Origin of the sequence: Marinibacterium profundimaris, assembly GCF_002210095.1 — a bacterium.
In the GTDB taxonomy this organism is placed as follows: Bacteria; Pseudomonadota; Alphaproteobacteria; order Rhodobacterales; family Rhodobacteraceae; genus Marinibacterium; species Marinibacterium profundimaris.
On sequence record NZ_AQQR01000017.1, the window covers coordinates 1 to 81,927 of the forward strand.

85 protein-coding genes and 3 pseudogenes are annotated in these 81,927 nt (G+C 59.7%); 42 read left to right on the plus strand and 46 right to left on the minus strand.

The annotated features are described in order from the left end of the window. The first annotated feature begins 579 nt into the window (after window positions 1–579). Genes ATO3_RS28605 through ATO3_RS22720 form a run of 3 tightly spaced genes read left to right on the plus strand, consistent with a single transcriptional unit; the run spans window position 580 to window position 4,216 of the window. A complete protein-coding gene (locus ATO3_RS28605) occupies window positions 580–1,788 on the plus strand; it encodes an ABC-three component system protein (RefSeq protein ID WP_143747335.1) in 1,209 nt (402 codons plus the stop codon). Next, complete coding sequence (locus ATO3_RS28610; protein ID WP_143747337.1) at window positions 1,785–2,273, plus strand: three component ABC system middle component; 489 nt, start codon at window positions 1,785–1,787, stop codon at window positions 2,271–2,273. Before ATO3_RS28605 ends, ATO3_RS28610 begins: the two co-directional genes overlap by 4 nt. Continuing rightward, the gene (locus tag ATO3_RS22720; protein WP_158218044.1) at window positions 2,270–4,216 is read left to right on the plus strand and encodes a DUF3732 domain-containing protein; all 1,947 of its coding nucleotides are present in this window, start codon (window positions 2,270–2,272) and stop codon (window positions 4,214–4,216) included. Before ATO3_RS28610 ends, ATO3_RS22720 begins: the two co-directional genes overlap by 4 nt. Window positions 4,217–4,317: 101 nt before the next feature. Here the strand turns inward: ATO3_RS22720 and ATO3_RS22725 are convergent, their stop codons facing one another. From ATO3_RS22725 to ATO3_RS22745, 6 genes and pseudogenes are all read right to left on the minus strand, one after another. Continuing rightward, a complete protein-coding gene (locus ATO3_RS22725; RefSeq protein WP_088652196.1) occupies window positions 4,318–5,046 on the minus strand; it encodes a DUF736 family protein in 729 nt (242 codons plus the stop codon). Between the two features lie 124 nt (window positions 5,047–5,170). Then, window positions 5,171–5,473, minus strand: a complete 303-nt coding sequence (locus ATO3_RS22730) for a hypothetical protein (RefSeq protein ID WP_088652197.1) — start codon at window positions 5,471–5,473, stop codon at window positions 5,171–5,173. 18 nt (window positions 5,474–5,491) lie between these two features. Beyond that, window positions 5,492–6,547 (minus strand): annotated as a pseudogene (locus ATO3_RS22735) (strawberry notch C-terminal domain-containing protein); the annotation flags it as partial. Beyond that, window positions 6,524–6,826: pseudogene (locus tag ATO3_RS29055) on the minus strand (regulator); the annotation flags it as partial. The pseudogenes ATO3_RS22735 and ATO3_RS29055, both read right to left, overlap by 24 nt. 76 nt (window positions 6,827–6,902) lie before the next feature. Further along, window positions 6,903–8,885: a ParB/RepB/Spo0J family partition protein gene (locus tag ATO3_RS22740; protein WP_088652198.1), complete on the minus strand. Its 1,983-nt coding sequence runs from the start codon at window positions 8,883–8,885 to the stop codon at window positions 6,903–6,905. Between the two features lie 152 nt (window positions 8,886–9,037). Continuing rightward, a complete protein-coding gene (locus tag ATO3_RS22745; RefSeq protein WP_088652199.1) occupies window positions 9,038–9,427 on the minus strand; it encodes a DUF3768 domain-containing protein in 390 nt (129 codons plus the stop codon). 185 nt (window positions 9,428–9,612) lie between these two features. Between ATO3_RS22745 and ATO3_RS22750 the strand changes: the two genes are divergently transcribed. Beyond that, window positions 9,613–10,125: a class I SAM-dependent methyltransferase gene (locus ATO3_RS22750; protein WP_088652200.1), complete on the plus strand. Its 513-nt coding sequence runs from the start codon at window positions 9,613–9,615 to the stop codon at window positions 10,123–10,125. Between the two features lie 55 nt (window positions 10,126–10,180). On the opposite strand, the gene ATO3_RS22755 is transcribed toward ATO3_RS22750, so the two are convergent. Then, on the minus strand, window positions 10,181–11,119 hold the full coding sequence (locus ATO3_RS22755) for an ArdC family protein (RefSeq protein WP_088652201.1): 939 nt from the start codon (window positions 11,117–11,119) through the stop codon (window positions 10,181–10,183). A 40-nt stretch (window positions 11,120–11,159) separates the two neighbouring features. After that, on the minus strand, window positions 11,160–11,630 hold the full coding sequence (locus ATO3_RS22760) for a hypothetical protein (protein WP_233152281.1): 471 nt from the start codon (window positions 11,628–11,630) through the stop codon (window positions 11,160–11,162). A 293-nt stretch (window positions 11,631–11,923) separates the two neighbouring features. Between ATO3_RS22760 and ATO3_RS22765 the strand changes: the two genes are divergently transcribed. Continuing rightward, entirely contained in the window at window positions 11,924–13,126 is a 1,203-nt protein-coding gene (locus ATO3_RS22765) for a Fic family protein (RefSeq protein ID WP_045685466.1), read from the plus strand. Between the two features lie 212 nt (window positions 13,127–13,338). Here the strand turns inward: ATO3_RS22765 and repC are convergent, their stop codons facing one another. From repC to ATO3_RS22785, 4 genes are all read right to left on the minus strand, one after another. Then, window positions 13,339–14,394: a plasmid replication protein RepC gene (gene repC / locus ATO3_RS22770; protein ID WP_088652203.1), complete on the minus strand. Its 1,056-nt coding sequence runs from the start codon at window positions 14,392–14,394 to the stop codon at window positions 13,339–13,341. A gap of 238 nt (window positions 14,395–14,632) precedes the next feature. After that, a complete protein-coding gene (repB, locus tag ATO3_RS22775) occupies window positions 14,633–15,601 on the minus strand; it encodes a plasmid partitioning protein RepB (protein WP_233152282.1) in 969 nt (322 codons plus the stop codon). Then, the gene (gene repA, locus ATO3_RS22780; protein WP_009807965.1) at window positions 15,601–16,800 is read right to left on the minus strand and encodes a plasmid partitioning protein RepA; all 1,200 of its coding nucleotides are present in this window, start codon (window positions 16,798–16,800) and stop codon (window positions 15,601–15,603) included. Before repA ends, repB begins: the two co-directional genes overlap by 1 nt. A gap of 341 nt (window positions 16,801–17,141) precedes the next feature. Further along, complete coding sequence (locus tag ATO3_RS22785; protein ID WP_024099421.1) at window positions 17,142–18,050, minus strand: recombinase family protein; 909 nt, start codon at window positions 18,048–18,050, stop codon at window positions 17,142–17,144. A 226-nt stretch (window positions 18,051–18,276) separates the two neighbouring features. Between ATO3_RS22785 and ATO3_RS22790 the strand changes: the two genes are divergently transcribed. The 5 genes from ATO3_RS22790 (at window position 18,277) to ATO3_RS22805 (ending at window position 21,769) form a co-directional block, all read left to right on the plus strand. Then, the gene (locus tag ATO3_RS22790; protein WP_088652205.1) at window positions 18,277–19,344 is read left to right on the plus strand and encodes a helix-turn-helix domain-containing protein; all 1,068 of its coding nucleotides are present in this window, start codon (window positions 18,277–18,279) and stop codon (window positions 19,342–19,344) included. Window positions 19,345–19,592: 248 nt separating this feature from the next. Continuing rightward, window positions 19,593–19,802, plus strand: a complete 210-nt coding sequence (locus tag ATO3_RS22795; protein WP_370693061.1) for a metal-sensing transcriptional repressor — start codon at window positions 19,593–19,595, stop codon at window positions 19,800–19,802. Next, window positions 19,799–19,996: a hypothetical protein gene (locus tag ATO3_RS29640; RefSeq protein ID WP_456298934.1), complete on the plus strand. Its 198-nt coding sequence runs from the start codon at window positions 19,799–19,801 to the stop codon at window positions 19,994–19,996. The genes ATO3_RS22795 and ATO3_RS29640 overlap by 4 nt, the downstream gene beginning before the upstream one ends. After that, on the plus strand, window positions 19,996–20,775 hold the full coding sequence (gene dmeF, locus ATO3_RS22800; protein WP_456298936.1) for a CDF family Co(II)/Ni(II) efflux transporter DmeF: 780 nt from the start codon (window positions 19,996–19,998) through the stop codon (window positions 20,773–20,775). Before ATO3_RS29640 ends, dmeF begins: the two co-directional genes overlap by 1 nt. Before the next feature lie 106 nt (window positions 20,776–20,881). After that, entirely contained in the window at window positions 20,882–21,769 is an 888-nt protein-coding gene (locus ATO3_RS22805; protein ID WP_088652259.1) for a cation diffusion facilitator family transporter, read from the plus strand. Window positions 21,770–22,035: 266 nt separating this feature from the next. On the opposite strand, the gene ATO3_RS22810 is transcribed toward ATO3_RS22805, so the two are convergent. The 3 genes from ATO3_RS22810 to ATO3_RS22820 form a co-directional block, all read right to left on the minus strand. After that, the gene (locus ATO3_RS22810; RefSeq protein ID WP_088652207.1) at window positions 22,036–23,355 is read right to left on the minus strand and encodes an MFS transporter; all 1,320 of its coding nucleotides are present in this window, start codon (window positions 23,353–23,355) and stop codon (window positions 22,036–22,038) included. Window positions 23,356–23,363: 8 nt separating this feature from the next. After that, complete coding sequence (locus ATO3_RS22815; protein WP_088652208.1) at window positions 23,364–23,624, minus strand: metal-sensing transcriptional repressor; 261 nt, start codon at window positions 23,622–23,624, stop codon at window positions 23,364–23,366. Window positions 23,625–23,807: 183 nt separating this feature from the next. Then, complete coding sequence (locus ATO3_RS22820; protein WP_088652209.1) at window positions 23,808–23,987, minus strand: hypothetical protein; 180 nt, start codon at window positions 23,985–23,987, stop codon at window positions 23,808–23,810. 138 nt (window positions 23,988–24,125) lie between these two features. On the opposite strand from ATO3_RS22820, the gene ATO3_RS22825 reads away from it, so the two are divergent. The 3 genes from ATO3_RS22825 (at window position 24,126) to ATO3_RS22835 (ending at window position 26,420) form a co-directional block, all read left to right on the plus strand. Further along, complete coding sequence (locus ATO3_RS22825) at window positions 24,126–24,854, plus strand: HupE/UreJ family protein (protein ID WP_088652210.1); 729 nt, start codon at window positions 24,126–24,128, stop codon at window positions 24,852–24,854. A gap of 16 nt (window positions 24,855–24,870) precedes the next feature. Further along, complete coding sequence (locus tag ATO3_RS22830; RefSeq protein WP_088652211.1) at window positions 24,871–25,494, plus strand: transmembrane anchor protein; 624 nt, start codon at window positions 24,871–24,873, stop codon at window positions 25,492–25,494. Window positions 25,495–25,754: 260 nt separating this feature from the next. After that, a complete protein-coding gene (locus tag ATO3_RS22835; RefSeq protein ID WP_088652212.1) occupies window positions 25,755–26,420 on the plus strand; it encodes a L,D-transpeptidase in 666 nt (221 codons plus the stop codon). A gap of 39 nt (window positions 26,421–26,459) precedes the next feature. Here ATO3_RS22835 and ATO3_RS22840 read toward each other — a convergent pair whose 3' ends face one another. Continuing rightward, the gene (locus tag ATO3_RS22840; protein ID WP_088652213.1) at window positions 26,460–26,729 is read right to left on the minus strand and encodes a hypothetical protein; all 270 of its coding nucleotides are present in this window, start codon (window positions 26,727–26,729) and stop codon (window positions 26,460–26,462) included. A 169-nt stretch (window positions 26,730–26,898) separates the two neighbouring features. Here ATO3_RS22840 and ATO3_RS22850 point away from each other — a divergent pair, with 169 nt between their 5' ends. Continuing rightward, window positions 26,899–29,295: a heavy metal translocating P-type ATPase gene (locus ATO3_RS22850; protein ID WP_456298935.1), complete on the plus strand. Its 2,397-nt coding sequence runs from the start codon at window positions 26,899–26,901 to the stop codon at window positions 29,293–29,295. Window positions 29,296–29,395: 100 nt separating this feature from the next. Next, window positions 29,396–29,872 (plus strand): L,D-transpeptidase family protein, encoded by a 477-nt coding sequence (locus ATO3_RS22855; RefSeq protein ID WP_088652216.1) that lies wholly within the window; start codon window positions 29,396–29,398, stop codon window positions 29,870–29,872. Between the two features lie 3 nt (window positions 29,873–29,875). On the opposite strand, the gene phnE is transcribed toward ATO3_RS22855, so the two are convergent. From phnE to ATO3_RS22875, 4 genes are read right to left on the minus strand one after another with little or no spacing between them, the layout of a single operon-like run. Continuing rightward, a complete protein-coding gene (gene phnE / locus ATO3_RS22860; RefSeq protein WP_088652217.1) occupies window positions 29,876–30,634 on the minus strand; it encodes a phosphonate ABC transporter, permease protein PhnE in 759 nt (252 codons plus the stop codon). Beyond that, a complete protein-coding gene (locus ATO3_RS22865) occupies window positions 30,634–31,416 on the minus strand; it encodes a phosphonate ABC transporter ATP-binding protein (RefSeq protein ID WP_088652218.1) in 783 nt (260 codons plus the stop codon). The genes phnE and ATO3_RS22865 overlap by 1 nt, the downstream gene beginning before the upstream one ends. After that, entirely contained in the window at window positions 31,413–32,288 is an 876-nt protein-coding gene (locus ATO3_RS22870) for a phosphate/phosphite/phosphonate ABC transporter substrate-binding protein (protein WP_088652219.1), read from the minus strand. Before ATO3_RS22870 ends, ATO3_RS22865 begins: the two co-directional genes overlap by 4 nt. Then, window positions 32,288–34,147 (minus strand): cytochrome c peroxidase, encoded by a 1,860-nt coding sequence (locus ATO3_RS22875; protein ID WP_233152283.1) that lies wholly within the window; start codon window positions 34,145–34,147, stop codon window positions 32,288–32,290. The genes ATO3_RS22870 and ATO3_RS22875 overlap by 1 nt, the downstream gene beginning before the upstream one ends. 115 nt (window positions 34,148–34,262) lie before the next feature. Between ATO3_RS22875 and mntR the strand changes: the two genes are divergently transcribed. Next, window positions 34,263–34,733, plus strand: a complete 471-nt coding sequence (gene mntR / locus ATO3_RS22880) for a manganese-binding transcriptional regulator MntR (RefSeq protein WP_088652220.1) — start codon at window positions 34,263–34,265, stop codon at window positions 34,731–34,733. A gap of 247 nt (window positions 34,734–34,980) precedes the next feature. Here mntR and ATO3_RS22885 read toward each other — a convergent pair whose 3' ends face one another. From ATO3_RS22885 to ATO3_RS22945, 13 genes are read right to left on the minus strand one after another with little or no spacing between them, the layout of a single operon-like run. Continuing rightward, window positions 34,981–35,976, minus strand: coding sequence for a cytochrome c oxidase assembly protein (locus tag ATO3_RS22885; RefSeq protein ID WP_088652221.1), 996 nt, complete (start codon window positions 35,974–35,976; stop codon window positions 34,981–34,983). After that, the gene (locus tag ATO3_RS22890) at window positions 35,973–37,907 is read right to left on the minus strand and encodes a penicillin acylase family protein (RefSeq protein WP_088652222.1); all 1,935 of its coding nucleotides are present in this window, start codon (window positions 37,905–37,907) and stop codon (window positions 35,973–35,975) included. The genes ATO3_RS22885 and ATO3_RS22890 overlap by 4 nt, the downstream gene beginning before the upstream one ends. Before the next feature lie 24 nt (window positions 37,908–37,931). Then, window positions 37,932–38,105 carry a hypothetical protein gene (locus ATO3_RS22895; protein WP_177193852.1) on the minus strand — a complete coding sequence of 58 codons (174 nt, stop codon included), beginning with the start codon at window positions 38,103–38,105 and terminating at the stop codon, window positions 37,932–37,934. After that, window positions 38,099–39,649: an apolipoprotein N-acyltransferase gene (lnt, locus tag ATO3_RS22900; protein WP_408630828.1), complete on the minus strand. Its 1,551-nt coding sequence runs from the start codon at window positions 39,647–39,649 to the stop codon at window positions 38,099–38,101. Before lnt ends, ATO3_RS22895 begins: the two co-directional genes overlap by 7 nt. Before the next feature lie 17 nt (window positions 39,650–39,666). Further along, window positions 39,667–40,161 (minus strand): signal peptidase II, encoded by a 495-nt coding sequence (gene lspA / locus ATO3_RS22905; RefSeq protein ID WP_408630827.1) that lies wholly within the window; start codon window positions 40,159–40,161, stop codon window positions 39,667–39,669. Further along, on the minus strand, window positions 40,142–40,927 hold the full coding sequence (locus ATO3_RS22910) for a ZIP family metal transporter (protein WP_088652225.1): 786 nt from the start codon (window positions 40,925–40,927) through the stop codon (window positions 40,142–40,144). The genes lspA and ATO3_RS22910 overlap by 20 nt, the downstream gene beginning before the upstream one ends. Before the next feature lie 26 nt (window positions 40,928–40,953). After that, entirely contained in the window at window positions 40,954–41,409 is a 456-nt protein-coding gene (locus ATO3_RS22915; protein WP_088652226.1) for a DUF411 domain-containing protein, read from the minus strand. A 3-nt stretch (window positions 41,410–41,412) separates the two neighbouring features. Beyond that, window positions 41,413–42,786 (minus strand): M23 family metallopeptidase, encoded by a 1,374-nt coding sequence (locus tag ATO3_RS22920; protein ID WP_088652227.1) that lies wholly within the window; start codon window positions 42,784–42,786, stop codon window positions 41,413–41,415. Next, window positions 42,783–43,409, minus strand: coding sequence for an SCO family protein (locus ATO3_RS22925; RefSeq protein WP_009820117.1), 627 nt, complete (start codon window positions 43,407–43,409; stop codon window positions 42,783–42,785). The genes ATO3_RS22920 and ATO3_RS22925 overlap by 4 nt, the downstream gene beginning before the upstream one ends. Further along, entirely contained in the window at window positions 43,409–43,876 is a 468-nt protein-coding gene (locus ATO3_RS22930) for a copper chaperone PCu(A)C (RefSeq protein WP_040652268.1), read from the minus strand. Before ATO3_RS22930 ends, ATO3_RS22925 begins: the two co-directional genes overlap by 1 nt. 28 nt (window positions 43,877–43,904) lie before the next feature. Beyond that, complete coding sequence (locus ATO3_RS22935) at window positions 43,905–44,564, minus strand: DsbA family protein (protein ID WP_088652228.1); 660 nt, start codon at window positions 44,562–44,564, stop codon at window positions 43,905–43,907. Further along, on the minus strand, window positions 44,561–44,983 hold the full coding sequence (locus ATO3_RS22940; RefSeq protein ID WP_088652229.1) for a disulfide bond formation protein B: 423 nt from the start codon (window positions 44,981–44,983) through the stop codon (window positions 44,561–44,563). Before ATO3_RS22940 ends, ATO3_RS22935 begins: the two co-directional genes overlap by 4 nt. A 5-nt stretch (window positions 44,984–44,988) precedes the next feature. Further along, window positions 44,989–45,555, minus strand: a complete 567-nt coding sequence (locus ATO3_RS22945; RefSeq protein WP_043872275.1) for an SCO family protein — start codon at window positions 45,553–45,555, stop codon at window positions 44,989–44,991. Between the two features lie 213 nt (window positions 45,556–45,768). On the opposite strand from ATO3_RS22945, the gene ATO3_RS22950 reads away from it, so the two are divergent. The 6 genes from ATO3_RS22950 (at window position 45,769) to ATO3_RS29290 (ending at window position 50,326) form a co-directional block, all read left to right on the plus strand. After that, entirely contained in the window at window positions 45,769–46,197 is a 429-nt protein-coding gene (locus ATO3_RS22950; RefSeq protein WP_037239845.1) for a MerR family transcriptional regulator, read from the plus strand. A 1-nt stretch (window position 46,198) separates the two neighbouring features. Beyond that, window positions 46,199–46,525 carry a YnfA family protein gene (locus ATO3_RS22955; RefSeq protein ID WP_043872274.1) on the plus strand — a complete coding sequence of 109 codons (327 nt, stop codon included), beginning with the start codon at window positions 46,199–46,201 and terminating at the stop codon, window positions 46,523–46,525. 78 nt (window positions 46,526–46,603) lie between these two features. Next, window positions 46,604–47,338 (plus strand): cytochrome c biogenesis CcdA family protein, encoded by a 735-nt coding sequence (locus ATO3_RS22960; protein WP_008282973.1) that lies wholly within the window; start codon window positions 46,604–46,606, stop codon window positions 47,336–47,338. A gap of 93 nt (window positions 47,339–47,431) precedes the next feature. Continuing rightward, window positions 47,432–48,202, plus strand: a complete 771-nt coding sequence (locus ATO3_RS22965) for a transglutaminase-like domain-containing protein (RefSeq protein ID WP_008282972.1) — start codon at window positions 47,432–47,434, stop codon at window positions 48,200–48,202. After that, complete coding sequence (locus ATO3_RS22970) at window positions 48,192–49,136, plus strand: cation diffusion facilitator family transporter (RefSeq protein WP_088652230.1); 945 nt, start codon at window positions 48,192–48,194, stop codon at window positions 49,134–49,136. Before ATO3_RS22965 ends, ATO3_RS22970 begins: the two co-directional genes overlap by 11 nt. Before the next feature lie 434 nt (window positions 49,137–49,570). Next, window positions 49,571–50,326: a hypothetical protein gene (locus tag ATO3_RS29290; protein ID WP_233152284.1), complete on the plus strand. Its 756-nt coding sequence runs from the start codon at window positions 49,571–49,573 to the stop codon at window positions 50,324–50,326. Window positions 50,327–50,429: 103 nt separating this feature from the next. On the opposite strand, the gene ATO3_RS22980 is transcribed toward ATO3_RS29290, so the two are convergent. The 3 genes from ATO3_RS22980 to ATO3_RS22990 form a co-directional block, all read right to left on the minus strand. Next, a complete protein-coding gene (locus ATO3_RS22980) occupies window positions 50,430–50,654 on the minus strand; it encodes a hypothetical protein (protein WP_088652232.1) in 225 nt (74 codons plus the stop codon). 169 nt (window positions 50,655–50,823) lie between these two features. After that, window positions 50,824–51,081 (minus strand): helix-turn-helix domain-containing protein, encoded by a 258-nt coding sequence (locus ATO3_RS22985; protein ID WP_073038001.1) that lies wholly within the window; start codon window positions 51,079–51,081, stop codon window positions 50,824–50,826. A 124-nt stretch (window positions 51,082–51,205) separates the two neighbouring features. Beyond that, window positions 51,206–51,457 (minus strand): hypothetical protein, encoded by a 252-nt coding sequence (locus ATO3_RS22990; RefSeq protein WP_088652233.1) that lies wholly within the window; start codon window positions 51,455–51,457, stop codon window positions 51,206–51,208. 210 nt (window positions 51,458–51,667) lie between these two features. Here ATO3_RS22990 and ATO3_RS22995 point away from each other — a divergent pair, with 210 nt between their 5' ends. From ATO3_RS22995 to ATO3_RS23060, 15 genes are all read left to right on the plus strand, one after another. Then, window positions 51,668–52,036 carry a hypothetical protein gene (locus tag ATO3_RS22995; protein WP_088652234.1) on the plus strand — a complete coding sequence of 123 codons (369 nt, stop codon included), beginning with the start codon at window positions 51,668–51,670 and terminating at the stop codon, window positions 52,034–52,036. Window positions 52,037–52,079: 43 nt separating this feature from the next. Continuing rightward, window positions 52,080–52,694, plus strand: a complete 615-nt coding sequence (locus tag ATO3_RS23000) for a lytic transglycosylase domain-containing protein (protein ID WP_088652235.1) — start codon at window positions 52,080–52,082, stop codon at window positions 52,692–52,694. Window positions 52,695–52,765: 71 nt separating this feature from the next. Next, window positions 52,766–53,089, plus strand: coding sequence for a TrbC/VirB2 family protein (locus ATO3_RS23005; RefSeq protein ID WP_088652262.1), 324 nt, complete (start codon window positions 52,766–52,768; stop codon window positions 53,087–53,089). Window positions 53,090–53,091: 2 nt separating this feature from the next. Further along, on the plus strand, window positions 53,092–53,370 hold the full coding sequence (locus ATO3_RS23010) for a type IV secretion system protein VirB3 (protein WP_088652236.1): 279 nt from the start codon (window positions 53,092–53,094) through the stop codon (window positions 53,368–53,370). After that, window positions 53,360–55,735, plus strand: a complete 2,376-nt coding sequence (locus ATO3_RS23015; protein WP_088652237.1) for a VirB4 family type IV secretion/conjugal transfer ATPase — start codon at window positions 53,360–53,362, stop codon at window positions 55,733–55,735. Before ATO3_RS23010 ends, ATO3_RS23015 begins: the two co-directional genes overlap by 11 nt. Further along, window positions 55,732–55,899 carry a hypothetical protein gene (locus ATO3_RS29060; protein WP_198963343.1) on the plus strand — a complete coding sequence of 56 codons (168 nt, stop codon included), beginning with the start codon at window positions 55,732–55,734 and terminating at the stop codon, window positions 55,897–55,899. The genes ATO3_RS23015 and ATO3_RS29060 overlap by 4 nt, the downstream gene beginning before the upstream one ends. Next, window positions 55,889–57,043, plus strand: coding sequence for a lytic transglycosylase domain-containing protein (locus tag ATO3_RS23020; RefSeq protein WP_233152285.1), 1,155 nt, complete (start codon window positions 55,889–55,891; stop codon window positions 57,041–57,043). The genes ATO3_RS29060 and ATO3_RS23020 overlap by 11 nt, the downstream gene beginning before the upstream one ends. Then, window positions 57,043–57,852 (plus strand): type IV secretion system protein, encoded by an 810-nt coding sequence (locus ATO3_RS23025; RefSeq protein ID WP_088652264.1) that lies wholly within the window; start codon window positions 57,043–57,045, stop codon window positions 57,850–57,852. Before ATO3_RS23020 ends, ATO3_RS23025 begins: the two co-directional genes overlap by 1 nt. 14 nt (window positions 57,853–57,866) lie before the next feature. Continuing rightward, a complete protein-coding gene (locus ATO3_RS23030) occupies window positions 57,867–58,523 on the plus strand; it encodes a virB8 family protein (RefSeq protein WP_088652238.1) in 657 nt (218 codons plus the stop codon). A gap of 1 nt (window position 58,524) precedes the next feature. After that, entirely contained in the window at window positions 58,525–59,220 is a 696-nt protein-coding gene (locus ATO3_RS23035) for a TrbG/VirB9 family P-type conjugative transfer protein (protein ID WP_088652239.1), read from the plus strand. Then, window positions 59,217–60,596 carry a TrbI/VirB10 family protein gene (locus tag ATO3_RS23040; protein ID WP_088652240.1) on the plus strand — a complete coding sequence of 460 codons (1,380 nt, stop codon included), beginning with the start codon at window positions 59,217–59,219 and terminating at the stop codon, window positions 60,594–60,596. Before ATO3_RS23035 ends, ATO3_RS23040 begins: the two co-directional genes overlap by 4 nt. Window positions 60,597–60,600: 4 nt before the next feature. After that, the gene (locus tag ATO3_RS23045) at window positions 60,601–61,587 is read left to right on the plus strand and encodes an ATPase, T2SS/T4P/T4SS family (RefSeq protein WP_088652241.1); all 987 of its coding nucleotides are present in this window, start codon (window positions 60,601–60,603) and stop codon (window positions 61,585–61,587) included. Further along, window positions 61,584–61,778, plus strand: a complete 195-nt coding sequence (locus ATO3_RS23050) for a DUF4177 domain-containing protein (protein WP_012187154.1) — start codon at window positions 61,584–61,586, stop codon at window positions 61,776–61,778. The genes ATO3_RS23045 and ATO3_RS23050 overlap by 4 nt, the downstream gene beginning before the upstream one ends. Further along, window positions 61,775–62,188 (plus strand): hypothetical protein, encoded by a 414-nt coding sequence (locus tag ATO3_RS23055; RefSeq protein WP_088652242.1) that lies wholly within the window; start codon window positions 61,775–61,777, stop codon window positions 62,186–62,188. The genes ATO3_RS23050 and ATO3_RS23055 overlap by 4 nt, the downstream gene beginning before the upstream one ends. 12 nt (window positions 62,189–62,200) lie before the next feature. Then, window positions 62,201–63,277 (plus strand): type IV secretion system protein, encoded by a 1,077-nt coding sequence (locus tag ATO3_RS23060; protein ID WP_088652243.1) that lies wholly within the window; start codon window positions 62,201–62,203, stop codon window positions 63,275–63,277. 275 nt (window positions 63,278–63,552) lie between these two features. On the opposite strand, the gene ATO3_RS23065 is transcribed toward ATO3_RS23060, so the two are convergent. From ATO3_RS23065 to ATO3_RS23075, 3 genes are read right to left on the minus strand one after another with little or no spacing between them, the layout of a single operon-like run. Beyond that, window positions 63,553–64,443, minus strand: a complete 891-nt coding sequence (locus ATO3_RS23065) for a hypothetical protein (RefSeq protein WP_088652244.1) — start codon at window positions 64,441–64,443, stop codon at window positions 63,553–63,555. Between the two features lie 21 nt (window positions 64,444–64,464). After that, window positions 64,465–65,379, minus strand: coding sequence for a nucleotidyl transferase AbiEii/AbiGii toxin family protein (locus ATO3_RS23070; protein WP_088652245.1), 915 nt, complete (start codon window positions 65,377–65,379; stop codon window positions 64,465–64,467). Continuing rightward, the gene (locus tag ATO3_RS23075; RefSeq protein ID WP_088652246.1) at window positions 65,369–66,217 is read right to left on the minus strand and encodes a type IV toxin-antitoxin system AbiEi family antitoxin; all 849 of its coding nucleotides are present in this window, start codon (window positions 66,215–66,217) and stop codon (window positions 65,369–65,371) included. Before ATO3_RS23075 ends, ATO3_RS23070 begins: the two co-directional genes overlap by 11 nt. A 111-nt stretch (window positions 66,218–66,328) precedes the next feature. Between ATO3_RS23075 and ATO3_RS29540 the strand changes: the two are divergent. The 5 genes and pseudogenes from ATO3_RS29540 to qatD all read left to right on the plus strand — a co-directional run. Next, window positions 66,329–66,628 (plus strand): annotated as a pseudogene (locus ATO3_RS29540) (KAP family P-loop NTPase fold protein); the annotation flags it as partial. 49 nt (window positions 66,629–66,677) lie between these two features. Then, a complete protein-coding gene (gene qatA, locus ATO3_RS23085; RefSeq protein ID WP_332888719.1) occupies window positions 66,678–68,276 on the plus strand; it encodes a Qat anti-phage system ATPase QatA in 1,599 nt (532 codons plus the stop codon). A 233-nt stretch (window positions 68,277–68,509) separates the two neighbouring features. Next, window positions 68,510–69,151 carry a Qat anti-phage system associated protein QatB gene (gene qatB / locus ATO3_RS28615; RefSeq protein ID WP_143747340.1) on the plus strand — a complete coding sequence of 214 codons (642 nt, stop codon included), beginning with the start codon at window positions 68,510–68,512 and terminating at the stop codon, window positions 69,149–69,151. Next, on the plus strand, window positions 69,148–70,512 hold the full coding sequence (gene qatC / locus ATO3_RS23095; protein WP_088652250.1) for a Qat anti-phage system QueC-like protein QatC: 1,365 nt from the start codon (window positions 69,148–69,150) through the stop codon (window positions 70,510–70,512). The genes qatB and qatC overlap by 4 nt, the downstream gene beginning before the upstream one ends. Before the next feature lie 5 nt (window positions 70,513–70,517). Beyond that, complete coding sequence (qatD, locus tag ATO3_RS23100; protein ID WP_088652251.1) at window positions 70,518–71,261, plus strand: Qat anti-phage system TatD family nuclease QatD; 744 nt, start codon at window positions 70,518–70,520, stop codon at window positions 71,259–71,261. Window positions 71,262–71,321: 60 nt separating this feature from the next. On the opposite strand, the gene ATO3_RS28620 is transcribed toward qatD, so the two are convergent. The 7 genes from ATO3_RS28620 to ATO3_RS23145 all read right to left on the minus strand — a co-directional run bounded on the left by ATO3_RS28620 (window position 71,322) and on the right by ATO3_RS23145 (window position 81,805). Continuing rightward, window positions 71,322–72,935: a hypothetical protein gene (locus ATO3_RS28620; protein WP_143747342.1), complete on the minus strand. Its 1,614-nt coding sequence runs from the start codon at window positions 72,933–72,935 to the stop codon at window positions 71,322–71,324. Between the two features lie 104 nt (window positions 72,936–73,039). Beyond that, the gene (locus ATO3_RS23115; RefSeq protein WP_088652254.1) at window positions 73,040–74,467 is read right to left on the minus strand and encodes a phospholipase effector Tle1 domain-containing protein; all 1,428 of its coding nucleotides are present in this window, start codon (window positions 74,465–74,467) and stop codon (window positions 73,040–73,042) included. A 190-nt stretch (window positions 74,468–74,657) separates the two neighbouring features. Beyond that, window positions 74,658–76,658, minus strand: a complete 2,001-nt coding sequence (locus ATO3_RS23120; protein WP_088652265.1) for a type IV secretory system conjugative DNA transfer family protein — start codon at window positions 76,656–76,658, stop codon at window positions 74,658–74,660. A gap of 8 nt (window positions 76,659–76,666) precedes the next feature. Further along, window positions 76,667–79,000, minus strand: coding sequence for a relaxase/mobilization nuclease domain-containing protein (locus ATO3_RS23125; protein ID WP_088652255.1), 2,334 nt, complete (start codon window positions 78,998–79,000; stop codon window positions 76,667–76,669). Further along, window positions 78,987–79,568 (minus strand): helix-turn-helix domain-containing protein, encoded by a 582-nt coding sequence (locus ATO3_RS23130; protein WP_088652256.1) that lies wholly within the window; start codon window positions 79,566–79,568, stop codon window positions 78,987–78,989. Before ATO3_RS23130 ends, ATO3_RS23125 begins: the two co-directional genes overlap by 14 nt. Window positions 79,569–80,129: 561 nt before the next feature. Then, entirely contained in the window at window positions 80,130–80,336 is a 207-nt protein-coding gene (locus ATO3_RS23135) for a hypothetical protein (protein ID WP_007120662.1), read from the minus strand. A 539-nt stretch (window positions 80,337–80,875) separates the two neighbouring features. Beyond that, window positions 80,876–81,805, minus strand: a complete 930-nt coding sequence (locus ATO3_RS23145) for a DUF2493 domain-containing protein (protein ID WP_088652258.1) — start codon at window positions 81,803–81,805, stop codon at window positions 80,876–80,878. Window positions 81,806–81,927 lie beyond the last annotated feature (122 nt).

The window sequence follows — 81,927 nt, forward strand, 5'->3', positions numbered from 1 at the left end:
GGGACGGCGCAGCCGCCGGCTTGCCGGGCGCAAAAGTTTTCCGTGCGCAACACCCGACACATGCGCGCCCTCACGCACGGGACCGCTCCGCGCCACGGGCGCCGCCCTCGCCGAAAAGTTTTGCGATCCTTGACGCGGGCTGATTTGGGGGCCATCCGGAGGATATGCTTCCGCACTCATGTGTGTGTGTTTTGACGGTAGGTTTGCCCGACCCGAGCAGGCAAACGGCCCGACGGGACGCGGAAGACGGATGGAGCGGCGGGATCGTTTTGGCCTCGGGCCAAAACAGACCAGAGCGCAATCCGGCGGAGCGGCCGGGGAGGGACGTGCTCGCGAGGCGGGCAAACCGGGATGCCAGGCGCGACGCCGCGGTGAGGCCGCATGGCCGAATGCGCGACGGACCGAAGGGCCGTTCTCCCCTGCGACACGCGAAGCCGAGCAGGGGGGCAGAAGCCAGTAAACTACCGACGCGCAAGATACCATCACTGAGGAGGAATAGGTTTGCCTCGATAAGCCTTTGTGTTTCATTGATTTACGGCTACTCTCGCAAAAGGTGTGCACCGGTATTTAAGCAGAAGAATGACTTCACAATCGCAACACGACGCAACAGCTTCGGCACTAGGGTTCCGCTACCAGGAACGCTTTGCCCTTCTCCAGCTACTCGAGACAAACGATGATGAAGCCGCAGTAGCAGTTGAGGCTCTTGATGACGTTCAGCTTAAGGCCAACGGCGTAGATATTCTTGAGCAACTAAAGCATTCGCTTGTTCCAAACCCCAAGCCACTGACAATTAAATCGGTGAACCTTTGGACAACCTTCAGAATCTGGTGTGAGCTACTTCCAAACCTAGATCTAGAATGTACGAAGTTTGCGTTGATTGCAGTTGCTCCGATTGCCTCTAATTCCACTCTTCGTTGCTTAGAAACGGAAGGCTCAGACCGCGCTTCTTTGTCGTCTGAGTTACAAGCAGAGGCGAAGCGCGTCATTGAAGACGTAGAAACAGCAGAACCTGAAGGCAGAACAAAGCCTCATAAGAAGAAGGCTTCTGGGGCTGCGGCATTTCTTGCATTGTCTGAAAGTCAGAGGGCAAGCTTGCTTCAAAGGGTTTCGATACAGTCAGAAGTAGGGACGATCAGTAGCTTGGAAGGCAAACTTGCTCAGCGTCTTGACACCTACCCGAAAACTCAACGGGCGACGCTCGCGGCGAAACTCGGTGAGTGGTGGGATCGGCAGATGTTGTTGTCTTTTGACGGTAAGCGAGATCGCTTCATTAAAAGGTATGAACTGCTCGAGCAACTCTCCGAGATTAGCGCAATGCTTACATCAGAAGCTCTATTGGATAGCTTTAGCAGCAAACAACCGCCTCCTGTTTTTGATACTCATGAGATGTTGGCGAAACAATGTGAGCTAGTGGAAGCCAAGCCAGCAATGGTGAAGCTGGCTCGTATTTCAGAATGGCAAGCTAGAAATCAAAGAGCGGCTTGGTCAATTGAAGCCCCATCCAAAAATAGCAAAATCGTGGAATACGACGAAAGACTTGTCTCCGAGTGGACCTACAGGCACGAAAGTGCATGCGAAAACACCGAGGCCGGAAATGAAACTGAATTGGTCACTAACGGGCAATCAGTACTGCGATGGGTCTTGGAAGAAGCTGCTCAAGAGGTAGGAACTATTGAAAGCACAGTGACATCGCCCTTCTACGTGCGAGGAAGTTATCAGGTTTTGTCAATTGAGGGTCGGGTCGGATGGCACCCTGACTATCGCAAACGTCTAGGGTTTTCAGAATGAGAACGACTTATGACCTTTTTGCTGAAACAAACCCGGCCTTCGTGTCATTTCTCCTCTATCGATTTGTAAAAAGCTATTCAGGCGATAGTGATGAGGCCCCACACATAAGTCTAGCGTATCTTGTTGTGCCCTTGGCCGTGTCACAACGCTTAGAAGCTAGTTTTTCTTCAACAAATTCTGCAACAGGCTTTCTTTCTTGGCTCAACCGTTTTCCCGAAGTCCGTATCGGACTTCAACAAGACATTGAGGTAGCAAGAAATACTACTGATCAGGGAATTCGTGCCGCCCTCTTCAGCCAATTGTTAGAGTTAGGGAACAATGGAACCATGCAGTTGGGCGGCGCGAAGAAGCCCCCAGAAAACACCAAAAGCAAGCTGTCTGATATGCCAAAGCAGGCTGTCTCGAGGGCTGAGCGACTTGGGACATGGATGTCTGGTATCGGCGGCCCGGCTACTATCTTTTCCGCCTTAGAGGTGCGACCATGACACGTTGGAATATCTCTGAGATCGCGTTCTTTGGTCTGGAAGGCCGGAGAAGAACAATCCAGTTGCGCCCAAATGAAGTAGCAATACTTACTGGCCGCTCCGGAACAGGCAAATCGGCCATCATCTCAGGAATTGATTATTGCCTTGGCTCCAGAAGCTGTGAGCTCCCTGATTATGTGCGGCGACGTACTATCGGTGTCGCAGTTCACTGGAAAAACGATCAAACCGACTTGATAGTTGGACGCGTCGTTCCCGACAGTGGCGTGGGAACAGAAAAAATGTTCGTTAAGACGGGGCGCAATTTAAGGTTGCCTACTTCGTTCGAACAAATTGAAGGGCCCGCCCCTCGCGCGACTGCCAGAAAACTAATCGAACGAGCATTCCGAATCTCCGACATAGACGATGCGGACGCAGACGAGAAGTCGACGGTTGGAAAGGCCACAATCAGGCACACCACACCCTATCTGTTTCTCACCGCAGACGTGATTATCAGCAACAAGACTGTTCTTCATGACCTGAATGATCCCGACAAGGCAAAGGACATCAGGGCAACATTGCCTTACTTCCTTCAAGCGGTTGATCAGGAAACTGTCTTGGCACAAAGACGATTGCGCCAATTAGAGGCGGCGTTGGCGCGGCTTGAACGTCAGGACAAGGCAAGAAAGAAAAGCCGATCTCTGCTTACCGAGCGAGCGATAGCATTGCTTACCCAATCCGCTGGCCTAGGAATGTCTGACGCACCAGACCCCACGCTCCCAGAACATGAACTTCTTGATCTTCTGAGAGAGGTAACATCTTTCGAGATCACTCGGACCGATACGGAGACTGGCGATCAGCTTGGCGCCTTAGAACAGGATCGGCGGGAAACAGTTCGATTGGCTTCAGAAAATCGCCAAAAGCGAGATGCCTTGAAAGCGCTAGTCAAAGACGCTTCTGGTTTTGAAACGACAACCTCTGGGCAGTTTCAGAAGTTGAACCTAGTAAATCACCTGCACCTCGACAACGAAACTTGCCCAGTGTGCCAGGAAAAGAGTCAGATAGGTGCAAAAATTGCTAAGGACATTGCTGCCTCTCTTTCGCTCATTGAGAAGGAAGTTGCCTCAGTTCAGCAAGTGACCCCAGAGTTGCTTGATCAATTAGAGCAGGCAGAAGAAAATTTGCAGTCCACTAATAATCGGATCAGGGAAATTGAGCGCCAGATTCGAAGTGCCATTCAGCAAAGCGATGCCCTTAGACGAGCTGATGATCTGGCTCAGGCGCGCGCAATCACTCTTGGCCGCGTAGAGCAGTTTTTAGAAACGACCGTTGAGGATTTCGAGCAGGCTCCGGTTGATTTTGGCAGTCTTCGAAGTGAAATCGAAGGATTAAGAGAATTTGTCGATCCGCAAGCTCTTCGCGACAAGATCGCACATGCCGAAAACATGGTGTCTAACTACGCATCTGAGATGCTTCCTTCCCTTCCCTCAACCGCTCCACTCACAGATGCCCGCCTACAATTCTTTGCCGATGGCAGAATTCGCATTATTGAAGCAGAGCGTCAACGCCAGCTCAACCTCGTCGATGTTGGTTCAGATCAGAACTATCTCGCAATTCATTTGGCACTACTATTTGGCTTGCACAAGCACTTTGAGCAGGTTGCATCGCCGGTGCCCGGCCTGCTCGTTATCGATCAGATTAGCCGTCCGTATTATCCCAAGGATGAAAAGGCTCGCGACGAACGCAGCTTGGAAGAAATGGCGCAGGATGATGATCGTCGTTCCATGGCAAGAATAATGGACTTCATCTTCAAAGAGACAGCCAAAGCTAATGGCCTCCAAGTTCTACTAATCGAACATGCATATATGGAGAATGATGATCGCTATGTTGACGCCACAGTTGAACGTTGGACTAAAGCCAACGGTATCAAGCTGATCCCAGACGATTGGCCTGTACGTGAGGCCTAGGTATTGCGGGTTGATCTTTGAGCTGAAACAACACGACCAAAAGGGGAACCGTGGTCCCACGGCTCCCCTTTCGGTTCAGATCGTCTCCTCTCGCGCGCTAATCACGCGACCAGCGAGAGCCCCGCGCCTGCGTCCTGCGGCTGCTCACCGCTGTCGATGAACGGGATGATCGAGAAGGTCTGCCCGCCGCGCTGTTCTTCGTTCTGCACGGCGTTCACGCGCAGGTCGCCATCGGGCGTGTTGATCAGCAGCGACAGGTAGTCATTGCCCGTGCGGCTGCTTTTGGCCATCCAGGCCGAGCCGACGCGGATCGGTGTGCCCCGGGGCGAGCTGACCTCGATCCGGTAATCGGGGTGGGTCTCCTCGGATTTGTAGCTGTTCTCGATCAGCATGAACTCCAGATCGAACATCATGTTGGCGATGTAGCCGGTGAAGGCGTTGTCAGCGTCCATGGCGGTGAGCTCGCCCGAGATCGAGCCGGATTTCATCAGGCCGTTCGAGACCAGCGGGATGATCTCGAACGCGCCGCTTTGGGCCGCGCGCGCCTCATTCGTCTGCACCGCGTTGACCCGGAACGGGCCGAGGCCGACATCGATCTGCATCGAGATGTAGGGGTTGCCGCTGGTATTGCCGGTCTCGTTCCAGGCCGTGCCGATACGCACCTTGCGGCCTGATTTGTTGACTGCCGTCACGTCAAAATCCGGGCTGCGTTCGGACATCTTGGCCCGCGCCTCCAACTGGATGGCGATGTCAAAGCGCGTCGAGTGGATCATGCCGGTGTACTGAGCGGCTGCGGTCTCGACATTGCGGGTGAGGGTTCCTGCGAACATGGGATGGTTCCTTTTGGATTGGCCGGTGTCTGACGTCCTTGCCAGCGCATCCGGGATTGCTTTCTCGACCCCTTGAGGGATCACAAATCAGAAAGCTTGCTTTCCTTTCAGCCCCGCCCTCGGGTCAGAGCTGCCGTACGAGTGGGAAGGCCCCCGCGCCTCCTAGTGCTACGCCCCTCCCCTGCCCGTTTGGTCTTGATTGGCTGCCCGGATTTTCCGCGCCGTCCTCCGATCGCGCGATGAAGAACTCCGCCTCTTTTCCGTTCAACCCGTGCCCGCCCCGGTCGGTCAGACCGATGCAGCTGCTGTTCGGCTGATAGGTGATCAGGTACTGACCGAGCCGGTCCTTCTGGACAACGTAGCCGGTATTGGCCCAGTGCACGATCTGGCCGGCATCAACGGCGGCCTTAATTTCATCGAGTGTCATGATCTTCTCCCCCCTTGCCTATTCTGCTGCCACTGAAGCGGCATCTGGTGCCTGCCCCACGATCCGGGCCAAAATGTTGCCCGTGTCGATCCCGTCCCCATGCGGCAGGAACACCCGCAACTGGAAGGCGATGATCTCGGTGAAGCAGCCGAGGGCCTTGAGGCCGTCGATCATGCCCTTGTCCGCGCCGCCAAGCTCGAGGCGCATCTCGCCTGCGACACGGCGACGGGTCAGAGTCAGACCCCGGCCCAGATCGACAGGCGCGGTGGTGCCGAGGGCGGCGGTCAACATCTCCTGCGGTGTTTGCGGGTTGGACACGAGGAAGCTGGCGCGCAGCGCGGCCGCCCCTTCCTCGCTCAGCGTGCGCCCGATCATGGCGGTCGCCCCATCGGGCGTGACCCGGTAGATGCGCTCATTGGTGGTCGGAATGTCCTTCCAGATCGGCAACAAGAGCCCGGTCAGCAGGTAAAGCTTGGTCGTGGTGGTTTTCGGCAGGGACGCAGCCTCTTCATCCCAAAGCCGTACGAACTCAGGCTTGCCGATCTCTTCCCAGGCCGAGGACTCGAACCGTGCCTCTTCGAGATAGCTCGACCCGTTTGGCCGCACCGCCTTGCGCATCAGCGTGACAATGTCCTCGTCATACATCTGCATCGGGCGTGCCGAGATGAGCGCCGCGCGACCGGAGGCGCGATTGACCATCGGCAGCTTGTCCGGATTGCGCGATATGGCCTCTTCAGCGCCCAGGACATGGACCGGGTCCGTCACCTCGAGCCCGATGATCCGCGTCACGGCGCCGGATTTCGGGCAGGTCCAGAGATCCTCTGTGGAGACCTGCTCGATCTTTTCGCCACGCAGGGTTTCCACGCCGAGATCGAGCGTGCCCGCCGCGCGCGCCCGTTCCGTCTGATCGGCAATCCGCCTCATGAACTCGGCAAAGAGCGCGTTCTGCATGTGGATGGGAAGGGCCAGAACTCGGTTGAGAAACCGCTGGATCGGCGGCAGCTCCTCAAGGAGCACCCCGTCCTTGTCGATCAGCCGCAGGGCTGTCCAGTCGGTGAAGCTCTCGTAGCTCAGGTCGCGAAACGCCATGCGGCGCTGTGCCATCCAGTCGGTGTCCCGAAACGGGTTCATGCCGTCGGCGAAGGCGAAAGAGGGATCGGCCTGTTCGGTGGTGACGATACGGGTGGTCGTGCCATCGATGCCGTTTGAGCGCAGATGCACACCATTGCCGACGATGAGGATCAGGGCGGGCTTGTCCACGGGCCCGTTCCAGTTGGGCAGGAAGGTTGTGCAGGCGCGCGCATGTGCGATTTGCGCCGCAACAGCGGACGCAGAGAACTTGAGAATAGCCATGGGGATGTCTTTCGGTTGAGTGTGGGAGGGTCGACCCGCGCGGGCGGCATGGTCCACGCGCGGGTCGCGTGATGGCTCAGGCCGCTTGCGCGACCTCGCCGTCAGGCTCCGGGGTTTCCGCGATGGGCTCCGCCTCATCAAAGGCGATACCGGCGGTCTGCATCATCGGCGGGCACCAAGCGGCCACGGCAGTGCGCTGCGCGTCCGTGAGCGTGGCGAAGGGCTCGGCGAAGAGCTTGTCACAAAAGGCGACGATCTCCTTCTTGCTCGACGAGGCGAGCGTCACCGCCTCCTGGGTCAGACCCAGATCTTCACCGAGGATCTTGAGGAGCCAGGCCTTCTTGAAGCGGTTGAAGAGCGCCGCATTCGGCGTCCAGTGGGCGCGAATGTCGGGCATGATCTCGATCTCGAACGCATGCATCAGGCTGTCGCGCCGAGGATCCCGTGCGAAGCAGGACTGCGTGGTGCTGGCCGTGGCATAGGCCACGAGCTTGGCCTTCTCCCCTGCATCGAGCGCGCGAAACGCCGCGAACTGATCGGCGGGCGCGCGGGTGTCATCGAGCCAGGAGAGGTCAAGCACATCATGCGCCGCCGCCACCTGCTCGAGCGAGGTCTCGTCGATCTCGTCCATCTTGGCATGGCTGCGGTACTCCTTGCGGGCATCGATCTTGATCGCCGGCGTGACACTCATGCCGCTGGCCAGAACGTCACTGACCAGCTTGAAGAGCGTCAGATCGAGAGTGGCCTCCGGATGCAGCGCCATCGCGGCGCCAAGGGCCATGGCCCGCTCGGTCTTGAGGTCCTCAGCCAGCGAGGCTGGATAGGTGATTTCGCCGGCGTCCGGGGCCTCCTCCCCTGTCGGATTACTCGCGGAGCCGCGCGCGCCCTCCTCTTTCACGGTGTCCTCCGGGCGCACGAGGCCCATATGGAGCGTCACCTTCCCGTTCGACCAGGACGCGATCACGCCTGCACGGGCCAGGTCCTCGGCGCTGTAGGCCTCCTGCAGATCGCGGGCTTCCTCTTCCAAGGCGTCCACGCGCTCGTAAAGGGCGTTGTAGGCATCGTCTTCGAGCCCCTCATCCTCCATCTCGAGTTGCAGTTTCTCAAGTTCGGCAGTGATTTCATCCACGCGCGTCTGGGCGGTCTCATCCGGCTCGACGGGTCCTGGGTAGACGCGGCCATAGTTGGCCATGGTCGCGTAATCATAGCGCACCATTGCATCGGCCCAGGCAAAGCCCAGCTTTATGCGAGCCTCTTCGGCGGCACCCCCAAGCTTCTCGAGCAGGATGGTCTCGACCAGTGCCGCATCTTCCAGCACGGAATGCTCATCCAGCAGATCGGCTGCGACGGCACCACCGCGTGCCTCGTAGTCTTCACGCACGAAAGCCCCGATATCGTCGCTGACCTGCACGCCGCGGGATTTGAGCGCCTGTCGAACGGTATAGGCCTGAAGATAGCCGCCGTCTTTCGTGAGCGCCTCGAAGACCTCGCGCTGCACCTCCTGGCTCGGGTGCTCGGCGAAGGCCTTCATTGTGTCGAGCGTGATCACCTTGCCCCGAGCCGCGGCGCGGATGTCCGGGTGGATCAGGCCATAGCGCAACCGGCCTTTCACGGCCGCCACCGTGGTGCCGAAGGTCTTTGCGATCGTCTCAGGCGTCTGCCCGTCGACTTCCATCATCCGGGCGAAGGCCTCGAACTCGTCAATCGCGTTCATCGGCGCCTGGGTGACGTTCTCGGCGAGCGACAGGGCCGTGGTGACATCGCAATCCTCGGGCACGAGGCGGCAATCGATCTTCGTCTTCGCGGTGAACCCCTTTGCGGCCTTGTCCGCGACCAGCTCCTTCAGGGCTGCATGGCGCCGGCCACCGGCGAGGACAGCATATTTGCCGTCAAGCTTCTGAACCAGAAGCGGCTGGAGCAGGCCCAGCACAGCGATACTGGCCTTCAGATGGGCGATGTTCTCGGGATCATAGGTTTCCGGCGCGTTGCTGCGCACATTGGCGGGGTGTGCTGTCAGATCGCCAATCGCGACGGTGAGCGGGGTAAAGCTTGTGGTCATGGGATATCCTTCCAGGTGGGTGAGGTGTGGCCCGCGCGCGCGCGCGTGACCAATCCCCGGCTTCAGGGATCACCACAACAAAAGGCCCACTCTCCCTTTGAGGGGGAGTGGGCCTTCATCGCCTGGAGTATCAGGAGGGGGTGTCCCCTGCCCTACCAGTCGCGCGCCAGCATGATGGTCAGCACGCGGACGGTGGTGGCGGGATTGTCCGGGGCCTCAGCCCCGTAGCGAAAATCCGAATCTGCCTCATAGAGATCGATTTTCCAGAACACGGTCTCGCCCCGAATCTCGACCGCGCCAAAATCGTGCCAGCCTTCCGGGTCATTCTCAGGCTCGAACGTAGCAAACTCACCGGTTGCCTTCACCGCCTCGGCCGTGAAGCCGTCACCGGCCTCCATAAGCGCGCGGGTGACATGCATCCGGCCCTGGATGGGCCGCGCGGGCGGCACTCCAAGGCACGCGAGCTTGCGAAACGCGTCGTTCTGCGCCGCGATCACGGTCGGATCTGCACGGTCTGGCTGGGGTTGAACGGTCATGGACATGGGTATCTCCTTTGAGAAGTTAAAACACCCTTCCCAAAGCCCGCTTTCACTTTTCCGCCTGGCGGAACAGCCAGACATAACCTGCCTGACCCGAGCAGTTTCAAAAGTCGGCTCAGCGGACGGAAGCTGCCGTCACGGAATATTTCACTTGGCCATTTGATGACCAATCTACTAACGCTGATTCCATGAACTATGATTATAACAAACTGTATGGCGAGACCCGCGACGCATTGGGGGAACCGACCACAATTTTCGTCAATTTCTTTGATCACCTTGAGCAGCAAGACGTTCGAGTTTTGGATGTCGGATGTGGGCAAGGTCGCGACGCAATTTTCATCGCTAGAAAGGGTCATCGCGTGGTCGGAGTGGACATCTCAGAAAATGGTATCCGTGACCTCAAAGAAGTGGCGGCACGGGAAAATCTGTCTATTGAAGGCGTTGTGGCTGACATCGCCTCATACGAGCCAGATGGATCATTCGATATCATTTTGATTGACCGGACATTGCACATGCTCGCTCGGCAAACACGTCTCACGGCGCTAAAGAAAATGCTTAACCATGTAGGCAAACAAGGATGGATATTGATCGCTGACGAAGTCTCCAACATCGAAGACTTCAAGGGAGTTGTATCCGAACATCCAGCCGACTGGAAAACGGAACTGTCTCAGCGCGGCAACCTTTTCTTGCGCCATGTCTGACAGGTAGGTTTGGGCCCCAGTGCTGCCGTTTTGCCGCTTCGCGGCAATGGGATGGTCAGGCAGCCTCGGCGCTGCCCTCTGCCCTTCCCACCTCGGATCGGGCGATCAGATAGTCACAGGCGCGCTGCGCATCCGCGGCGTGCTTGAAGATCGCACCCTTGTCCGACCGAAGAACGCGCAACCAGTTGTGGAGATAGGCGGCATTCATCTCGAGCGTATGCGCCGTGAAGCCGAGCGTCTGACCCAGGAACACCGAGGTCAATTCCGCGACGATCTCCTCGCGCGCATAGGACGTGTTGCCAAACTTCGAGAACCCGAAATCACGGTTCAGTCGATGCGGGGCTTTCGTGGCATGGGCCAGCTCATGCGCCCAGACCCCGTAGAAATTGCGCGGGTCCTGGAACCGCGTGATGGACGGCATGTAGACCTTGTCCACGGGCGGCAAATAGTACGCTTCCGTTCCTGTGAAGACGGTCGTGATGTCGATGGCGTCAAAAAACGCCTGCATGTGCGGGATGGGCTCGGACGGCGGATGCTCGGGCACGGGCTCCGGGCCGGGGAAGAAACTGTCGGGCAAGCCCTCGATCTGGCAGGCATTGAACACACGGTAGGATTTCTGGAAGCGGAAGATGCGGGCTTCCTCGGAGCGATCATCGCCATCGCTGCGGTCGTCCTCGCCGCCCGCGTCTTTCCGGCTTTGGCCGTAATAGACGACGACAGAGGATTTCTCGCCCTTGCGGACCTTTGCGTCCAATGCATTGGCCTGCGGCAACGTCATCCAGAAAGGAGAGCTGTGGCCCGCCATCACGGTCCGCATCGTCAGCAGAAAGTTGTTGACCCCCTGGTAGGGTTCACCGCCCACGCGTAGGGGACGAAAGCTGCTACCTGCGGTCCAGGGCTTGCGCCACGGCAGGACGCCGCGCTCGATGATGCGGATGATTTCGTTTGTGATGACCTCGGAGGCATCGAATTTGGGCGTGCGGGATCGGGCCATGGCTGGCCTCCTTTCGAGTTTTGGTGAGAGGAAATGGTGATCAGGCTGACTGATGGGACCGCGGATCGTTGAGGATCCTCGCGCCGAGCCCTTCGACCATGTCGATGTAGGTGGTCAGCGAGACGGACTTGCCGGAACCCGAAGGTTCAGGGTCGCCCGATCCGTCCCGCGCCACCCGCGGCAAGTTAGCGAAGGCGATGACATCGGTGACAGGTCGGATATCGATGAACGGGGTCCCTCGTGCGACTGCAAGAGTGGCCAAGGGAAAGCGCTCGATCGGCGCGAAGGTCGAAACGGTGGTCCAGCCGAGATGGATGAATGTCCCGCCCTCTCCGCAGATCACATGCGCGTTTGGCAATGACGCCGCCTGCTTCAGATAGCCGAGATCACCCAGGACAGTCTCCCGCTCGCGCCGCTGTGCCTGCCTCGTCTGGCCGGTTCGGCGTGGTTTCTTGTGTCGCCACCACGAGGCAGCGGTCGCGCGCAACACGCGCAAGACACCTGTTTGCATGGGAATGTCCTTCATCAGGAACGGCAGACCGGAACCCGGCCCGGACCCATCTGAGGGACCCCAAAGGCCCTCATCCGTCAGTCACAAAACCCGAAGGACACTTTCTCTTTTTCCGGCCCCTTTGGGCACACAACAAAACCGAAAAGCCCGGCCCTTCTGCCGAAGCCATTGATTTCATGCAGCAATTCCAGATCGGCAGGCAAGATCGGCAACGCATATCGGCAAAACCTTGCTTGAAAGTACGAAATGTGTTTATTTTTCAATTACTTTGCAAACATGGAAGATCGGCAAAAATGCTGGAAACACCCGCCAGGATCGAACCCTGCTTCTTCGAGGAGCATATTCCCACAGAACTGGCAGACCTTTCGGTCGACATCCAGAGGGAAGCCACCGGGCTGGGACAAGGGTTGCATCCTGACAGCGCAGCCGAACTTGCCGATCTCGTCCGTGTGATGAACTGCTACTACTCCAACCTGATCGAAGGACACAACACGCGCCCCCGCGACATCGAAAGGGCGCTGGCTGGTGCCGAGCTTGAGGAAGAAACCCGTCCCCTCGCCCTTGAGGCCCGAGCGCACGTCATCGTTCAACGGGCCATCGACGAGATGCATCGCAAGGGCACCCTGCCCCGCCCCACATCCGTCGAATTCCTGACTTGGGTCCATAAGAGCTTCTACGACGAGATGCCGGATGAGTTTCGGGTCATCGAACATCCCGACGGCACACAAGAGCCCATCGTTCCGGGACGCATGCGCCAGGATGATGATCGGGAAGTTGCGGTCGGGCGCCACCTACCTCCTTCATCGTCGCGCGTCGCGGCATTCATGGACCATTTCGACAAACGATTTCAGATTGCGGCGCGGTCTTCGAGCGGAAGGATCATCGCGATCGCCTCTGCACATCACCGGCTCAACTACATCCACCCTTTCCCGGATGGTAACGGTCGTGTCAGCAGACTGATGTCTCATGCCATGGCCCTCACAGCGGGGATTGGTGGCCAAGGGCTCTGGTCCGTATCACGTGGGCTGGCCCGCGGGCTAACCGATCGGGGCGAGTACAAACGGATGATGGATCTGGCCGACAGTCCACGCCGCGGAGACCGCGACGGACGGGGGAACCTGTCAGAAGCGGCACTGAAGACGTTTAGTGAATGGTTCCTAAAGGTGACGCTCGACCAGATCACCTTCTCAGCAAGATTGTTCGATCTCGGCGGACTAGACCAACGGTATCGTCGTCTTGTTGCAGATACCATCGATGACAAGCGAGCGCCGGAACTAATCTCGGCGGTTCTTCGGCATGGGGCACTGGAACGAGGCGATGCGCAGATTGTGCTCAAGACGTCCGAGCGTACTGCTCGCAACACGCTGAGTAAACTGACCGCCGCCGGATACATGACGTCCGCCTCGCCGAAGACGCCAGTTCGGTTGGCGTTTCCGTTGGATTATCGAGAGCGGCTCTTTCCAAACCTCTTTGGAGATGGTGACCTCCCACAATAACTTTAGGCATTTAGGGTGTAATGCCTGGCCGCCGATTTCTTCCATGGGCGGCCAGATTTTCATCAAGGCTTGCTCGTGTGTCACTTGTCCACCGCGGTGGACATCTGCTGGTCTGAGATAAACCGAAGAACCACCACGCGCCGCTAGGTGCGTTTGGACAGTTTTGGTTGCCACAAGCGCCGCTTCTCGTTCGAAGTCCACCGCGGTGGACATTAGACAGTTCGCTCATTGTTTTCGGACAGTCGCTTGATCAAAGCTAATGGATCAAATTGGTTTTGCCTTTGACCCAGGGTGATACTGTGAAAATACGCTCCAAAATCCCTGATGCGTTTTCCAAGCTGTAGCATGATGAAGATCGCGCATGACGCTTTCTGAGCTCCTACAGCATTCTTGGCTTTCTCGAAAGTCTCTGGGTGAATGCCCATCATGGGTGCAAGTGTTCGAGCATGGTTTTCAATGTCCAACCAGTTTCTAAGTCTCTCTGTGGAGAACGATGTCGCCTGATCGCAGACTGAGGTCAGCAAGTCTGGTTTCAGGGCCTCAAGGCCTAGGTTGCTATCTAAATCTTTTTTTTCTTCTTCAGACTTAGATTGATGCCGGACAGTTTGTCCGTCATTGGCGGGCAATTCCATAGTTTCAGGCGGATCATCCGGGGTAGACAAACTCTGGCATTCTGCATCTGTATTGGCGAGCAGAGCGTGGTATTCGGGGAGGCTCAGCTTCCTGCGTAGAGCTTTCCGTGCGTGGTTGATGAATGCGTTGCTAGGATCGTGCTCTTCCAAATGGGCGAGCTTTGTAAGGATCTGTTTGCGGACAAATATCCGATCTCGCCGGTTATTCTCCATCTCTTGCGCGATGGCTATAAGCTCGCTCGCACGTTGGAGCAGGGGGGTGAGAGACAATCCATAACTGATGCACTCCCCGCCGGATGAGCGAACGCGGTAGCGCTTTCGGTTCGAGCTGTCATTGCGCTTGATGAATCCGAGTTCAACGAAGCGGTTGATGTGCCTCCGGAGTGTCCGTTCGTCGATTCCGCCAACGCGCTGGCAAAGTGAATTGTTAGACGCAAAAACCGTTTCGCCATGGCCAGGTTTCAGAAAACTGAGCATTGCTTGAAGTGTCTGTATGTGGCCAGGACGTAGACCAAACACGCTGCGTGCATCTCTCAGGGCTCTGAAGATGGTCCAGACGTCGGTTTCAGATGGGGGAAATGAGCCGCGGGTTGCATCAGCACCTGCGGCTTCGATCGAGAGTTTTGTAAATGCCATGGCTTGTTCACGACGACCGTTCGGCCCACAACTTCCCCGTCTCTTTCCTCGAATTTTCGCGGAAAAAGGCAAAAAATATCAGTCCACCGAATCGGTGACTCTTGACCGGTATGCTGGAGGTTGCTACATCAAAGATGCTAATCAGATGATGAGGGCTCTCCAGGGGAAACTTTGGGGGGCTCTTTTCTTTCGGGTCTTCGCTTTTCTCCTCTGCTCGTGTTGCTCTGTGTGGCCTGGGTTAGGACCCAGAGCCTCTCTCATTCCGCCACTGTACGAAGAGTTGCAAAAGCGTAGCTTCCGCGTGCTCTTCGAGCCATTGGCCGAATTCTGGACTGTCCTTCTTGGTGACCTTGAGCGCGATCGCCTTCTCATCGATTGTCAGCGTGCCCAATGAACTGCCGTTCTCATCATTGATGACCGAAGTCAGCCCACGATTGGGCGGCTTCTTGTCGCTACGTGCTTTGCTCGAGCAAGCCGAATAGACCGCTTGGAACTTTTCGGAACTAGGAGTGTCGTCGGGCAGGGCGGCGAGCGCCTCTTTGGCGATGTCCACCAAATCTACCTTCACCGACAAGGCAGCTAGATCACCCCACTGCCGTCGTCCGATCCCATGTGCTGGCCCGATGAGTTGAACAAGACCGTCTGGCAGTTGTTCTATGACGACCCTGTGGTTGGATACGCCTTGCCGGGTCAGACCTAGAGCATCTTGAATGACACCGGGTTTGTACCCGGATTCTTGCATCTCTTTGATAAAAATAGACTTTTCTATAAAAGACGGATCAAGCCTGAGGTTGTTCTCCTGGCCTTGAGCGATCAGAGATGCGTCATCGTCCAAGGTTCGAACAATCGCCTTGACCGTTCCACCGACCTTACGGATCGCCGCAAGCCTGCGGCGGCCGTAGATGATGCGGTATCTGTCCGGTTGGGCTGATGGACGGACCATGATGGGCACTTGTTGGCCATGCTTGCGAATGCTCTCGGCCAACTCATCGATACTGGAATCTTCCAGCACCAACCGATCGCGCAGCCCATCCATGTCAATCTGATCGGGTTCGATATCGCGAATCGAGTTTGCTGTGATCTCGCGCAAAGAGTCGCGCAATCCTCCAACAGATCCCGGCAGCTTTGCCGCTTTTGGCGGGGTAGGGGAGGGGGCTCCGCTCTCCGTCTCATTCCTTGGAGGCTGGTTGAAGATGTTTCGGGCCATCAGCGACGCCCCCATGCCATTTGGATCGTCTGCTCTAGCTCATCGCCAACGCCATTCACGCTGGTCAGGGCGCGATCAATTGTCTTTCTGATGAATTGGCTTGGATCGACTTCGTAGACGGTCTGCTGCGTCATCCCCGCGTCGGAGATCGCCGTAGACTTCAGCATCGGCTCTGTCATGACCTGACCTGCCAGAATTGATCTCAGGTAGCCTGCCATTTGGGTCTGCGGACCGTCCGACGGTTCATATCTGGTAATCAGGAACTTGACAAAATCCCATGTGACACGCCGACCGATGGCTTCCTCCACGGCCTTGACCGTTTCTGAAGCAAGCTTCAGGAATTGGCTCATGGATGCGATGTCAAGCATGCCAGGTACCACGGTAACCAAAAGCCCCGTCGAGGCTGCCAGCGCAGTCAGGGTTAGAAACCCAAGCTGAGGCGGGCAGTCGATCAGGACGATGTCGTAGTTTGCCTCAACCTCTTCAAGCGCCAAGGCGAGGCGCTCTGCAAAGATGGGCTGTACGCGACGGGCGAGAGCGTTTGCGGTCTCGGTTTCGTACTCCGAGAGCATCAAACCGGCGGGCACCATGTCGAGCTTATGGAAGTAGGTCTTTTGGATGACGTTCGAGAGAGGAACTTGGTCCTCATATCTCAAAGCATCATAGATTGTGCCGCCATCGGCGAACTCAAGCTCGGGCCGAAAGCCGAAAAACGTGGTCAAACTTGCTTGCGGATCGAGGTCTAGGACCAGCACGCGGTAACCGCGCAAGGCATACCTTTGCGCAAGATGAATCGTTGCAGTAGTCTTTGATGAACCGCCTTTGAAGTTGACGACGGATATCACCTGGAGACGATCGCCATCACGTCGACCTGGGCGGTAGCTTTCTGCGTTCTTTCCAGTGCGTCCAAGAACATCGCGCAACTCATCAATCTCTTGGGCTGTGTAGAACCGGTGTCCGCGGTTGTCTGTATGCACTTCCGGGAAGCTGCCGTCCTTGTGCCGGTTGCGCAGGTTAGATGTGCTTACGCGCAGGAGGCCGGCGACTTCGGTGGAACTGAAGCGGCGTAGGGACTTTCGTTCTTCGGGTTCGAAAGCGATCTTCATCTGGCGATCCAAAGACTCAGCCAGATTGTCGGCAAATGCTCCGATATCGGAAGAGCCTATGCCTTGCGTGTATCCAATGTTACGATCATCCATGTCCTGCCGCCCACTCTCGGCCTCTGTTGAGGCTCTTAGTCATTCTGACGGTGTACAGCGTGTCTGACGCGTTTTGCCGTCAGAATGGGAATGCCACGATCCAGTGAGTCCGGCAAGAAGAATCTAAATGTAGTGTGAAAGTTATCCACAACACCTATAGGTGTTGTCGTGTAAAAAACTCAGCAAGTCATTGATATAGATATATTAAATGCAGATCTAACCAAATCGAGCCGCTACTCTGTTGAGTTGGCACATTAGCAGCTAACCCCAAGCAACTAATGGCACTTTCTGCCTCCTGCGGAGTTTTCTCCCGGTGAAATTTTTTGGATTCGGGTCAGAAGCTACATCTGATTTTGGCTCGATTCGTACGGCATGAGGCCAAGTCGTTCCGCCCGCTCCAACAGCATTTTCACCGAAGACGGCTGCCATCTTGTTCGGCCACGAGGCGTGCGTTCGCGCATCGCTTCCAGCCGGGTGCAGATCGCCTGAAGCGTGATGTCGGGGTCCGCGCCCTTGATGCCGGCGACGATGGCGGGCAGACGGTCGTCGGTTTCGCGGCGCCCGGCGCGGGCTAGCACCTCGGCCGGCAGGAAGCCGTCGCCGACATAGGCCTTCACAGCGCGCAAGAGACGGCTTTGGGTCCAGCGACGCGCCTCGGGCAAGGGGCCGTTGATGATGCGCACCACGTCTTCCCAGGCCAAGTCGGGTCGCAACCGGCGCACATGGGGCACCCAATCTTGTGCCGTCTCGTTCAGACGCTCCATGTAGCCGTCTTGTCGCGCCAGCCGTACTTTGCGAAGAGCAGCAGGGTCTTTGGCCCGCAGTCCAGGGTTCCCGCCGACCCGGCCCTTGGTACGGGCGCTCGCCAGCCCCGCCTTGGTACGTTCCCGGATCAGCGCCCGCTCGAACTCGGCCGCGGCGCCCAGAACCTGCAGCGTGAACTTGCCTTGCGGGGATCCGGTGTCGATCGGGTCCTGAATGGAACGAAAGAACGCCCCCTTGGCCTCCAACCGTTCGATCACCTCGAGAAGGTGCGACAGAGACCGTGCGAGCCGGTCGATCCGTACGACAACCAGCGTGTCGCCCTTGCTAATGCGCTCCAGCAAGCGGGCAAGCACCGGCCGGGCACGATTGCCGCCTGAGGCGTGCTCTTCGAAGATCTCGACGCATCCCGCAGTTTGCAGGGCCTCAGACTGGGGCAGGGGGGTCTGATCCTCTGTGGATACGCGCGCATAGCCTATCAGGGGCATGAAAATCGGCCGTTTGCAATTTCATATACCGTTACTAAACGACCGTTTGTAAACGGATGCAAGGGCGCTCTCTGTGGCGCTGTTTACCGGAATGCCCTTGGTTTCCATACAATGAGCGCGATCAGAGAGCCCTCGCCGACCATCGCCCGCGCGTGCTATATAACGAGCGTGGGCGCACTCTGATAAAACCCTTGGGTAAAGTGCAGAATTCCAGTATTTTGCACATATGAAGCCTCCAGCGCCTGCCTTCCATGATGAACCGGACGCTCTCTTCCTCGACGCTGAGGAGGTGGAACAGTCGTCTGAGGAGGATCTTTGGTTCCTGCCCGGTCCCATGGAAGAGGAGCCGGATTATTTGCCGCCCGGACCACGGGCCGAACCGCGTGAAGCCGAGGTCCTCGACGATTGGCGGAAAGCAGAGGCGGGTCATGCCGCACGTCTTGCCCGTGTGGCCGGTCGCGTCGGCGCGCTGGACGACCGGCTAAAGCGCGGCCCTGACGGATGGCGGCACAGGCTTGCCCTGTTCGAGGCTGCCGACCTCAGCTGGTTCGCGGGCGACCGTATCGGCCCGGATCGGCTCGCGCTCTGGATGTCCATGCGCATTTCCGGCCTGCAAGACGACATCGACGCACTCGCGCGCGTCGGTTGGGCGGTACGTCGTCTGACAGGGGGGCCAGGCCCAGAGGTGGACCTGTCCGCCTTCCTCGACCGCCGCGATCCAGAGAACATGGCAAATGAAGCCGAGCCCTTTGCGGACCGCGCGGGCGGTTGGCTCGACCTGATGGCACAAGTCGCCGATCTTCACCCGATAGCCCGTGCTTGCGCGGGTTATCACTTCTGGAGCCTCGCGGGCCTCGGGCAGCAGGGCGATCGAATGGAAGCGGCCGTCACGGCCGCGCGGATCGCCGCCAGCGAGGAGAGAGGCGCAGTCTTTGCGCCTCTGGCCATGGGCGGGGCAGGGGGGCTGCGCGACGGCGGCCCACCCGCTGACCGTCTGGCGCGCTGGCTTGACGGGATGGAGACCGCCTGCCTGACCGCAATGCGGCACCTCGACGATATCCAGGCATGGTCAGCGAGGGCGGAAACCGAGATGACCCCACTCTCGGGAAAGACCCCACGCGCCTTGCGCGCCGTTCTGACCGAATGGCCTATTGTCTCTGCCCCGATGGCCGAGGCCCTGACCGATGTCAGCCGCGCCGCTGTCCAGCGCAATCTCGCTTGGATGCAGGCACAGGGTCTGGTCCGCGAGATGACCGGCCAGGGGCGGTATCGGATGTGGCGCACCACGAACTGAAAGCACAGAGCGCACCTTGGGCTGTCAGGGAACAGGACCGCCTCAACTTCCATTGCGTCATTCACCACGTGAATGATTGTGATCTGGTCAGCACTGATACGGTAAAAGATGAGGCATCGGTGGCGACAAGGTGAGGCAAACATCGGGGTTGAAGCTCCAGCGCTTATAGGGTAACCCCCTACCCTATGGGTCACACTGTCCAGAACAAATCCAAGCTTATCGCCAGAGTCCGCCGCCTGAGAGGGCAGATGGAGGCGATCGAACGGGCGCTGGAGGCGGAAGTCTCCTGCGCCGAAATCCTGAACCTCGCCGCCTCGGTCCGCGGGGCTACGAACGGCCTCGTCGTCGAACTTCTCGAGGATCACCTGCGCAACCACGTTGTCGACGTCGAAGGCGATGCGCAGCGCAAGGCCGGGGCGGACGAACTGATCGAAGTCATGAGAAGGCACCTGAAATGAGCCCGAACGCCGCCGCACCGCACGACCACGTCTTCCTCGGCGAGAACCACGCCCGCAACGAACGCCGCACTTGGGCAGTGATCGCGCTGACCGCGACCATGATGGTCGCTGAGATCACCGCCGGCACGATCTACGGGTCCATGGCGCTGCTGGCCGACGGCTGGCACATGTCCCCCATGCCTCGGCGCTTCTGATCACGGCGCTCGCCTATCGCTTCGCCCGCAAACACGCGCGCAACCCCCGCTTCACCTTCGGCACCGGAAAGCTCGGCGATCTCGCCGCCTTCGGTAGTGCTACCGTCCTCGCTATCGTCGCACTGCTGATCGGTTGGGAAAGCCTTGTCCGCCTGCGCAGTCCGGTCCCGATCAGCTTCGACGAGGCGATCCTCGTCGCCGTGATCGGCCTCTTGGTGAACCTCGTCAGCGCTTGGCTGCTCAAGGACGACCACAGCCACCACCACGGCCATGCTCATCACCAAGTGCAGGATCATGACCACGGGCACGACCATGATCAAGATCATGACCACGGGGCGGCAGCGACCCGCGGAGGAGACCGCGACAACAACCTGCGTGCGGCCTACCTGCACGTTCTAGCAGATGCACTGACATCCGTTCTTGCCATCGCAGCCCTGCTCGCGGGCCGCAGCTATGGCTGGGTCTGGCTCGACCCGGTGATCGGCATCGTGGGCGCCCTCGTCATCCTGAGCTGGTCGTGGGGACTGCTGCGCGACAGCGGATCGGTTCTCATGGACTATCTGCCCGACCACGAGGATCTTCCGGCCGAAGTGCGCGCAGCCATCGAGAGCGAGCATGACGAGATCGTCGATCTTCATGTCTGGCAGCTCGGGCCGGGGCATCACGGCGCCATCATTGCGCTCAAATCCACGCGCCCCGAACCGGTCGCGGCCTATCGTGCGCGGCTGCGGCACATCGACGAGCTGTCCCATGTGACCGTGGAAATCCATCCCGCCTGAGGTGCGAGGCTTCTCCTGAGCCTCGTGATCCTAGCCAATTCCCCTGTGCCGATGACCTCGTCTCGCGGCCGCCGAACATCTCCGAAAGGTAGCTGCGATGCCGACCATGTCCCCGCTGATGAAGATCGCCACTGGAAGCATCGTGGTCGGCATCGTCGTGCTGGCGCTGAAGACCCTCGCATGGTGGATGACCGGTTCGATCGCGCTGCTGTCCGATGCGCTCGAAAGTACGGTGAACGTCGCGACCGCCATTGCAGCGCTCATTGCGATCCGCCTCGCTTCACGACCCGCGGACGCCAATCACCCCTATGGCCACCACAAGGCGGAACTGTTCAGCGCGATCCTGGAAGGCGTGATGATCATCATCGCTGCGCTGCTGATCATGCGCGAAGCGTATCACGGGTTTCTCGCGCCGCGCATGCTGGACGCGCCACTCGAAGGCCTGCTGGTGAACGGCCTGGCCAGCGTGATCAATGCCTTCTGGTGCTGGATGCTGATCACGCAAGGACGCAAGCGGCGGTCGCCTGCGCTGGTTGCGGATGGCCGTCACCTTTTCACGGACGTCATCTCCTCTGTTGGCGTGACCTTCGGGGTTCTTGTGGCGATCCTGTCCGGGTGGGCCATGCTCGACCCTTTGATGGCGCTGATCGTGGCGATCAACATCCTCTGGTCCGGCTGGAGGGTGATGCGGGAGTCTCTCAGTGGTCTGCTGGACGAGGCCATCCCGGATGTGACCCTCGCGCAGGTGCGCGAGACGATCTCGCGGGAAGCCGAAGGCGCTGTCGAGGCGCATGACCTTCGCACGCGCCATGCCGGCCAGGCCTCGTTCGTCGAGTTCCACCTCATCGTCCCCGGCGAGATGACGGTGAACGCCGCGCACGACATCTGCGACCGGATCGAAGCGGCATTGAAGGAGATCCTGGAGGGCTGCGTCGTCACCATCCACGTCGAGCCGGAACGCAAGGCGAAGCACTCCGGCGTGGTGGTGCTGTAAGATCAGCAAGAAGACCGGGCTTCTCATCAACCGGGCATGCGGTTGCGCCGTCCCAAGCGTGAGGAATGGTTGCTTGAAAGCGCCGTGAGGTCAAACTGCACCAACAAACTTTGGCGCGCCATACGGACGATCACCCGTGCTAGGCCACTCAAATCCGTTCGCACGGATGCGGCATTTGCACTTTGAAGCCCTAGGCTCGACGTGAGACTCCTATGCCTTGCCGCAACTGCTGTGACCCAGTCACTTCCACCGTCTGGCTCTACGGCTTATAAATGCGTGGCCCAGCGAGGGTGGCTCTCGTCAATGATCAAGGCATGGCTGTGCCTGCGATGTCCCCTTAGGTGGGGATGGTCGAGTGGCAAATTATCGTGGGTGTGCTCAAGCTCAACGGGATCGCCGGACGGCCAGAGTTTCAGCGCTGCGAGCATTCCGAAGGCGGCGATGAGGGCCAGTCCGATCAGTGCGGGAACGACACCATAGACCGTCAGCAGCCATCCCGACAGCGGATAGGTCACAAGCCAGCAGGCGTGGGACAGCGCGAATTGCGCCGCGAAGAGTGCCGGGCGGTCCCCGGCGTGGGCGGAACGGCGCAGCAGTCGGCCGGAAGGGGTGAGGACAGCGGAATATCCGAGCCCCACCAGCAACCAAGCTGTCAGAAGGATGGACCAGCCAAGGCCCGCTCCAAGGACCGTCAACGCCAGACCGACCAGAGTAGCCACCATCAGCGCGGCTCCGCCGAACATCACAGGCCGGTCCGGCAACGCATCGAGAACACGCGGCAGGACCAGCGCGGCGATCATCGACCCTGCGCCGAAGGCGAACATCGTCCAGGCCAGAGCACTTTCCGACAGGCCGAGCGAGCCGCGCACAAGAACGACGGTATTGACCAGCACCATCGCACCTGCCGCCGCCGCCGCGAGGTTCAATGCCAAGAGCCCGCGCAAGCGGGGCGTGGCCAGATAGATGCGGATGCCGCGCGTAGTGCGGTCATAGACACCGCGCGGCTCGGATGGGCGGGGACTGGGCAGCACTACCGAAACAACCAGAAGGGCCGATGCGGCGAAACCGAGGACCGTGCCGAGGAAGAGCGAATTGTAGGACATCACCGCGAGCAGAAGGGCCGCAAGCGTCGGGCTGACGATGTTTTCCAGATCGTAGGCCAGCCGCGACAGCGACAGCGCGCGGGTATAGCGCGCCTCTTCGGGCAGAACGTCCGGGATCGTCGCCTGAAAGGTCGGCGTGAACGCGGCGGAAGCCGATTGAAGAAGGAAGATCAGGACGTAGACCTGCCAGACCTCGGTCACGAAGGGCAGTGCGAGCGCGACACCGGCACGCACCAGATCGAGCGTCACCAGAAGCGCGCGGCGCGGCACGCGGTCTGCGAAAGCCCCTGCAATGGGCGCGATGCCCACATAAGCAACCATCTTGATGGTGAAGACTGTGCCGAGGACCAGCGCCGCCCCGTCGCCCGAAAGATCAAAGGCGAGCAGGCCGAGAGCGACAGTCGCGAGCCCGGTTCCCAGAAGCGCCACGACCTGAGCCAGAAACAGATGACGGTAGGTGCGGTCGGAGAGGATGTCGAACATGGCGGACCTCAGAGATATCTGGCGATCGTGCGCAGCTGGGCACGATCTGTTTCGGAGCCTTCGACGTCCAGGCAATGATCCATGTGGTCATGGATCAGCGCCCGCTTGGCATTCGTGATGGCTTTTTCAACCGCCTGCATCTGCTGGGCGATCTCAAGGCATGGCTTGCCCGCCTCGATCATCTCGATCACGGCGCGCAAATGGCCGTCAGCACGTTTCAGCCGGGCGACGAGGGCGGGGTGGGTTGCATGGACTGGATGTTTTGTCATAAAGTAGTTCTATCCCCCCTGGGAGGATAGAACAAGATGGTGCCACGATGCACCACGCTAGAGACGAGCAGACGGGCAAAACCTATGGATACCTTGAGGACAGTTGTAAACGCCGCGTTTTCGACACTCTTATGTTTGGCCATACTCCTCTGGTCTGTGGTGCCCGCAACCTCGCACGCGCCCTCAGTCTTCGGCGTCCTTCAAGAGCACGCAGAAATGGTTGCTGAGCACGGTCATTCGCATGGACTGGAAGAAGACCTTGCCTGGGCCATGCATGGACACGGCCATGACAGCGTCGATCACGATCACAGTCAGGCGGTCGTGCCTGGCCCTGACCGATCGCCGCACCCGCTCGATATTCACAGAGCCGCATGGCCTTTGAGTTCGGCCACGTCGAACACCTTACAGACATACCAAATCGAACGACCTCCGCGCGTCTGATCGACTGCGCGCCAACAGCGCGCTGCATTCGATCATCAACACATATGCGGAGTCAAATCCATGAATACAGTCCACCAGGGCTGGACCGATCCCGGCATACGCCGGATCGTGATCCTGTCCTTCATTGCCCTTTCGGCGCTCGTCCTAAGTGCGGGCAACGCTCTCGCCCATGCCGTTACAGAAGGTGACGCAGGCTACATCCAGGAAATCTGGGGGGTGAACATCATTCCCTTCATGTATCTCGGCGCCAAGCACATGGTGACGGGTTACGATCACATCCTGTTCCTGCTCGGCGTCGTCTTCTTCCTCTACAAGATGAAGGACGTCGGCATCTACGTCAGCCTTTTTGCCATCGGCCATTCGACCACGATGCTCGCGGGCGTCTGGTTCGGCTGGGGCGTGAACGCCTATATCGTCGACGCTATCATCGGCCTGTCGGTCGTCTACAAGGCGCTCGACAATCTTGGAGCCTACCAACGCTGGTTCGGCTTCCAGCCGAACACCAAGGCCGCGACGTTGATCTTCGGCTTTTTCCACGGCACGGGCCTTGCCACGAAGATCCTCGACTACGAGATCGCATCAGATGGGCTGTTGGCCAATCTTCTGGCGTTCAACGTCGGCGTCGAGCTGGGCCAGATCATGGCGCTCGCCGTGATTCTCATCGTTATGGGCTACTGGCGGAAATCCCCGAACTTCTTTCGCCAAGCCTACACCGCCAACGTTGTCATGATGTCCATGGGGTTCATCCTCATGGGACTGCAAATCACCGGCTACTTCGTTGCCGCATAAGGAACTGGAGAGAAAAATGTTCAACGCAGAAAAACCGAGCCTTGATGAACTGCCAAGCTCAGCGCAGCTTATCCGATCCACCGCCATCGCGGCGGCCAGCGCGGTCGTCATTCTTGTGACGGTCGTACTTCCCGCCGAATACAACATCGACCCAACTGGGATCGGTGGCGCAATTGGGCTGGCGGAGATGGGTGAGATCAAAACCCAGCTCGCAGAAGAGGCCGAGGCTGATCGTCAGATCATGGAAGCCGAAGACGAGCAGTCAAGCTTGCTGAACGATGTCTTCGGGCTTTTTGTCGGTGCCGCACATGCGCAGGAAGCCGTGGTTTGGCGCGATGAGGCCACCTTCACGCTGGCACCGGGCGACTCGGCGGACTGGAAGATGGAGATGGATGCAGGCCAGGTGGCTGAGTACCGGATGCTCGTCGAAGGCGGCCGGGTGAATTTCGACCTGCACGGCCATGGCGGCGGCGAGACGGTGACCTATGAAAAAGGCCGAGGCTCCACCGGTTCCGAGGGCGAGGTCACCGCCGCGTTCGACGGACAACACGGCTGGTTCTGGCGCAATCGCGACAGTTCCGATGTGACGGTGACAATTCAGGTACGCGGCGAATATTCCGAGTTTGTGCAGCTCGACTAAGCGCAGGAAGGGCAGACGCGGCCATTCGTTTCGTCTGACGCGAATGGCCGCATTTGGGTTCGGCATACTGCGCAATGGCGTGCGAGAAGCATGGACCCGATTCAAGCCAAACCATATATTGAGATCACTGTTCAATTCTCTGCCACTCGCGCTTTAGTGAGGATTTAGCCCTTGAACCTCTAGTGGCTAGACGTTTTAGCATCGTAGATGTTGATCTGACAGATCCAGCACCAAATTAGAAACTGCGCGGAGTACGATACATGCTGACAAGACGACATTTCATCCAGACGACCGCTGCACTTTTCTCCGCGTCTATCTCGAGGCCGCTCCTCGCTGACACCTGGCCCACTGAAGCGGAAAAGGCTGCTTGGGATGCACAGGTTACACCGCCGGGCTACAACCCAGCCACATCAAACCCGTGGGGCCTGCATCCGCGCTTTCTGCCGCAGCGGGTTGTAGCTAAAGATGGTCTTGTGGCCGGTGACATCCATGTCGATGCTGTTGCGCGCTATCTTTACCATATCGAGGAAGGCGGAACGGCGATTCGCTATGGCGTAGCGATTGCTCGTGGCAAACTTTATGAGCCGGGCGTCTACACGATCAAGCGCAAGGTCAGGTGGCCGCATTGGCAGCCAACACAGAACATGATTGACCGCGATCCGGAGCTCTACGCCGATATCGCTGACGGTATGGAACCCGGACCTGAGAACGCGCTCGGGTCGCGGGCGCTTTATCTCTATGTCGGGGATCGGGACACCTATTTACGGATTCACGGCACTCCACAGCCGCGAAGCATCGGCGGCCGAGCGAGTTCCGGTTGTGTCCGAATGGTCATGGCCCACATTAACGATCTTTACGCGAATGTGGCGATTGGCTCGACAGCGTTCCTTTATTCGGCCGAGGACAGCGTGACCCCGCGAAGCTGACCCATGGATCGTCGGCGGTGTGACGGTCGAACGCGCCATTCAGGATTGGCGCACGGCACAGATGGGATTGCCGCCTGGCGATCGCAACGGCACCAAGGTCGTTTCCACCGGCCCGTTATGCTCATACCAATAGCAGTTATCTTCGGGACGTAGCCGTGCCGCGTTGAGATCTTGGTCGGGTGCCGCGAGGGCTGCGACAGACTCTGGAATATTCCCGATCCTGAATGGATCGTTGTCTTCCTTCGGAGGCACCGCACAGCCAGCCAGGGCCAATGTTGCAACCATGATCACCGCATATTTTTGAAGCATATCTATCTCACTCTTTGGCAGGTCAGCCGCGTCTTCAGACTTAGCGGCGCGTTTCAAGGTTCCGCAGGTCGGTGTCCTTATTTGACCAAGTTTTGGTTTTAGCTCTTGAAGCTCTAGTTACTGTAGGGGCTATGTCAATGTGGAATGAACGAATCCCGAGGTCAATCCCATGTCTTCCAATGGCCAACGCCACGACCACAAGCACAGCTCTGACTGCAGTCACGATCATGGTGATGATCACAAACATGCGAGCGGAGTTTCCCACTCTAATGGAGAAGGTGCTGCGTGCTGCGGTGCTGGAGCCAACACGAGACCGGCACAACCCATCCCGTCGAACGCACGACACTTCCAAGTCTCCGGCCTGGATTGCGCCGAAGAGGTGGCGATCCTGAACCGGGTTGTCGGGCCGAAAGTGGGCGGAACCGAACACCTGGCATTCGACGTGATCAACGGGCGAATGACCATCCTCGACAGCGCCGAGAGGATATCAGACGACGAAGTCACGCAGGTGGTCGCGACGACCGGCATGAGCGCGAAGCCATGGGATGCCGACAACGCAGCAGAGGACCAGGCGGCGCATCTGGCACGTCAGAAGCGCTTTACCTTGTTGAGCGGCGGCTTCTGGGCAGCGGGATTCCTTTTCCACATTGTCGAGACCGGCATGGGCGGCGCGCTCGGTCTCTTTGCGGGGCATGGCGAGGTGCCGATGCCTATGGCGGAAGCAGGGCTCTTCGCCGTCGCAATTCTTTTTGGCGTCTGGCTTGTCGCGCCCAAGGCTTGGTCTTCGGCGCGAAGGCTTAGCCCCGACATGAACTTGCTCATGGTGGTGGCCGTCGCGGGCGCCATCGGCCTCGGTGAGTTTTTCGAAGCGGCGACGGTCGCCTTCTTCTTCTCGCTTTCGCTTTTTCTGGAGAGCTGGAGCGTGGGGCGGGCGCGCAATGCGGTTTCCGCGCTGCTGGATCTCGCACCGCCCACGGCGCGAGTGCTTTATGACGACGGGTCGGAAGCCGACGTACCGGCCGCTGCCGTGGCAGTCAATGCAAGGTTTATCGTGCGCGGCGGCGACCGCATCCCCCTCGACGGTGAAGTCGTGGACGGGGCAGGGGCCGTCGATCAGGCCCCTATTACCGGCGAAAGCGCGCTGGTGCCAAAGGAACGCGGCGATGAGGTCTATGCTGGCACGATCAACGGCGAGGGCACGCTGACGGTGCGGGCGACCAAACCCGCGTCGGACACGGTGCTCGCAAAGATCATTCGAATGGTGGGCGATGCCCATGCCCGCCGCGCGCCAGTCGAGCAGTGGGTGGCCAAGTTCGCGCGCATCTACACACCCATCGTGATGGCTCTGGCGATCACCATCGCACTGGTGCCGCCACTCCTGCTTGGCGGCGCTTGGGACTACTGGTTCTACAATGCGCTGGTGCTTCTGGTCATCGCCTGCCCCTGTGCCCTTGTCATCTCGACACCGGTTTCCATCGTCGCGGCGCTCACCGCCTCAGCGCGGGCGGGGGTGCTGATCAAGGGCGGCGCCTATGTCGAAGCACCCGGGCGCACCACGGCGCTGGCGATGGACAAGACCGGGACGATCACCATGGGCGAACCCGAAGTGGCGGCGGTGCATCCGCTGGGCGACGCCTCCGCGCGTGACCTCATGACGCTGGCGGCAGGCCTGGAGGCAAGATCCTCGCACCCGCTGGCGCGTGCCATCCTCGCGCGTGCCGAAACGGATGGCATCGACGTATCTGCCGCGGAGGACACGCGCACCGTGCCGGGGCGCGGGCTGGAAGGACGCGCCGACGTGCGCGCGATCTGGCTCGGTTCGGATCGGTTCGCCGAGGAGAAAGGTTTCGGCAATTCCATTCCGTCGGATCTGCGGGAGCGGATCGAAGGGGCAGGGAACACCCTCGTTGCCGTGGGTGACGAGACCGGCGTGACCGGCGTACTAGAACTTCGCGACCGCATCCGCCCCGATGCCAAGGGAATCGTTGCGCGGCTGCACGCGCAGGGAGTGAAAACGATTGTGATGCTGACAGGCGACAACGAACGCACCGCGCGTGCCGTGGCGGCCGAGGTAGGCATTGACGAGGTGCGCGCCGAACTCTTGCCAGAAGACAAGGTCACGGCCATCGAGGAACTGGTCGCGAACCACGACATGGTGGCAATGATCGGTGACGGCGTCAACGATGCACCAGCCATGGCGCGCGCGCATTATGCCATTGCCATGGGGGCTGTCGGATCAGACGCGGCGATCGAGACGGCAGATATCGCGCTCATGACCGACGATCTGGCTCGGGTGCCGTGGCTGATTGCACACTCTCGCCGGACAATGACAATCATCCACCAGAATATCGGCATATCGCTAGCGACCAAGGCGCTGTTCGTCGGGCTGACCGCATTTGGCATGGCCTCGATGTGGGGCGCCATCGCAGCGGATGTGGGCGTATCCCTGTTGGTGGTCGCCAATGCGCTGCGGCTTTTGAACGGCCATCGGATCAAGGACGGGCCTTCGGGCGGTGAGCTGGTGGGCGAGCAGATAGCGAAGGGAGCACTGGCGCACGGTCATTGATCCGACGTCTTCGGTAGAGTAACGTCTGTTATCAAGCAGACCTCGCAAAAAGGGGCGTCGAGCAGTGACAAACATCAAATTTCCACGGCGTGCCTTTCTGATGGGCGGATTGGTCGCCTTTCTATCAGGCTGTGCCAGCAAGTTCCGGTCGTACAACGGACCCGAGGTGACCCGGCTGCGCATGTATAAGGCACAGCGGTCTCTGGTTCTGGACGGAACGGATGACGTCTTGCGGACCTATCCCATCGGATTAGGCTTCGCGCCCGAAGGTCACAAGCAGTTCGAGGGGGATGGCCGTACGCCGGAGGGCTCCTACGTGATTGACCGGCGCAACCCGGACAGCCTTTTTCACCTCTCCATCGGCATCTCATATCCCAACGCCGCAGACATAGCTTTGGCGCAGGCTGAAGGAAAGTCGCCCGGTGGCGACATTTTCATCCACGGAGGACCGCGCAAGGGGATCGACCCAATAAATGTCCGCGACTGGACGGCAGGCTGCATCGCCGTCACTGACCGCCAGATCGAGGAAATCTATGCCATGGTCAGGGACGGGACGCCGATCGACATTTACGCCTAAGGATCAGGTGAAGCGGCGCCGCATCGCGACGTTGATCGCCTCAATGGCGATGACCATGACGACGACGGCAACCGTGACGCTGGCCGCCTTGTCATACTGGAAAGAGCGCACGTAGGTCTGGATGTAAAAGCCGATCCCGCCCGCGCCGACAATCCCGAGGATCAGCGACTCTCGCAGGTTCAGTTCGAACCGGAAGATTGTGTCGCGGGCGACGACCGGCGCCATCTGCGGCCAGATCGCATGTCTGAGCCGCACGAGCGGCCCGGCGCCCGCGCTTTCCAGCGCAGCGATGGGCGCGCGGGAAACGCCGTCGATCGCCTCGGCATAGAATTTGGCGAGCATCCCCGTCGCATGAAACGCGACCGCGATGATGCCGGGCAGCGGCCCGAGCCCGACAGCGCCGACCATAAGCATGGCCACCAGGATCAGCGGAATCGCCCTGATGAAAGCAAGCAGCGTTCGAACCGGCCGAAAAACTGCACGCGCTACCATCGTCTCGGACGCCAGAATGCCGAGTGGGATTGACAGGATCACCGCGCCGAGAGTGCCGAGGATCGCGATCCTCAGCGTTTCCGCGCTGCCCTTCTTGATCTCAGCCATCACCGTCGGGTCAGGCGGAAACATCCGACCGAGAAAATCTGCGATCCGCGGACCGGCGGACATGAGACGCGTCAACTCGACGTCGGCCGTGGCGAAGGACCACAGGATCGCGCCGGCGATCAGGGCGCTGGTCGCGAACCCGCCGAATTCGCGAAACCGCATCAGGATACCGCCCGGAGGCCGGTACCGGGCATTGGTTCTATCTCCCTGTAGAGATCCGCTGTTGCAGCCTCGTTCAACTCGGGGGTCGGCACGTCAAAGACGATCCGCCCGCCGCGAATGCCGATGATACGCTGCGCGAAACGCCGCGCCAGGTCTGGCTGGTGCGAGGAAAACAGCGCCGTCGCTCCGCGCGCCCGCGCCGCGCCGGTCAGCAGCGACAGGATCTCGCCGGCGCGGGCGGGGTCGAGACTGCTCACCGGCTCATCGGCGAGGATCAGACGCGGTTCCTGGGCCAGACAGCGCGCGATGGCCACACGCTGCCGCTGACCGCCGCTGAGACTGTCGACCCGGCGCCCTGCGAGATCACCAATGCCGCAATCGGCAAGGGCTGCGCGCACAATCTCCAGATCATGCGCGGTTGGTGATCCCAGCAGGGCCCGTAGGGGGGGCATGCGTCCCAGGCGACCATTGAGGACGTTGCGCAGAACCGTGGAGCGTTCGACCAACGCAAACTCCTGAAACACGAAACCGGTATCCGGACGGCGCACACGCGGCGGCGGCTGGTCGGGATCGAGCGGTGCCCCCAGAACCGATACCCGCCCGCTCCAGCCCCGGAGCCGGCCGTCGAGCAGTGCCAGCAGGGTCGTTTTCCCTGCCCCGGATGGGCCCAGCAAAGCGACGCTTTCACCCGCCGGAATCGTAAGCGAAACCCGTTCCAGCGCCGGGAGGTCCGTTCCCGGATGGGTAAAGCTCAGGTCGTCGATTTGGGCGGCAATGCTCATTCCAACAGCCCGTATCGGCGCGCCATGTCGCGCACGCCGTCGTAGGCGGCGGAGTCGGACCTGACATAGCCGTCCGGGCCGTAGAGATAGCGCAGCTTTTTGCGGTTCTCTGGTGCGTTGAGCCGCAGCATCGCGTCGATGAACCGGTTCTGAAGGCCGGCGTCGAGCCCCGGGCGTGCGATCACGAGGTGACTCGGGATTGGCTCGCTTTCCACGATCCAGGTTACTTCTGCCTGCTGCCGCGGCGTCAGAAGCAGATCGGCGTATTGGCTAGCGCCTGCGGCATCGACCAGACCCTCGGCCATCGCTTGCATCGCCTGCTGGTAGCCGCCCGCGAAGAAGACGCGGCCGAAGAACGCATCCGCCGCGGTGGGGCCTTCGATCAGCCCGGCCTTAACGAATTCGGCGAGCGGATAGAGATAGCCCGATTCCGAGATTGGATCAGCGAAGGCAATGTTACGCCCGCGCAGGTCGGCGAGCGAGCCGATGCCGCTGTCGCGGCGCACGAAGATGCGGCCCGTGTAACTCGGCGCGTCGCGGTAGACCTCGGACAGAAGCGGCACGGCACCGATCTCGGCCTCGGCCAGAACGAAGGGCAGGGCGCCCATGAAGGAAATATCTGCATCGCCGTTTCTCAGTGCCTCGACCGCGGCGGCGTGGTCGATGGTGACGAACCCTTCGACGGGGACGCCGACCTCACTGGCCAGCCAGCCGGTGATGGCCTCGATATCGCCCAGCAGCTTTTCCGGGTTCTCTTGCGGGATGAAGGCTAGCCGCAACCTAACGTCCTGCGCGGCGAGCGGGGTCGCCAGAGACATAGCGCTCGCGCTGGCCAGAAGCAGGGCCGTTCTGCGGTTCACGTGCATCGCCATCAAAAGGCCCTCGCTTCGACTGTATCGGCCTCGGTCTGGAACGCGCTCCAGCTTGCTTCGGCGGCTGCCCAGTCGCCGTCACGCACGGCGGCGCCGACATCGGCCAACCGCCCGGCCAACGCGTAGACCTCGGGACGCGCAGCAAGGTTCGACATGGTACTGGCGTCGGCTGCAAGGTCGGCGGCCACGGTGTCGGTCAGCAGCAGGATATGCTCCGCGTCCCGCCGCGGCAGCAGCGTGTCGATTGTCGAGGCGAAGGTCGTCAGTTCGGCGAATGCCAGTCGGAAGGCGGTGTTCTCGGCATCGAAAGCTTCATAGGGCTCGTCCGCCGCGCCCACGGTCTGCAGATAGGCGGTCAGATCAGTTCGTTCCGCTTCGGTCAGCCCGAGCGTCTTCGTCTCGTCGAACCAGTCTACGACAGCCGCCAGGGTCGGCAGCGATCCGTCATGGAAATAGGGCGCGGTATAGGCGGTGCCGAGCAGGGTGGGGGTGTCCAGCGCACCGGCACGGGCGCCTTCATAAGCCGGCGCGACGGAGCCGATGTCGTGCGCCTGTCGGTCCAGGAAGTTGGCGTCCGGCATATGGCAACTGGCACAGGAGCGGTCGCCGAGTCCCGCGAAGGGCGTGTTGAAGATCGCTTCGCCGCGTTGCGCGGCCTCTGGGGCCGACTCGGTCAGTTGGCCGTCCGGTGTCAGCATGGAGTTGGGTAGGAAGTCGAACTCGAGCATGTAGGCGACCAGCGCGTCCATCATGAAAGGCGTCGGCTCCGCGCCGCCGAACTCGTTGACGACAACGTTGCGGGTGAAGTCGCGCAGGGAGGCAAAACGACCGTCGCGACCGTAGGGGCCGGTGAAACGCAAGCCGCGAAGGCTTGGAATGTCGAGCGGGTCGTCACGCCGGTCGTTGAATATCGGGTTGAAAAAGGCGCCGTCGACGTCGATCGCGCCCGGCTGGTGGCTGGCACCCGGAATGAACAGCCGTTGGTTGACGTCCGAGCGATTGTGACAGGTCGAGCAGGCGAGACCGAGATCGCGCGCCGGGCTGCCGAAGATTTGCGCGCTGTCGAACAGCATGTCGCCGTAGGCCACGAGCGGCAGGTCGGTCTCGTCGATGCCCTGTTCCTCGAAATTGAGAACGAGACGCGGCAGCGGATCCTGATCGAAGATGTCGGAGCCCGGTGGCAGGCTTGGCGGTACCTCAATGGCGCGACCGCTGAGTATCGCAGTTTCCGGCAAGGCGCTCAGCGTCTGACGCGGAGCAAAATCGTCAATGAGATAGTTCTGCGCGAGGTAGTCGGAGATGACCCTGCGCGCGGCCACCATCGTGTCGCGATCCGCGCTTGTGGCACCTGCGCCCAGGACCCCGACGGAACCCGTACTGCTGTTCAACTCCAGCCAGGCAAGGCCGATCTGCCGCGCGACATCAGACTCGGCGGTGGCGATACCGTCCGCAAACGCGCGATAAAGTTCCCTAGCTGTCCGCACGGCCTGCTGCGCACGCGCCGGGTCTTCGGCAGCGATAACACGGTCCAGTTCCTCTTCGATCCTGAGCGCGATCAGCCGCGTCGCCTCGACAAAGGCCGCCTGCCGGTCTTCATGCGTGATCGCGTTCAGAAGCTGGGCAGCGTCGATGTCGCTTTCGCGATCCAGCCACGTCAGGGCACCGATGGAGAATTCCGAACCCCGGTAGGGGTCCGTCCAGGCGGTCTCAATATCATCCCAGGGCAGAGGCTCGAGATTTCCAAGAAAGAGCGTCAGCCTGTAGGCCGCCGCCTCGGGAAGCCAGGGGGTCTCCTTAGCAGGTGTTGCGGCCGCAGGTCCGGACAGGACGAGCACACTGGCTAACGTGGCGAGCAACACTCCCAGGAAATTTCGTATCACCATAACCTCCAGAGACAAAAGTTAGACATGGCTAACTTATCTACCCTCAGCAAACAAGTTGTCAATCCCGCTGTTTCGCTGCAAAGTCCCAAGTATGACAAAGCTGCAATCACATGGGCGTGAACCGTTTGAAACTGTCGACAGGGCTCCCGAAGCACAGGCCGAGGGGTTTGCGACCGTGCGTCAGGCGCATGAGAGCGAAATGGCGGAGGACTACGTCGAGTTGATCGCGGAACTCATCGAGACGCGCGGAGAGGCCAGACCGGTCGAGATTGCAGAACGACTTGGCGTGAAACCGCCAACCGTGACGAAGAACATTTCGCGGCTCAAGGCCGCTGGCCTTGTTCGGAGGGAGCCATACCGCGCGATATTCCTCACCGATTCTGGCCAGGAGCTGGCGGAGGCCTGTCGACAGCGCCACCGGATCGTCGTTGCGTTTCTTTGCAGCCTCGGGATCGACGAAGAAACCGCGGAACGCGATGCGGAAGGGATCGAGCATCACGTCAGCGAAACAACGCTGGTGGCTTTCGGACAAGCGCTGAAGCAATCCTGGAAGCATGAATAGCGACTCAGCGGGCTCTCGCGATAGTGATGAGGTCACGACGACCAGGGAAGCGAGGCCAGCGGTCAAAGTCCGGGACGAGGCTTGTATGCTGACTCCGAACTCTGGCGCTAAAAGCCGATTGGGTCTTTCGTACCCAGGTAAGCCGGAGGTGGTGCGTACCTAATCCTCTCCTTAAGACTGACTGTTGGCCGAAGTTTCCGGTCGTTGGGACATGCCGTGGGCGCTACCCTGAATTTTTGTCGATCGTTCAGAGCGCGTAGACGATCGTCACGAGCGTGATCATGACAATCGAGAACATGGCGAATGCGCCCAGAGCGAGTGTTCGGCCCATGTCGCGATTTGGCTTTTCCACTTTCAGACGCAACTCCGCGGCGGTTTCCGGAAACTCGAGCGCCGCCACATTCGAACCCCGCATCAACTCGTATCGGGTGTTCCATCGGCGCACTTCCGCCGCGTTCCAGCCGTTCAGCACAAGGATAATTGCCGCAATCAAAACCATCGAGGACGGGACCCAGATTGTGTAGCCACCGATTGTCTCGTCAGCCAAGGCGCTAAGTCCGCTACTGTTCCTTGCCGTTTGGTAGGACGCATAGAGACCCACCTCTTTTAGCGTCGTGAGGGCGCCCAGAAAAATATTCGAAACGATTACTACAAAACCGGATATCAGCCGCGCCCCTCGCCGTGCACCATCAGGCGGATCCTTGGGGTTGAGCAGCATGCCGAAATACCAGATCCCTGCCAGCACCATCGACAGGTGCGCGAGCATCTCGATCGCCGGAACGCGCTGCGCCAGTCCGTAAAGGACAGGAACCTGCCAAACGTATAGCGCGGCAACAAGCAAGGCAGTGGCCATCGCGGGATGCGCCATGAACCGCACGATGCCACGATTGCCAAGCGCATTGAGGTGCCGTCGCCATTCTCTTGCCAGACCAGCTTGCAGTATGCGCCATGGTTGGGACACCGCGAAAAGCAGCGGTCCGGCAAGGCGGAGAAGAAGATGCTCCACTTGGTGCAGGGAGAAGTGACTGTGTCCCAACGGGGCCAGGGGCGCGTTCGTGGCGACGAGGAGGCAGGCAATGCCGGTGAAGAACTGAACCTGTCGCCAGACAGTAATCCTTCCGAGAATGCGAGAGGATCGCGCGAGGCCGCGCATGTAGACCCATGCGGCCAATCCGACGGAAACAAACGACACCGGTGAAATCGCATAGCCAAACGGATCGTAGTGGATGAGATACGTGATCATTGGCTCCTATCCTCTATCGTACTCGAGCTGTCCTCTGATTTGGGTGACAGTCGAGATGTTCCTGCGGCGCCACCGCGGGCCAAGGACAGATCCGTGCTCATCATTATGTATTCACCCTGCATCCACTTCGGAAAGAGGTTTTCGTAGAACTTTGAGAGAGGGTGCCCGGACTGACCGGCGGGCGTGATGAAATAGGAACCGCTTTCGTCCGAAAGCGACATGACCGCCTGAAAGTTGGTGCCCGCGTTGGAGACAAATGGCCGAGCATCGTCCGATGCAAATACTGTCGACATCAGAGTAAAGGGATCGCCCGGCGTTGGTGCTTCGAGAGACAACAAGTCGCTCACCATCCCGCCCGGTCTGATCGGCGACCACTGCATGTTCAAAGTATGCGCCTCACCCCAGGACCAGTCGGAGGGATCGGATCCGTAGCGGTCGACCAGCCAGTCGAGGGCATCATCCAGAGCCGCTCGAACCTGATCTTCGCAGGTTTCCATGCGTGCGGAAGGGCGGATGTCGCACCAGACAGCGCTCCCGCCGCGACCGGAAAGGACCGCGTAAAGGAAATCTGGATTCGGTCTGGTCCAAAACGCGTTCGCCGCCGGAAATTCGTCCTGAAGAATGCGTCGTTGCAAAGCACTGACCCATGCCCAGAATACGAGCGGCTCCTGTGAATAGCGATCCATGTCGCCATTCCATTGCGCAAGCTTGTCCAGTATTTCGTTGCGAAGCCTTTCAGTGCGGGTCTCTTCGATGCCGCTTGCGGACCTCACGAACCAAAGCTCTTTTGCCATCAGAGGAAGAAGGGCGCGTGCGGCTGCGCTGACAGTGTCGCGTTGAACCGCAATCGCGCCCTCGACCGAGAATATCAGCTGTCGATCATCAAGCACAGCCAAACGGGCGTCTCGAAACGATGCAGGGCGCTCGATCTCCCTTTCGGGCCAGCGGGCCAAGGTTTCACGGTCGATCGCTAGAACCTCCATTCCGGCCGATAACATTTCGGAGGTTCCGCTAAGGGCGTTGTTCGCATCGGTGGACCTCGCGAGACGGTCAAGCATCATCAGATATTCGCCAGCACCCCTGCCTGTAGGAGCTTCTGGCTCTCTGACTGCTTTTTGGGGAGTTGATCGAAACGCCCATGCGACGCGCTCGTTGCGGCCGATGACAACGAACGGCACGCCCGGCAATGTGGCGCCAATCGCGGCCCCTGTCGGAAGTTGAAGATCCGCCAGGTACCATTCAGAGGGGAGCGACAAAGGGCCAACGATGTCCGCGGCGAGAATTGGTGCCCCTGTGGCCGTTCGGTCGCCGGACAGCGCCCAAGCATTGAGGCTGACTTCGGGCGGGGTCGCAAACAACTCGGGTGTGACGGGGCGATCTGACGGGACCTGCAAATCTGACGAGACTGACAATTCTTGCCGGCTCTTGGGTCGAAGATCGCTCAAAAATGCATGGGCTATTCTGAGGCTATCGACAGGTCTCCAGGCCGCTATCATTCTCTCGTCAGCGATCAACAGTTCGGGTGAGCCCCTGCCACGCCTGCCTTCGGAAACCAGCCCAAGCCACGCGTTGACACCGGCGGCGTATGCTTCGAGCGCATCGGATGTCGAAGAGTCAATTTCGCTCGTCGGCTCCAGTGGCAACAGGTCTTTCGTTGCACGCCTTGCCCTCAACAACTGACCGAGCCTGTCTTGCGCGTGAACGAAGCCGATGGCGAAATAGACATCCTCGGCGGACCCCGCCGTGATGTGCGGTAAGGCTGAAGAATCCCGCAGGATATCGATCGGGCTATCTATGCCTGCAACGCTGAAGTCCTCGTCATAGTCGGGAACGGAGGCACGCAGCAGAAAGTAGGCGGTACCGGAAACGGCCAATCCCGCTGCGCAGGCCGCCAGGAAAGTGTAAAGCAATATGTTGAACAGTCGTTTCAATTCGTTGCCGATGCTGAAGCATTTTCAGGACGTGATGCGCAACAGGATCACCGAGGCGAAAAAGGCGAGGAGGCCGAAGGCAATGCCGAAGCTTGTCGCATATTGAAGCATATCCAGGCGGTTTCCTTTCCGCCGCCGCGCCAGATAGCCACCCCAGATCGCACCTCCGACAAAACCCGCGAGTACCAGCATCACCATTCCTCCATTCTTGAATGCTCCGCATCGAGACGTCTTCGGATCAAGCCGAAAGAATAGACCAGGCTCCAAGACGCAACGATAAGCACCAGTATTGTCCAGTCGCCGAAACGTGCGTAGGGCGTGGGAGCGCGCGCGCCGGGCAGGCTGGCGTCAATGACACCTGTTTCCCCGGTATCGAGACGCGCGACGACATCTCCATTGGCGTCGATAATCGCGGATATCCCAGTGTTGGCCGCGCGGACCACGGGAAGACCTTCTTCGACCGCGCGCATGCGCGCGGCCGCGAGGTGCTGCTCGGGCCCGATGCTGGTGCCGAACCAGGCATCGTTGGTGGCGTTGAATATCCAGTCGGGGCGGAAAAGATCATCGACCACGTGGCCCGGAAAGATTATCTCGTAGCAGATCGCGACCGCGACCAGCGGCACACCCGGGAGCGCGAGCGTGCGTGGTCCCGGTCCGGGCGTGAAATCTCCCAATCCCTCGGTCAGCCGTGCGAAAGGCAGCCAGCCCCGGAAGGGAACGTATTCCCCGAACGGCACGAGATGATGCTTTGCATATCCGGTCAGTATTTCCCCGCTGCTGTTATAGGCCTGGACCGTATTGAAATAGCGAGTACCCGCATCGCTCTCCACTCGATCGGGCACTCCCGTCAGAAGCAGCGTACCTTCGGGCAGAGAACCGGTGATCCGGGCATGGGCTGCCGCGTCCTCGTCGAGAAAACCGGGAAAGGCCGTCTCCGGCCAAAGCAGAAGATCGACGTTGCCGGGACGAGATGAGAGGTCGAGGTAGAGCTCAAGGGTCGCGTCCCGGTTTCCGGGCGCCCATTTCTCCCGTTGCGGCACGTTGCCTTGCACGATGCGCAGGTCGACGCGAGGCAAGGGCGCCTCTGATCCAAGGCGGAACGTACCGGCACCCCAGAGTCCTATGATGGCCATCGCGCACAACACGAGAACGGCTGACCGTTGACGTGGCACGGCGGAATACGCAGCTCCCGGCATGACGCCGACAAGGACGGTGAGAAAGCTCAACCCGTAGCTTCCGACCCAGGCTGCCGGCTGTCGCAGCGCGGCGTGATCGACCAGAGCATAAGCGGCCAGGTTCCACGGAAAACCTGTCAGGACATGACCTCGCAACCATTCCGTCGCCACCCAGCAGGTTGCGAGAAGCAGACTTGCGGCAATGCCCCCGAGGGGTCTGCGCTGCGCGATGACGGCATAGAGCGCCGCAGCCATGGCCGGGAAAATGGCTAGGCCCGCTGACAACCCCGCGACGGCCGGGATCGCCAGCGCGGCGAAACGTTCGGCATCGACGTAAAAACTCTCGGCGATCCAAGAGATTCCGAACCCGAACTGGCCAATTCCGAAGACCCAGCCGATGAAGAAAGCGTGCGCTGTGGAAACCTGTCGGAGTATGAGAAAGAGCGCCGAGAAGGCAACCGGAACGGCGATGAGCCATGAGAACGGCGGAAGGGCTAAAACCGTCAAACCGCCCGCCACAAAACTAATTCCGGAACGCAGAGGAATGTAATGGCCCCAGACAGACATATGCGCCAAACCCGTCATCATGTGCCATTCTGAAACTTGGCGCTCAACCAAGGAGCTATGAGCAGTAGGCCCACCCCGCCGACCACGAAAACATCCGCCATGTTGAAGGCGGGCCAATGCGTGGATCCGGCGTAGAAATCGAGGAAGTCCGTCACACCCCGAAACCGGATGCGGTCGAGGACGTTGCCGAGCGCGCCACCGATAATCGCACCATAGGCGATAGCCTCAACCGGGCTGGCAGTGCGCACCAACATGACCGTCAACCAGCCACAGACAGCGAGGGCCAACACTGTAAGGCTCCACCATGGCGCTCCACTAAGTAGTCCGAATGTCACGCCATCGTTGCGCAGGTAGATGAGATTGAAACCGGGAAAGACCGGAATTCCGGCGCTCAAATCTGCCGCATTGGCGACGACAATTGCTTTTGTCACCTGGTCGACAAGAAAAGCAGTTCCAGCCGCAATGAAACCTTGGAAATGGGACTGTTTCATCTCATCCTCCCAGCCATACATCGAGGAACAACATGATCACGAGGCCGACCGCGAGACCGAGTGTCGCCCTGTTTTGATGGCCGGAACGGTGGGTTTCGGGAATGATTTCGTGGCTGATGACGTAGAGCATCGCCCCGGCGGCGAAGGCGAGGCCCCATGGCAACAGCGGCTCCGAGATGCTGATGATCCCAGCCCCAAGAAGCCCGCCTACCGGCTCGACAAGACCTGTCAGTGCGGCAATCCCCCACGCACGGCTCTTGGAATATCCCTCACCAAGCAATGAAACCGCTACGGCGAGACCCTCGGGAGCGTTTTGCAGTCCGATACCGATCGCAAGTGGCAACCCGCCCGAGAATCCATCAGCCCCGAACCCGACACCAACGGCAAGCCCTTCGGGGAAATTGTGGATCGTGATCGCGATGATGAAGAGCCAGACGCGACGCAGAGAGTCTGCATCAGGGCCCTCGCGTCCGGACTTGAAATGCTCGTGCGGTAGCTTTTCGTTCATCAAAGCAACCGCGCCCATACCGAGCAGGATCGCAAGGCAAACAATGGCTGCGGGGGCGGCAGCATTCTCGAACTGCCCTTCGGCCGCGTCGAGGGCCGGGATTATCAGCGAGAAGAACGAGGCCGCGAGCATCACACCAGCCGCGAAGCCGAGCAAGAGATCGCGTGTGGACCGGGACGGGATGCGCCCGAAAAGAACGGGGATCGCCCCGACCGCGGTCAGCGATCCGGCTGCCAGGCTTCCAAGAAAGCCAAGCGCTATTGGAGAGAGGGGTTCCAATTGCTAAAGTCTTGCTGCGAGTTCAGTCAGGAACCGGGGTAGCTGGTGTAGACCTCGGTCGATCCATCGCCGCGGATCAGGAAGACGTCATAAGCCTCACGATCATCCTCCGGTCCCATGCCCGGCGAGCCATAGGGCATTCCCGGCACCGCCAGCCCCACGGCATCTGGACGCTCATCCAACAAACGCTGAATGTCTGATGCCGGTACATGACCTTCGATCACGTAGCCGTCGACCAAAGCCGAATGGCAGGAGACCATGCGCTGAGGCACGCCATTGTCGAGTTTGAAGCGCACAAGAGATCCCCCGAACATGTCCTCGCCTGTCGGCGCGAATCCGCTTTCCTTGAGGTGCTTCATCCAGGACAGACAACAGCCGCAGCCGTTTGTCTTCCGGACGTCAATCTGGATCGCATCGGCGACAGCTTGCGCCGCGGGAAACAAGGCCAGCGTGACTGCAAGGGCGGGAGCCAGTCGTTTCATGGATTAAAGCCTTTCGGTTGTTGTTTGCACAAATTCGCTGGTGAGCCTCTCGGCCAGTAGCGAGCGTGCCTCAGCCAGCCGCTCAAGCGCAGCCGTGTCGTCCGCTTCACGCTCGGCCGCCTCTGCCAAACGGTCGTCAGAGAGAGGGTCGGTCGGGCGACCCTCCACCAGCACTTCGTAATGTAGGTTGGGGCCTGTCGCGGTACCCGTCGCACCGACCCGCCCGATCATATCTCCGGCCAAAACGCGCTGCCCTTGTTCGAGTGTGTCCGGCACCTCGCTGAGATGTGCGTATCGTGTCAGGGTGTCGGATCCATGCGCTATCTCCACCACCCGGCCATATCCACCACGACGTCCGATGAAGCTCACGCGTCCTGGCGCCGTTGCTTTTACCGGCGTACCGCGGGCCGCAGCAAAGTCGACGCCGGTGTGCATGCGCACATTCCCATAGACCGGGTGTGTGCGACGGCCAAAGACGGAACTTAGCCGTGCACCTTCGACCGGTTGCGCGAACACGCGCAGGACTTCTCCGTCGACATAGATCGTCGCTTGGCCGCTGCCGTCGTTCCGCCAGACGATTTCATAGACCGAGCCATCGATATCCAGTGCGGCAAAGGCAAGCTCGGGCTGACCAATCCTCTTGTTCCCGTCTCGGGCCTCGCGCCAAAGAAGACGCATCGTCTCGCCACCGGAAAGTTCGCGTCGAAAATCCACTGTGCCGCCCAGCATCTGCGCCATGTCGACCGCAAAACGGGCTGGGATGCCCGCTTTGTCCAAAGCCGCGAAGACAGAGCTTTCGATCACTGCCTCGCCCGCGAACGTCACCATTTCAGGGTCTGGCTCCAACACGCGTGTGACAAGTTCTTGACCAAAGACCGTTTCGATCCGCACCCCATCGTCAACTGCCAGTTCCACGCGGCTCGGATTTCCGTCCACCTTTGAGATCACAGTGATCTCATGGCCCGGGCGCAATCGGCGCAGGTCATATTCTGCACCAAGCGCGAGCGCGATTTCGGCACGCGCAGGCGCAGCGATACCCGCGTTCGCCAGGACCGCATCCAGCGTCTCGCCCGACGCGATCTCACGCGACCAGGTGATCAAAGGCGGTTCAATCTCGGGCAAGGCGGTTTCTGCGAAGACAGATTGCAAGAGCGGCAGAGGTCGCATTGGGCTAGCATTGTCGGCGTGAAATGCAGCGGGCGGTGTCACATCGTAGTCGGCGATCTGAGGCATCGAGAGCGGATCGGGAGTCCAGAGGGTCGCTTCAGCAATCGCAGGAGGCACTGGCTCTTTAGAAAGAACGCCAGAAATGGCGATGGCGGTCAGCGAAAAAGCGCCTGCGACCACAGCGCTCGCCAAAACAATTCTAATCTTCATGTTGCCCCCTCTACGACTTCTGTCAGTGCACGCCGGATCTTCGGCACTGCGAATTCTCTTGGCTCGTGATAGTCAATCATGGTGACGAGTTCACCCTTGGCATCGAACAGGAATACACTTGCCGTATGGTTCATTGTATAGTCGCCGCCTTCGGTCGGGACGCGCTCATACGAGGCACGAAATCCTTCTGCAGCGCGGGCAACCTGGTTTGCCGGCCCAGTCCAGCCGCGAATAGCCGGATGAAAATAGCCGACATATTCGGCCATGGCCTCGACCGTGTCCCGCTCCGGATCGACTGTGATGAAGACCACGTTCATCCGCGCGGCTTCGTCCCCGAGATCTTCAAGCCAACCTGAGATATCCGATAACGTCGTGGGGCAGACATCCGGGCAGTAGGTGAACCCGAAAAACACCATGGTCGGGCGTCCGATCAGGGTTTCCGGGCCCACTTCATTGCCTTCGTGATCGGTCAGTCGGAAATCCATCGCCGACAGGGGGAGAGGCCTTTGGCCGGCCGGTTTTGGTGCACCGGGACCGTCCACGCGCCACCAGCCGACGCCGAGCATCAGAGCGACAGCGCCTACACCGGCTGCACCGTATTGGACCACATGCCGACGCTGCATCAGCTCTCCGGCCCGCGCGCGGCGATCCCCAGAATTGGGACCTCAACAGTCACTTCACCACCGTCCGAGAACGTCAGTGTCAGTGGGAAGGTCTCGCCTTCGATCATCGGGTTTTGCAGCTTCATGAGCATGGCGTGCAGCCCTCCCGGTTCCAATGCTACGCTTTGGCCCGGTTCAATCGTGATTTCGTCAGCAGGCGCCATAGAACTGACGCCGTCGGCGTTGGTTTTCGTCTCATGGATCTGGGGCATCACGGCCAGTGGTGTTGTAAGCCCGGTCAGCGTGACCGTGTCTTCACCGGTGTTGCGCACAGTCATATAGGCCGCACCAGGGCGGTTGACCCCGATTGAAGCACGGGACCACGCGTTTTCGACGACCACATCCTCCGAACCGGCAAATGCCGGAGTCGACATGCCCGAGAGTAGCAAGACAAGGGGCAAACCATTGATGTAAGATCGTTTTGTCATGAAGAATTCTCCTGTATCTGGCCGAGCATCAACTTTGGCTGGCCGCAACTTCCGCAGCCACCAGTCGCCGCAGTTCGGCCTCACCGAACGGGTCTAATGGCTTGGCGTTGACGAAGAACGTGGGCGTTTGTCGCACGCCTACCGCTTCGACATCAGCGCGGTCCTGATTGAGCACCGCCACGACACCGGGGGCCAGCATCTGTGTCCGAGCAGCTTCGACATCCAGACCACCGCTTGCGGCAATCTCAAGGATCAAACCCGGTGCCGGAGTGCCATGGGACGCCCATCGCGGCTGCTCGCGCAGGACCGCTTCCAGCACGGGTTCGAACACATCCTGCATCCGCGCAGCTTCGAGAACACGGATCGCTTCCACCGAAGCGTCCCCGTGAAACGCGGTGTATCGAATTACGACACGGATCGCATCACCGTGCTCAGCCATGATCTCTTTGACCACGGGATAGAATGCGCGGCATGCCTCGCAAGCTGGATCGAAAAACTCGACAATCGTGACAGGTGCCGTTTCGGGGCCGAGGATCGGGGAATAGGGCCGGATCAGCACATCGTTCACTTCGGGCGCGACAGGGACTGCCTCTGCCATGGGTTGGGGGCGGGTGGCATACCAGGCCGCGCCGCTAAAACCTGCGGCGCCAACAGCCAGAACGGATAGAACGAGGCCGCGTCGATTCATGTTTGTTTTTCCTTCAGTGAAAGGGCCGACAGCATCCCGATCATCGTGAAGGCGACAAGCGCCAACAGCGGAATCGGAATGCCGAAGACCACCTGGTTGTCGTCGGTACAAGAGGGGCCGGTCGCCGTGCAGGGCTGGATCGCCTCGGGGATCAGCCCGACATAGAGGCCGATGTGATACGACGCCACTGCCGCCCCCCCAAGCGCCAGCGCAACGCCATAGCGCCCCACGCGGGGATCCTGCCACCACAGCCCGAGCCCAAGAACGATAGCCAGGGGGAACATGAAGGCGCGCTGGAACCAGCAAAGGACGCAAGGCGTTTGACCAAGCACCTCGCCAATAAAGAGCACGGCAAGCGATGCGATAAGCGCAATGATCCAAGCAAGAACAAGGGCCGCTTCTCCGGAAAGGCGGGTCATGGCAATCAGATCCTCTTTCTCAGATCCGCAAGGATCTCTTCGGCGGGTGTGCCGTAGGGCCAGGAATTGGCGAAGCCCGCCCGCGGATCAAAAAGAAACAGGTGCGATGTGTGCCCCATTGTGTATCCACCCGGCGCGGTGGCCTCCTCGATCCTCTCAAAGAAAATTGGGAAGGTCTCGGATGTTGCGGCGATCTGCTCCGGCGTGCCGGTCAGCCCGATGATCCCAGCGTCGAACAGGGGCACATACCCGGCAAGTGCTGTCGGCGTATCCCGCTCCGGATCAATCGTTATAAAGATCGGCTGGACCTTTGCCGCCTCGTCGCCCAAGCCCTCCATCACGGCCGCGACTTCGGACAGTGTTGTTGGACAGACGTCGGGGCAATTGGTGAAACCAAAGAAGACCAGCATCCAGCGCCCTGCGAAATCTTCGTCTGTTTGGACCATGCCGCGATGATCCGTGAGTTCGAACTGCGCAAAGAAAGGTGGTTCGGTCTCGGCTTGGGCAAGGTCGGCGCGGTAGTCCGCCCACATTAGCAGCCAGATGAAAACGAACGCCGCCGCGCCCGCCAAAACCCATAGTACTTTCTGAAGATCTGAAAGCTTCACGCGCTCCGCCCGAATTTGGTTCTATATTTTCAGCGCGCTTACACCCTCTAGCTACTGTAGGTTCAAGACTTATTATGGATGGAAGAGCGATGTTCACTGACCTGTGAGATGCCAAGCGGAACTTGTGCAAAAAAACGCTTAAAGCTACACGGGCTGTAGATAGTCTGGAGAGATGATATGCTGACAATCGGCACTTTGGCAAAAAAGACCGGGACGAAGGTGCAGACGATCCGCTATTACGAGCAGATCGGACTCTTGCCCGAGCCCGGGCGATCGGCTGGCGGTCAGCGGCGCTATGGAGATAGTGAGCTTGACCGTTTGTCTTTCGTCCGGCATGCGCGGCAACTCGGGTTCTCGCTGGACGCGATCCGTGAGCTTCTCGATCTGAGCGATCATCCGGACAAGTCTTGCGCGGAGGCCGATGCCATCGCTCGCAGGCAACTTAAGCAGGTTGAGCAACGTATGGCCCGACTTGAAGCCCTTCGGACAGAATTGCAGAGGATGGTGCATGAATGCAGCGGCGGGCACACGGCCGATTGCCGTGTGCTGGAGGTGTTGCGCGACCATTCCGAGTGCCTGACGGACCACGACGAGATCGGCGCCTGAGATGACCGCAGTGCTCGTCTATCCGCTCGCGGCCTTGGCTGAGATCGCCGGATGCTTTGCCATCTGGGCATGGTGGCGTCTTGGCGCGTCCCCTCTTTGGCTTGTCCCCGGTGTGGCGGCGCTGGTGGCGTTCGGCTGGCTTCTGGCTCAGGTCGACACTGTGGCTGCGGGACGCGCCTTTGCGGCCTATGGTGGGATCTATATTGCCGCGTCCATTCTCTGGATGTGGCTCGCCGAAGGGCACCGGCCGGACAGGTGGGATCTGCTCGGCACCGCTGTATGCTTGTTGGGTGCCGCTATCATCCTCGCGGCACCCCGCGGAGCGTAAAAAACGGCATTGCTCCTACAGTAGCTTTAGCTTTTACAACGGTGCGCGTTTCACAGGCTAAAGCAAGGCAGGAATTGAATGTTCGAAATCTCAGGTGTTGGAATCGTCGCGGCTTTTCTGGGTGGCGCTATATCCTTTCTGTCGCCTTGCGTCTTGCCTCTTGCACCTGGCTACGTCTCTTACATCGCGGGACAGCCCGCCGCGAAATCCGGGGCGGCGCGCAGCATTGCCGAACGGGCGCGCAGCGTGGTCCTGAGTTTGTGGTTCGTGCTCGGGTTTTCGACAGTCTTCGTGGCGCTCGGGGCCGGGGCAAGTCTTTTGGGCGGGATGCTCTTGCGCTGGAAATACGAACTCGGGCTTGCGGGTGGCTTCTTGATCGTCTTGTTCGGACTTGTCATGATGGGCGCGATCAAGATCCCCGCAATGATGCGTGACACGAGGCCCGACGTAAAAGTTGACGGCGGCAGCGCCGTTGGAGCCTACCTTTTGGGTCTTGCCTTTGCCTTTGGCTGGACGCCCTGCATAGGCCCTGTGCTTGGGTCGATCCTGGCAGTAAGCGCGACATCTGGAGCGGACGGGATGGCCTTGCTGGCAATCTACTCCGCAGGGCTTGGACTGCCGTTTCTAATCATAGCGCTCTTCACCAACGAGATTGCAGGCAGGCTAAAGCGGATTGGTGCGGCTGGTCGATGGCTCTATCGTATATCGGGCGGACTGATGGTGCTGATGGGTATCGGCGTGATGACAGGTCAGATCAGCCGCCTTGCCTTCTGGCTGCTCGAAACCTTCCCGGCCCTTGGCACTATCGGATAGAGCTGTGATCGAAAGTAACATTTGAGAAAAGGCTTGTCTCTCTAGTCACTGTAGAGATTAAGACTCCTCGTGAACGATTCGAGGAGAGACCCTGTGGCACCCACCGATTCCTATTTAACCGCAACAAGACTGCTGGATTTTGACTCGCCCTCAATCTCGAACCTGGTACGAGATCGTGGCTGGCATGACCTTGCCCGTGTCGACCGGATTGGCGCGGTTTATGACTTTGTCCGGAACGTGATTGCGTTCGGCTACAACCGCGTCGACGACATTCCCGCCTCTGCGGTGCTGACCGACGGCTACGGGCAGTGCAACACGAAAGGGACGCTTCTCATGGCACTGCTGCGCAGCGTAGGCATCCGCTGCCGACTGCACGGCTTCACCATCCACAAGGCCCTGCAGCGTGGCGTGGTGCCCGAATTGGTCTACCCCCTCGCACCGTCCGAAATTCTGCACTCGTGGGTCGAAGTCGAAACAGAAGAGGGCTGGATCAATCTCGAAGGCTTCATTCTGGACGCCCCCTTCCTGCAGTCGCTTCAGAAGGAATTCAGCGAAACAGAAAGCCTTTGCGGCTACGGCGCTGGAACGGATTGCCTGAGTGCGCCACCAGTCAGTTGGAACGGCGGCAGCACTTATATTCAGAAAACCGGTATCGTTCGTGATTTTGGAACCTTTGATGCGCCCGATGACTTTTATTTGAAATATAGTCAGAACTTCGGATTTGCGCGTGACTTTCTCTATCGCCACGTCATCCGTCACTGGATGAATGCCCGGGTTCGCCGCATCCGTCGTGGAATGTTGCCAAAGGTCCCTGGTCTCAGTCGACCGAACCACAGCCATGAGGAGAACAACCGTGCCGCATGATCATGGCCATACCCACATTGATCCTGAATCAGGTGATCGTAGGGTCTCCATCGCAATCTGGGCCAACGGGCTTCTGACCGTCGCGCAGATCGTTGGCGGCATCCTTTCCGGCAGCCTGGCGCTGATCGCAGATGCCCTACACAATTTTTCGGACATGGCGTCACTGGTGATCGCGTTCGTTGCGCGCAAAATCGCCAGACGACCCGCCGATGAACGCATGACATTCGGCTATGGTCGGATTGAAATCGTCGCGGCACTCATCAACTACACGACCCTGATCCTGATCGGTTTCTACCTGATCTATGAGGGTGGCATGCGGATGATCGACCCGCCCGAGGTCGCTGGTTGGACGGTGGTGATCCTGGGCGGTGTGGCACTCGTCGTCGACACGTTGACGGCGCTGCTCACCTATTCGATGCAGAAAGGCAGTGTGAACATCCGTGCGCTTTTCCTGCACAACCTGTCGGACGCTTTGGCCTCTGTGGCAGTCATCATTGGAGGGTCCCTGATCATCCTCTACGACATGCGATGGGTCGATCCCGCAATCACCATCGGCATTGCCCTTTACATCCTCTATCTGGCTTTCACTGAGATTGGCGGTCCGATCAGAACCCTGATGCTCGGCAGCCCACCCGACATCGACAATGCAGCCGTCGTTGAGGCGCTGCGGAGCGTCGATGGTGTAGCGGACGTTCACCACGTGCATCTGTGGCAGATGGAGGAGCACAAGGCGGCGCTGGACTGCCACGTGGTGCTGACAGCGGGCGGCTGGGGTAAAATCGAAAAGAACAAGGCAGCGATCAAGGACCGGCTGAAGGAGGACTTCAACATCGCCCATTCCAGCCTGGAGTTCGAACACGAAGACCGCGCACACGAAAACGCCGACCTCTACGGTCACGGCAAGCCTGAAGAGGAGGAGAACCGTTTTCACTGAGCTTGTGAGAGGTCATGAAGGTGTGATCGACGTCGATTGCGAGTGCAAGCTAAGCGACAGCGACCTGAAACGGGTGCACGGCCTGCTTCAAGCCAGCCTGGCCTGGTCCTCGAACTCACGAGGTTCGAAGCCTTCAAGGTTCCGTCTGCTTCTGAGCCGTTGCAGAACTGCTGAGAGCCCGAATGCGTCCTATTCGCCAAACAGATTTAGGTAGAACCGATTTAAGGGCAATTCGAGACTCATTTGACGATCGAGATGGCTCGGACGCTTTGACATGCCGTGGGATTGGCGCAGCGCGCAACGTGGCGGATGACGACGGGCGGCTCAGTCACCTCGCGATCTTGCTGACCGCCGCAACCGCAACACGCATCATCATTGTTGCAATAGTATATTTTCGTAGGTATGCTGGGTGAAGATTGTCAAGGGTCCTTGCCATGCGTTTCGAATTCAAAAACCTCCCTCTGGCGGCCTTTTTAGCTCTCGCCTTGACCGGCCCAACAGTTCCGACACAAGCACGCGCCCAAACCTATCAGATCGATTGTGCCATCCTGCTGTGTTTGTCCGGTGGATGGCCAGCTTCCGTGCCCTGCGCCCGCGCACGGGCCGAGTTCATCCGGCGCATAACTCCATGGCCGGTGGAGCCGCCGCTTCAGATTTGGCGCTGCCCGATGGGTGCGTCTTACGATGGACCTGCTAGATCGCGGACCGCGGACCGGATCTTCGATGCCCTATATGGTGATTCAGGAACCCCTCCAAACTCTTCAACCCCGCTCTTCGATCAGGCAGCCAGGGCAGGCGGGATGCTTGGGCGCAAAGGCTCCAACGCGGCTTGGGACAACCTCGTAAGGGCTGATTACGCCCTCCAGCTCGTAGAAGACCGCGCCGACATCGATATCAGCGGGCCGGAATTCAACTTCGTGCGTTCCATCCGCGTCTTTGACGTTCGTTATGCCCGCCAGCACGAATCCGGGCGAGATGGCGACTGCAACCGCAGCGCCGCCGTTGTCCTCGGCACCTACGGGATCCAGGGCGATTTTTCTTGGAGGGTGTCGTCACCCGCAGCGCTTCCTGATGCGCATGCCGGTCTCGAGCGATGGGGCGAGCACTGCCCGAGCATTTATCACAGATCCGTCTTCGTTGAGTGGCGTGACTATAGCGGGAATTACGGTTTTGAGCAGGTCAATTACTGACTATTGAGCCGCAGCGAAGTCGCGCAGGGCCTTGTACGAAATCAAACCTGCAACGCAGGCACACGCACACAATCGAGGGCCATAAAGGCCATATTCCACCATGTCAGTCGTCGCGACAGGGCAGCTGCGTGAGAGACGCGAAGTCGATTTCAGCTTTATCGGCATCGCAGAGATCCGGGTAAATCTTTGAGACGCGCTGTGGGCCATGCATGTCCCACCGGATTGCCAGAGCACCTGTGTTCCATCGATAAACCCAGCCAACAATGGTTTCTTCATCGGCTGCAATCAAATTGGCGATGGCGACACCTTCGACCTTATCTTCATTCACTGTTAACTAATTTCCTGCAATTGGGCTTTTCCGACCGCAACTTCGACTTCCGAAGCGTTTGCTGCAGCGGCATGCCTGTTTTGGTTAAATTGGTTAGCTGTTCTTCCTCGCGTCACCGATACTCACACCGGGAAAAGTTAGCTCCCGTGTTCTTGATTAATGAAATTGCTCAAATCCGGTGGTCGGGCTCCGTGGCGGCTTCGACGATCGCCAAAACCTCGAAGGGGTCAAAGCCGATGGCGCGCGCAAGGACGACCAGCTCGACGACGTCGACCCGGCGCTGGCCGCTTTCAATGCGCGCCACGAGGGATTGATGGCACTTGAGCTTGATCGCCAAGTCCTCCTGACCGAGGCCCGCCTTGATGCGGGCGTCGACCAATGCTTGGCAGAGTGCCACCTGTCCCGTGCTTCTGATTGTCTTTGCCACGCGTCACATACCTTTTGTGACGTCGCTAGCGGATGAAATCTGTTATCTAAAAAGTAGATATATGAGGGTGTTATCGGCGTCTGGTTTCCATGGGCTGCAAGTCTGATGCTCCCGAGGTTGCCCATCAATCCCCTACCAATTGCAGGAACCGGCCATAGTCCTCGCTGACTTCGCGCGCTTCCTCGAAGGCGCGGGCGCGTTCGCTGTCGAGGCAACGGAAGTAGCTCTGGATATCCTGGATGTAGTCTTCGAAATCGCCACGGATGATGTCTGCATAGTCCCGCGCTGCCTGCGAATCGCTTGGCACGAAAGGACGGGCCGGGGCGAAGCAGGATTCCGCCAAAACTGGTCCGGGAACGCAGATCAGAAGGACCATAGCTTGCAATGGGAGCAGGCCTGTCAACCTTGGGTTTCTCAAACCTGTTATCTCCTTGATCGCAGACACTGGCCGTGACTAGTGTTTGCGTGACCAAACTACAGCTAAAGCACGATATTACATCTTGCGGTTGATAGTATACTATCGTAACTCTGGGCTTCAAGTAGGAATGCCCAGGGTCGCGCCATTGGAGAAAGCGTGAGCCGGGCCATGAACTGGGACATCGAAGCACCAAATGTGGTTACGGAAGCCAGGTTCCGCGAGCTCGTGGAAAGCGGCTATAGCGCAGAAATCCTGTGCCAGGAGTCGGCACATAAGAAAGGCCCCAGTTATTACGGGGTCTGGATCATGCGCGTTGTCTCTGATGACGGGGTGGAAAAGCTCCTCGTCACCGCCCGCACGCGGACGACCTACAACGATATCAAGATCCGCGAGTTCAAGACGATCTCCGGCGTGGTGTCTTTCTTCATTGGCCTTGGCTATGCGCATGTCGACCTGCCGCTTGAGGCGGGGACAAGCCGCACGCATAAACTCGCCCCGTCAGACAAAGCCCCATCAGACAAGGCTGCTGACAACTAACCTCGTCTGTCTCTGGCTGGTCGCAGCACCTGCCTCAGCGCAAATGGTCCTGGTCATGGAGGGCGACGGCTCCCTGATCCCGTCCCGCTCCCAAAGCAGCTTTGCTCGAAACTACAATGACGGGATTGGTCAGGGTTCGGCCTCCGATGGGATCGCGATCTTCGGCGAGGTAGAGGCCGAGCAAGAAGGCGTCCGAGTCGCGGCCCTTGCCCGCCCGACTCCCCTGCCGCGCGCCGATGTCCTCTCCGGGATTCAGACCACGGCCTTGCGCTATGCCGGCCATCCTGGCCTGCGTCGCGCGGGGCTTTCCGTGACGGATTGGCTAGCTCTCTATCGGGCCAACATCGAGGTTGAGAGCGCCTACCGGCAGGATGCGATTTCAAGTGCAGGTGCCATTGGCCTTGGTCAATTGATGCCAGCGACGGCGCGTGATCTGGGCGTCGACCCGCGTGATCCGCTGCAGAACCTCGACGGCTCCGCCCGCTACCTCGCGATGATGCTGGAGGCGTTCGGCGATCCGCATCTGGCGCTGGCGGCCTACAACGCGGGGCCGGACGCCGTGCGCCAACACGGTGGCATTCCCCCTTACCGAGAAACCCAGAACCACGTGGCCCGCGTCATGGCTGTCGTGGCCCGATTGGAAGGATCAAATTCATGATGTCCCAACCTTTTTGGAAATCATTCCTCAAAACACTTATCGGCAATGTCACGAGAGCGCGCAGCGCGGCAGTGCATTGGCGATACCGCTTTTTCCAAACAAGTTGGTTTTCACACCTCTTTGTCGCCTCGCTGGCGCTATTCCTGCTGATTGCCGAACCCGCCCTCGCCCAGAGCATTGATCTCTCGCCGATCCAAAGTCTCCTGCAAGGCATCGTTGATGCGCTGACCGGCCCTCTTGGCGTCGTCATCGCGACGCTTGCCGTGCTCGGCGTCTTCCTCAGCTGGTTTTTCAACATCATCGATCTGCGCCAGGCGCTTTGGGTTCTTGTCGGCATTGCCGGTGTCGCCGCCGCTCCCACAATTGTTGCCGCGGTTTTCGCCGGTGGTCCATAAGAATGGCTCAACGCTCGCCTCTCTTTCTCGGCCTCGTGCGTCCGCCCAAGCTTCTGGGCCTGCCCATCATGTACGCGATGGTCTGGCTCTTTGGCTCGGTGCTCTTGTTCGTCTGGGTCCAGCACATCGCAGTTCTGGGCGTGGCCGCCCTTCTCTATCCGGTGCTGTGGAAGGCCGCAGATTGGGACCCGCGCTTCATCGACGTGATGATGACGGCCCTGCAGGAGACACCGCCCACGCGCAACAGGTCCATCCATGGCGGGGACAGCTATGCCCCGTGATGAAGCTCGCGATGCTGCGCTCGACCCCCGCACAATGACGCCGGACTGGTATGCGCGCGAGACCCGCCTCGCGCATATGCTGCCCTATGTGAGCCTCGTTGACGACCAGACCGTGCGCACCCGGGTCAACGAGCTCTTCCGGTGCATTCGGCTCGAGGGGCTCAACAGCTATACGACCGACGATACCTATCTCGATAAGGTGACGGCGCTTTTTGCCCGCATCATCGCGCAGCTTGGGCCGGAATTCAGCTATTACGTCCACAAGGTCTCCAAGGCAATCAAACCGGATCTGGATCCAATTCGTGAGGACAGCTTCGCGGGCGAGGTGGACCGGCACTGGCGCGCGAAACTCGAGACCAGCGGGCTGCGCGACAAGACGCTGACGCTCACCGTCATTCACCGCCCACCCCCGAAAAGCCTCCTGCCGTTCCTCAGCCGCAGCGCGCCGGACCGGCTGAGAGAGGAGACCCGTAAACGCCAGCAGCGCCTCAGCGAGGCCGTGAACGTCTTCCTGTCCGGCCTCACCGAGCTCAAACCGCGCCTGCTGTCGGCTGCATCGGGGGAATTGGTGGGGTTTCTGGGCGCGCTGAACACGGGCACCGAGCTGCCGCTCTACCCTGCAAACACCTACGGCTTTTTGTCCGTCAACGTCGCCAATACCCGCGTGACGTTTCATGGCGATCATTTCGAGCTCTCGGAAGGCGTCGTGGGGCATCGCTACGGCAAGAGTTTCACCATCGGGGAATACTCGGAAGGCACCTCCTGCACCATGTTCGACATGCTGAACCTGCCGGTCGACATGATCGTCACGCATTCCTTCACCCCGATCAATTCGAACCTCATGGCGGGCCGCATAAAACGGCAAAAGCGCCAGATGCAGGCCAGCCAGGACGCGGCCCTCTCGCTCCTGGAAGCCCTCGATATCGCCGCCGATGATCTCGAGGCCAAGCGCCAAAGCTTCGGCGAACACCATATGGTCGTGACGCTCTTCTGCGAAACGCTGGATGAGCTGCAGACGCTCAGCGCCGAAATCGTGAACGCCGCCGCGACCGAAGGCGTGAAGATGATCGGCGAGCGGGTCGCCGCCAAGGCGCATTACTTGAGCCAGCATCCCGGCAACCAGCCCAAGCGCGTCCGCGCCAGCGCCGTCACCAACCGCAACTTCGCGGATTTTGCGGCCTTCCACCGGACACAGCTCGGCAAACCTGCAGCACTTACCCCCTGGGGCCGGGTCATCACCTATCTGCCCACGCCCGAGCAAAGCGCCTACCGGTTTTCCTATCACGAGCAGGGATCGCCCGACAAAGAACCCACCAGCGGCCATACCCTAATCATGGGGCGGCCCGGGTCCGGCAAATCGGTGCTGTCGGCCTTTCTAATGACCCAGGCCCGTCGCGCAGGGGCGCGGATCTTCGTCTTCGATTACCGTCTTGGCATGGAGATGGCGGTGCGCGCCAATGGCGGGCGCTACGCCTCCCTGAAAGCCGGCCAGCCCACGGGTCTCAACCCGCTCTGGACAGAGACCGATGCGCGCGGCACCGCCTGGCTCTCGGATTGGCTCACAACCCTGCTCTACCGCGCCGACAAGCCCCTGACGCCCGCGCAGACCAACCGCATCCAGGAAGTCGTGCGCCAGAACGCGCAGGCCACAAACCCCGCTCTCAGGAACTGGCGGGATTTCGCATCGCTTTTTGTGTCCACCGATGATGGCGGCGATCTGCACCAGCGCCTGCTCGAGTGGACCGAAGACGGCCGCTACGGCTGGATCTTCGGGCAGAGCCTCGAGGACACGTTCTCGCTCAAAGGCGATGTGGTGGGCTTCGATCTGACCGGCATTCTCGACAGCGAGGCCGACAAGGAGCGGATGGCGGTTCTCTCCTATCTTTTCCGCCGGGTCGAACGCGAGATCGAGGATCGCCGCCCCACCATCATCGTGATCGACGAGGCCTGGAAGGCCCTCGATAACGCGTATTTCGCCGAGCGGCTGTCGAACTGGCTGGTGACAGCGCGCAAGCAGAACACCGTCGCGGTGATGATGACGCAATACGCAAGCCAGCTCGAGCGCACCCGGACCGGCAAGACCATCGTCGAAGCCGTTCCGACGCAGATCCTGCTGCCCAATATCCGCGCGCAGCCTGCGGATTACGCAATGCTGAACCTCACGGAGAAGGAACTCGACGTCCTTCTCAACACGGGCAGCAACAGCCGCTTGGCGCTGATCCGCGACGATCAGGGCTCAATCGTCGTCGATGCCGATCTGAGCGCGCTTGGACCCAATCTCACCATCCTTGGTGGCATGGAAAAGGGCGAAGCGCTTGTCGGCGCCGATTACCGCGACCGCCCGGACTTCTGGAGGCTTTCATGATCCGTATTCTTATCGCTTTGGCTGCGCTCGGCGCGCTGGTCTCCTGCACCCAGTACCGGGAGCCGCAGGCGAACTGCTTCACATTCCTTGCGTCCACGGCACCCGTCGCGCCTGATTGCCACTTCACGCCCCTTGGCACCCCGGAGGGCGACGTTGAAGTCTAGCCTGCCTCCTATCCTCGCATTTTGCTTGCTGCCCGGTCTCGGCTTCGCCCAAGGCGTGCCGACCAATGACAGTGGGCTGACCGCGCGTGACATCGTCGAGACCGGCGATCGCGAGGCTGACTTGGCCGTTCAGTCGGACAAGCTTGCCGTGCGCGAACTCATTGCCGAGATCGAACGGGAGCAGCTGGAAACCCTGCAACGCATCCTTGATGCCCAGACCAGCTTCGGCGGTCAGGGCTTGCCGGCTATGGTCTCGGGGCTGGAAAGCGGCAGCGGGGATCCGGCCCGGTCAGTCGAGGCGGTCTATGGCACGGGCGAGATCGATCCCAATCCCGGCGGTGCGCAGATGTTCGGGGATACGTCTGAGACCATCGAGCAGCTCATCATCCGCGTGGCTCAGGAAACCAGCGGCTTTGCGGGAGTTGGCCGCGCAGGGCTCTCACCCGTCCAGTGGCGCGCATTGCTGCAAGCGCTCATCTGGCAGGAAAGCCGGTTCACCATTGGGGCACGGTCTCCCGTCGGCGCCTATGGTCTCACCCAGATCATGCCGGGCACCGCCAGCGATCTCGGCATCAACCCGGAATACTATGACAGCCCCTACCTTCAGGTGCATGGCGGCGCGCGCTATCTCGCGACCCAGCTCAACACATTCGATGGCAACATCATCAACGCCCTCGCGGCCTATAACGCCGGACCCGGCCGGGTTTTCGAGTATGGCGGCGTGCCACCCTTCCGCGAGACCCAGCACTACGTGTCGGTCATCCCTGAACGCTACAATCTCTATCTAAGCCGTATCGGCGGGATCGAAGCGCTTGGCACGATCGACCCCGCGCTTCTGGCCAATGCCAACCTCTCGCTCACGGGTCATGGGGCGGCCTTTTATGGCAGCAACTCGCCCGCCGCGATCCGGCAAGCCGCCCTGCGCATTTCCGACATCGTCGAACGGATTTCCGAGACTGAAGACGTGCAGGAAAGCATCGCACTCAACACCTATGCCCGCGCCGAACTCGTGCGCCTCGTCGCTGCACGCATCCGGCTTCAGGCGGCACGCACCCGCGTCCTTTCTGCCGAGGAGCTGGCCCAGGCCAGCGCCCGCATGGCCGAAGGCGCGTTCATGGATTTTACGATCAGGGAGATTGAATGATGGGACATCTGCTCTTGAGGACAGCTTTGGCCACAACGCTTGGCATTGGCTTGCAGTTCAGCGCCCTACCCCCTGTCGCAGCACAAGGCGTGCCCGTCGTCGATACCCAGAATATCGCGCAAAACATCCAGCAGCTCCGGCAGATGATCGAGGACGAGATTCTGCAAAACGAGCAGCTGACGCAGCTCCGCGAACAGCTTGCCACACTCACGGACCAACTCGCGGAGCTGCAAAGAACCTACGAGGCCCTCACCCGCCTCGCCGAGCTTCCAGAAATCATCCGGACGGAAATGGAAGACGAGTTGAACGGTCTGCTCGACCAAGAGTTCGGGGACATCCTCGCCACGATTGAGGCGATCAAGACTGGGGATTTCTCGGGCCTCTCGGGCTCCGGCGCAGGCGAGATCGAAACCCAGATGGATCGGGTGCTGGCCGACCTCGGCTTTGACGAGGACACGCTCTCGGAAATGGCCACGAGCGGCAATCCCGGGGCCAACCGCGTGGCGACGCAGGCCACCACCGGTGCCCTTGTCTCGGCGGCGGCCCAGAACAGCTATGAGGATGCCGGCCAGTCGCTCGAGCGGGTAGACCGCCTTGTTGGGCTCATCGACGACATGGACGAACTCAAGGAAAGCATCGATCTCAACACGCGCGTGACCGCGGAGCTCGCCATTGCGTTGGTCGGCATGTGGCAGCTCGAAGCTGTGCAAACCGTGGGCAATGGCACGGGCGGCGTGATCGATGCCGCGACCATTGCCGAAGAGCAGCGCTTCATGGATTTCACCTTGCCGGACCTGCGGGCCGAGTGATCGCGGGGGCATGAATGGTGGCGAGTGAACAAGAAATCATCGAGGAAGAACTGGTCTATGGCGCGCTGCGCCGCGAACGGCTCTGGCAACGCCTTGGCCTTATGGGCCTTGTCTTCGGCATCATCGGCTGTCTGAGCGCAGCAGCAGTCGCGATCCTCGATGTCGACCCGCCCCCCGTCGTTGTCCCCTATGATCCCGCCACTGGTTTTGCCCTGCCCGAGGCGTCCGTTGGGGCCACATCCGTCACCGCCAACCAGGCGATCATCGAGGCGGAGGTCTTCCGCTATGTGACCGACCGGGAGATCTACAATCAGCTCGATAACGATCTGCGCATCCGCAGCGTCCTGCGCCGCTCGGACGGGGCCGCCGAGAGCGGGCTGCGCCAGATATGGAACAGCGCAAATGAAAACTATCCGCCGACCGTCTATGGCCCCAATGCCCGGCTCGACGTGGAAATCCTGAGCATCAGTCGCATCGGATCCAACCGCGCCACCGTGCGCTTGCGCAAGCGGCTGACCTCCATCAACGGCACCCAGACCGGGCTCTTCACCGCCACGCTTCTCTTCGAGTTCCGTCCCGAGACCCGCAGGTCCATCGATGAGGTCTGGACCAACCCGTTTGGGTTCACTGTGCTCGAATATTCCATCCGCTCCGACAGATTGGAGAATTAGTTTGATCAATAAGGTCTTTGTTTCTGCCCTACTTGTTTTGCTGCCCGGCCTTGCATTTGCCGAAGCGATCCCGCGCGGTGGCCCAAATGACAGCCGCGTGCGGCTGGCAACATATCAAGAAGGTCAGGTCTACCGCATCAGCGTCTCGCTCACCCATGTCACCACCATCGAGTTTGGGATCGGTGAAAGCATCCGCTCGATTATCGCGAGCGACACGGAAGGGTTTGAGATCGATGGCGTGCCGGGGGGGCAGGCCTTCGCAATCAAGCCCGTCGCGCGCGGCGTCCATACCAATGTGACCGTCTACACGAACAGGCGCAGCTACTATTTCAACGTCGAAGAGGTCCGAAGCCCGACCTTCTACGTCGTGCAGTTCCGCTATCCAGACGACGCTGCACGCCCGACCCGGGCCATCGCGGCCCAAGCGCCGAACTACAATTACGGTGCCAGCGCGCGGACCGAGTTCACGCCAACGCGCATCTGGGATGACGGGACGTTCACGTATTTCGCCTTTCCAAGAAACGCACCTGTGCCAGCGATCTTCCGCTACGCGGGCGGCCGCGAGCGCACGGTCAACACGCAAACTCCTGAAGACGGTGTGATCCGCGTCAGCGGCGTAAACCGCCAATGGGTCCTGCGACTTGGCGAAGAGGTGGTCTGCATCGAGGCGATCGCGCCCGCGGAGGCCGCCTCATGAGCGATACCGGGAACACCGAGCTGGAAAAGCGCCTCGCCGCCCTGGAGAAAGGCAGTGCCCGCGCGCCCATAGCGGCGCAGCGCCGGTCGCCCCTTCTCGCGCTGATCGTGGTCCTCGTCATCGGCGCAGGTGGTGCCCTGCTCTATCTCCTCTCACAGCCCGACGAAGAGGAAGCCTTGCCGACGGCCACTCCGGACGTCTTCCAAAACGAAGGGGACGGCTTTGGCGCTATCGAGACCTTGCCCCCGCCCGAGCCCGAGGTTGTGTTCGTCGGACCAGACCCCGTCGAGCCCAACGCGGAGCTTCTGGCGCAGATCACCGCCCTGCAGGCTCAGATCGAGGAGTTGCGCAACGCCCCCGAACCGGTCGTCGAGGAAGACACCGCCGCCGCAGAGGCGATCGACGCGCTGACCGCTCAGATCGCTGCGCTACAAGCCGCCTCGGAAGCCGCACAGCAACGATTTCAGGACGAACTGACGGCGCGGGATCGAAGTCTTGAGCAGTTACGCATGGATCTGGAACTGGCCCAACTCGAGGCCAGCCGGCCCCAACCCGCGCCAACGGGCCCCACGGAGGATGAGCTGCGCGCACGCGAGCAAGAGCGACTGCGCCGCGAGGAAGAAGCCCGGCGCATGGCCGAGCTGGAGCGCCGGGCCGCGGAGGAACGCGCCTTCCAGGAGCGGCGCATCGCCTCGCCCACCATCGCGTTTGGCGGTGCCTCAGGAGCGAATGAAACGGCTCTGACCGAACGCACCTTCGGCGAGGTGACGGATTTCGTGCTGAACGGGGCGCTGCCCTCGACGGTGACGCAGGCCGAGGTGATCGCCAATCCCTCCAACACGATTCTACAGGGCACCATGATCCAGGCCGTCATGGAAACTGCCCTTGACAGCTCCCTGCCCGGCCAGACCCGTGCCGTGGTGTCCGAGGATGTCTACAGCGTCGATGGCGTGCGCCTCTTGATCCCCCGCGGATCGCGTCTCATCGGGCGCTACCGCGCTGGCGTCGATATCGCGCAGCGCCGCGTCACGATCGCCTGGGACCGGATCATCCTGCCCGCGGGCCAGACCGTCCAGATCAGCTCCTTCGGAGGTGATGAACTGGGCCGTTCCGGTGTCACAGGTTTCGTGGACACGCGCTTTGCCGAGCGTTTCGGGTCGGCCGCCCTGATCTCGCTGATTTCCGCCGCACCAAGTGCCGCCGCATCCGAGGTTCAGGATGAGACTGCCGCCGACGTTCTCGAAGACGTGGGCGATGATCTGGCAGATGCGACGGACAGCGTCATCGGCGACTATCTCTCCATCGGCCCCGTCATCTATGTCGACCAGGGCGCCCGCGTCACGGTCATGGTCGACCGCGATCTGGAGATATTCTGAGCCCATGTCGCTGAGCTATCTCGAAACCTCGCTCGACCGGATCGACGCCGCCGCCCGCGGCGATGTCATCGAGATCTGCATCAACCCCGACGGAACCTGCTGGGGCGAATTCCAGGGCGATCACTTCATGCGCGCGCTGGACCAGAGGCTGACGGGCGTTCAGGTCAGGGACCTCGGCAACCAGATCGCCTCCTCTGCCAATACAACGATGAGCAAGGACCGCCCCATCGTCTCGGTCTCGATCACCTACAAGGGGCGCCCGATCCGCGCACAGGTCATCACCCCGCCCGCCGTGCTCTCGGCCATGTCGATCAGCCTGCGGTTCTTCTCAAGCCTGCCACTCGAGGGCATTGCGCTCGATTTTCTCTATGGCAAAGAGCGCAAGCTCGAAGACCTGCGCGTGGAAAAGAAGCGCGCCTTGCGCGCCGTGGTGGCCGCGGGTTTGATCGATGATGCGCTCGCCTTCTGCGTCGAGAACAAACTCAACATGATCGTCTCAGGTGGCACCTCCACCGGCAAGACCGTGGCCGCGCGCAAGATCCTCTCTCACGTACCGGCCGAGGAACGCATCGTCACCATCGAAGAAGCCGCCGAGCTTCTGCCGACCCAGCCCAATGCCGTGACCCTCATCGCCAATCGCGACGCAGAATTCCAGACCGCAGATGTGCTTCTCACCGCCACGCTGCGCATGCGCCCCGACCGGATCATCCTGGGCGAGGTGCGCGGCAAAGAGGCCATGACCTTTCTGGAAGCCATCAACACCGGCCATGGCGGCTCGATGACCACGCTACATGCCGAAACCCCGCAATTGGCGGTGCAGCGCCTCGCGATCGCAGCACTGAAGACCGAGATCCCGATGACCTATACTGACATGATCCAGTACATCGAGAATTCCATCGACGTGATCATCCAGGCCGGTCGGCATGACGGCAAACGCGGCATCACCGAATTCTACCTCCCCGGCGCAACTGAGATTGGAATTTCCCAATGAAGACGTTTGAATACAATATCCTGTCCTTTCCCATGACCCGCAAGACCAGCCTCTCCGACATGCAGGCCAGCCTGAACGAGAAAGGCGCAGACGGGTGGGAGGTGGTGTCGATCAGCACTTCGGAGTTCGCCAATATCGGGCACACCGTTTTCCTGAAGCGCGAAACCACACCCGCTGGAGCCACGGCATGAGGCAGGCGGGCTGTACCCTCGTACTGACTGCGCTGGTCCTGGGACTGACGTCGGCACCCGGCTTCGCTGAGCGCAATCTCGTGCCGACCCTCGATCGCAGTTTCGACGTCTGTCCGGAGCGGCCCGTTGAACCCGTGTGGATGCAGGAGATCCCCCTGCGCCAAGCCTATCAGCGCGTGCTGGTCCAGGACATCTACCGCGCCCAGAACCTCGAGCGGATTGTCGAGACCAGCAGCTGCGATTGCGAAATCCAGTTCCCGTCCTGGGACGCGGCCGAGGCGGTGTTTCGGCAGAGGTACGCGAGCGACGAACGATGGGAGATGCTGCAAGCCTCGGACGCCTACAACCGCCGCGCCAACGCCGCCCGAACTGCCGCCAAGGCCATCTGCGACGCCGCAGGGAATTGGTAAGGCAGCCCCGCGATGAGTGTCGTCACCTACTTCGTTGAAACCTCCCAAGCCTATCTCGACACCGCCGCTGAGACCCAGTTTGGTGCGGTTGCGGCAACGGTCGGCACGCTCCTGGTTTTGGGGACAACGCTGGTGGTGATCCTCGTCGGCATCAACATGATCTATCAATATCGGGCCATGGATGGGCACACAGCCTTCTGGCTCGCGGTCAAGATCGGGCTCATCGGGATATTCGCGACCAATTGGATGCAGTTCAACGCCTTCTCGTCTGCCATTCTCTATGGGATCGACAGTATCGCGGGCGCGCTTGTAGCTTCCGTCGGCGGCGGCAGCCCGGGCCCTTCAGGCACCTTCGCGGAGGAATTCGACCGGCTGATCGCGGAGCTGGGCGACTATCTGAACGCTGCCGGGTCCGAGCTGAACTGGATGGCTGGCGCCATGCTCGACATCGTCGGTGTTCTTCTGCTTTCAATCCTCGGCGGACTGGCCGCCTTCATCCTCGTAGCCTCCCGACTGATGATCGCGCTTCTGATCGGGATCGCCCCGGTGATGATATTCCTGACCCTCTTCGAGGTGACCAAGGATTATTTCGCGCGCTGGCTGTCGGCGCTGATCTCCTTCGCACTATACCCCATCGTCGTGGCCGGCGTGTTCGCGACCATCACAGGCGTCTCCTCTGCGCTCATCGGTGAACTTGGCGACCCGGAAGGCGCTTCAAACATCGGCGCGCTCATTCCCTTCTTCATGATGGTGCTCATGGCCAAGGGCTTCATTATCGCCACGCCCTTCATCGTCCGCGCGATATCCGGCAACATCATGATGCCAGCCCTCTCCGGCGGACTCGGCGGCGGCTACAGCTTCGCCCGCGCCGCCATGGGCAGCCAGCAGGCTTACAATCGCTACCTGATCGGTGGGGCAAGCGGCGCCGAATACGCAGCCCTCAGGGCGCGGCAGTTCTTTGGCGTGCAGCAGATTCCCGTGAGGCAAGGCATGGGGCAGACAGGTCAGGTAAGTGGACCAGTGTCCGCAGACTCGGGGTCAAAAATGCTGGCGCAGCTGGCGAGACTCGGACGGCTTGGGCGACGGTGACGGCCCAAGCGGCTACTCGATTTTGCATCACAATGCTACGTTGCGGCCTTTAATTACCGGTGCAAGATCGGATTCAGGACGAACTCACGCTAAGTGAACAATGTAGGCGTTGTGGGAGTTGTGACACTCTGCCTTACTCCACCTTCGTTGACGCCCGGATGGGACGCTACAGAGGAACTCGGCGCCGGTGTTTTGGCCATCCTAGGTGTAGAGTTCCGACCACTTACCCCTTAGGCTGTACTTCTGTCAGCTCGCTTAAACAAATCACGTGCTCTTCATAGAAGCTCTGACTTGATATTTTCGCCCGCGATGAAGCGCGGCAGGTATGGTCGACGTCGCACCATGTTTAGCAGATCCCAGTGCATAGCTTTAGCGAATGATTGGTTCAGTCCGGCTGGCGGTTCGAATTTGTACATCTGCATGTGCATCTTCTCATCAAACCAAAATACCGTTGAATGGTCATATTCCGGTTGGAGATAGTAATGTATCTCCCAGATTATGGCACTTAGAAACTCGGCGATTTGGCTGGATTGATACACGAATGCGTGGTCGTAGAACCACTCTTGGAACTCCGGCAATGCCAGATAACATTCCTCCATTGTTTTGACGTGGCCGTTTGCTTCTAGCGTTGATTGGAAACTTTTCACGACGCCCTCTAGGCGGGTGAAATTATGCTTCCCAATGTCACCTGTCATCTTCAGAGCCTTGATGCGTTGAACTTTCATATCCAACTCTAGGTCCATGGAGGAGAACCAAACCTTCTCGATGATGGTATACCCGTCAAGCCAAGATGCGAAGGCGCTTACAGCTTCGCTTAGTTGGGCAGTCGCCGGGGCGAGTTTCGGGTCGTCACATACCGATTTTAGGAAATGAAGATATGTCCGATGGGAACCGTCCCCGTCTTCCGGAGGCGGAGGGAGGTCGAATGGCATTAGCCCACCCTTTTTGGGATTTGGGATCGATAATAAGTCGCCCAGAAGGATGTTGAACAGTCGCGAATGCGCGCCGGTCCGGAACATGATGTTGCTCCAATCAGGCGACCATTTCTCGACCAACATGCCATAGTTGAGCATGTCGTCGATCAGATGACAGACCGCGTTCAGGATTATCGCCTCCCGCTCAATCTCATTCAGGGAAGGAACATTGAATGCAAGTTCTCGTTTCATCGGTGGTCTTTCTGTCAGGCCCTAATCCCAAATCGCCGCTAAGTTGGCGGCAAATGTCTCGCGACGGTCTGGGCTGACCTTGTCGAGATTTGACAGTTTCCATCGGACCGCGGGCAGTTCGGCAACCTCCTGTAGGTCGGCAAGCTGCCATCGCACGTTTCCGCGTTCGACACCGATCAAAAATTCTCGATGGTCCTGAGGCATCTGACCGACGACGATCTCGATCATTTCTTCTCGTGTAGATATCAGATCTTCGATCCGTACCGGGGCGGCCGTCATACCCACGAAGTTGTTCTGGAATTCCTGTTCTATTTCTTTTCGTCTGGGGGCCAAAACCTCGGCGGCGGGGCGATTGTGGCTCAAGATGTAGACGAGGAAGGCTTGTCGCAATGTGTCGCTTATGCCTTCATGTGCCAGCAGATCCCGCACATCGAAAAGGTCGCGTGGGTGCTGCCTGTCGAGAGCGGCCACAAGTTTACCTGCATATAGATCGTCACGTGATACGACTAAGGTCTCGGCGAAGCTGAATTGGTCCTCAACTTTCTCAGAAACGGCCATGATCGACGGCTCAAAAACACATCCGCGCATGACTGGCGTCACTTCGATTTTTATCTGTGCTTGTGGTGATCGCACTATCAATCGGTTAAGCGTTCGTTCCTTGGCCAATCGGCTCGGAAGGACCCGTAAGTCTGGTAGGGTTTCTGAGATCGACCTGCCGATCCGTTCAAGTGCTTCATCAATTTCCGTCAGTGACTCACCACGCGGTTTGACCGGTAGGTACGTTAGGTCGATATCGACAGACAGACGTGGTAGGTCGCGCACGAACAGATTGATCGCGGTTCCGCCTTTCAATGCGAACACATCCTCAGACGCGACGGAGGGCAGTGTCCGTACCAATAGTTCGACCTGCTGGCGATAGCGCTCGTCAATGGCCATCCAAGTTCTCCGGAACCGTAATCTGGTATTTGGAGTCTAACCGTCCAGATTTTGCGATCACCCTCTTTCCACTCCCGATAGCGATCTCTGCCAAGTCTAAATGCTTCAACCACGTATGCTGATATCGCTCTGCGAACCAGAGGAAGAGGCGCGTGGCCTTAACGCTGTCACATCGTTCGAGGAGCTTTTGAAGTCGTCGGGGACTCAAATCCGTAAGTCCGGTGAACAGGTCAGCTGCGTGTTCAAAGGATTGTCTGTTGGGGATTTCATCCAAGAATTCCAGAGTCGCTCTCTCAGGGCTTGAAATGATCATTGGCCATTCCCGATCACCCCACACAAATCGTTTTAGCCCACCTGATACATGCGATGCTCCGGTATGGTTGGCAGGGAACGTGAGATCGGGAAGTTCCGTGACTGCGTGTTCGATGTCGGCCTCTTTAAACAGCCTGCTTGCATTTCGTTGCTCAAATTGGATTGACGGATCGACTTCGCGAACCCATTTGGCAAGGCGGGCCTCGGTATAGAGATAGACGCGGTGCCCCTTGCCCAGCCGGACATAGTGGCCGTACCCTTGTAGTTCGAGGGCGGATAGGCCGCCTACCGCGACGGGCTGACGCATCAACGACTGCAGGGATATAACCAGATGTTGCCATCTCGTTTCCGCACCCGGACGTGTGTAGATTCCGCGCGCTGGCTGTTTCAACCAACCGTTGGCGACATACTTTCCGCGCAAGGCGCTGGAGTAGCCTCTGTCCTCGAGCCAAGCGGCACTGACCACCAAACCTTCAGGAAGGATGTGTTGAAGCGAGTTTAGCTTTTGACCTCGTTGCGTACTCATGGTTGGTTAATTGTGCCTTTTGTAAACATGAGATCGGTTTGATCTTGTCGATATTAGATAACCTATGGTACGTAAAAAAACAAATACATAAACTGAAAGCCGAAACCCGCCATGATCGTCGCCGACAATGAGACAGCAGTCGACCTGCTCTATTATGAAGCGGTCGCAAAGACGGTCGTACGCGTCGTCTCCGAAAAGTCAGACGAACCGCTCAGCGTCGGGGTCCACGGTGACTGGGGGGCTGGCAAATCCAGTATCCTGATGATGGTTGAACAGACGTTTAAGGATGACGAGCGTGTCCTGTGCATACGTTTCAACGGATGGCTGTTCCAAGGGTTTGACGACGCGAAAACGGTGCTTATCGAGACGATCGTCGAGGAGTTGATGAAGAGCCGTTCGGGCTCACAGAAAGTTATCGACCAAGGAAAAAAAACTGTATCGCCGCATCAACTGGATGAAGATGGCGCGCAAAGCCGGCGCATACGGCATGACGGTTGCGACAGGGATACCCCACCCGGATACGCTGTCAGATCTCTACGCGGCTGCGACATCCGTCGTCAAAACCGGGGCCGAAGCCATTTCGGTGGACAGCTTGAAGAGCGTAGTCGACAGCGCCGGCGCGTATCTCAAAGACGCCGAGGCCGAGAGCACACCGCAACAGATGCATGAGTTCCGCCAAGAGTTCGAAACACTACTCGAGGTCGCCGACATCGACAGGCTCGTCGTCTTGGTCGACGACCTTGACCGATGTTTGCCCGAGACAGCGATCGGGACCCTAGAAGCAATTCGTCTCTTCCTATTCGTCCCGCGAGCAGCTTTCGTTATCGCCGCCGACGAGGGCATGATCGAATATTGTGTCCGGCAGCATTTCCCAGACTTACCGACGGCCACAGGTCCCGCGACCTACGCAAGAAACTATCTCGAAAAGCTTATCCAGGTTCCGTTCCGTCTACCCTCGCTCGGCTATACCGAGACGCGCATCTATGTGGCGTTGCTGCTCGTCTTGAACGAATGTGGCGATGACTCCGACACCTTTAAAAAACTGGTTCCGATAGCGCGTGCCGCACTCCAAAAACCCTGGATTGGCCCCGGATTGGACCGGACCAGCTTGAAAGTGGCTTTTGAAACGATACCGGACGCCGTAGAACGGGCCCTCGACATAGCCTATCGAATCGCCCCGATCCTGACTGACGGCTCGCGTGGTAACCCTCGACAGGTCAAACGGTTCATCAACACGATGGCGCTGAGACTCGCAATCGCCGAGGAACGAGGATTTGCCGATGAGTTGAATATGAGCGTCCTCGCCAAAGTGATGCTTGCAGAGCGGTTCGCGCCGGAAGTCTTCGACGCACTAGCGAGGGGCGCGGCGGACACCGGTTTTTCAGACGAGTTGATCGCCTTAGAATCGCACGCGGCATCGGACGGCACAGAGACCGTCCCTGTCAAAGCCAACAGAAAGGCGTCTTCGGCGAAGAAAGCGCCCAAGGCCAAGGAGCCTTTTCAACTTCCCGACTGGCCAAACATCGAATGGGCTAAGCGGTGGGCAGGTATTCCGCCGACTCTCGCCGAAGTCGACCTGCGTCCCTACGTGTTCGTAAGCCGTGACCGGCGTGGTGGATACGGGTCACAAACACCACTCGGTGAACTTGACGAGATGCTCGGCAAGCTCATGGGCCCGCCGTTACAAGTCAAACAGATCACGACGGAGATCAAGAGATTGACCTCTGTCGAGGCCGAACAACTCTTCGACGCATTGCGTGCCAAGGTTGCCGACGCCGAAGACCTTGTCGAAGAACCAGACGGCATGCACGGGCTGGCCGCCATCTGCCAGCATCATCCGTTCCTGCAGGCGTCGCTTGTCGGCTTCTTCAGGGACCTGCCAGTGACCAAGGTAGGGACATGGGTCATGACGGGCTGGGCGGGTGCCATCACAGAGGCAGAGGCAAAGGCCGCGTACGACGCTCTCAAGTCAGATTGGGCCGAACAGAGCGATAACCCGGCCCTGAGCGCCGCGGCGAAGGCTGCCGCAAGCATGGGCCGCAAGCGAGGTGAACGCTGATGGGCACGTCGGGAAGTTTCGGAGGGGGAAGGCCCATGGTTCCGTCATGGGTGAGTGATCCGGCTCCGGGTCCCGCGGCACCGCCGCAGAATCCGCCACAAGACGGTCAGGATGGAACACCGGATGATGGACAGGGATCGGACACCGCGCCGCCCGCGCCAGCCGCCCCCACCCCCTATCCAGCAATTCAACCGCCCGCGCAGGGGTCCAACTACGGGTCCGCGCGTAGTGACATGACTTCGGGCACCAAGAATGGAAGTTCCGGATCAATCCGTCGTGGTGCCGGCAAGTACGTTGCTGCCAGTGGCGGCGGTCGGGCGGCCGCACGGCAGCTGGGAAGTTCACGCGCGCTCGCGGGCGGTATTGCCGGTCTGGCGAGTGCAATTTCGCGGGATGGTCCGGCAGAGGCGCTTCGTCGTTTTAACCTCGAAAGTCTGGCCGGGGCTCCGGCTCAGGACGTGTTCGTCGCACTCACCGACGCGCTCTGTCCCCCAGGGGGGACGATCGACGAGGCGATCGCACGCGACGCCTTGTTGGAGACGATCGCGGATCTCGCCGCCAAGGGTATAGGAAACTTTGACGAGCTGACGCAGGACGATCTCCAAGAAATATTCATCGGCGTCGTTTCCCGTTCTATCGAGGGAAGGATACTGAACGAGGTAGGCACCAATTCGATTAAACTCTCTCCAGACATAGCCGCCGTGGACCGTGCCCAGAAAATGTTGCACAGTTTCGTTGTCGGGTGCGTTAGGGACAGGTTCCAGGATTCCGGTGAGTCCGTCTCATCGCTCGATAGCGGGCAGATAGATGGCTTCGTCTCCGACCTCTACGCAGCGTCCTTCGATCTCATGCAAACGATGGGAGAGGCGGAATGAAACGTTTCAGCCTGATCACGCGTCTCGGTAAGACCGATGCCGCCAAGGTAAACGTCCTGCAGCGTGACTCGTCGGTGCATGAGTTAGACTTTCTCGATGGTGACAACCGCCTAGCCTATGGTCTGGGCCAGGCGTTGGCCCAGCTGGCATCTCTCGGCCTCACCACGCCCGAGACCGCGATCGACCTCGCGCTCCTCGCCGGACTGGTGAACGCCGCCGACACGCGGGTATCCCGTGACATCAACGCCCAGGGCGGATGGACGCGGGAAATTGATCTGTACCTGCCTGTCAGCGATCCTGACCGCTGGTCCGCACAGGCAGACCATATCGGCAAGATGCTTCGTTTCCTGACCGGAGACCGTTGGCGGCTGTTCTTCAGGCTACGACCGAAGGAGGCATCCTCTCTCAGCGTGGCTACAGACAAACTTCCGTTGCACGGGCTGGACGAAGTCAGTCTCTTCTCTGGTGGCCTCGACAGTTTGATTGCGGCAATAGACTCGCTTACAGAAGGGACGCACCCACTGTTCGTCAGCCATTACTGGGACGCGGAGACGGCCAAAGCGCAGTCATATCTGTTAGAGCGGTTGGAGACGAAGTTTGGTGACGAAGCCTTCAAATCGATGCGTGTCCGTCTGGGTTTCGACCGAAACGCGCTGGACACGGGTCAGACCGAAGACACGCAGCGAGGACGGTCGTTCCTGTTCTACGCCTTGGCCTCTCTGGCAGCCGCATCGTTCGGCACGAAGACGACCGTGAATGTGCCAGAGAACGGGCTGATCGCGCTTAACGTCCCTCTTGACCCACTCAGGTTCGGTGCGCTTAGTACCCGGACCGCGCATCCACACTTCATGGCGAGCATGCAGCGTTTGCTGGATGGACTCGGCTTACAGGTAAGTCTCAACAACCCCTATCGACACCGGACCAAGGGGGAGATGACCGACGATTGCGCGGACAAGGCCTATCTGAGAACTATCGTCGGCTCTTCGATGTCCTGTTCCTCCCCGGCCAAGGCCCGCTACAAAGGCCTCTCGCCGAGACATTGCGGCTATTGCGTCCCTTGCCTAATCCGCCGAGCGTCACTCAAGGCGGGGCTCGGATCGGACGACCCGACACTCTACACCGTCGAAGACCTATCGGCCCAGACGCTTCGCAGCGACAGGGCGGAAGGGGAGCACGTGCGCTCCTTCCATATGATGGTCGCCCGCCTACGCGAACGGCCGGAACTCGCGGGCATCCTCGTGCACAAACCTGGACCGTTGATTGACGCTCCAGCGGAGATCCCCGCCTATGCGGAGGTCTTTCGTCGTGGCGTGCTCGAAGTCGCCTCAATCCTCGACGATGTCAACGTCAAGCCAGGTTGATCCTTATGAAACCTGATTTCGTCGACTTCCATGCCCATCTCGATCTATATCCGGACCTCGCAGAGGCGATCCGAATATGTGACTCCTCAAGGACCGCAACGTTGGCCGTCACGACCACCCCAAGAGCGTTTGCACGTAACAAGGAGTTGGCGGAGCACAGTCCGTTCGTGCGCGTCGCCCTGGGCCTGCATCCGCAGCTCGTCGCAGAACGCGCCTCTGAACTGGCTCTCTTCGCGGACCTGCTGCCCCAGACACGATATGTTGGTGAAATCGGACTCGACGCAAGCCCGCGCCACTACCGATCTTTTGAGGCTCAAAAGGAAGTGTTCGGAAAAATTCTAAAGCTCTGTGCTGAAGCTGGTGATAAAGTCCTAAGTCTGCATAGCGTCCGGTGTGCGAAGCACGTACTCGACATGGTAGAGGCCAGCTTACTTATGGGCCGTGGCGCTGTCGTGCTGCACTGGTTCACAGGTAGTGCCAGCGAGGCGCGAAGGGCCGTGGACATGGGGTGCTACTTCTCAATCAACGAACGCATGTTCGCAACACCGAAGGTTGATGCGGTGCTCAAGGGCATACCGACCGACCGATTATTGACGGAGACCGACGGACCATTCGTCGAACGTGACGGTGTGCCGGTTCAGCCAGGTGATGTTTCGAAGGTCGTTGACCTATTAGCGTCAAGTATTGGCGACACACCTCTCGAAATCCGGAAACTTCTAGCTCGAAATCTACGCAACTTAGTTTCCTAGAAAAGAAGCTGCAAAGACTCTCTCAAACATTGGGGTGCTGGATTGTTCGTGAGGTTTCACCTACCCCGTCAACTGTTTGCCAAGCCGCTTCAATGCGACACGGTCCTCTGCGGTCATCGTGAAGTACCTCGCCGGATAGTCAGGCGAGTATGTGCGGCTCACACGACCTTCGCCAATCTCTGCCACGATCATCCCTGCTGCCGGGTTGAACCGCCTTTGGTCCATTCCGCTTTGATCATGTAAGTCGGATAAGCTCACTGAGCCATCTCCCGCCAAAACGAGATCGACGAGATGCAAAGCGTCTGTGATCGGGCTCGACTTCAAGACAAGGGGGTCAAAAACCAGAAAGAGCTCCTCTGCCGTTTGGATGCGTGGGAGGCGCGTTCCAATTACATGCGACAGCACGACACAGCCCTCCATTTCAAGCTCAGCTAACGCCTCCTTCAGCTCGCCTTCTTCCATATCCGAAAATGCCGTTAGAATGCCCTCCTCGTCGATATTGTCAGGCATACCAGAAACCGAATGTTCACAGAGCCAACGGCCAATCCTGGATGCCAGACTACCAAGATCCCCAACTGTGCCTTCCTTAGTCTCGGGTTCGTTCCTGCCGCCCGTTTCCTCCTTAGCCTTCGGGGCAATCGGATAGCTTAAGTCCCCAAGCCAATCATCCAGCGCTGAAATCACTAGTTGGCACAACCTGGCGAACTCTCGAATGTCAGACCCAACTAGTTCCACGGTTTCACCCAGGCGCGCGTCTCGCGCGTTTTCTGCGAACTTGGCATCAACCACACCGAGATTGTGTCCGATCACATGCCGCTTCTGAATATTGAGATTGAGCAGCTCTCGCTCGTCCTCGGACAGCACGCAGAACGGATTGAAGCCAAATTCAGCATAGCGTTTTTGAGCCCTTTCGACATTCTGAAAATCGTTGCGCACAGGTTTGGCAGGCACAACACCTGTTTCTTCCTTAGAAACCCTGTGAACGTAGACTACCTTTTGCACCGCTTCAAAGGCGGTCAGAACATCTTCATGCGCGTTACCCAAAAGACGGTACGCAAGTTCCTGTCGGTCTTCACCCAGATCCTCTGCTATCCGGGCTTGCTGCAAGACGAGCTCGACTTCTCGCCCGAAGTGAAGTGCGATATTTGGGGCACCGCAGTCCGGACAGTAGAGCGCAATCGCGAAGACACCATAATCCCGCCCGCAGCAGTCACAAATAAGAAGGCGCATGAGATCACGTCGACCAAATTGCGGGGTTGGGCGACGTGTACGTGTACCTGGTTTGATAGTGATCCCACCGCGGCTTTTCTGAGCAACGCCTTTGAGCATTTCCGAAAATGCAGATTCGACGTCTTGCATTGCCGCATGTTTGACGATCTTGATCGCGGCCTCCTGGTCCTTCGGATGCGTGAAGTCCCCGTCATCGCCGATGACACCACTGTAAGGACATACAGTCTTTGTCGTCCCTGGTTCCTGCCTCATCCGCTCACGCTTGTGCTCTTCGACGAAAAAACCGGCTTCCCTATTGCCAAGAACGAAGTGTCGGGGATGCGCGATTTCATTCGGAGAATAGCGGTAAACGCGTCCGTCCGGTGTTTGAGGCAGCGGAATAGCTAGCTGCATTTTGGATCCTGTGCCGCCCACTTTGTATTTTTTTAGGCTTTTCATTTTCATCAGTCAGCCCCCACTCGTTCGAATTTCTTGGAAGGAAACACACATCATTTCGCCATTGTACGTCACATTCTGCCTGTCCTGCACCAAGCTGACTACTGGTATCATCAGTCCTCGAAGTACTTCTTAGCTTGCGGGTGCTCCCTAAGCTGTTCAGGCCGGTAGGGCTTCACTTCACCAACTTGAGGCACAGAGTCAGCCTTTAGCCGCTGAATTACCGATGGGTGCAGCTTAAAAATTGGATCGACGATACGTGGTTTGGCCGGCCACTTCCTCTTTAGTGGGCCGAACTTGAACATGTATGTTTCTTCGTGTTGAAGAGCGACTGGATCCGGAGATCGGAAAAGAATGCTTTTGTTTATCTTTATCTCAGGTACGCATTCCTTCAACTCGCTGACCATCCAGTCCAACGCAATGTCACTGAGTCGAGATTCTGGTTCCAGATAACTGCCGCCCACATCGCTGTGGCACCCGGCAAACCATACTTGTTTCAACCATTCGGGCTTTCTGCCTGCTGTTTTCGCCGCCTCAGCTTTCATCGCCCACTTAACCCGTGGGAAATCTCTCCGATGCTCGTCTATGGCCAATGCATGACGGGCAAACCCAACATCGGAATCTAACCACTTGTCATAGTTTTTGCGGTTCCAGACTGCTCTGTGACCGTGTTTCCAGATTGACCACCAATCGCGTGGATTCGAGATTCTCAATGGCTTTTCGGGATCGGGAGAAAAATACTTGAACTGCGACCAGCGCAACTTGATGTACCAAAATGAAATGACCGCCAGTAACACTCCTGGAGCGGACCAAAATATCCAATGCCAAGACCAGTACAAGGCCGCAGAGAACACACCGCCAAGCGCCACCAAACTCGCGATTATGAGATACCCAACAACTACATTTCCGAGCGCTGCAACTGTATCAAAGACGCCTATAAACGTGGGTTGTACGTTGCCTTGAACATCTTCCTCCGCACCTGGGACGAAACTACCGTACTTTCGTCGAAACCGCCTTCCGAGCTCTTCCCTTCGGGTAAAATAGGGTTCCTGACCGCGCGAGTATCCGTTCCCATGATTATAGACGAAATTGACTGCGTCGCTTGCGATCTTCCTAAGCGGCGCTCCATAGCGTGGGACAGCAGATCCATCCGGCATTTTGGTTGGGATGCCACAGAGGTTCATCACGTTAGCTACGGCGCGTGCGGTGTATGCACCACGTGAAAAACCAAACACAAGGATGCGATCACCTGGTTCGTAGTAGGAAATTATTTTTTCGTAGCAATCGATAACGTTTTCATCGATTCCTGTGCCTACTGCCGCAGAAAGCACGTTGCGCACTCGCTGAAACGTCAACCCGCCAACTTCTCCCGCCCCGAGGCCTGCGTCATAGAAGCAAACCTGTTCGGATGGCTTGATCGGGGAGGATGGACCGGGCCTGGCCGCACGATACAACTTATAGACATTTGAGAGCCGTTGGTCTGGCTTCATGCCACCGACTTGTCCGGTCCCATCCGAGAAAATTAAAATGTTCTTCGGCATGCAATTAACCCCGCTTCGTTCTTAATTTGTTCCTCTAAATCGCTATTCGCTGGTTGTCGTAAAGTCAATTAAACTCGCCAGACCAAATCTGGGGATCACAGAGATCTTCACAATCAGCGCCCATGGGAATTGGATACCGTTGGCGCTAGGCTTGAGCGCGCGAAAACGGACTACGAACCAATATGAATAACTAAATCCCTTCTCGTACGCCGTTCTTGCTCCGCTCCATAGTTGCCTCCAACGTATCAAGACCATCGACAGCAGAGCGCATCTGCGCCTCATCAACGACGCTCGCAGCCTCGGCATCCGCAACCTGGCTCCCAAAATCCATCTCCATCTGGCGCTGTTCCTCGGCGATCACAGCTTGAACGACGGGCGCGGTTTTCTTTGAAACGCCGTCAGTTTGCCGTGACAGTTGACCACCAGAAGCCTGAGCTGAGTTTTCCACGACGGCGTCAGGTCCACTTGGTCCGTTCGCAGGCGGCGTCATCGGCATGGCGCGCACACTCAGCGGCAGCGTGCCTTGCGATCCCCCTCCCCCCGGCTCCGGAAACGGTAGCTCGCCCGTCTGTGCGGCGTGGATCGCCTTGAACAGCCGATCATCAAAATACTGGATCCGCTTTGCCCGGACCGGCATTTGCGCATCGATGACCATGACGATTTCGTCGAGCGGCAGGCGGCGCGCCTCATCCTCAGGCAGCAACGAGCTTTCTTCGGTCCGGGTGGATTGGCTGCGGCCCTCGAAGGGGTTCTTGCCGATGGACTGGGAGCGCGTGATGACGGTCTTCGTGGTCTTGCCGACCGCCTTGCTCAGCTCCTCGACAGTTTTTTCATCCGAGGGCGTGAGATAGAGTTTCACGCCCGCGTTGCCCTGCAGCGCACGGCGGGTGTTCTCGCCATAGATTTCATCGAGGGCAGGGATGGTTTGGGTGACCACAGCGAGGTGACCGCGATAGGTGCGCAGGGTCTCGATGCTTTCGACCACGATGGGCATCTTGCCGAGGCGGTTGAACTCGTCGAGCATAATCATCACGGGCCATGGCTCATCCGGCCCTGGGTCCTTTTCCTGCATGGCGGAGAGAAGATCGGAGAAGAAGAGCCGGATCAGCGGCGCGAGCGGCTTCACCATCAGCGGCTGGACGACGAGATAAACCGAGAAGGGTTTCTTGCGGATCGTCCGGAAATCAAAGTCCGACACCGCCGTCGCCTCATCGATGGCCGGGTTCTGCCATTGGTCGAGCCCCGAGGTCATCAGGAGCGAGACATAGGAGGTCAGCGTGTCGTTATTGGTCGAAGCGAGCCGCGTGAAGATCAGCTTGGCGGCCCTGTTGTCCACCTCGTGGCCCCGCGCGAAGTACTCCTTCTGCTTGTTCCCACCCGAGGCCGCGATGCGATAGATCTCGCCCAAGGTGGGGCGCTTGCGCTGGAAGGCCAGCAGACCTGCCGCCACGAAGAGGTCGATCCCGCCCTTGAGAAGGCCCTGAACCCGGTCGTTGTCGCTCTGCAGGAAGAGCGTCGCCAAGAGCTGCAGTTCCATCTGCTGGCGCGCGGGATCTTTCAGTTTATAGATGCGCAGGAGCGGGTTGTAGCGATGCGTGCGCTTGCCCTCCCAATCGGTGGGGGCAAAGCGATAGACCTTGTCGCCTTGGGCGGCGCGGTGCCGGGCCGTCGCCTCGAAGCATTCGCCCTTCACATCGAGCGTCACGGCGGAGCCCTGCCAGGTCAGCAGGTTCGGAATGACAAAGCCCGTGGTTTTGCCACGGCCCGTGGGGGCCACGATCAGCGCGTGGGGGAAGACCTTGGAGCAAATGTAATTGGCGCGGGAGCCCGGCGGCCCCATCTTGCCGAGGATGAACCCGGTCCCTGGCGCCCCGAAGAAGCCATTGGCCTTCATCTCGCGCGCACTCTGCCAATGGGTCTGGCCAAAGCGTGTCAGGGCGGACCCGGAGAGGGCGAGGCTCAGCATGAGGCCGGCGGCAGCGAAGCTGCCGATGATCAGGTGAATAAGTTGCGCGTCCTCCGGGCGGCGGTCCAGGATCGCCAGATAGTTCTGCGCGATATATGCAAAGTCGATCTCGGCCCCGAAGCCGAGATCCTGGTAGGTCAGCACCGCCGAGGCGATGGTATAGCCCATGGCCCCGGTCACCAGCGTCACAAGCAGGACGCCCGTGGCGATCCGCGCTTTTCCCATGGCGGCGCTCAATGGACCTGACCCCGCTCGGTCTCGCCATCCACATCTGTCGCGCGGTGTTTTTCATATTCGGTGTCGGCAAGATCATCGACCACCTGGCGCAAGGCCTCCGTGTTGGCCGTCGCTGCATCGGATTGCAGATAGACCTTGGCGACATAGAGCCGGTCGAGGCGGTCCTCGAGAACCTGTTCCAGCACATCGGCATCGCCGGATGTGAGCCGCTCAAGTTGACGGTCATCAAGCACCCGCGCGATCTCGGTTCGGAAAGCGTCCCGCTCCGCTGCAGTCTCGAAAGGCGCGGACAACTCCCCCGCCTGCTCATGGTCCAGGACACGCGCAATCTCGTCGGCGAGGCGGTTTGTACGGTCAAACCGCGCCGTCGTTTCATCGCGGGCTGCGAGGATGTCGTCGCGCGTGCCAGACCCGAGCCCGTCGCGCATCTCGGTTTCGCGGCGGACCTGATTGATGACCTCCGTGTCGCGTATCTCGACGACGGCCGCATAGGTCGCGCCGAGCCCACGGGCGAGGTGGGACGGCATGTCCGGATAGCGCGCGCGCAAGTCATCCGTGACAGCATCTGCAACGGGCGTGCGGACGTCGCGTCCCTCCATGATGCGGTCGACCTCGCGGGTGATCTCGCTGGCGCGGGCCGCATCGGTGATGGTCTCCCTGTAGGGCGCGGACCGGTCGATCACATCACCTGGGCGTGCGAGCAGGTCTGGGTGTGCCTCGAGATATGTGCGCTGCTCCGTCTCGATCCGGCGCTCCGCCCGTGAGACAACCTCCCAGTCCCGGTCCTCGATCTGCTGCGCTGTCAGGCCATCCGCGCGCATCTCCTGACGGATTGTCCCTTCCATCGCCCGCACCGCGCCCTCATTATAATGGAAATGCTCGCTGACCGGTTCCGCTTCCATGACACCATCCCGGCGCAGCACGTTCTCGCGCTCCAACAGCGTGCCAAGTTCCACATGCACATCGTTGAGAATGTCGCGCGCCTGTTCCAGATCGGCGCGGCGTTCAAGGTTCAGATCGCGCGCCTCAGCTACTTTGGAGAGATCATTGGCGATCCATTGATGCTCGAGCGCTGCATTTGAGGCGCCCGTCTCGATCCGGGCCACCACTTCCGATGTGCTGATCCCCGTGCCGCGCAGGGCCGCGTCAATGCGCGATCTCAGATCGGGCTCGGCCAGTCGCCCGCGCTGGCTGGCGTCAATATTGGCCTCGGAATAGACCCCGCCCTCCGAGGGGGTCTCTGACAGCGTGGGTGATCGCAAACCGAGAGGCTGCATGTGCTGGACCTGCGTCTGGATCTCGATGAGGCGTTTTTCCAGCACGGGACGTTCCGCGTCAGACTTCTCTGCGATCATGCCCTGCACCCGCGCGAGCTTCTCCGCATAGAGGCTTCTGAGATCCTCGAAGCTTTGATCCTCGGCCATATACACATCTCCTGTTCGGTCCACCTGCCCGCCATGCGCGAGCACCTCGCCCGCGCGGAAGAGTGCCGCGGCTATGTCTTCCCGAGCCTCCCGGGAGGCCTCCGCGGCAAGCGAATGATAGACAGTTCTGGTATTGGCGATCTCCGCCAGCGTCCGGGTCAAGTCGGCCCCCACGCGTTCGCGCTCGCGGGGCGCGCGACCCTCTTCTTTCGCGGCATAAACCTCGCTGGTGCGAGCGGGGTAATGCACAACCCCGCGATCCACCCGACGCGTGGCTTCCAAACGCACACCGTACTTTTCCGCCTCCTCGACCATGGCGAGGCGGAAGTCGTCATAGTTGAAGCGATGATTGCGACCCAGAAAGAAGAACTCGCCTTCCTGCGAGCGGCGGTTCAGCACCAGATGCGCGTGCGGATGATCGCGGTCCTCATGCACCGCGATGATGTAGTCGAAATGCCCCTCATCAGTCTGGAAGTACCGCTCGGCCACATCCGTCGCAATGTCGCGCACATCCTCCCCGCGCGTGCCGATGGGGAAGGACATGAGCATGTGTGTGGTCTGGCCCAGCTTGGGCTTGAAGCCCGCATCCCAGCGCTTTGCAAAGCGCTCGGTCAGGTCCTTGATGTCACCCGCCTCGAGCTTCGCCTTGCCATCCAGGAACCCGCTACTGTCCACGATATGTGTGGACTTGGTGGTGAGGTAATCGAGCTGGTTTGTGAGCTGCGATTTGGTATGCGTGCCCCCGCCCCGGATCGCCTTGAAGACCGCTGGCCGATGCCCTGCTGCCGCGCGCGTCAGCTGGGTCTGCTTGGCCACGTGCAGACCTTGCATCGAGCCCCGGACGCGGCTCCAGCCATCCCGGAAGACCTCGCCCGTGACGGCATGGACGGCATCATTCAGCCGCATGGGCAAACTCCCTCAGCGCGGCCGTGGCCTGCAGCTGCATCGCGTCTCGACGGCGGCGCAGAAGCAGATCGATCTCGTCAGCAGAATCCAGAATGAACCTCGCCAGCCCGCGCATCTGCGCGAGGCGCAATTCGGTGAACTCCGAGCCGGCCCCCTGCCCTTGCCGATTGGCCTGCGTCATCTGCTTGGCGATCTGCGCGACCCCATTGCCGACCTCGTGCAGTGAAGCGCGGTAACGCGCCATCTCTGCCGCCATCTGCGCGTCCGGAACGAACACCCCGCCCGCCGCCTGGATCAGCCGCCGCAGCCCCTCGGCCCGGCTCTCGATCCCGGCCTCGGCCAGCACCTCGTCGAGCGCCGCAAGCTCCGCAGCCGTGACCTTCACACTGACCGCTGAGACCGGGATCGCGGCATCCGTCTGGCGCTCGGCATCGGCTTTGAGCGTGTACTGAATCGCCCGCACTGACACGCCGAACCGCTCCGCCAGGGCCGATGTGGTCACACCTTCCGCAGCCTCGCGAACGATCTCCATGCGGTCCGCATCTGTGAGACGTTTTGATCGAGACATGCGAAGAAAGACCCCCTATTTCCTGCCACCTTCCACCAAGGCTGCCCCTACCTTACGATAATATACCTAGCTGTCAATTATATACTTACGTCGCATTCAGGCTCAGGCAGCCTTGGTGTCCGCTTCCCCCGCGGCCCGCAGGGACGCGGCTCTGCCGCCCTCACCACCGGGCGACCCACCTGTCCTAGGGGTCCCGTCCACCAGCCCCGCCCGAGGGCTGGCCGAACACGCATGTGTTCGGACGGAACCGCGGGCGGGCGCAAACCCCACCGACAGGGCGGACAGGCAGGGTCAAGGAGGGCCAGATTTGGCTTGCCAAATCTCTGCCGCAAAAACCGGGAGGCCCTGGCCGATAGGTTTTTGTGGATGGCCCCCTTGAGGCTGACTGGCCGGTCTGTCGCGGCCTGATCGTTCCGGGGGGAGTGCGTCCATTGAACGCGCAGCGGCCGGCACCAAGGAGGGGTCGCTGCCGGCGATCACGCGCGCCGGAACCGGCATCCCTGGAACAGGGACAGGGCCGCCCCAAGATCGTCCTGGGGCGGCCCATCCTCGTCAGAGGATTTAGTCCTGGGGATCTTTCGCGCTCGGTGGGAACATCACCAGCTCCGAGACCGCGACCGGGAAGTCGAGCTTGAGGCTGAAGAACTCCGAGCCGTCCCCGTTGCGGGTGTTGCGGAACATCGCGCCCACGCGCTGAAAACGGGTGCGCTCCTGGCCATCGGTATCGGTGAACTTGACGGGGACGGTAGCGACGTAGTGGTTGGTCATTTGGGTTACTCCTTGTTGCGATGGGGATCACCCGGCACGGGGGCAAGAGGCCCGGTCGCAAGCGCAAATGCGGAGGGTCCGCGGCTCCGCCGTGGAAGCCGTATTTGTGCTTGCCGAAGCGTAAGCTGAGGGCACGAACGGGCCGACCCTGTGCGATCCACATCAATGAGCAAAAAGGAGTGATCCGGATGACCCTTGCCATCACGCAGCCGCCACCATCCGCGTCCGCGTCACGCCGAGCCTGGCCGGTGTGCTGACGGAGCCCGCCCGCGTGGATGCGATGTTACGAAACACGCCCCGAGGGACGTGCAGGTGTTCAGCCTCATATGCGACGTCTCGACCCCTCGCGTCTTGCACTGCTTTCGATGTGCGTGAGGTGCGTACCATCCCGAGCCCATACCGATGCGGATGGGCCGCACTCTGACGGACCGGGTAAAGGAATAACGGTGCTGGCCGCCGCGCGCTCCCGATCACGCGTGACCGACCGCACGCGCCATGAGACATGACGAAAGGGCCGCGCCAAGCGCGACCCCCTCTCTTCAATCCTGCGTCGCCTTCTTCGCCGGGTCAGCAACCCGCATGACCGTCAGGCCTTTCGCTTCCGCCTTCTGCCCGAGGTTCAGCGCGACCCCGTTGCCGCCGAAGAGAACAACCCCTGTCGCCGCGAACTTGTCGTCCAGCATTTCGTCGTTGCACTTGAACGGTGCCGCCCGGCCATGCGCGGACCAGCGCGGATCGAAGCGCGCCTGTGCGACCCCGCGTGCCCGAGCCCACCGAGCTGCAATCATCTCCGCCCCGTGCTTGCCACCCTTGTGGCAGAGGAAGATCTCCTGATTGCGGTTCTGTTTGATCCGTTCGCGAACCTTGTCGAGCGTGTTGAAGATCACATCGACATCGGTCCAGTCGGTGGCGCCTGAGACGATCAGGGGCACCCCCTCGACTTTCGATTTCTCGGCGGTTTCACGGTCGTGCTGCTCGAGGAGCTGCCGCGCCTCGAAGATCGCCCCGGTCTCTTGCGCCCGGACGCTTGCCCGCGATCCGGCTGCCGGGATGAAAGCGTGGCCCGTCTCGATCTCGTAGCATTCCGCCGCAGCCTCGCTCATCACCTCGATGGCGCTCACAATCTCGCGCAGCTGCAGAAAGCGCGCCTGCGCCTCTTCGAGCGCGGTCTCGGCGATTTCCGATCCGTCGTGGGATTTTGCCAGCGCGCCGATCTTGTCGGCGGTGCGGTCGACCTCCTTGCCAAGCGCCACCTTGCGGCGCTGCAGGATCGTCGCGAGCCCATGGGCCAGCGGTTCGATTTCTGCTTCAAGCCCGGTCCCGCGCAGCTGGCCGAGCAAAGCCTCGAAGCTTTCGCGAATGATGTGGTCGGTTAGGACGTGATCCTCGGGGATCGGAAGCTGTGCGCCTTTTTCCGTAAGCCCGAAAAGCTCGATTGTCTCGTAGGTGTTTGCGGTGTCGTAAGCCATGTCTGGTCTCCAGTGTTCGGTTCCTAGGCCACCACGTGAGTGTGGGGGCATGGCCGAATGCCTGGTTTCCGAATCTGCCCGGGTCAGGGACGGCGCAGCCGCCGGCTTGCCGGGCGCAAAAG

Coding starts and splice junctions, on each gene's coding strand:
- ATO3_RS22935 (WP_088652228.1), bottom strand. CDS start 44,564: ATGAATCGACGCGGCCTCGTTCTATCCGTTCTGGCTGTTGGCGCCGCA.
- ATO3_RS22990 (WP_088652233.1), bottom strand. CDS start 51,457: ATGGTCCTTCTGATCTGCGTTCCCGGACCAGTTTTGGCGGAATCCTGC.
- lspA (WP_408630827.1), bottom strand. CDS start 40,161: ATGTATGGCTGGGAGGATGAGATGAAACAGTCCCATTTCCAAGGTTTC.
- ATO3_RS22885 (WP_088652221.1), bottom strand. CDS start 35,976: ATGATCACGTATCTCATCCACTACGATCCGTTTGGCTATGCGATTTCA.
- ATO3_RS23115 (WP_088652254.1), bottom strand. CDS start 74,467: ATGCCGAAGAACATTTTAATTTTCTCGGATGGGACCGGACAAGTCGGT.
- ATO3_RS22815 (WP_088652208.1), bottom strand. CDS start 23,624: ATGACAAAACATCCAGTCCATGCAACCCACCCCGCCCTCGTCGCCCGG.
- qatA (WP_332888719.1), top strand. CDS start 66,678: ATGGCGCGCAAAGCCGGCGCATACGGCATGACGGTTGCGACAGGGATA.
- ATO3_RS29060 (WP_198963343.1), top strand. CDS start 55,732: ATGATCCGTATTCTTATCGCTTTGGCTGCGCTCGGCGCGCTGGTCTCC.
- ATO3_RS23130 (WP_088652256.1), bottom strand. CDS start 79,568: ATGTCTCGATCAAAACGTCTCACAGATGCGGACCGCATGGAGATCGTT.
- ATO3_RS23050 (WP_012187154.1), top strand. CDS start 61,584: ATGAAGACGTTTGAATACAATATCCTGTCCTTTCCCATGACCCGCAAG.
- ATO3_RS22755 (WP_088652201.1), bottom strand. CDS start 11,119: ATGGCCCGATCCCGCACGCCCAAATTCGATGCCTCCGAGGTCATCACA.
- ATO3_RS22840 (WP_088652213.1), bottom strand. CDS start 26,729: ATGCTTCAAAAATATGCGGTGATCATGGTTGCAACATTGGCCCTGGCT.
- ATO3_RS22950 (WP_037239845.1), top strand. CDS start 45,769: ATGCTGACAATCGGCACTTTGGCAAAAAAGACCGGGACGAAGGTGCAG.
- ATO3_RS23145 (WP_088652258.1), bottom strand. CDS start 81,805: ATGGCTTACGACACCGCAAACACCTACGAGACAATCGAGCTTTTCGGG.
- ATO3_RS23060 (WP_088652243.1), top strand. CDS start 62,201: ATGAGTGTCGTCACCTACTTCGTTGAAACCTCCCAAGCCTATCTCGAC.
- ATO3_RS22915 (WP_088652226.1), bottom strand. CDS start 41,409: ATGAAACGACTGGCTCCCGCCCTTGCAGTCACGCTGGCCTTGTTTCCC.
- ATO3_RS22730 (WP_088652197.1), bottom strand. CDS start 5,473: ATGACACTCGATGAAATTAAGGCCGCCGTTGATGCCGGCCAGATCGTG.
- repC (WP_088652203.1), bottom strand. CDS start 14,394: ATGGCATTTACAAAACTCTCGATCGAAGCCGCAGGTGCTGATGCAACC.
- ATO3_RS22960 (WP_008282973.1), top strand. CDS start 46,604: ATGTTCGAAATCTCAGGTGTTGGAATCGTCGCGGCTTTTCTGGGTGGC.
- ATO3_RS23045 (WP_088652241.1), top strand. CDS start 60,601: ATGTCGCTGAGCTATCTCGAAACCTCGCTCGACCGGATCGACGCCGCC.
- ATO3_RS22825 (WP_088652210.1), top strand. CDS start 24,126: ATGAATACAGTCCACCAGGGCTGGACCGATCCCGGCATACGCCGGATC.
- ATO3_RS22720 (WP_158218044.1), top strand. CDS start 2,270: ATGACACGTTGGAATATCTCTGAGATCGCGTTCTTTGGTCTGGAAGGC.
- ATO3_RS22870 (WP_088652219.1), bottom strand. CDS start 32,288: ATGGCGATGCACGTGAACCGCAGAACGGCCCTGCTTCTGGCCAGCGCG.
- ATO3_RS28620 (WP_143747342.1), bottom strand. CDS start 72,935: ATGAAAATGAAAAGCCTAAAAAAATACAAAGTGGGCGGCACAGGATCC.
- ATO3_RS22810 (WP_088652207.1), bottom strand. CDS start 23,355: ATGTTCGACATCCTCTCCGACCGCACCTACCGTCATCTGTTTCTGGCT.
- ATO3_RS29640 (WP_456298934.1), top strand. CDS start 19,799: ATGAGCCCGAACGCCGCCGCACCGCACGACCACGTCTTCCTCGGCGAG.
- phnE (WP_088652217.1), bottom strand. CDS start 30,634: ATGCGGTTTCGCGAATTCGGCGGGTTCGCGACCAGCGCCCTGATCGCC.
- ATO3_RS22725 (WP_088652196.1), bottom strand. CDS start 5,046: ATGTTCGCAGGAACCCTCACCCGCAATGTCGAGACCGCAGCCGCTCAG.
- ATO3_RS22760 (WP_233152281.1), bottom strand. CDS start 11,630: ATGCAAACAGGTGTCTTGCGCGTGTTGCGCGCGACCGCTGCCTCGTGG.
- ATO3_RS22785 (WP_024099421.1), bottom strand. CDS start 18,050: ATGCCCCTGATAGGCTATGCGCGCGTATCCACAGAGGATCAGACCCCC.
- ATO3_RS23010 (WP_088652236.1), top strand. CDS start 53,092: ATGGCTCAACGCTCGCCTCTCTTTCTCGGCCTCGTGCGTCCGCCCAAG.
- ATO3_RS23000 (WP_088652235.1), top strand. CDS start 52,080: ATGGTCCTGGTCATGGAGGGCGACGGCTCCCTGATCCCGTCCCGCTCC.
- ATO3_RS23015 (WP_088652237.1), top strand. CDS start 53,360: ATGCCCCGTGATGAAGCTCGCGATGCTGCGCTCGACCCCCGCACAATG.
- lnt (WP_408630828.1), bottom strand. CDS start 39,649: ATGTCTGTCTGGGGCCATTACATTCCTCTGCGTTCCGGAATTAGTTTT.
- ATO3_RS23070 (WP_088652245.1), bottom strand. CDS start 65,379: ATGGCCATTGACGAGCGCTATCGCCAGCAGGTCGAACTATTGGTACGG.
- ATO3_RS22895 (WP_177193852.1), bottom strand. CDS start 38,105: ATGGTGATGCTGGTACTCGCGGGTTTTGTCGGAGGTGCGATCTGGGGT.
- ATO3_RS22925 (WP_009820117.1), bottom strand. CDS start 43,409: ATGCAGCGTCGGCATGTGGTCCAATACGGTGCAGCCGGTGTAGGCGCT.
- ATO3_RS23040 (WP_088652240.1), top strand. CDS start 59,217: ATGAGCGATACCGGGAACACCGAGCTGGAAAAGCGCCTCGCCGCCCTG.
- ATO3_RS23025 (WP_088652264.1), top strand. CDS start 57,043: ATGGGACATCTGCTCTTGAGGACAGCTTTGGCCACAACGCTTGGCATT.
- mntR (WP_088652220.1), top strand. CDS start 34,263: ATGACAAAGCTGCAATCACATGGGCGTGAACCGTTTGAAACTGTCGAC.
- ATO3_RS23065 (WP_088652244.1), bottom strand. CDS start 64,443: ATGAAACGAGAACTTGCATTCAATGTTCCTTCCCTGAATGAGATTGAG.
- ATO3_RS22930 (WP_040652268.1), bottom strand. CDS start 43,876: ATGACAAAACGATCTTACATCAATGGTTTGCCCCTTGTCTTGCTACTC.
- qatC (WP_088652250.1), top strand. CDS start 69,148: ATGAAACGTTTCAGCCTGATCACGCGTCTCGGTAAGACCGATGCCGCC.
- ATO3_RS22790 (WP_088652205.1), top strand. CDS start 18,277: ATGAAGCCTCCAGCGCCTGCCTTCCATGATGAACCGGACGCTCTCTTC.
- ATO3_RS22745 (WP_088652199.1), bottom strand. CDS start 9,427: ATGTCCATGACCGTTCAACCCCAGCCAGACCGTGCAGATCCGACCGTG.
- ATO3_RS22995 (WP_088652234.1), top strand. CDS start 51,668: ATGAACTGGGACATCGAAGCACCAAATGTGGTTACGGAAGCCAGGTTC.
- ATO3_RS22850 (WP_456298935.1), top strand. CDS start 26,899: ATGTCTTCCAATGGCCAACGCCACGACCACAAGCACAGCTCTGACTGC.
- repA (WP_009807965.1), bottom strand. CDS start 16,800: ATGGATGATCGTAACATTGGATACACGCAAGGCATAGGCTCTTCCGAT.
- ATO3_RS22855 (WP_088652216.1), top strand. CDS start 29,396: ATGGGCGGATTGGTCGCCTTTCTATCAGGCTGTGCCAGCAAGTTCCGG.
- ATO3_RS28610 (WP_143747337.1), top strand. CDS start 1,785: ATGAGAACGACTTATGACCTTTTTGCTGAAACAAACCCGGCCTTCGTG.
- ATO3_RS28605 (WP_143747335.1), top strand. CDS start 580: ATGACTTCACAATCGCAACACGACGCAACAGCTTCGGCACTAGGGTTC.
- repB (WP_233152282.1), bottom strand. CDS start 15,601: ATGGCCCGAAACATCTTCAACCAGCCTCCAAGGAATGAGACGGAGAGC.
- ATO3_RS22920 (WP_088652227.1), bottom strand. CDS start 42,786: ATGAAGATTAGAATTGTTTTGGCGAGCGCTGTGGTCGCAGGCGCTTTT.
- ATO3_RS23120 (WP_088652265.1), bottom strand. CDS start 76,658: ATGGGAAAAGCGCGGATCGCCACGGGCGTCCTGCTTGTGACGCTGGTG.
- ATO3_RS22795 (WP_370693061.1), top strand. CDS start 19,593: ATGGAGGCGATCGAACGGGCGCTGGAGGCGGAAGTCTCCTGCGCCGAA.
- ATO3_RS22740 (WP_088652198.1), bottom strand. CDS start 8,885: ATGACCACAAGCTTTACCCCGCTCACCGTCGCGATTGGCGATCTGACA.
- ATO3_RS23055 (WP_088652242.1), top strand. CDS start 61,775: ATGAGGCAGGCGGGCTGTACCCTCGTACTGACTGCGCTGGTCCTGGGA.
- qatB (WP_143747340.1), top strand. CDS start 68,510: ATGACTTCGGGCACCAAGAATGGAAGTTCCGGATCAATCCGTCGTGGT.
- ATO3_RS22765 (WP_045685466.1), top strand. CDS start 11,924: ATGCTGGAAACACCCGCCAGGATCGAACCCTGCTTCTTCGAGGAGCAT.
- ATO3_RS22940 (WP_088652229.1), bottom strand. CDS start 44,983: ATGACCCGCCTTTCCGGAGAAGCGGCCCTTGTTCTTGCTTGGATCATT.
- ATO3_RS23125 (WP_088652255.1), bottom strand. CDS start 79,000: ATGCGGCTGAATGATGCCGTCCATGCCGTCACGGGCGAGGTCTTCCGG.
- ATO3_RS22805 (WP_088652259.1), top strand. CDS start 20,882: ATGTCCCCGCTGATGAAGATCGCCACTGGAAGCATCGTGGTCGGCATC.
- ATO3_RS22830 (WP_088652211.1), top strand. CDS start 24,871: ATGTTCAACGCAGAAAAACCGAGCCTTGATGAACTGCCAAGCTCAGCG.
- ATO3_RS23135 (WP_007120662.1), bottom strand. CDS start 80,336: ATGACCAACCACTACGTCGCTACCGTCCCCGTCAAGTTCACCGATACC.
- ATO3_RS23030 (WP_088652238.1), top strand. CDS start 57,867: ATGGTGGCGAGTGAACAAGAAATCATCGAGGAAGAACTGGTCTATGGC.
- ATO3_RS22955 (WP_043872274.1), top strand. CDS start 46,199: ATGACCGCAGTGCTCGTCTATCCGCTCGCGGCCTTGGCTGAGATCGCC.
- qatD (WP_088652251.1), top strand. CDS start 70,518: ATGAAACCTGATTTCGTCGACTTCCATGCCCATCTCGATCTATATCCG.
- ATO3_RS23075 (WP_088652246.1), bottom strand. CDS start 66,217: ATGAGTACGCAACGAGGTCAAAAGCTAAACTCGCTTCAACACATCCTT.
- ATO3_RS22835 (WP_088652212.1), top strand. CDS start 25,755: ATGCTGACAAGACGACATTTCATCCAGACGACCGCTGCACTTTTCTCC.
- ATO3_RS29290 (WP_233152284.1), top strand. CDS start 49,571: ATGCGTTTCGAATTCAAAAACCTCCCTCTGGCGGCCTTTTTAGCTCTC.
- ATO3_RS22865 (WP_088652218.1), bottom strand. CDS start 31,416: ATGAGCATTGCCGCCCAAATCGACGACCTGAGCTTTACCCATCCGGGA.
- ATO3_RS22750 (WP_088652200.1), top strand. CDS start 9,613: ATGAACTATGATTATAACAAACTGTATGGCGAGACCCGCGACGCATTG.